Origin of the sequence: Azospirillum brasilense (assembly GCF_008365405.1) — a bacterium.
GTDB lineage: Bacteria > Pseudomonadota > Alphaproteobacteria > Azospirillales > Azospirillaceae > Azospirillum > Azospirillum brasilense_D.
This window is the reverse complement of record NZ_QOKV01000015.1, coordinates 56,117-167,977: the sequence shown is the minus strand read 5'-3', so window position 1 is coordinate 167,977 and position 111,861 is coordinate 56,117. Positions and strand designations below refer to the sequence as shown.

General features: G+C 69.5%; 106 protein-coding genes, 1 tRNA gene, 1 pseudogene and 1 riboswitch (2 of these 109 only partly in view). Of the genes and pseudogenes, 69 read left to right on the top strand and 39 right to left on the bottom strand.

Annotation, left to right across the window (positions count from 1 at the left end; translation table 11 throughout):
- A pseudogene (locus tag DS837_RS21580) lies at positions 1–98 on the top strand (recombinase family protein); its annotated part reaches 391 nt to the left of the window's first position; the annotation flags it as partial.
- A gap of 116 nt (positions 99–214) precedes the next feature.
- On the opposite strand, the gene DS837_RS21575 reads toward DS837_RS21580, so the two are convergent.
- The 5 genes from DS837_RS21575 to DS837_RS21550 form a co-directional block, all read right to left on the bottom strand.
- On the bottom strand, positions 215–982 hold the full coding sequence (locus DS837_RS21575; RefSeq protein ID WP_149166643.1) for an IS6 family transposase: 768 nt from the start codon (positions 980–982) through the stop codon (positions 215–217).
- Positions 983–1,513: 531 nt separating this feature from the next.
- Positions 1,514–2,116 (bottom strand): ANTAR domain-containing response regulator, encoded by a 603-nt coding sequence (locus tag DS837_RS21570; protein ID WP_149166626.1) that lies wholly within the window; start codon positions 2,114–2,116, stop codon positions 1,514–1,516.
- Between the two features lie 47 nt (positions 2,117–2,163).
- Positions 2,164–3,828 carry an ABC transporter ATP-binding protein gene (locus DS837_RS21565; RefSeq protein WP_149166625.1) on the bottom strand — a complete coding sequence of 555 codons (1,665 nt, stop codon included), beginning with the start codon at positions 3,826–3,828 and terminating at the stop codon, positions 2,164–2,166.
- Between the two features lie 13 nt (positions 3,829–3,841).
- Positions 3,842–4,933 carry an ABC transporter permease gene (locus tag DS837_RS21560; RefSeq protein WP_149166624.1) on the bottom strand — a complete coding sequence of 364 codons (1,092 nt, stop codon included), beginning with the start codon at positions 4,931–4,933 and terminating at the stop codon, positions 3,842–3,844.
- 160 nt (positions 4,934–5,093) lie between these two features.
- Positions 5,094–6,494 carry a CmpA/NrtA family ABC transporter substrate-binding protein gene (locus DS837_RS21550; protein ID WP_149166622.1) on the bottom strand — a complete coding sequence of 467 codons (1,401 nt, stop codon included), beginning with the start codon at positions 6,492–6,494 and terminating at the stop codon, positions 5,094–5,096.
- A gap of 645 nt (positions 6,495–7,139) precedes the next feature.
- On the opposite strand from DS837_RS21550, the gene nirB reads away from it, so the two are divergent.
- The 4 genes from nirB to cobA all read left to right on the top strand — a co-directional run bounded on the left by nirB (position 7,140) and on the right by cobA (position 13,681).
- Positions 7,140–9,605 (top strand): nitrite reductase large subunit NirB, encoded by a 2,466-nt coding sequence (gene nirB / locus DS837_RS21545; RefSeq protein ID WP_149166621.1) that lies wholly within the window; start codon positions 7,140–7,142, stop codon positions 9,603–9,605.
- 6 nt (positions 9,606–9,611) lie between these two features.
- On the top strand, positions 9,612–9,968 hold the full coding sequence (nirD, locus tag DS837_RS21540) for a nitrite reductase small subunit NirD (RefSeq protein ID WP_035677835.1): 357 nt from the start codon (positions 9,612–9,614) through the stop codon (positions 9,966–9,968).
- A gap of 157 nt (positions 9,969–10,125) precedes the next feature.
- On the top strand, positions 10,126–12,774 hold the full coding sequence (locus tag DS837_RS21535; protein ID WP_149166620.1) for a nitrate reductase: 2,649 nt from the start codon (positions 10,126–10,128) through the stop codon (positions 12,772–12,774).
- Positions 12,749–13,681, top strand: a complete 933-nt coding sequence (cobA, locus tag DS837_RS21530) for a uroporphyrinogen-III C-methyltransferase (RefSeq protein WP_425599267.1) — start codon at positions 12,749–12,751, stop codon at positions 13,679–13,681. Before DS837_RS21535 ends, cobA begins: the two co-directional genes overlap by 26 nt.
- Here the strand turns inward: cobA and DS837_RS21525 are convergent.
- Positions 13,604–14,383, bottom strand: coding sequence for a C40 family peptidase (locus tag DS837_RS21525; protein WP_149166618.1), 780 nt, complete (start codon positions 14,381–14,383; stop codon positions 13,604–13,606). The two genes, cobA and DS837_RS21525, sit on opposite strands and share 78 nt — an antisense overlap.
- 453 nt (positions 14,384–14,836) lie before the next feature.
- Between DS837_RS21525 and DS837_RS32800 the strand changes: the two genes are divergently transcribed.
- On the top strand, positions 14,837–15,136 hold the full coding sequence (locus DS837_RS32800; RefSeq protein WP_247890065.1) for a hypothetical protein: 300 nt from the start codon (positions 14,837–14,839) through the stop codon (positions 15,134–15,136).
- A 159-nt stretch (positions 15,137–15,295) separates the two neighbouring features.
- Here the strand turns inward: DS837_RS32800 and DS837_RS21515 are convergent, their stop codons facing one another.
- Complete coding sequence (locus DS837_RS21515; RefSeq protein ID WP_149166616.1) at positions 15,296–17,392, bottom strand: YgiQ family radical SAM protein; 2,097 nt, start codon at positions 17,390–17,392, stop codon at positions 15,296–15,298.
- A gap of 294 nt (positions 17,393–17,686) precedes the next feature.
- Between DS837_RS21515 and DS837_RS21510 the strand changes: the two genes are divergently transcribed.
- Positions 17,687–17,872 (top strand): hypothetical protein, encoded by a 186-nt coding sequence (locus tag DS837_RS21510; protein WP_149166615.1) that lies wholly within the window; start codon positions 17,687–17,689, stop codon positions 17,870–17,872.
- 62 nt (positions 17,873–17,934) lie between these two features.
- Positions 17,935–18,129: a hypothetical protein gene (locus tag DS837_RS21505; protein WP_149166614.1), complete on the top strand. Its 195-nt coding sequence runs from the start codon at positions 17,935–17,937 to the stop codon at positions 18,127–18,129.
- Between the two features lie 62 nt (positions 18,130–18,191).
- On the opposite strand, the gene DS837_RS21500 is transcribed toward DS837_RS21505, so the two are convergent.
- Entirely contained in the window at positions 18,192–19,982 is a 1,791-nt protein-coding gene (locus tag DS837_RS21500; RefSeq protein ID WP_247890064.1) for a hypothetical protein, read from the bottom strand.
- A 565-nt stretch (positions 19,983–20,547) separates the two neighbouring features.
- Between DS837_RS21500 and DS837_RS21490 the strand changes: the two genes are divergently transcribed.
- From DS837_RS21490 to DS837_RS21480, 3 genes are all read left to right on the top strand, one after another.
- Complete coding sequence (locus tag DS837_RS21490; protein WP_149166613.1) at positions 20,548–21,099, top strand: YcbK family protein; 552 nt, start codon at positions 20,548–20,550, stop codon at positions 21,097–21,099.
- Between the two features lie 229 nt (positions 21,100–21,328).
- Positions 21,329–21,541 carry a hypothetical protein gene (locus tag DS837_RS21485; RefSeq protein WP_147394556.1) on the top strand — a complete coding sequence of 71 codons (213 nt, stop codon included), beginning with the start codon at positions 21,329–21,331 and terminating at the stop codon, positions 21,539–21,541.
- A gap of 47 nt (positions 21,542–21,588) precedes the next feature.
- Entirely contained in the window at positions 21,589–21,813 is a 225-nt protein-coding gene (locus DS837_RS21480) for a hypothetical protein (RefSeq protein ID WP_247890063.1), read from the top strand.
- Between the two features lie 82 nt (positions 21,814–21,895).
- Here DS837_RS21480 and DS837_RS21475 read toward each other — a convergent pair whose 3' ends face one another.
- The 4 genes from DS837_RS21475 to DS837_RS21460 all read right to left on the bottom strand — a co-directional run bounded on the left by DS837_RS21475 (position 21,896) and on the right by DS837_RS21460 (position 26,466).
- A complete protein-coding gene (locus DS837_RS21475; RefSeq protein WP_247890062.1) occupies positions 21,896–22,126 on the bottom strand; it encodes a hypothetical protein in 231 nt (76 codons plus the stop codon).
- Between the two features lie 232 nt (positions 22,127–22,358).
- Positions 22,359–24,218 carry an excinuclease ABC subunit UvrC gene (gene uvrC, locus DS837_RS21470; protein WP_149166611.1) on the bottom strand — a complete coding sequence of 620 codons (1,860 nt, stop codon included), beginning with the start codon at positions 24,216–24,218 and terminating at the stop codon, positions 22,359–22,361.
- Positions 24,219–24,318: 100 nt separating this feature from the next.
- Complete coding sequence (locus DS837_RS21465) at positions 24,319–25,443, bottom strand: LacI family DNA-binding transcriptional regulator (protein ID WP_149166610.1); 1,125 nt, start codon at positions 25,441–25,443, stop codon at positions 24,319–24,321.
- A gap of 87 nt (positions 25,444–25,530) precedes the next feature.
- The gene (locus tag DS837_RS21460; RefSeq protein ID WP_149166609.1) at positions 25,531–26,466 is read right to left on the bottom strand and encodes a LysR family transcriptional regulator; all 936 of its coding nucleotides are present in this window, start codon (positions 26,464–26,466) and stop codon (positions 25,531–25,533) included.
- 146 nt (positions 26,467–26,612) lie between these two features.
- On the opposite strand from DS837_RS21460, the gene DS837_RS21455 reads away from it, so the two are divergent.
- A complete protein-coding gene (locus DS837_RS21455; RefSeq protein ID WP_149166608.1) occupies positions 26,613–27,803 on the top strand; it encodes a urate hydroxylase PuuD in 1,191 nt (396 codons plus the stop codon).
- Here the strand turns inward: DS837_RS21455 and uraH are convergent.
- The gene (gene uraH / locus DS837_RS21450; RefSeq protein ID WP_149166607.1) at positions 27,788–28,150 is read right to left on the bottom strand and encodes a hydroxyisourate hydrolase; all 363 of its coding nucleotides are present in this window, start codon (positions 28,148–28,150) and stop codon (positions 27,788–27,790) included. The two genes, DS837_RS21455 and uraH, sit on opposite strands and share 16 nt — an antisense overlap.
- A 195-nt stretch (positions 28,151–28,345) precedes the next feature.
- On the opposite strand from uraH, the gene uraD reads away from it, so the two are divergent.
- From uraD to DS837_RS32155, 6 genes are all read left to right on the top strand, one after another.
- Entirely contained in the window at positions 28,346–28,828 is a 483-nt protein-coding gene (uraD, locus tag DS837_RS21445) for a 2-oxo-4-hydroxy-4-carboxy-5-ureidoimidazoline decarboxylase (RefSeq protein WP_247876300.1), read from the top strand.
- Entirely contained in the window at positions 28,825–30,081 is a 1,257-nt protein-coding gene (locus tag DS837_RS21440; protein ID WP_149166606.1) for an allantoate amidohydrolase, read from the top strand. The genes uraD and DS837_RS21440 overlap by 4 nt, the downstream gene beginning before the upstream one ends.
- Positions 30,078–31,325, top strand: a complete 1,248-nt coding sequence (locus DS837_RS21435) for a M20/M25/M40 family metallo-hydrolase (protein ID WP_247890061.1) — start codon at positions 30,078–30,080, stop codon at positions 31,323–31,325. The genes DS837_RS21440 and DS837_RS21435 overlap by 4 nt, the downstream gene beginning before the upstream one ends.
- A gap of 153 nt (positions 31,326–31,478) precedes the next feature.
- On the top strand, positions 31,479–32,522 hold the full coding sequence (locus tag DS837_RS21430) for a GMP reductase (RefSeq protein WP_149166605.1): 1,044 nt from the start codon (positions 31,479–31,481) through the stop codon (positions 32,520–32,522).
- Between the two features lie 157 nt (positions 32,523–32,679).
- Positions 32,680–33,921 (top strand): UDP-galactopyranose mutase, encoded by a 1,242-nt coding sequence (gene glf / locus DS837_RS21425; protein ID WP_149166604.1) that lies wholly within the window; start codon positions 32,680–32,682, stop codon positions 33,919–33,921.
- Positions 33,918–34,085, top strand: coding sequence for a hypothetical protein (locus DS837_RS32155; RefSeq protein ID WP_170295939.1), 168 nt, complete (start codon positions 33,918–33,920; stop codon positions 34,083–34,085). The genes glf and DS837_RS32155 overlap by 4 nt, the downstream gene beginning before the upstream one ends.
- A gap of 51 nt (positions 34,086–34,136) precedes the next feature.
- Here the strand turns inward: DS837_RS32155 and nadC are convergent, their stop codons facing one another.
- From nadC to DS837_RS21405, 4 genes are all read right to left on the bottom strand, one after another.
- Positions 34,137–34,970: a carboxylating nicotinate-nucleotide diphosphorylase gene (gene nadC / locus DS837_RS21420; protein ID WP_149166603.1), complete on the bottom strand. Its 834-nt coding sequence runs from the start codon at positions 34,968–34,970 to the stop codon at positions 34,137–34,139.
- Positions 34,955–36,577 (bottom strand): L-aspartate oxidase, encoded by a 1,623-nt coding sequence (locus DS837_RS21415; protein WP_149166602.1) that lies wholly within the window; start codon positions 36,575–36,577, stop codon positions 34,955–34,957. Before DS837_RS21415 ends, nadC begins: the two co-directional genes overlap by 16 nt.
- A gap of 192 nt (positions 36,578–36,769) precedes the next feature.
- A complete protein-coding gene (gene nadA, locus DS837_RS21410) occupies positions 36,770–37,780 on the bottom strand; it encodes a quinolinate synthase NadA (protein WP_149166601.1) in 1,011 nt (336 codons plus the stop codon).
- 101 nt (positions 37,781–37,881) lie between these two features.
- Positions 37,882–38,244: a hypothetical protein gene (locus DS837_RS21405; protein WP_149166600.1), complete on the bottom strand. Its 363-nt coding sequence runs from the start codon at positions 38,242–38,244 to the stop codon at positions 37,882–37,884.
- Between the two features lie 95 nt (positions 38,245–38,339).
- Here DS837_RS21405 and DS837_RS21400 point away from each other — a divergent pair, with 95 nt between their 5' ends.
- From DS837_RS21400 to DS837_RS21325, 16 genes are all read left to right on the top strand, one after another.
- Positions 38,340–38,945 carry a biotin/lipoate--protein ligase family protein gene (locus DS837_RS21400; protein ID WP_149166599.1) on the top strand — a complete coding sequence of 202 codons (606 nt, stop codon included), beginning with the start codon at positions 38,340–38,342 and terminating at the stop codon, positions 38,943–38,945.
- The gene (locus tag DS837_RS21395; protein WP_149166598.1) at positions 38,942–39,466 is read left to right on the top strand and encodes a DUF3305 domain-containing protein; all 525 of its coding nucleotides are present in this window, start codon (positions 38,942–38,944) and stop codon (positions 39,464–39,466) included. Before DS837_RS21400 ends, DS837_RS21395 begins: the two co-directional genes overlap by 4 nt.
- Entirely contained in the window at positions 39,459–40,022 is a 564-nt protein-coding gene (locus DS837_RS21390) for a DUF3306 domain-containing protein (RefSeq protein WP_149166597.1), read from the top strand. The genes DS837_RS21395 and DS837_RS21390 overlap by 8 nt, the downstream gene beginning before the upstream one ends.
- A gap of 133 nt (positions 40,023–40,155) precedes the next feature.
- Positions 40,156–40,836, top strand: coding sequence for a TorD/DmsD family molecular chaperone (locus DS837_RS21385; RefSeq protein ID WP_149166596.1), 681 nt, complete (start codon positions 40,156–40,158; stop codon positions 40,834–40,836).
- Positions 40,826–41,035 carry a twin-arginine translocation signal domain-containing protein gene (locus tag DS837_RS21380; RefSeq protein WP_149166595.1) on the top strand — a complete coding sequence of 70 codons (210 nt, stop codon included), beginning with the start codon at positions 40,826–40,828 and terminating at the stop codon, positions 41,033–41,035. The genes DS837_RS21385 and DS837_RS21380 overlap by 11 nt, the downstream gene beginning before the upstream one ends.
- Before the next feature lie 28 nt (positions 41,036–41,063).
- Positions 41,064–43,997: a formate dehydrogenase subunit alpha gene (locus DS837_RS21375; protein ID WP_149166594.1), complete on the top strand. Its 2,934-nt coding sequence runs from the start codon at positions 41,064–41,066 to the stop codon at positions 43,995–43,997.
- Positions 43,998–44,019: 22 nt separating this feature from the next.
- Positions 44,020–44,655: a formate dehydrogenase FDH3 subunit beta gene (fdh3B, locus tag DS837_RS21370; RefSeq protein ID WP_149166593.1), complete on the top strand. Its 636-nt coding sequence runs from the start codon at positions 44,020–44,022 to the stop codon at positions 44,653–44,655.
- A gap of 182 nt (positions 44,656–44,837) precedes the next feature.
- Positions 44,838–45,842 carry a formate dehydrogenase subunit gamma gene (locus DS837_RS21365; RefSeq protein WP_149166592.1) on the top strand — a complete coding sequence of 335 codons (1,005 nt, stop codon included), beginning with the start codon at positions 44,838–44,840 and terminating at the stop codon, positions 45,840–45,842.
- A gap of 73 nt (positions 45,843–45,915) precedes the next feature.
- Positions 45,916–47,199 (top strand): acetylornithine deacetylase/succinyl-diaminopimelate desuccinylase family protein, encoded by a 1,284-nt coding sequence (locus tag DS837_RS21360; RefSeq protein ID WP_149166591.1) that lies wholly within the window; start codon positions 45,916–45,918, stop codon positions 47,197–47,199.
- Between the two features lie 45 nt (positions 47,200–47,244).
- Positions 47,245–47,820, top strand: coding sequence for a class I SAM-dependent methyltransferase (locus tag DS837_RS21355; RefSeq protein WP_149166590.1), 576 nt, complete (start codon positions 47,245–47,247; stop codon positions 47,818–47,820).
- Between the two features lie 42 nt (positions 47,821–47,862).
- A riboswitch (TPP riboswitch) is annotated at positions 47,863–47,992 on the top strand.
- 76 nt (positions 47,993–48,068) lie between these two features.
- Positions 48,069–49,163 (top strand): LuxE/PaaK family acyltransferase, encoded by a 1,095-nt coding sequence (locus DS837_RS21350; RefSeq protein WP_149166589.1) that lies wholly within the window; start codon positions 48,069–48,071, stop codon positions 49,161–49,163.
- Complete coding sequence (locus DS837_RS21345) at positions 49,160–50,623, top strand: acyl-CoA reductase (RefSeq protein WP_247890060.1); 1,464 nt, start codon at positions 49,160–49,162, stop codon at positions 50,621–50,623. Before DS837_RS21350 ends, DS837_RS21345 begins: the two co-directional genes overlap by 4 nt.
- An 11-nt stretch (positions 50,624–50,634) precedes the next feature.
- Complete coding sequence (locus tag DS837_RS21340; protein ID WP_170295938.1) at positions 50,635–51,405, top strand: ABC transporter ATP-binding protein; 771 nt, start codon at positions 50,635–50,637, stop codon at positions 51,403–51,405.
- The gene (locus DS837_RS21335; protein ID WP_145678807.1) at positions 51,405–52,151 is read left to right on the top strand and encodes an ABC transporter permease; all 747 of its coding nucleotides are present in this window, start codon (positions 51,405–51,407) and stop codon (positions 52,149–52,151) included. Before DS837_RS21340 ends, DS837_RS21335 begins: the two co-directional genes overlap by 1 nt.
- A gap of 7 nt (positions 52,152–52,158) precedes the next feature.
- Positions 52,159–53,136 carry an ABC transporter substrate-binding protein gene (locus DS837_RS21330; protein WP_149166587.1) on the top strand — a complete coding sequence of 326 codons (978 nt, stop codon included), beginning with the start codon at positions 52,159–52,161 and terminating at the stop codon, positions 53,134–53,136.
- 17 nt (positions 53,137–53,153) lie between these two features.
- A complete protein-coding gene (locus tag DS837_RS21325) occupies positions 53,154–53,921 on the top strand; it encodes a 3-oxoacyl-ACP reductase (RefSeq protein WP_149166586.1) in 768 nt (255 codons plus the stop codon).
- An 82-nt stretch (positions 53,922–54,003) separates the two neighbouring features.
- On the opposite strand, the gene DS837_RS21320 is transcribed toward DS837_RS21325, so the two are convergent.
- From DS837_RS21320 to DS837_RS32150, 5 genes are all read right to left on the bottom strand, one after another.
- Positions 54,004–54,210, bottom strand: a complete 207-nt coding sequence (locus tag DS837_RS21320) for a DUF6494 family protein (protein ID WP_149166585.1) — start codon at positions 54,208–54,210, stop codon at positions 54,004–54,006.
- A gap of 81 nt (positions 54,211–54,291) precedes the next feature.
- Entirely contained in the window at positions 54,292–54,723 is a 432-nt protein-coding gene (locus DS837_RS21315; protein ID WP_247890059.1) for a diheme cytochrome c, read from the bottom strand.
- 11 nt (positions 54,724–54,734) lie between these two features.
- A complete protein-coding gene (locus tag DS837_RS21310) occupies positions 54,735–55,157 on the bottom strand; it encodes a DUF1924 domain-containing protein (protein WP_149166583.1) in 423 nt (140 codons plus the stop codon).
- On the bottom strand, positions 55,154–55,693 hold the full coding sequence (locus DS837_RS21305; protein WP_149166582.1) for a hypothetical protein: 540 nt from the start codon (positions 55,691–55,693) through the stop codon (positions 55,154–55,156). Before DS837_RS21305 ends, DS837_RS21310 begins: the two co-directional genes overlap by 4 nt.
- Positions 55,680–55,835 (bottom strand): hypothetical protein, encoded by a 156-nt coding sequence (locus DS837_RS32150; protein ID WP_170295937.1) that lies wholly within the window; start codon positions 55,833–55,835, stop codon positions 55,680–55,682. The genes DS837_RS21305 and DS837_RS32150 overlap by 14 nt, the downstream gene beginning before the upstream one ends.
- Before the next feature lie 139 nt (positions 55,836–55,974).
- Here DS837_RS32150 and DS837_RS21300 point away from each other — a divergent pair, with 139 nt between their 5' ends.
- The 4 genes from DS837_RS21300 (at position 55,975) to chrA (ending at position 59,847) form a co-directional block, all read left to right on the top strand.
- A complete protein-coding gene (locus DS837_RS21300; RefSeq protein ID WP_149166581.1) occupies positions 55,975–56,331 on the top strand; it encodes a PepSY domain-containing protein in 357 nt (118 codons plus the stop codon).
- 5 nt (positions 56,332–56,336) lie between these two features.
- On the top strand, positions 56,337–56,996 hold the full coding sequence (locus DS837_RS21295) for a response regulator (protein ID WP_149166580.1): 660 nt from the start codon (positions 56,337–56,339) through the stop codon (positions 56,994–56,996).
- Entirely contained in the window at positions 56,993–58,363 is a 1,371-nt protein-coding gene (locus DS837_RS21290; protein WP_211102376.1) for a sensor histidine kinase, read from the top strand. The genes DS837_RS21295 and DS837_RS21290 overlap by 4 nt, the downstream gene beginning before the upstream one ends.
- A gap of 92 nt (positions 58,364–58,455) precedes the next feature.
- Positions 58,456–59,847: a chromate efflux transporter gene (gene chrA / locus DS837_RS21285; RefSeq protein WP_149166579.1), complete on the top strand. Its 1,392-nt coding sequence runs from the start codon at positions 58,456–58,458 to the stop codon at positions 59,845–59,847.
- A gap of 94 nt (positions 59,848–59,941) precedes the next feature.
- On the opposite strand, the gene DS837_RS21280 is transcribed toward chrA, so the two are convergent.
- From DS837_RS21280 to DS837_RS21260, 7 genes are all read right to left on the bottom strand, one after another.
- The gene (locus DS837_RS21280) at positions 59,942–60,892 is read right to left on the bottom strand and encodes a serpin family protein (protein WP_149166578.1); all 951 of its coding nucleotides are present in this window, start codon (positions 60,890–60,892) and stop codon (positions 59,942–59,944) included.
- Positions 60,893–60,931: 39 nt separating this feature from the next.
- Positions 60,932–61,096, bottom strand: a complete 165-nt coding sequence (locus DS837_RS32145; protein WP_170295936.1) for a hypothetical protein — start codon at positions 61,094–61,096, stop codon at positions 60,932–60,934.
- A gap of 456 nt (positions 61,097–61,552) precedes the next feature.
- Positions 61,553–61,723 (bottom strand): hypothetical protein, encoded by a 171-nt coding sequence (locus tag DS837_RS32140; RefSeq protein WP_170295935.1) that lies wholly within the window; start codon positions 61,721–61,723, stop codon positions 61,553–61,555.
- 99 nt (positions 61,724–61,822) lie between these two features.
- Positions 61,823–62,491, bottom strand: coding sequence for a glutathione S-transferase family protein (locus DS837_RS21275; RefSeq protein WP_149166577.1), 669 nt, complete (start codon positions 62,489–62,491; stop codon positions 61,823–61,825).
- Positions 62,492–62,592: 101 nt separating this feature from the next.
- Positions 62,593–63,048, bottom strand: coding sequence for a GNAT family N-acetyltransferase (locus tag DS837_RS21270; protein ID WP_149166576.1), 456 nt, complete (start codon positions 63,046–63,048; stop codon positions 62,593–62,595).
- Positions 63,049–63,235: 187 nt separating this feature from the next.
- On the bottom strand, positions 63,236–67,783 hold the full coding sequence (gene gltB, locus DS837_RS21265) for a glutamate synthase large subunit (protein WP_149166575.1): 4,548 nt from the start codon (positions 67,781–67,783) through the stop codon (positions 63,236–63,238).
- A gap of 126 nt (positions 67,784–67,909) precedes the next feature.
- Positions 67,910–69,358: an NAD(P)-dependent oxidoreductase gene (locus DS837_RS21260; protein ID WP_149166574.1), complete on the bottom strand. Its 1,449-nt coding sequence runs from the start codon at positions 69,356–69,358 to the stop codon at positions 67,910–67,912.
- Between the two features lie 390 nt (positions 69,359–69,748).
- Between DS837_RS21260 and DS837_RS21255 the strand changes: the two genes are divergently transcribed.
- Positions 69,749–70,549, top strand: coding sequence for an undecaprenyl-diphosphate phosphatase (locus tag DS837_RS21255; protein ID WP_149166573.1), 801 nt, complete (start codon positions 69,749–69,751; stop codon positions 70,547–70,549).
- Between the two features lie 22 nt (positions 70,550–70,571).
- On the opposite strand, the gene DS837_RS21250 is transcribed toward DS837_RS21255, so the two are convergent.
- Positions 70,572–71,747, bottom strand: coding sequence for an MFS transporter (locus DS837_RS21250; protein ID WP_149166572.1), 1,176 nt, complete (start codon positions 71,745–71,747; stop codon positions 70,572–70,574).
- 172 nt (positions 71,748–71,919) lie between these two features.
- The gene (locus tag DS837_RS21245) at positions 71,920–72,909 is read right to left on the bottom strand and encodes a complex I NDUFA9 subunit family protein (RefSeq protein ID WP_149166571.1); all 990 of its coding nucleotides are present in this window, start codon (positions 72,907–72,909) and stop codon (positions 71,920–71,922) included.
- Between the two features lie 228 nt (positions 72,910–73,137).
- Here DS837_RS21245 and DS837_RS21240 point away from each other — a divergent pair.
- From DS837_RS21240 to ptsN, 9 genes are all read left to right on the top strand, one after another.
- A tRNA-Leu gene (locus DS837_RS21240) sits at positions 73,138–73,224 on the top strand.
- A 123-nt stretch (positions 73,225–73,347) separates the two neighbouring features.
- Positions 73,348–73,974, top strand: coding sequence for a ribonuclease D (locus DS837_RS21235; protein ID WP_149166570.1), 627 nt, complete (start codon positions 73,348–73,350; stop codon positions 73,972–73,974).
- Between the two features lie 200 nt (positions 73,975–74,174).
- Positions 74,175–75,191 (top strand): KpsF/GutQ family sugar-phosphate isomerase, encoded by a 1,017-nt coding sequence (locus DS837_RS21230; protein ID WP_149166569.1) that lies wholly within the window; start codon positions 74,175–74,177, stop codon positions 75,189–75,191.
- A gap of 26 nt (positions 75,192–75,217) precedes the next feature.
- Positions 75,218–75,955, top strand: coding sequence for an LPS export ABC transporter periplasmic protein LptC (gene lptC, locus DS837_RS21225; RefSeq protein WP_149166568.1), 738 nt, complete (start codon positions 75,218–75,220; stop codon positions 75,953–75,955).
- A 26-nt stretch (positions 75,956–75,981) separates the two neighbouring features.
- Positions 75,982–76,827: an LptA/OstA family protein gene (locus tag DS837_RS21220; RefSeq protein WP_247890058.1), complete on the top strand. Its 846-nt coding sequence runs from the start codon at positions 75,982–75,984 to the stop codon at positions 76,825–76,827.
- 19 nt (positions 76,828–76,846) lie between these two features.
- Positions 76,847–77,683 (top strand): LPS export ABC transporter ATP-binding protein, encoded by an 837-nt coding sequence (gene lptB, locus DS837_RS21215; protein WP_211102374.1) that lies wholly within the window; start codon positions 76,847–76,849, stop codon positions 77,681–77,683.
- 16 nt (positions 77,684–77,699) lie between these two features.
- Positions 77,700–79,280, top strand: a complete 1,581-nt coding sequence (gene rpoN, locus DS837_RS21210) for an RNA polymerase factor sigma-54 (RefSeq protein ID WP_149166566.1) — start codon at positions 77,700–77,702, stop codon at positions 79,278–79,280.
- A gap of 123 nt (positions 79,281–79,403) precedes the next feature.
- Complete coding sequence (gene hpf, locus DS837_RS21205; protein ID WP_149166565.1) at positions 79,404–80,000, top strand: ribosome hibernation-promoting factor, HPF/YfiA family; 597 nt, start codon at positions 79,404–79,406, stop codon at positions 79,998–80,000.
- A 34-nt stretch (positions 80,001–80,034) separates the two neighbouring features.
- Positions 80,035–80,493, top strand: coding sequence for a PTS IIA-like nitrogen regulatory protein PtsN (gene ptsN, locus DS837_RS21200; RefSeq protein WP_014198055.1), 459 nt, complete (start codon positions 80,035–80,037; stop codon positions 80,491–80,493).
- 145 nt (positions 80,494–80,638) lie between these two features.
- Here ptsN and ubiG read toward each other — a convergent pair whose 3' ends face one another.
- Positions 80,639–81,400, bottom strand: a complete 762-nt coding sequence (ubiG, locus tag DS837_RS21195; RefSeq protein WP_149166564.1) for a bifunctional 2-polyprenyl-6-hydroxyphenol methylase/3-demethylubiquinol 3-O-methyltransferase UbiG — start codon at positions 81,398–81,400, stop codon at positions 80,639–80,641.
- Positions 81,401–81,556: 156 nt separating this feature from the next.
- Here ubiG and DS837_RS21190 point away from each other — a divergent pair, with 156 nt between their 5' ends.
- The 7 genes from DS837_RS21190 (at position 81,557) to prfA (ending at position 91,457) form a co-directional block, all read left to right on the top strand.
- Positions 81,557–82,792 carry an aspartate kinase gene (locus DS837_RS21190; protein ID WP_040133868.1) on the top strand — a complete coding sequence of 412 codons (1,236 nt, stop codon included), beginning with the start codon at positions 81,557–81,559 and terminating at the stop codon, positions 82,790–82,792.
- Positions 82,793–82,817: 25 nt separating this feature from the next.
- The gene (locus tag DS837_RS21185; protein WP_149166563.1) at positions 82,818–83,936 is read left to right on the top strand and encodes an NAD(P)H-dependent flavin oxidoreductase; all 1,119 of its coding nucleotides are present in this window, start codon (positions 82,818–82,820) and stop codon (positions 83,934–83,936) included.
- A gap of 1 nt (position 83,937) precedes the next feature.
- Entirely contained in the window at positions 83,938–86,241 is a 2,304-nt protein-coding gene (gene ptsP, locus DS837_RS21180) for a phosphoenolpyruvate--protein phosphotransferase (protein WP_149166562.1), read from the top strand.
- A gap of 178 nt (positions 86,242–86,419) precedes the next feature.
- Positions 86,420–87,712 carry a helix-turn-helix domain-containing protein gene (locus DS837_RS21175; RefSeq protein WP_247890057.1) on the top strand — a complete coding sequence of 431 codons (1,293 nt, stop codon included), beginning with the start codon at positions 86,420–86,422 and terminating at the stop codon, positions 87,710–87,712.
- 118 nt (positions 87,713–87,830) lie between these two features.
- Positions 87,831–88,982, top strand: coding sequence for a flavodoxin-dependent (E)-4-hydroxy-3-methylbut-2-enyl-diphosphate synthase (gene ispG, locus DS837_RS21170; RefSeq protein ID WP_149166561.1), 1,152 nt, complete (start codon positions 87,831–87,833; stop codon positions 88,980–88,982).
- 113 nt (positions 88,983–89,095) lie between these two features.
- On the top strand, positions 89,096–90,409 hold the full coding sequence (gene hemA / locus DS837_RS21165) for a glutamyl-tRNA reductase (RefSeq protein WP_149166560.1): 1,314 nt from the start codon (positions 89,096–89,098) through the stop codon (positions 90,407–90,409).
- On the top strand, positions 90,384–91,457 hold the full coding sequence (prfA, locus tag DS837_RS21160) for a peptide chain release factor 1 (RefSeq protein WP_149166559.1): 1,074 nt from the start codon (positions 90,384–90,386) through the stop codon (positions 91,455–91,457). Before hemA ends, prfA begins: the two co-directional genes overlap by 26 nt.
- 12 nt (positions 91,458–91,469) lie before the next feature.
- Here prfA and DS837_RS21155 read toward each other — a convergent pair whose 3' ends face one another.
- Positions 91,470–91,850, bottom strand: coding sequence for an endonuclease domain-containing protein (locus DS837_RS21155; RefSeq protein WP_149166558.1), 381 nt, complete (start codon positions 91,848–91,850; stop codon positions 91,470–91,472).
- A gap of 119 nt (positions 91,851–91,969) precedes the next feature.
- Between DS837_RS21155 and prmC the strand changes: the two genes are divergently transcribed.
- Complete coding sequence (prmC, locus tag DS837_RS21150) at positions 91,970–92,824, top strand: peptide chain release factor N(5)-glutamine methyltransferase (protein WP_149166557.1); 855 nt, start codon at positions 91,970–91,972, stop codon at positions 92,822–92,824.
- A 287-nt stretch (positions 92,825–93,111) separates the two neighbouring features.
- Positions 93,112–93,549, top strand: coding sequence for a DUF4167 domain-containing protein (locus DS837_RS21145; protein WP_149166556.1), 438 nt, complete (start codon positions 93,112–93,114; stop codon positions 93,547–93,549).
- Between the two features lie 96 nt (positions 93,550–93,645).
- On the opposite strand, the gene DS837_RS21140 is transcribed toward DS837_RS21145, so the two are convergent.
- Together DS837_RS21140 and DS837_RS21135 are read right to left on the bottom strand one after the other, a co-directional pair.
- Entirely contained in the window at positions 93,646–94,440 is a 795-nt protein-coding gene (locus tag DS837_RS21140) for an MOSC domain-containing protein (protein WP_149166555.1), read from the bottom strand.
- 57 nt (positions 94,441–94,497) lie between these two features.
- Positions 94,498–95,040, bottom strand: a complete 543-nt coding sequence (locus DS837_RS21135) for an NUDIX domain-containing protein (protein ID WP_149166554.1) — start codon at positions 95,038–95,040, stop codon at positions 94,498–94,500.
- A gap of 238 nt (positions 95,041–95,278) precedes the next feature.
- Here DS837_RS21135 and clpB point away from each other — a divergent pair, with 238 nt between their 5' ends.
- Complete coding sequence (clpB, locus tag DS837_RS21130; protein ID WP_149166553.1) at positions 95,279–97,909, top strand: ATP-dependent chaperone ClpB; 2,631 nt, start codon at positions 95,279–95,281, stop codon at positions 97,907–97,909.
- Positions 97,910–97,961: 52 nt separating this feature from the next.
- Here the strand turns inward: clpB and trhA are convergent, their stop codons facing one another.
- Positions 97,962–98,621: a PAQR family membrane homeostasis protein TrhA gene (gene trhA / locus DS837_RS21125; RefSeq protein WP_149166552.1), complete on the bottom strand. Its 660-nt coding sequence runs from the start codon at positions 98,619–98,621 to the stop codon at positions 97,962–97,964.
- A gap of 208 nt (positions 98,622–98,829) precedes the next feature.
- Between trhA and DS837_RS21120 the strand changes: the two genes are divergently transcribed.
- From DS837_RS21120 to DS837_RS21110, 3 genes are all read left to right on the top strand, one after another.
- Entirely contained in the window at positions 98,830–99,558 is a 729-nt protein-coding gene (locus DS837_RS21120; RefSeq protein ID WP_149166551.1) for an AzlC family ABC transporter permease, read from the top strand.
- Positions 99,555–99,893, top strand: a complete 339-nt coding sequence (locus DS837_RS21115; protein ID WP_211102372.1) for an AzlD domain-containing protein — start codon at positions 99,555–99,557, stop codon at positions 99,891–99,893. Before DS837_RS21120 ends, DS837_RS21115 begins: the two co-directional genes overlap by 4 nt.
- A gap of 133 nt (positions 99,894–100,026) precedes the next feature.
- Entirely contained in the window at positions 100,027–100,488 is a 462-nt protein-coding gene (locus DS837_RS21110; RefSeq protein ID WP_149166550.1) for an SH3 domain-containing protein, read from the top strand.
- A 129-nt stretch (positions 100,489–100,617) separates the two neighbouring features.
- On the opposite strand, the gene DS837_RS21105 is transcribed toward DS837_RS21110, so the two are convergent.
- Entirely contained in the window at positions 100,618–102,684 is a 2,067-nt protein-coding gene (locus DS837_RS21105) for a methyl-accepting chemotaxis protein (RefSeq protein ID WP_149166549.1), read from the bottom strand.
- Positions 102,685–102,928: 244 nt separating this feature from the next.
- Here DS837_RS21105 and DS837_RS21100 point away from each other — a divergent pair, with 244 nt between their 5' ends.
- The 5 genes from DS837_RS21100 to rpmB all read left to right on the top strand — a co-directional run bounded on the left by DS837_RS21100 (position 102,929) and on the right by rpmB (position 107,952).
- On the top strand, positions 102,929–104,788 hold the full coding sequence (locus DS837_RS21100; RefSeq protein WP_149166548.1) for an ABCB family ABC transporter ATP-binding protein/permease: 1,860 nt from the start codon (positions 102,929–102,931) through the stop codon (positions 104,786–104,788).
- Positions 104,789–104,830: 42 nt separating this feature from the next.
- On the top strand, positions 104,831–105,403 hold the full coding sequence (locus DS837_RS21095; protein WP_149166547.1) for a biliverdin-producing heme oxygenase: 573 nt from the start codon (positions 104,831–104,833) through the stop codon (positions 105,401–105,403).
- Positions 105,404–105,483: 80 nt separating this feature from the next.
- Positions 105,484–106,488: a methylmalonyl Co-A mutase-associated GTPase MeaB gene (gene meaB, locus DS837_RS21090; RefSeq protein ID WP_149166546.1), complete on the top strand. Its 1,005-nt coding sequence runs from the start codon at positions 105,484–105,486 to the stop codon at positions 106,486–106,488.
- A gap of 196 nt (positions 106,489–106,684) precedes the next feature.
- Positions 106,685–107,485 (top strand): phasin family protein, encoded by an 801-nt coding sequence (locus DS837_RS21085; protein ID WP_149166545.1) that lies wholly within the window; start codon positions 106,685–106,687, stop codon positions 107,483–107,485.
- A 164-nt stretch (positions 107,486–107,649) separates the two neighbouring features.
- Positions 107,650–107,952, top strand: a complete 303-nt coding sequence (gene rpmB, locus DS837_RS21080; protein WP_014198082.1) for a 50S ribosomal protein L28 — start codon at positions 107,650–107,652, stop codon at positions 107,950–107,952.
- 195 nt (positions 107,953–108,147) lie between these two features.
- Here the strand turns inward: rpmB and DS837_RS21075 are convergent, their stop codons facing one another.
- Together DS837_RS21075 and DS837_RS21070 are read right to left on the bottom strand one after the other, a co-directional pair.
- The gene (locus DS837_RS21075) at positions 108,148–108,933 is read right to left on the bottom strand and encodes a hypothetical protein (RefSeq protein WP_247890056.1); all 786 of its coding nucleotides are present in this window, start codon (positions 108,931–108,933) and stop codon (positions 108,148–108,150) included.
- A gap of 75 nt (positions 108,934–109,008) precedes the next feature.
- Positions 109,009–109,569, bottom strand: a complete 561-nt coding sequence (locus DS837_RS21070) for a regulatory protein RecX (RefSeq protein ID WP_149166544.1) — start codon at positions 109,567–109,569, stop codon at positions 109,009–109,011.
- A gap of 80 nt (positions 109,570–109,649) precedes the next feature.
- On the opposite strand from DS837_RS21070, the gene DS837_RS21065 reads away from it, so the two are divergent.
- The 3 genes from DS837_RS21065 to argF form a co-directional block, all read left to right on the top strand.
- Positions 109,650–110,453, top strand: coding sequence for an ABC transporter permease (locus DS837_RS21065; RefSeq protein ID WP_149166543.1), 804 nt, complete (start codon positions 109,650–109,652; stop codon positions 110,451–110,453).
- Positions 110,454–110,603: 150 nt separating this feature from the next.
- On the top strand, positions 110,604–111,758 hold the full coding sequence (locus DS837_RS21060) for an aspartate aminotransferase family protein (protein WP_149166542.1): 1,155 nt from the start codon (positions 110,604–110,606) through the stop codon (positions 111,756–111,758).
- Positions 111,758–111,861: the 5' portion of an ornithine carbamoyltransferase gene (gene argF, locus DS837_RS21055; RefSeq protein ID WP_149166541.1), read on the top strand. The gene runs 811 nt beyond the window's last position; the window shows 104 of its 915 coding nt (coding positions 1–104); it begins with the start codon at positions 111,758–111,760; its stop codon lies beyond the right edge, outside the window. The genes DS837_RS21060 and argF overlap by 1 nt, the downstream gene beginning before the upstream one ends.

The following is a 111,861-nucleotide window of genomic DNA, read 5'->3' as shown; positions in this document are numbered from 1 at the left end:
CGAACGATCGGCTGCTGCTGGGCATGAAGGGCAGCATGAGCGAGTTCGAGTTGGGAGTGCTGCGGACCCGGATGCTTGATGCCGCCCGCAGCAAGGCGCGGCGGGGCGAACTGCGCATCAGCGTGCCGATCGGCTACATCTGGCACCGAGAGGGGCTCTGTTGCAAAGTTTACCGGCAGGCGCGAGATGATGGTTACGGGCATCACCGCCGATGCTATGCATCCTGGAGTTCGAGCTGCTGGCTGATGAACTGGGCGGCCTCGGTGAGCACGCAGGGTCCGACGTTGAAGGCGCGTTCGACGAGGCGCGCCTCGCCCCGCATGTCGCGGGTGATGTTGAAGCTGGACGCTTGGCCTTTGCGGAGCGCCCGCATCACCTCAAAGCCCTTGATCGTTGCGTAGGCTGTCTTCAGGGTCTTGAAGCCCCGCACCGGGCGGATCAACTGCTTCAACTTGCCGTGGTCGGCTTCCACCACATTGTTCAAGTATTTGACCTGCCGGTGCTCGGTCTCCTCGGGACATTTGCCCTCAGCCTTCAGCTCCGCCAAGGCCGGCCCATAAGTTGGCGCCTTGTCGGTGTTGATGACCGTCGGCGTCTCCCACGCCTTCAAGCTGTTCAACGCCTTGGACAGGAAGCGCTTGGCGGCGGCGGTGTTGCGCGTGGGAGAGAGGTGGAAGTCGATGGTGTTGCCATGCTTGTCAACGGCACGGTACAGGTAGGTCCACTTGCCACCGACCCTCACGTAGGTCTCGTCGACCCGCCAGCTGGTCGACCTCGGACAGCGCCACTGCCAGCGTAACCGCTTCTCGATCTCCGGCGCGTACTTCTGCACCCAACGGTAAATGGTCGAGTGATCGACCGAAACACCGCGCTCGGCCATCATCTGTTCGAGATCACGGTAGCTGATGCCGTATCGGCAGTACCAGCGCACCGCCCAGAGCACAATCTCACCCTCGAAGTGGCGTCCCTTGAAGTCCGACACGGCGTGGCTCCCAACAGCATCCAGCCATTCCGCCGCCTGCCGGCCAACTTTGCAACAGAGCCCCTCGCTGTGCGGCGGGAAGCGCTCAAGGATGCGGTCAAGGTGTGTGGCGAGGCGTTCGGCCTCGGCCCAGCGCGGGTGGCTCGGTGGGTCGTCGGCTTCCCGTCCCATCCCATCGGCCCTCCCGCGAAAGCGTTCGGCGGCAAGAAAATTGTGAGCCGCAACAATCGCACGGATACCCTTGATTCGTCGCTACGACCTTGGTGAGAACACGAGAAAATTTTCAGGAGAAAGCGACACCCTCAACGTCGGCGGCGGGCTCCAGACGGCGCGGCTGTTCCTGCCATCGATCCGCCGGAACGGGTCCATCATCTCAATCGGGACAAACAGACGGCTTGCCGCGATCCGCAAGCTTTGGCACTGTCGAGGGCGCGCACCATCACCGGGTCGTTTGAGCGCCAATCTTCCAGTCAAGGAAGTGAAGCGGCCTTTTAGTACAATCTCCCTCCGAAGTGCTTGATCTGAAACGCGTCACAGCTCGATCTGGGCGGCGGTGATGACGCTTTGCGCGATGTCGGCGATGCGGCGGCCCTGCTTCATGGCGGCCTTGCGCAAGGCGTTGTAGGCCGCCTCCTCCGTCAGGGACTTCTGCTGCATCAGGATGCCCTTCGCCCGCTCGATCAGCTTACGGTCGGCGAGCTGCGTCCGAGCCTCGTCGCGTTCGCGTTTCAGCGTTTCAAAAGCAGCGTAGCGGGCCAGCGCGGTTTCCAGGATCGGCCGCACGCGGGCGGGATGCAGACCGTCCAGGACGAAGGCGGCCACCCCGGCCTCCGCCGCCTGCGCGGCTGCCCCCGGCGGCGCTTTGTCGGCGAACAGGACGACGGCGCAGGCACCCGACCGGGCCAGCCGGAAGACGCCGTCCAGCGTCGCGGGGTCCGATGTTGCCAAAACAGCGACGACCGCGTCCGGCGCCCGAGCGGCGACGCGGGCTGGCAGATCGGCGAAGCCATGGACCACGACGATCCGGTCGGCGATCCGGTCGCGGCCCCCCGCCCCGGCCAAGCCGTCCTCCACCGCCCGCGTCGCTGTGGCGTCGGGGCCGGCCACAAGAATGGTCAGGGGTTTGTTCGCCATCGCCGTTCTCACCTTCCCCTTACGCCGCCCCGTTCATGCCGCCCATTTCACGCCGCTTTCACCGTCCCGTGATGCCCGCCTTCCAGGAAATTCAGCAACTCCTCCCGGTAGGCGTAGTAACGGGGATGCTCCAGCAGGGCCTGCCGGGTCCGGGGGTGGGGGATGTCCACCTCCAGGATGTGGCCGATGCGGGCGTTCGGCCCGTTGGACATCATCACCACACGGTCGGCCAGCAGGATCGCCTCGTCAACGTCGTGGGTGACGCAGATGGCGGTGACCTGGGTGCGCGCCCACACCTCCATCAGCACCTCCTGAAGCTCCCAGCGGGTCAGGCTGTCCAGCATGCCGAAGGGCTCGTCCAGCAGCAGCAGCTTCGGCGACAGGGCAAAGGCCCGCGCGATGCCGACGCGCTGCTTCATGCCGTTGGACAGCTCCGCCGCCCTCTTGTGCATGGCGTCGCCCAACCCAACTCGCGACAGGTAATAGCGCGCGATGTCGTCGCGCTCCCCCCGGCCGGCCTGCGGGTAGACGCGGTCGACCCCCAGCATGACGTTCTCCAGCGCGGTCAGCCAGGGGAACAGGCTGGGCGCCTGGAAGACCACCGCCCGGTCGGGGCCGGCGCCGTCGACCTCCCGGCCGTCCAGCACGATGCCGCCGCTGGACACGTCGGCCAGCCCGGCGACCATCGACAGGACGGTGGACTTGCCGCAGCCCGAATGGCCGATCAGGGAGATGAACTCCCCCTTGCGCATCTTCAGGTCGAAGCCGTCCACCACGGTCAGCGGCCCCTTCGGCGTGGCGAAGGTCTTGGTGACGCGGCTGAACTCGACATAACGGTCGTCGGACAGGCCGCCGGGCTGCCCAGCCAGATAAGCCTTGGGCGGCGGTGCCGCGGTGATGGGCGTCGCCGCCGGCAGGGTCAGGGTCTCGTCCACCGCGGCGGCGGCGCGGCTGGCCCCGGCCTCCATCAGCCACGCTGTGACCTCGGCGCGCAGGCGCTTGAAGTCCGGGTCATGGTTCACGGCGGTGCGGTCGCGCGGGCGCGGCAGGTCCACCGCGAAGGCGGGGCCGAGCGTCGCCCCCGGGCCCGGCGTCAGCGGGATGATGCGGTCGGCCAGCAGTATGGCCTCATCCACGTCGTTGGTGATGAGGACGACCGTCTTGCGGTCCTTGCGCCAGATCGCCTCGATCTCGTCCTGGAGCTTGGCGCGGGTCAGCGCGTCCAGCGCCGACAGCGGCTCGTCGAGCAGCAGCATCTCCGGGCTCATGGCGAGCGCGCGGGCGAAGCCGACGCGCTGGCGCATGCCGCCGGACAACTCCTTGGGACGGCGGTCGGTGGCGTGGCCCAAGCCGACCGTCTCCACCGCCCGGCGGGTCAATACGCCGCGCTCCGGCGACGGCTTGCCCTTGTGCACGGCGTCCACGGCCAGCGCCACGTTGTCCTTCACGCTCAGCCAGGGCATCAGCGAGTAGTTCTGGAACACGACGCCGCGCTCCGCCCCCGGCCCGCGCACCGGCTGGCCGCGGAACAGCACCTCCCCGGCGTCGGGGGCGGCCAGCCCGCCCATCAGGTTGACCAGCGTGGTCTTGCCGGCGCCGGAGAAGCCGACGATGGCGACGAACTCCCCCTCCGCGATGGACAGGTCGATTCCGCGCAGCACCTCGGTCCCGCCGTAGGACTTCGCGACGTTCTTCAGCTCAAGGATGGCCATGCTCGGGGACTCCTCAGCGGGTGCCGGTGTGGGAAACGGCGGCCTGGAAGGCCAGCATGACGCGGTCGAGCAGGAAGCCGATCAGGCCGATGGTGAAGACCGCCACCATGATGCGGGCGAGCGAGGAGGAGGAGCCGTTCTGGAACTCGTCCCACACGAACTTGCCGAGGCCGGGGTTCTGGGCCAGCATCTCCGCCGCGATCAGCACCATCCAGCCCACGCCCAGCGACAGCCGAAGGCCGGTGAAGATGTAGGGCAGCGCCGAGGGCAGCACGAGCCGGCGCACCATCGTCGGGCCGGACAGCTGCAGCACCTTGCCGACGTTCATCAGGTCCTTGTCGATGGAGGACACGCCGACCGCCGTGTTGATGAGCGTCGGCCACAGCGAGCAGAGCGTCACCGTGACGGCCGAGGTCAGGAAGGACTTCTCGAAGGTCGGGTTGTCGCTCGACACCGTGGCGCTGACCACCATGGTCACCAGCGGCAGCCAAGCCAGCGGCGACACCGGCTTGAAGATCTGGATCAGCGGGTTCATCGCCGCGTTGACCGTGCGCGACAGGCCGCAGGCCACGCCCAGCGGCACCGCCACCAGCGCGCCGAGCAGGAAGCCGGTGAAGACCGTCTTCAGGCTGGTGACGATCTGGTCCAGATAGGTCGGCTTGCCGGCGTAGGGCCGGGTCTTCACCTCGGCGCTCGGGTCCTTCGCCAGCAGCTCGGCGTTGCGCTTGGCCTGCCGGTCGTAGAAAGCGGCCTCCTTGGCGCGTTCGGCCTGATGGTCGGCGTGGAGGACACCCACCTGCTCCCACACCTGGGCGGGGCCGGGGATGGCGCCCAGGCTGGTGTTCACCTGCGGCGCCAGCCACGCCCAGGCGGCAAGGAACAGCATCAGGGCGGTCAGCGGCACGCCCATCTGCTGCCACAGCTCCCGCCCCTGCTGGCGCGGGCTGTCCCCGGCGGCCATGCGGAGCAGCGGGCTGAGCCAGCCGAGCCCGACAATTTGCAGGGTGGCGGCGGCACGGTTTAGGCTGTGGGCGAGACGGGCCTTGCGCCGGGCGCGCATCGCCTCGGCGGAGGAGAGGGTGGAGGCTTCGGTCACGCTGGTCATGGGGTGATCTTTCTGTTTGGCGCGGGGCGCCGATGCCCCCTCCCCGGCCCTCCCCCGCTACGCAGGGGAGGGTGTCTGTCCCCTCCCCTGCGTAGCGGGGGAGGGTTAGGGTGGGGGCCCGTCGCGACCACTTGCGCGGGTCATCCGGGGAAAGAAGCGCTCAACCGCCGACCAGTTGGCCGCCCTGCAGCGCCTGCCCGCCCTTGAGGCCGATGGGCAGCTTGGTCAGGTACTCGTTGGGCTTGCGGCCGTCGTAGGCGATGCCGTCGATGAAGCCCTCGTCCAGCGGCTTGTAGCCGTCGCTGGCCCAGGGGAAGTCGGCCTCCCTGGCCTTGCCCTCCTCCACCAGCAGCCGCGCAGCCTTCAGGTAGATCTCCGGCTTGTAGACCTTGCGGGCGGTCTCGTCGTACCAGGCGTCCGGCTTGGCCTCGGCGATCTGGCCCCAGCGGCGCATCTGCGTCAGGTACCAGACGGCGTCGGAATAGAAGGGATAGGTGGCGTTGTAGCGGAAGAAGACGTTGAAATCGGGAACCGCCCGCTTGTCGCCCTTCTCATACTCGAAGGTGCCGGTCATCGAGTTGGCGATGACCTTGGCGTCGGCCCCCACATACTCCGACTTCGCCAGGATCTTCACCGCCTCGGCGCGGTTGGCGTTGTCGTTCTCGTCCAGCCACATGGCGGCGCGGATCAGCGCCTTGACCAGCGCCAGATGGGTCTTGGGATTCTTGGCGGCCCAGCCCTCGGTGACGCCGAAGACCTTCTCCGGGTTGTTCTTCCAGATCTCGGTGTCGGTGATGACCGGCACGCCGATGCCCTTCATCACCGCCTGCTGGTTCCACGGCTCGCCGACGCTGTAGCCGAAGATGGTCCCGGCCTCCAGCGTCGCCGGCATCTGCGGCGGCGGGGTGACCGACAGCAGGGCGTCGGCCTGGATCTGGCCCGACACGTCGTTGGGCGCGTAGTAGCCGGGGTTGATGCCGCCGGCGGCCAGCCAGTAGCGCAGCTCGTAATTGTGGGTGGAGACGGGGAAGACCATGCCCATGGTGAAGGGCTTGCCCTCCGCCCGGTACTGGGCAATGACCGGCTTCAGCGCGTCGGCCTTGATCGGGTGCAGCGGCTTGCCGTCCGGCCCCTTGGGCAGGTTGGGCTTCATCCGCTCCCACACCTCGTTGGACAGGGTGATGCCGTTGCCGTTCAGGTCCATCGAGAAGGCCGTGACGACGTTGGCCTGGGTGCCGAAGCCGATGGTGGCGCCCAGCGGCTGACCGGCCAGCATGTGGGCGCCGTCCAGCTCCCCGGAGATCACGCGGTCGAGCAGCACCTTCCAGTTGGCCTGCGGTTCCAGCGTCACCGACAGGCCTTCGTCCTCGAAGAAGCCCTTCTCCGCGGCGATGGCGAGCGGCGCCATGTCGGTCAGCTTGATGAAGCCCAGCTTGAGCTGGTCCTTCTCCACGTCGAGCGGAGCGGCCTGGGCGGTCCCGAGCATCAGCGCCAGCGTGGCGGCGGCGGACAGCAGGGCGGTGCGGGGGGAGGCGGGAAATCGGATCACGTCTCGGGTCACGTTGGTCGCTCCATCTCTCGTTCCGGACCCCCGCGGCACGCCCGACCTCGATCCAACGCCCCACCGGCGACGCGCCGTTGAGGGCTCTCCAGCCATGAAGGGCTGTCGAACCGGGTCAGCGACGGTGCCGAGGGGCCCAACCTTGGGCGTATGGGATGGACGCACCGCCGTTGGCGCGTCCCGCCGTTCCTCTCGCAAAGACCATGCCAAAGGCTGAGCGGGCGTCCAAACAGATCCAAAGGTCTTTGTTTCTGCGGCTTTGACGCGAATTGCCTATTGTTTGTGCTAGTACCTTGGTGGTGCCGCATTGCACAAATTGTCGGCTTTCGGACCGCTTTTTGTTCGATGCAGGACAAAAGCGCGTGTTCAGGTCCCGACACTCCCGCCATGCGCCAGTGGTGGCGGAGCCTCGCAAATGGCGGAAATCCGCCATTCCGGTCCCTTTCTCATACCTTGGTGCCAGTGTTGGCACGCGGATTGCCAGAAGGATGGGCAGATCAGGGCCAAGGCAACGGCGCCATGGCCGGTTCGACGGCGAACCACCCGGACAACGGCGTCCGAAACCCTGGGAATCCCGCGGGAGTCCCCAGGGCTTCGGGCGCCTTTTTCTTTTCGGCCTCGCGGCCTCGCAAGAGGGCACACAGCATGAGCACGCACACCAATCCATCCACTCCGCGCGAACGGCTGGTCGTCGTCGGCAACGGCATGGCCGGCATCCGCACGCTGGAGGAACTGCTGGCCAAGGCGCCGGACCGTTACGACATCACCGTCTTCGGTGCCGAGCCGCACCCCAACTACAACCGCATCATGCTCTCCCCCGTGCTGGCCGGGGAGAAGACCTTCGAGCAGATCGTCCTGAACGGGCGCGACTGGTACGAGACCAACGGAATCAAGCTGTTGACCGGCGACCGTGTGGAAGTGATCGACCGGGCGAACCGCACCGTCACGGCCATCTCCGGCCTGACCGTGCCCTATGACAGGCTGCTGATCGCCACCGGCTCCACCCCCTTCATCATCCCGGTTCCCGGCTCCACCCTGCCCGGCGTCGTCGGCTTCCGCGACCTCGCCGATGTCGACACGATGCTGGAGGCGGCGGCCAGGGGTGGACGCGCCGTGGTCATCGGCGGTGGCCTGCTCGGGCTGGAGGCCGCCAACGGGCTGAAGGTCAAGGGCATGGACGTCACGGTCCTGCACCTGATGGACACGCTGATGGAACGGCAGCTCGACCGCTCCGCCGGAGCGCTGCTGCGGCACGAGCTGGAGCGTCGCGGCATCGCCGTGCTGACCGGCGCCGACACTGCTGAAATTGTGGGCAACGAGCGCGTTTCCGCGGTTCGCCTGAAAAATGGGCAGGAGCTTCCCGCCGATCTGGTGGTCATGGCCGTGGGCATCCGCCCGAACACGACGCTGGGCAAGGCGGCGGGGCTAGCCTGCGGGCGCGGCATCCAGGTGGACGACGCCATGACCACCTCCGACCCGGCGATCCTGTCGGTCGGCGAGTGCGTGGAGCATCGCGGCCAGACCTACGGCCTCGTCGCCCCGCTGTTCGAGATGGCCAAGGTCGCCGCTGCCCGGCTGGCCGGGGGTACGGAGGCCGCCTACACCGGCTCCGTCACCTCGACCAAGCTGAAGGTGACGGGGGTGGACGTCTTCTCGGCGGGCGACTTCACCGGCGGCAAGGACTGCGAGGACATCGTGTTCCGCGACGCCGCCCGCGGCGTCTACAAGCGCGTGGTGGTCAAGGAGAACCGCATCCTCGGCGCCGTGCTCTACGGCGACACCAAGGACGGCGGCTGGTACTTCCAGATGCTGAAGGACGGCACGGAGGTGGCGCCGGTCCGCGACACCCTGATCTTCGGGCAAGGGTTCGGAGGCGAGGGGGCGGCAAACCCTAAGGCCGCCGTTGCGGCGCTCCCCGACAGTGCGGAGATCTGCGGCTGCAACGGCGTGTGCAAGGGCACCATCGTCACGGCGATCACCGAGAAGGGCCTGTCCAGCCTGGACGAGGTGCGGGCTCATACCAAAGCCTCGGCCTCCTGCGGAAGCTGCACCGGTCAGGTGGAGCAGCTCCTGGCCCTGACGCTGGGCGACAGCTATGCGGGCGAGGCGAAGGCCAAGCCGATGTGCAAATGCACCGACCGCACCCACGACGAGGTGCGCCGGGCCATCACCGCGCTGGAACTGAAAACCATCCCCGACGTGATGCAGCGGCTGGAATGGCGCACCCCCGACGGTTGCCACCATTGCCGTCCGGCGCTGAACTATTACCTGCTCTGCGAATGGCCGGGCGACTACAAGGACGACAGCCGCTCCCGCTACATCAACGAGCGCGTCCACGCCAACATCCAGAAGGACGGCACCTACTCGGTCGTTCCGCGCATGTGGGGCGGGCTGACCAGCGCGCAGGAGCTGCGCGCCATCGCCGACGTGGTGGACAAGTTCGCCATCCCCACGGTGAAGGTCACCGGCGGCCAGCGCATCGACCTGTTCGGCGTGAAGAAGGAGGACCTGCCCGCGGTGTGGGCGGACCTGAACGCCGCCGGCATGGTGTCCGGCCACGCTTACGCCAAGGGGCTGCGCACGGTGAAGACCTGCGTCGGGTCGGAATGGTGCCGCTTCGGCACGCAGGACAGCACCGGCCTCGGCGTCAAGCTGGAGCGGATGACCTGGGGCACCTGGACCCCGCACAAGGTGAAGCTGGCCGTCTCCGGCTGCCCGCGCAATTGCGCGGAGGCGACCATCAAGGACCTCGGCGTCGTCTGCGTCGACAGCGGCTACGAGCTGCATGTCGGCGGCAACGGCGGCATGCATGTCCGGGCCTGCGATCTGCTGGTGAAGGTGGAGACCGAGGCGGAGGTGCTGGAATACACCGGCGCCTACATGCAGCTCTACCGTGAGGAGGCCCGTTACCTGGAGCGCACCGCCCCGTGGCTGGAGCGCGTCGGGCTGGACCACATCAAGCGCCGGCTTGTCGATGATGCCGAAGGCCGCGCGGCGCTCAATGCCCGCTTCCTCTTCTCCCAGAGCTTTTCGCAGGACGATCCCTGGGCCGAGCGGGCCAGCGGGTCGGTGGACCGTCACGAATTCGCACCGCTCGCACAGGTGGGGTAACGTCACATGGATCAGAGCATTTCCTGGATCACCGTCGGTTCGGTCGAGGACATTCCCCGCCAGGGCTCCCGCGTCGTGCGGACCGACTTCGGCGACATCGCCCTGTTCCGCACCGTGGCGGACGAGGTCTACGCGCTGGAGGACCGCTGTCCGCACGCCGGCGGCCCGCTGTCGCAGGGCATCGTCCATGGCGCGCGGGTGACCTGCCCCCTGCACAGCTGGGTGATTGACCTCGCCAGCGGCGAAGCGGTCGGCCCGGACGAGGGCTGCGCCGGCCATTGCCCGGTGCGGGTGGTGGACGGCGCGGTGCAACTCGGGCTGGCGGCCTTCCGTCCGGGACGTGGAGGGTGCGGCCATGGGTGACGCGCGATCTGAAATCCCCTCTCCCGCCCCGGGAGAGGGAGGGGCCCACGCGCCAGCGCGGGAGGGTGAGGGTACCCTCGAGGATCAGTGCCTCGATCCTGGCGCGACCCTCACCCGCCCGCTGCGCGGGCACCCTCTCCCGGGGCGGGAGAGGGAAATGGGAGGGCACACAGTCCGCACCACCTGCCCTTACTGCGGCGTCGGCTGCGGCGTGCTGGCCTCCGTCTCCGGCGACGGCACCGTCTCCGTCTCCGGCGACCCCGACCACCCGGCCAACCGGGGGAAGCTCTGCTCCAAGGGCACCAACCTGCCCGACACGCTGGGCCTCGGCGAACGGCTTCTCCACCCGCAGGTGGACGGGCGGCGCGTCGCCTGGGACGAGGCCATCGCCGCCGTCGCAACGCGCCTCTCCGACACCATCGCCAAACACGGCCCGGATTCGGTGGCCTTCTACGTCTCCGGCCAATTGCTGACCGAGGACTATTACGCCGTCAACAAGCTGGCGAAGGGCTTCCTCGGCACCGCCAACATCGACACCAACTCGCGCCTCTGCATGGCCTCCAGCGTGGCGGGCCACAAGCGCGGCTTCGGCGCCGACGCGGTGCCGGTGACCTACGAGGACCTGGACGACGCCGATCTGGTCCTGCTGGTCGGCTCCAACCTCGCCTGGTGCCACCCGATCCTGAACCAGCGGCTGCTGGCGGCCAAGCGGACGCGCGGCACCCGCGTCATAGCCATCGACCCGCGCCGCACCGCCGCGGTGGACGGGGCCGACCGGCACCTGCCCATCCGCCCCGGCACCGACGGCCTGCTGTTCAACGGGCTGCTCGTCCATCTCGCCGACCGCGGGCTGATCGACGCTCGTTTCGTCGCGGAGCACACCGCCGGTCTGGCGAAGGCGCTGGAGGCCGCCCGCGCCGACGCGCCCTCCCCCGCCCATGTCGCCGCCCGCTGCGGTGTGCCGCTGGCCGAGATCGAGGCCTTCTACGCTGAAGTCGCAACGGTCCGCCGCACGGTCACCATTTACTCCCAGGGGGTGAACCAGTCGTCCCAGGGGACGGACACCGTCAACGCCATCCTGAACGTCCATTTCCTGACCGGACGGATCGGCGCGCCGGGCATGGGGCCCTTCTCCGTCACCGGCCAGCCCAACGCCATGGGCGGGCGCGAGGTCGGCGGGCTCGCCAACCAACTCGCCGCCCATATGGGGTTCGAGCCGGAATCGGTGGACCGGCTGCGCCGCTTCTGGAACGCGCCGCGGGTGGCCGACAAGCCCGGCCTGAAGGCGGTGGACCTGTTCCGCGCCGTGGAGGCGGGCACCGTCCGCGCCGTCTGGGTGATGGCGACCAACCCGGCGGTCAGCATGCCCGACGCCGCCCGCGTCCGCCGCGCGCTGGCGCGGTGCGAGACGGTCATCGTCTCCGACTGCGTCGCCGACACCGACACGGCGCGGCTGGCCCACATCCGCCTGCCCGCCGCGGGCTGGAGCGAGAAGGACGGCACCGTCACCAACTCCGATCGCACCATCTCCCGCCAGCGGGCCTTCCGCCCCCTGGCCGGGGAAGCGCGGCCCGACTGGTGGATCGTCACCCAGGTCGCCCGCGCGATGGGCTTCACCGACGCTTTCCCCTTCGGGACGCCCGCCGACGTTTTCCGCGAGCACGCCGCCCTGTCGGCCTTCGAGAACGGCGGCACCCGCGCCTTCGACATCGGCGACCTTGCCGGGCTGTCCAACGCTGAATTTGAAACGCTCGCTCCCGCCCCCTGGCCGCGGCGGGTCGGTGAGGGTCCGACGCGCCGCCTCTGCACCGACGGACGCTTCTTCACCGAGGACGGGCGGGCGCGTTTCGTCCCGGTCACCTCCCGTCCCCTGCCCCGCTCCGTGGAGCCGGGTTCGCTGATGTTGAACACCGGCCGCCTGCGCGACCAGTGGCACACCATGACGCGCACCGGCCTGTCGCCGCGCCTCTCCGCCCACGCGCCGGAACCCTGCCTGGACCTTCACCCCCAGGACGCGGTGGCGCGCGGTCTGGCGGACGGCGCCTTGGTCAGCCTCTCGACTCCCGTCGGCACGGCGCTGGCCCGGCTGCGCGTGACCGATGCGCAGCGGGTGGGGGAGGCCTTCCTGCCCATGCACTGGACCGACCGCTTCACCGCCTCCTGCGTCGTCGGGCGGCTGGTGGACGACATGGCGGTGGACCCCCTGTCCGGCCAGCCCGACCTGAAACGGATGCCGGTGACGGTCGTCCCCTACCCTGCCGCCTGGACCGGCTTCCTGATCGCCCGCGACCCGGTGGAGCCCGCCCATGTTGGCTATTGGTCCCGCCGCGCCGTCCCCGGCGGCCACCTGATCGAGTTGGCCGGCGAGGGCGCCCTGCCCGCCCCCGACGCGTTGGCGTTCGGCTTCGCCGGGGCGACCGTCGATTACAGCGACGCGGCCCGCGGCGTGCTGCGCCGCGCCTGGGTGACCCACGACCGGCTGGAGGCTTGCCTGTTCCTGTCCACCTCCGGCGGTTTGCCGAGCCGCGCTTGGCTGATCGAACTGCTGTCGGCGGAGGCGCTGGACGGTCCCGCCCGTCGCGCCCTGCTCTCCGGCCGGTCGCCGGTTCCCATGTCGGACGAGGGGCGGACGGTCTGTTCCTGCTTCGGCGTCGGCGTCAACCGCCTGATCGCCGCCATCCAAAGCCAACGCCTGACCACGGTCCAGGAGGTCGGAACGGCCCTGCGGGCCGGGACCAACTGCGGTTCCTGCATCCCCGAACTCAAGGAGATCCTTGCCGATGCCCAGCGCTGCCATGTGGCTTGACGGCCTTCGCTCTCCGCCCGGCGGGAAGCGTTTCAACTTCATCGTCGCCCTGCGTGCTGCGCTGGGTTCCGCATTGCGTCCACGCACGGCCCGTCGCGTCGCCCGCGCCATCCCGGAAGTCTCCGGGCGGACGCCGCACGTCACGCTGGTCGGCGCCGGGCCGGGGGACCCCGACCTGCTGACCGTCGCGGCGGCGCGGGCCATCGCGCAGGCCGAGGTGATCCTTTACGACCATCTCGTCGGGCCGGGCATCCTCGCCCTGGCGCAGCCGGAGGCGGAATTGATCTGCGTCGGCAAGCGGTCGGGCCAGCACTCCCACTCGCAGGAGGCCATCAACGCGCTGATCGCGGCGGAGGCCCGCAGCGGGCGGCGCACCGTCCGGCTGAAGGGCGGCGACCCGATGATCTTCGGCCGGGCCGGCGAGGAGATCGAGCATCTGGAGCGTGTCGGAATCAGCGTGTCGGTGATCCCCGGAATCACCGCGGCACTCGGCTGCGCGTCCAGCGCCGGGCTGTCGCTGACCAAGCGCGGCGTGTCGCGTGCGGTCACCTTCGTCACCGCCCACGCCCGCGAGGGCGACGCGACGGAGCCCGACTGGGCGCGGCTGGCCGACCCCAAGGGCACGTTGGCGATCTACATGGGCCGCGAGGCCGCCCGCCGCGTCGGGCGCGGCCTGACCGCCGGCGGCCTGTCCCCCGACACGCCGGTGCTGGCCGTGGAGAACGGCTGCCGCCCCGACGAACGCCACCACCGCACGACGCTGGGCGCCATGGCCGAGCGGGGCGTGGCGGCGGGCGACGGCCCGACGCTGCTTCTGATCGGCTGGGCGCTAGACGAGCGGGCGGCGGACGCCGGTGATGCCCTCGGCGCGAGCGGCCACGTCGGCCAGGGGCTCGGTCACGACTGACATGGTGAAGACGGTGGCGTGCAGCAGCGTGGCGCCGTCCAGCATGATGCCGACATGGCCGGGGAAGAACACGATGTCGCCGCGGCGGTAATCGATCCCCCGCCCGTCAGCCGAGACCATCGGCCCCAGCCGGTCGTCGTTGCGCTGCATCCCGCTGCTGTGGTGGGTGGTGATCCCCGCTGCCCCAAGTGCCACCTGGACGAGGCCGGAACAGTCGATGCCGAAGGCGCTCCGCCCGCCCCAGACATAGGGCGTCTCCAGGAAGCGCAGCGCCGTCTCCACCGGAACGCGGTCCAGCGGCACGGCCACCGGCTCCAGCCGCTTGCCGAACGTCCACAGCCCGTTGTCCAGCCGGACCCAGCCGCTGTCGGTCGGTTCCGCCACCGTGACGAGGCTGCCGAAGCTCAGCGCCGCCACCGGCACCGCCTTGTGGGTGGGCTCGGGGTGGAGGTTCGCCATGCGTCCCGACACGCGGTGGGTCGGGGCGACCGGCTCCGTCAGGTCCGTGCCGGGGGGCAGCCAGCCGACATGCCCGTCGGTGCGGTTTTCCACCCTCAGCCAGTCGCCATCCCGGTCGAGCGGCGTACATGTCTCACCGAACAGCATCTCGCTGGTTTGCGGGACGCCGTGCCTCGGCTGCTCCAGGAGAACGGCCTGCGGGGCGGCGAGGCGTCGGATCGGGGTGGTCAGTGCATCGGTCATGCCGGTCACGCTAGAGCCCGCCCCGCCGGAATGCAAGCCAGAGGACCGTTCCGGACAATCCTCCGGGAGGTGGGGATTTGCTATGGATTTGACGCTTTTCGACAGGAGAGTGCGATGGGCAACCGTGTGAGGCGTCTGGGGCTCGCGGCAGCGACAGGGGTATGTCTGCTGGCCGGTGCAGCCACGGCGCAGACGGCCGCCCAAATGGCGACCGAAAGTCCCCTGCGGCTCGTGCCGAAGCCCATTCCCTCTCCGGCTCCTTCTTCGGCGGTGGAGCAGCCCCCTGCCCCGCCGGTCCTCGTTCCACCGCAGCCGTCCCCGGCGGCCACGGTGGTCCGGCCGGGTCAGCCCGCGGCCAACCCTGCGTCCATCCCGCAGCCCGCCGCGAGCGCTGACCCGGCCCAAATCCATCCGCCCACGCCACGCCCCCAACCGACCGACGGGGTCGCGGCGGTGCGCGCCTTTTATGAGGCCTTGGGGCAGGCCGACGCCGCGCGGGCCAACACTTACTTCGTTCCCGAGAAGCGGGGCAGCGGGGCTTACGACATCGCGTCGATGAACCGCTTCTACGGCAACATGAGCGTTCCCGTCCGCCTGCTGGCCGCGGAGCCCATCGGCAGGGACGCCGTGCGCGTGCGCTACCATTACGTCTATGTGAACGGCCGCACCTGCGACGGCGCCGCCGAGGTCGCGCTGGCGGAGCGCGACGGGTTGGCGCTGATCGAACGGATCAAGGCGCTCAACGACTGCTGAGGTCTTTTTCCCTCTCCCGCCCCGGGAGAGGGTGGCGCCACAGGCGCCGGGTGAGGGTAAGGCCGAGAATGGGGCGCTGCTCCTTGCCGGTACCCTCACCCTTCCCACGCTGGCGCGTGGGCCCCTTCCCTCTCCCGGGGCGGGAGAGGGGATGAAAGGCTACCGTGCCCGCCCCGTCGGCTTGCCGGTCTTGGCCGGCGCCCGGCGGCCCTTGCCGGCCTGCTGGGTGTAGAAGGTCTTGCCCGGCTTCGGCCTATCCGCCTTGGGCTTCTCCGCCTTGCCCACACCCCCCGTCGTCTGCCAAGCCGGAACGAGCTGATGCTCGCCCGGGCCGATCAGGTCGCTGCGGCCCATCGCCTTCAGCGCGTCGCGCAGCACCGGCCAGTTCTCCGGGTCGTGGTAGCGCAGGAAGGCCTTGTGCAGGCGGCGCTGCTTCAGCCCCTTGGCGGAAAACACCGTCTCCGAGCCCTCGCGGCGGATCGGGCGCAGAGGGTTGCGGTCGCTGTGATACATCGCCGTGGCGAGCGCCATGGGGGAGGGCAGGTAGGTCTGCACCTGATCGGCCTTGAAGCCATTTCGCTTCAGCCACAGCGCGAGGTTCATCATGTCCTCGTCGCTGGTGCCGGGGTGGGCGGCGATGAAGTAGGGGATCAGGTAGAGCTTCTTGCCCGCCGCCTTGGCCGCCTTCTCGAACATCTCCTTGAAGCGGTCGTAGGTGCCGATGCCCGGCTTCATCATCTTGGACAGCGGGCCGGGCTCGGTGTGCTCCGGCGCGATCTTCAGGTAACCGCCGACGTGGTGGGTCACCAGTTCCTTCACATACTCCGGGCTGCGGACGGCGAGGTCGTAGCGCAGGCCCGAGGCGATGTTGATCTTCTTCACACCGGGGATGGCGCGGGCCTTGCGATAGAGCTGGATCAGGTCGCTGTGATCGGTGTTCAGGTTCTTGCAGATGTCCGGGAAGACGCAGGACGGGCGGCGGCAGACCTTCTCGATCTCCGGGTCCTTGCAGGCCATGCGGTACATGTTGGCGGTCGGCCCGCCCATGTCGGAGATGACGCCGGTGAAGCCCTTCACCTTGTCGCGGATCTCCTCGACCTCCTTGAGGATCGACTCCTCCGACCGGCTCTGGATGATGCGCCCCTCATGCTCGGTGATGGAGCAGAAGGAGCAGCCGCCGAAGCAGCCGCGCATGATGTTCACCGAGAAGCGGATCATCTCCCAGGCCGGGATGCGCGCGTCGCCGTAGGACGGGTGAGGGGCGCGGGCGTAGGGCAGGCCGTAGACCCCGTCCATTTCCGCCGTGGTCAGCGGGATCGGCGGTGTGGTCAGCCAGACCTCGCGGTCGCCGTGCCGCTGCACCAGCGCGCGGGCGTTGCCGGGGTTGCTCTCCTGGTGCAGCACGCGCGACGCGTGGGCGTAGAGCAGCTTGTCGGCGCTGACCTGCTCGAAGGAGGGCAGGCGGACCACCGTGCGGTCGGCCCCGGCGGCGCGCGGCGCGGCGGGGGTCAGCTCGTCGATGCTGCTGCTGTCGAGGACGGTCCAGCCGTCGGGCACGCGGCTGCGGACGATGGAGGTGCCACGGATGTCGTCGATCTCCCGCGCCTTCTCCCCGGCGGCGATGCGGTGGGCGACGTCGATGATCGCGCGCTCCGCGTTGCCGTAGCACAGGATGTCCGCCTTGGCGTCGACCAGGACGGAGCGGCGCACCTTCTCGCTCCAATGGTCGTATTGGGCGATGCGGCGCAGCGACGCCTCGATGCCGCCGAGCACGATCGGCACGTCCTTGTAGGCTTCGCGGCAGCGCTGGCTGTAGACGATCACCGCGCGGTCGGGCCGCTTGCCGCCCGCGTCGTTGGGGGTGTAGCTGTCGTTGTGACGCAGGCGGCGGTCCGAGGTGTAGTGGTTCACCATCGAGTCCATGTTGCCGCCGGTCACCCCGAAGAACAGGTTCGGCTTGCCCAGCGCCTTGAACGGTTCCGCGCTGCTCCAGTCCGGCTGGGCGATGATGCCGACGCGGAAGCCCTGCGCCTCCAGCAGCCGCCCGATGATCGCCATGCCGAAGCTGGGATGGTCGACATAGGCGTCGCCCGTCACCACCACGATGTCGCAGGAATCCCAGCCCAGCCGGTCCATCTCCGCCCGCGTCATCGGCAGGAAGGGCGCCGGGCGCCGGGCCTCCGTCCGGTGCCGGGGGAGGGAGAAGATGTCCCGCGCCGCCGGAACGGCGACGGTGGGCGTGGCTTCGTTGAGCATGACGCTCTCCGTTCGGGCCGCCGGTGCGCGAGGCGCTGCCGGGGCGGGGTGCTTGATGGTCGGGTGCCGGTTCATACCGGTCTTGTCCGGCATGGTCCACCGCGCGAGTCCCTACGGAAGTGCCGCGGCGCGGTCAAGGATTGCCTGACCGTCGGGGTCAACTTTATACGCGATTATGACGCCGTGATGTGTGCAGCCGGGCCGCCATCGGCAAGGGGCCTGTTGCAACAGGTCTCCCGGCACCCTGTTGGGAAGGGCGGAGACGAAAGCCTCACCCATGGACAGGAGTGGACCATGAGCACCGACAAGCGTTATGGCGACCAGCGCGACGAACCGCTCGACATCAAGAACACCCGCGCCGACCCCGCCATCGACGAGGAGAAGATGGGCTTCCAGAACATCGAAGGACCGGGCGCCGAGACCAGAAAGGATAAGGCGCCGGGCACGGGCGACTCTCCGGACAGTGCACCCCGGCCGTGACGGGGACCCCCGCAGGCACTGCGGGCGTTGTTCGCTGGAACCACAACAAGCGGAGGTTCGCCATGGCTGAAGAGAAGACACCCGACCGCCCTCCCCAGGCGGGGGCTGAGGCGGGGAAAGAGTCCCCGTTGGAGGACAAGACCAAGACGCCCGGCGATGGGACGCTGCAGGACGCCGTACCCGCCGGAACGACGTCGGACGAGCTGCGGCGGCGGGCGGAAGAGGATGACGGCTCCGTCCAGCCGGGCACCGGCTGACGTGTCGGAAGCGTCGTCGGTTTCATCATACGACGTCGTATGAGAACGACTGGGTATGAGAGCTACCGGGTGATGCTCTCGCCCGCGGGCGCGGCCAGTCCGACCATGGCATAGCTGCTGCGGATGGCCGCGTCCAGCGTCGGGGGCAGGGGTTGGATGCGTTGCTCCCGCGCGGCGCGGCGGGCGAAATCGGGGTCCGCCGCCAATGCCCGTGTCGCCGCCGCCTTGGCCTCGTCCATCCGGCCCATCTGCACGAAGGCGACCGCCAGGGCGGCCTGGGCCGGGGCGGCGGCGGTCACCTCGAACTCCAGCTTCGTGCTGTCCGGGTGTCCATGACGCTGGAGGGCGAGGCTGTAGGCGGGCAGGAGCCGTTCCCGCTGCGCGGGGTCGCGCTCCATCGCCTGCTCCAGCAGTGGCAGACCTTTCGCGGACTGCCCGGCTTCGACATGCCACAGGCCGAGGTCACCCAGCACATGGGCGTTCCCGGGTGAAGCCTGCAAGGCGCGCTGCCCGGTGGCAAAGCAGGGGGCGTATTGCCCGCCCAGACAATAGGCGGTGTAGAGTGCCGTCAACGGGCGCAGCGATGTCGGCTCCAGTTCGGTGGCGCGCAGGGCGGCAGCCAAGGCTTCGTTCAGCGTGGCGTCGTTCCGCTCCGCACGATAGGCATCGGATTGCAGCAGGGACAGCGCCGACCAGAGGCGGGCGGCCTCGCCGGCGCTGGTCGTCAGCGCGCTAGCCCCGGAGGTCAGGCAACCGCTCAAGGCGGCCCGCTCGGCCGGCGGGATTTCATGCCGTCCGGTGGCGAGGACGGCGCACTCACGCGGCGACAGGCTGGCGGCCGGTTTCGCGCGCAGACGCGCGGTGGCAACCGGCAGCAAGGGGCCTTGCGCAGCGGTGAGCGGCTCGACGATGCCGACCGCCAGGGACTGCGGGGTGGGTGCTCCCTCCGGCCCGGCTGGCCGGTCCAGACTGCTGGACCACAGCACCGCCCCGGTGGCGAGGTCGGTCAAGTGCACGACCAGGCGAACCGCCGCGTCGTGTGCCTGAAGGCTTCCAGACAGGCGAAGTCCTTGATGGGGCAGGGCGGTGGTGGGCGGCGGGTCGATCCGCACAGAAAGATCGGTGCGGTTGGCGAGGCCGCTGGCGATCTCGTCGGTCAGCATTGCGGCGAGAGCGCCATCCTCCGCCGACTGGCCGGTGGTGCGGAAGGGGCCGACGACAATGGTCATCGATGCATCGACTGCCGGGGACCGGGCCGTCCTCGGGTCGCTCACCCCCGGCCCCGTGGCGGCCGCGATGGAATGGGGGCCGAGCGCCAGGGCCTCCTCCGCCTCGATGGGGGTGGCGAGGTTGCGACCGATCAGCAGCCCCACCAGCCCGACCGCGATCAGCACCACGACGGCCAGCCCGGCGATGCGCGGAGAAATGGGGCGCCGAGATGTGTCCGCCGCCGGAACGGGGGGGCAGGGCGGGTCAAGGCACGGATCGTCGCTCAGCTTTTCGAAGCGAGGGGCATAACCGCCCTTCGGCACGACGATGCGGATCGGGTCGTGGCGGCCCGCGGTCAGATAGTAATGCTCCAGACTGCGGCGCAGCCGCCCGGCCTCCAGCCTCACAATGGGATCGGATTGCGGGTCGAAACTCGGCTCCCGGTTGAAGACGCTGACGGCGATGCAATAGGCCTTGATCTGCTGCGCCCGCCCTTCCAGGCATTCCTCGACCACATAGCGCAGGAAGCGACGGTTGCGATCCGACGCGTCGAAATGGACGCTCGCCAAAATCCGCTCAAGCTGAGTCCTGACGGCACGATGGTCCAATGCCCACCCCTGCGCGGGCGGAGTTTCCTCGGTCATTCGTGACGTCTCCCGAACGTTGAGAAAGACGACGGGCGTTCCTTCTCAAAAGGGGTGGGTCGATGTGTTGCCGGCATTCTTTCATTGGGAAAAACTGATGTCCATCGGCCCTGTGCTTTTAGGCCGGACCATGTTCCCGAAGTCCGCCCGCTTCTCTGATCGTTGGGATAGGCCGGTCATCCAAAGGCCTGAGGCGCCGGACCGAATGCGGCGAGGGGTACCCCCGCCGAACGGGACGTAAACTACCGTATGCTACCCGCCGCGGCGGAACGGTCGGGCCGTTATCCGGTTTACCCGCCGCCGGACAGGGGACTCGACACGGGAGGACCCGAACACTGGCTGAGGGTCTTTCCCGTCCCCGCGGCACGCCCGGCTCACCGACGCGCATCCCCCGCCGTCGATAAGGTGTGCCGACATTTCCCGGTTTTCCCTGTTCTCGGCTTCGGTAACGCAACGCACCGGTGGTTCCATGCCTTTTATGTCGTCGTCTTTCTTGTCCACGCTGAACGCTCCGTCCCGCCGCTGTCCGCCTCTTCCCTTTCAAACGTCTCCCCAGAAATCCGGGATGGACCAGCCCGCCGCGTCCGCGCTGACGCGCCGCGGCATCTTCGGGTTGGGGGCCGCCGTGGCGGTCGGTGTTTGCAACAGCCGCACCGCCGCGGCGTGGGAGCCGGCGCCGGAGCGCACGCTGCGAATATACAACTGCCTAACGGGGGAGGGCTTCGACGGAGTCTATTGGGCGGAGGGACGCCCGGTGGCGGAGGCGATGGCCCGCATCGACTGGGTTCTGCGCGACCATCGCAGCGACGACTGCCACCGCATCGATCTCGCCCTGCTGAACCGCCTGTCGGAAATGCAGGAGAAGCTGGACAGCCAGCATCCGTTCGAAGTGCTGTCGGCCTTCCGGTCCCAGGAAACCAACCGCCGGGTCAAGGGAGCGGCGACGGGCAGCCTGCATCTGCAGGGGCGGGCGGTCGACCTGCGCCTGCAGGGGCGGCGCGCGGTGGACCTCTATCGCTGCGCCCTGTCCTTCGGCGAGGGCGGGGCGGGTTGCTACGCGAAGCGGAACTTCGTCCATGTGGACACCGGGCCGACGCGGCGCTGGGTTGGAGCCTGAGCGTGGCGGCGCGGAATCGGGACTTTTCGTCGCAGAACCTTTTGCCAGGGGGCATCGGGCGAAGGGCATTACGCCGATGGATGGATTGTGCGCAGGACGGAGGAAGCGCACCATAGCCCGAAAAAGAAGGCCTTAGGATCAGGCCAATGCTCTTTGGGAGGAGCCCATGCTAACCCCAACCGACCATGCGGCCCCCCGAGGCCGCAGCTTATCGGCGCATCGTCACCCGTTGACGGACCCGGCCCGGATGGCCCAGGCCCGCACGCTGGCGGGCTGGATCGCCGTGATCGCCGAAGACCGCGGTCTGGACGAGCGTGGCGTTGCCGCGGCGACCGGCCTGGACATCGAGGATGTCCGGGCGGTGCTGGGCGGCACCGTGTTCATGATGCCCGTGAGCACGCTCGACCGCGCGCTGCGCCGCCTGGAAGGTCGCCCGCACTGAGGAGCCGCAAACCCGCCTCTCCCTGCCCGCCGGCACAGGAGGACCGCATGACCCATCACGTCCGCAAACGGAGCAGCGCCATGGACCGCACGGAGAAACGCGACGCCATCACACGCATCCGCCACGCCGCCGAACAGCAGGGGCTGAACGCCGGCGACCTGGCCCGGATGACCGGTCTGGCACCGGGGCACGCCCGCGCGATCCTGTCCGGTTTCGGCTCGACGGTTCCGCGCGATGCCCTGGACCGCACGGTGACCGTCCTGCCGGAGTGACCGAACGCTCGTGACGGCACGCTGAAATGGAAACGGCGGCGCACCGGGTGCGCCGCCGTTTCTTCAGGGGATGTGCCGCGGTTCAGGCGACCGAGAGCACGTCCAGATAGACGTTCGCCGGCTCGGTCAGGTGAATGCGGTACAGCATGCCCGTCTGGTCGATGATGATGCCGGCGACGGGGTTCTTCGCGGCCATGTCGGTGACGGCGGCGCGCACGTTGCGCGGCAGGCTGTCGAGTTCGACGTCACGGTAGCCGTTCTTGTCGGAGAACTTGATGGTCTTCTGGCCCATGGTCAGGCGCCCTGCGTGCATGCTCTGTTTGCGGTGGGCGGACCATGATCCCGTCGGGTTAAGGAAGCACTAACCAAAAACCGCGCAAACGCAGGACTGATGAGCGGCGGCTGCATCGGTGTCCTTGGAATAATTCGGGCGGCGTTTTTGCCCCCACCCTAACCCTCCCCCGCTGGGCGGGGGTGGGGACTTTTCTCCCCCCCTGCGTTAGCGGGGGAGGGCCGGGGTGGGGGCAACCGCGGCCACTGATCCCCTACCCATGAAAATGCTCGAACACCCGCCGGGCCAGCGCCGCGCTGATGCCGGGGGTCGCCTCCAGATCCTTCAGCCCGGCCGAGGCCACGGCGGTGGAACTGCCGAAATGGTGCAGCAGGGCCTTCTTGCGCGACGGGCCGACGCCGGGGATGCCGTCGATGCGGGTGTGGTCCATCGCCTTCAGGCGGCGGGTGCGGTGGGCGTCGATGGCCGTCCGGTGCGCCTCGTCGCGCAGCCGTTGCAGGAAGTACAGCACGGGGTCGTTGGGCTCCAGCCGGAAGGGCTCGCGGTCCGGCAGGAAGAAGCGCTCGCGCCCGGCGTCGCGGTCCGGACCCTTGGCGATGGCGGCCAGCGGCACGCCCGCGATGCCCAGCCCGTCCAGGACCGCGCGGGCGGTGTTCAACTGGCCCAAGCCCCCGTCGATCAGCACCAGATCGGGCCATTGGCCGCCGCCGCGCTGCGGGTCCTCGCGCAGCGCGCGCCCGAAGCGGCGGGTCAGCACCTCGCGCAGCATGGCGTAATCGTCGCCGGCCGCGGCGGGGTCCTTGATGTGGAAGCGGCGTCCGGCGTTGCGCTGGATGCCCTCCGGCCCGGCGACCACCATGGCGCCGACCGGGAAAGCCCCCTGGATGTGCGAGTTGTCGTAGATCTCGATCCGGGCCGGAGTCCTGGGGAGGCCGAAGACGCGGGCCACCCCGGCCAGCAGCTTGCCCTGGGCGGAGCGTTCGGCCATGCGGCGGCCGTGCGCCTCGCGCGCGTTGGTCAGGGCGTGTTCGACGACGCGGCGCTTCGGGCCGCGCTGGGGCACCTCCACCTCGACCCGCCGCCCGGCGGCCAGGGTCAGCGCCTCGGCGAGCAGGGCGCGCTCGGGGATGGCGTGGCTGAGCAGAAGGTGACGGGGCGGCGGCGTCCCTTCGTAGAGCTGGGCGGCGAAGGCGGCGAGGATCGCGGCGGGCTCCTCCTCGCCGTCGTGCCGGGGGAAGAAGGCGCGGGTGCCCTGGTTGCGCCCGCCGCGGAAGAAGAAGGCCTGGACGCAGGCGGTCCCGCCCTCGGCATGGACGGCCAGCACGTCGGCGTCTTCCAGCACGCCTTCCAGATTGATGTCCTGGCGGCTTTGCAGAGCGGTCAGGGCGCGGATGCGGTCGCGCCAACGGGCGGCGTCCTCGTAGGCCAGCCGGTCGGAGCAATCCATCATGTGCCGTGCAAACTCCGCCTGGACGGCGGCGCTGCGCCCGGTCAGCACATCGCGCACGCCCTGCATCTGCGCGGCGTACTCCTCCGCCGAGACGCGGCCGACGCAGGGGGCGGAGCAGCGCTTGATCTGGTGCTGGAGGCAGGGCCGCGTGCGCGCGGTGAAGGTGGCGTCGTCGCAGTTGCGCAGCAGGAAGGCGCGCTGCAACGCCCCGATGGTCATGCCGACCAGGGCGGGGGAGGCGTAGGGGCCGAACAGGTCGCGTTTCTTGCCATGCCGGTCGGCGCTGCCGCGATGGTGCATCAACCGCGGAAACTCGTGTCCCTCGCCCAAAGCGATGTAGGAAAAGGACCGGTCGTCCTTCACCAGCACGTTGAAGGGCGGCAGCAGGCGGCGGATCAGGTTCGCCTCCAGCAGGAGGGCCTCCGCCTCGGTGTGGGTGGTGACGAACTCCATGGAGCGGGTCAGCGTCACCATGCGGCGGGTGCGGTTGGGCAGCCCGTCCGTTCGGGTGTAGCTGGCCACCCGGCGCTTCAAGTTCTTCGCCTTGCCGACATACAGAATGCGCCCGTCCGCCCCGATCATCCGGTAGACGCCCGGCGTGTCCGGCAGCGTCGGCAGGGTGGCGCGGATCACCGCGGCTCCATCTACAGCCAAGCCGGCCATGGTCCCTAACCCGGTGTGCTAATCACGATGGCGCGGAAGGAAGCAGGGGAACGAACAGGGGACAAGGGACAATCGTCAGCCCTGTCCTTCAGGCCAGGACTCATCCCGCCCTTTGCCGCTCCACGCCCGCATCGGCATCCGGGCGGGTGCTGTCGCGGACGACCAGCTCGCAATCCAGCCCATGATGCGGCTGGGCCACCGTCGTGCCGTTCAGCCGGGCCAGGATCTGGCCGGCGGCCAACTCCCCGATTTCGCGTTGCGGCGGGCGCACGGTGGACAGCGGCGGCAGGCAGGCGGCGCTGAAGGTCAGGTCGCCGAAGCCGATCACCGCCAGATCGTCGGGCACGCTCAGCCCGCGCCGGTTCGCCTCGAACAGCACGCCCAGCGCCATGGCGTCGTTGGAGCAGACCACCCCGTCGATGTCCGGATGCAGCGCGAACACCTCGTCGATCAGCCAGATGCCGACGGGGGTGGAGGCGGTGTCGGGGGCGGTGAAGGCGATCGGCTCGTGCAGGCCGCGGCGGCGCACCTCGTCCTCATAGCCGTCGGTGCGGCTGCGCACGCGCATGTCCTGGTGCACGGCGGCGCCGATGTAGGCGACCTTGCGGCTGCCCTGGTCGTAGAGATGGGCGGTCTGCCGGCGCCCGACCTCGAAGTGGGAGAAGCCGACCGTCATGTCCACCGCCGGGGTCTGGGCGGAGGGGATGTCCCACATCTCCACCACCGGCACACCGGAGGAGCGCAGCATGGCGCGCGTCCGCTCGGTATGGTGCAGGCCGGTGACCACCACCGCCGCGGGCGACCAGGCGAGGAAGGCGCGAATCAGCTCCTCCTCCCGCTGCGGATCGAACTCGCTGACGCCGAGCAGCGTCTGGTAATGGGCGGTCTGGAAGGCGCTTTGCAGCGTGTTGTAGGTTTCCGCGAAGAAGGAGTTGGTGATGGAGGGCAGGATCACCCCCACCGTCCGGCTCTTCGCCGCGGCGAGGCTGCCCGCGACGAGGTTCGGCACGTAGCCGAGCTGGTCGATCACCGTCCGCACGCGGGTCGCCAGCTCCTCCGACACCGCCTCCGGCTTGCGCAGATAGAGCGAGACGGTGCTGGGCGACACGCCGGCGGCGTTGGCCACGTCCGTCATGGTCAGCCGCTCGGTGGCGCGGCGGGTCTTCTTGCGGATGGGTTTGGCGGGTTTCGGCGGAAACGGCTTGGCGGGCGGCTGTGCGGTCATTCTCGTCCTTCCCTGCGGCGAACCCCGCCGCGCGGCGAGGCGGCATCATAGCACGCCGTTGGAAAAGCGGGGGAAATGCGGGAACGGTCAGGGCGCGGCATTCGGTTCCGCTCCGGCCATTTCCGTGTCCGCCAGGGCGGCGCGCGCCTGCTCCGCGAAGAAGTCGATGAAGACGCGGATCTTGGCGGGCAAAAGGTTGCGGTGGGGGTAGAGCACGGCGAGCGTCACCGGCTCCGGGGGGCAATGCGGCAGGACGACGCGCAGCTCCCCGCGGCGCAGATGGTCGGCCACCTCCCACAGCGGCTTCAGCACGATGCCTTCCCCGGCCAGCGCCCAGCCGGTCAGCACGTCGCCGTCGTCGGCGTCGAACTGGCCGGACACCGGCAGGGTCATCGCGCCTTGCGGGGTGTTCAGCGTCCATTGGAACTGCTGCGAGCCGGGAAAGCGCAGCAGCAGGCAGTGGTGGGACAGCAGTTCCTCGGGCCGGGCCGGCACGCCCCGTCGCTCCAGGTAGGACGGGGCGGCGCAGAGCACCCGCGGCAGGTCGGCGATCTTGCGCGCGACGAAGCTGGAATCCTTCAGCGGCGCCATGCGGATGGCGACGTCGGTCGCCTCGCGCAGCAGATCCAGCAGATGGTCGGACAGGCGCAATCGCAGGTCCACCTGGGGGTAGGCGGCGTGGAAGCGCGGCACCATCGGGGCCAGGATGCGCCGCCCGAAGCCCAGCGGCGCCGTCACGCGCAGGCTGCCCACCGGCGCCCCGCCGATGGCGCCGACGCTGCTCTCCGCCCGCTCCGCCGCTTCCAGAACCTCCAGGCAGTGTTCGAAGAAGACCTTCCCGGCCTCGGTGAACTGCACCTGCCGGGTGGTGCGGTTCAGCAGGCGGGCGTTCAGATGCTCTTCCAGGCTTTGCAGTCGGTGGCTGACCACGGCGGGCGACAGGCGCAGGCTGCGCCCGGCGGCGGACAGGCTGCCCAGCTCCACCACCCGCACGAACACCCGCATGTTCTCCAGCAGCGCCACGCTTGGCCCTTTCCCCACACGCCATGGGGAATCTTCCCACCTTTCCGTTTTTTTTGAAAGTGCTGGCGCACGCATCCGCTTCCCCGCTGCGCTGCGGCAACCGTAGAGTTCAGGGTGAGGATCACCGAACGGAAGAGGCCGCGCGCATGGAGCCGATCATCTGGGAGTGGGTCAACGTTCTGGTGCGCTGGCTGCACGTCGTCACGGCCATCGCCTGGATCGGGTCGAGCTTCTATTTCATCCACCTGGACCTGTCCCTGCGGCGGCGCGACGGCCTGCCCCCCGGCGTGGCAGGGGAGGCGTGGCAGGTCCACGGCGGCGGCTTCTACAACATGATGAAGTACACGGTCGCCCCGGCGGAACTGCCGGAGAAGCTGACCTGGTTCAAATGGGAAGCCTACGCCACCTGGCTCAGCGGCTTCGCGCTGCTGTCGGTGCTCTACTACCACGGCGCCACGCTCTACATGATCGACCCGGCGGTGCTGGACATCCCCTGGTGGGGCGCGGTGCTGCTCAGCCTGGGCGCCCTCGGGCTGGGCTGGCACGTCTATGACCGGCTGTGCAAGTCGCCGCTGGGCAAGGACGACGTGAAGCTGGCGGCGGCGGGCTTCGTCTTCCTGGTGCTGGTCGCCTGGGGCCTCAGCCACGTCTTCAGCGGGCGGGCGGCGATGCTGCATGTGGGCGCGCTGATCGGCACGATGATGTCGGCCAACGTCTTCCGCATCATCATCCCCAACCAGACCAAGGCGGTGGCCGCCATGAAGGCGGGCCAAGTGCCCGACCCGGCGCTGGGCAAGCAGGCCAAACAGCGCTCGCTGCACAACAATTACCTGACGCTGCCGGTCGTCTTCCTGATGATCTCCAACCACTACCCGCTGGCCTTCGGCACGCGCTACAGCTGGGTGATCGTGGCGGTGGTGCTGGTGGTGGGGGCGGTGATCCGCCACTTCTTCAACAGCCGTCACGCCGGCAAGCCGTCGCCCTGGTGGACCTGGGCGGTGGCCGCCGCGGGCGTCGCCGTCATCATCGGCTTGAGCGCCGCCGGCACGCGGACCGAGAGCGCCGCCACCGAACCGGCCAGGGTCGAGTTCGCGCAGGTGGAGGAGGTGGTGCTGTCCCGCTGCTCCATGTGCCACGCGGCGCAGCCGGTGTGGGAGGGGATCGGCGTGGCGCCGCGCGGCGTGATGCTGGACAGCGCGGAGGCGATCAGCCGCCACGCCTCCCAAATCCGGACCTGGGCGGCGCTGTCCGACGCGATGCCCCCCGGCAACGTCACCGGGATCACGCCGGAGGAGCGCCGCCTGCTCGCCGCCTGGACCGATCAGCTGCCCCGGTAGGTGGAGTAGCTGTAGGGGGAGACGAGCAGCGGCACGTGATAGTGCTGGTCCGCGTTGGCGACGCCGAAGCGGATCGGCACCACGTCGAGGAAGGCGGGTTCGACGATTTCCAGGCCGGAGGCGCGGAAATAGTCGCCGGCCTCGAACACCAGCTCGTAGACGCCCGGCGTCAGGTCGGCCCCGGCGAGGAGCGGCGCATCGCAGCGTCCGTCGGCGTTGGTGCGGGTTTGGGTCAGCCGCTCCCGCCGCTCCCCGTCGATGCGGTAGAGGATGACGGCGATCCCGGCGCCGGGCCGTCCGTGCGTCGTATCGAGAACATGGGTGGTCAGGCGCCCGCTTCCGGACATGGGTCTCTCCTCTCGTGAATCCCTTCTCCTCCCTGGGGAGAAGGGATAAGTGACTTTACACCGCACCGCCGCGCGGTCCGAACGGGGCCTGCGCAAAAAGACTTTCAAACGGATCGAAAAAGCGGACCCCGGCGATTGCGGGTATGCTGCGGGGCAGGAGACCGATCAGGGAAGGCCGGGATGCGACCGAGCGAGATGGACCGTGCAAGTTTCGTCGCCCGATTCGGCGGCGTGTTCGAACATTCGCCCTGGGTCGCCGAAGGCGCCTGGGATGCCGGAAACCTGCCCGACGATGCGGAGGGATTGCACGCCGCGATGGTCGCCGTCCTGCGCGCCGCCGGCCACGACCGGAAGCTGGCGCTGCTGAACGCTCACCCCGATCTGGCGGGCCGGCTGGCGCTGCGCGGCGAGCTGACCGCCGACAGCACGGCGGAGCAGGCCAGCGCCGGGCTGGACCGCTGCACGCCCGAGGAGTTCGCCCGCTTCACCGAACTGAACGACGCCTACAAGGCGCGCTTCGGCTTTCCCTTCATCCTGGCGGTCAAGGGCCGCAGCCGCGCCGACATCCTGGAGGCGTTCGAGACCCGCCTGTCCAACGGCCCGGAGGAGGAGTTCGCCACGGCGCTGGCCCAGGTCGAGCGCATCACCTGGCTGCGCCTGAAGGACATGATCCCATGACGGTGTTTGGCGCGGACCTGATGGCGCGGCTGGACGCCTTTGCCGGCTTCACGGAGGAGCCGGGGCTGCTGACCCGCCTGTTCCTGACGACCCAGCACCGCGCCGCCGCGGACTGGCTGATGGAGCTGATGGGCAAGGCCGGGATGAACGCCCGGCTCGACCCGGCGGGCACGGTGGTCGGCCGCTATGAGGGGACCGTGCCGGGCGCGCCGGCCCTGCTGATCGGCTCCCACATCGACACGGTGCGCAACGCCGGCCGGTATGACGGGAACCTTGGCGTGCTCGCCGCCATCGCCGCGGTGGCGGAATTGGACCGGCGCGGCGAGCGGCTGCCCTTCGCCATCGAGGTGCTGGGCTTCGGCGACGAGGAAGGCGTGCGCTTCCCCGTGACGCTGACCGGCAGCCGCGCCGTCGCGGGCCGTTTCGACCGGGCGGCGCTGGAGACGCGCGACCGCGACGGCGTGCGCATGGCCGACGCGCTGCGCGCCTTCGGCGGCGACCCCGAGGCCATCGCCACGGCGGCCCGCAAGCCGGGGGAGGCGCTGGCCTTCCTGGAGGTGCACATCGAACAGGGGCCGGTGCTGGAGGCCGAAGGGTTGCCGGTCGGCATCGTCACCGCCATCAACGGGGCCACGCGCTTCGCCGTCCGGCTGCGCGGCATGGCCGGCCACGCCGGCACGGTGCCCATGGCGCTGCGCCGCGACGCGCTGGCCGCCGCCGCCGAGATGACCCTGGCGGCGGAGCGGGTGGCCGCGGCCTCGGACGCCGGGGCCCCCGATGCCGGATTGGTGGCGACGGTGGGCCGGATCGAGGCGAAGCCGGGCGCCGTCAACGTCATCCCCGGCGAGGTCGTCTTCACCCTCGACGTCCGCGCGCCGGAGGACGCCGTGCGGCGCGACGCCTGCGCCGCCATCCTCGCCGACTTCGAGGGCATCGCCGCCCGCCGCGGCGTGGAGCTGGCGGTGGAGACCACCCACGACGCGGCGGCGGCCCCCTGTTCCCCCGGCATCCGGCGGCAGATCGAGGCTGCCGTGATCCGCGCCGGTGTCCGTCCCCTGTCGCTGCCCAGCGGCGCCGGGCACGACGCCATGGCCTTCGCCGGCGTGCTGCCGATGGGCATGCTGTTCGTCCGCTGTGCGGGCGGCATCAGCCACAACCCCGCCGAATCCATCACCGCGGAGGACGCCGACCTGTCGGTGCAGATCCTCCTGGACATCATCCGCCACTTCGAGCACGAGACCCCGACACCATGACCAACACTGCCCGGACCGACACCGCTCAACAGGCCATCCGCGCGTTCCTGGAGCAGACCCGCGACGAGCAGGTCCGCTTCCTGGCCGAACTGGTCAAGGTGCCCTCCGACAACCCGCCCGGCGACTGCGCCCCCCACGCCGAGCGGGCCGCCGAGCTGCTGGAGGCCATGGGGCTGACGGTGGAGCGCCACCCGGTCCCGGCGGAGCTGGTGCGGGCCAACGGCATGATCTCCGCCACCAACCTGATCGTGCGCCGCCGCTTCGGCGACGGGCCGACGGTGGCGCTGAACGCTCACGGCGACGTGGTGCCGCCGGGCGAGGGCTGGACCCGCGACCCCTACGGGGCGGAGGTGGTGGACGGCTGGATGTACGGGCGCGGCGTCGCCGTCTCGAAGTCCGACTTCGTCACCTACACCTATGCGCTGCTGGCGCTTGAGAAGGCCGGTCTTGACCGCGGCACGGTGGAACTGCACCTGACCTACGACGAGGAGGCGGGCGGCGAGATCGGGCCGAAATGGCTGCTCGACGAGGGGCTGACCAAGCCGGACTTCGCCATCGCCGCGGGCTTCAGCTACGGCGTCGTCACCGCGCACAACGGCTGTCTGCATCTGGAGGTCGAGGTCACCGGCAAGTCCGCCCACGCCGCCCTGCCGATGACCGGCATCGACGCGCTGGAGGCGACGACCGCGATCCTCGGCGGGCTCTACGAGCACCGCAAGGGCTACGCCGGCACCGTGTCGGCGGTGGGGGGCATCGGCTCGCCGCAGTTGACGGTCGGGCTGATCAAGGGCGGCATCAACACCAACGTCGTCCCGGACCGCGTGACCCTGCGCCTCGACCGCCGCATGATCCCGGAGGAGGCGCCGGAGACGGTGGAGGGGGCGTTGCGCGCGGTCATCGCCGACGCGGCCGCGGCCTTCCCGAAGGTCCGCGTCGAGGTCCGCCGCATCCTGCTGGCCCGCCCGCTGACCCCGCTGCCCGGCACCGACCGGCTGGCCGCCGTCCTCTGCGCCCAGGCCAGCCGCGTGATGGGCGAGACGGTGGAGACCAAGGGCGTGCCGCTCTACACCGACGCGCGCCATTACTCGGACGCGGGCGTGCCCATCGCGCTGTTCGGCGCCGGCCCCCACACCATCGAGGAGGCCAACGCCCACCGCGCCGACGAGCGCCTGCCGCTGTCCGACCTGTTCAAGGCGACGGAGGTTGTGGCGCTGGCGCTGTTGGAGGTGCTGGGCGAGGGGTGAAGGTGCATTGGCGCTGACGCTGCCCCCTCCCTAACCCTCCCCCGCTGGCGCAGGGGAGGGGACATGAATCTCCCTCCCCTGCGCAGCGGGGGAGGGCCGGGGTGGGGGCAATAACGCCTCCACAACGATGAGAACGACAAGGACGACCCGCCGGTGATCATCGAGAACGATCTGAAGCTGGACTTCAAGGATGTGCTGATCCGCCCGAAGCGCAGCACCCTGGAAAGCCGCAACGACGTGGACATCGAGCGGACCTTCCGCTTCGTCCACAGCGGGCTGGAATGGACGGGCTTCCCGCTGATCGCGGCCAACATGGACGTGGTCGGCACCATGGCCGTCGCCCGCGCCCTGTCGCGCTTCGGCGCCATGACCGCCCTGCACAAGCACTACCCGGCCGAAGCCCTGATCCCCTTCTTCCGCGACGAGGACACGGCCAACGTCTTCTACTCGCTGGGCACGACCGAGGCCGACTACGACAAGTTCCAGGCGGTGAAGGCCAAGGCCCCGGTGGCCAAGCTCTGCCTGGACGTCGCCAACGGCTACACGGAACGCTTCGTGCGCGTCATCAGCCGGTTGCGGACGGAGAATCCGGACATGGTCATCATGGCCGGCAACGTGGTGACCGGCGACATGACCGAAGCGCTGCTGCTCGCCGGGGCCGACATCATCAAGGTCGGCATCGGGCCGGGGTCGGTCTGCACGACGCGCAAGATGACCGGCGTCGGCTATCCGCAGCTCTCCGCCATCATCGAATGCGCCGACGCCGCCCACGGGCTGAAGGGGCAGGTCTGCGGCGACGGCGGCTGCACGGTTCCGGGCGACATCTCCAAGGCCTACGGCGCCGGTTCGGACTTCGTGATGCTCGGCGGCATGCTGGCCGGCCACGACGAGTGCGAGGGCGACATCCGCTACGAGGAGCGCGGCGGGCAGACGGTGCCGGTGGCGATGACCTTCTACGGCATGTCGTCCGACACGGCGATGCACAAGTACGCGGGCGGCGTTGCCTCCTACCGCGCGTCGGAGGGCAAGACCGTGGAGGTCCCCTATCGTGGACCGATCGACGGCACGATGCAGGAGATCATGGGCGGCGTGCGCAGCATGATGACCTACATCGGCGCCACCAAGCTGAAGGAGGTGTCGAAGCGGACCACCTTCGTCCGCGTCGGAGCGCAGTTGAACACCGTCTTCGGGGGGTGATGCCACGGGAGGTACCCTGCATCGGTACCTCCTTCTCGACCGTCTTCCTCCGGAACCACCGGCGGCTTCCACCGTTCGCAGGATGTGCGGACGGGTGGGGCGCCGGACGGCTTGCCCCACCCGTCCGCCTTTTGGCGGGACGAGGAAGGCAGAGCTTATGCGTGATTTCGATGGAGCCGCTCCAGCGTATGTGGGGCGGACGGACGGGCCGGCGGTTTTCGATTACCTGATCGTCGGGGCGGGCTTCGCCGGCAGCGTGCTGGCGGAACGGCTGGCGGCGGGGCTGGACAAGCGGGTGCTGCTGATCGACCGGCGCCCCCACATCGGCGGCAACGCCTACGACCATCACGACGACGCGGGCGTGCTGATCCATCGCTACGGCCCGCACATCTTCCACACCAATTCGCAGCCGGTGGCGGACTATCTGTCCCGCTTCACCCAGTGGCGGCCCTACGAGCACCGGGTGCTCGCCCATGTGGACGGGCAGCTCGTCCCTATCCCGATCAACCGGACGACGGTCAACACACTGTACAGGCTGGACCTCGACGAGGCCGGGGTCGCAGAATTCCTCAAGAGCCGCGCGGAACCGGTGGCCGACGTCCGCACGTCGGAGGACGTGGTGGTCGGCGCGGTCGGGCGGGAGCTGTACGAGAAGTTCTTCCGCGGCTACACCCGCAAGCAATGGGGCCTCGACCCGTCGGACCTCGACAAGGCGGTCACCGCCCGCGTGCCGACGCGGACCAACGACGACGACCGCTATTTCGGCGACAGCTTCCAGAACATGCCGCTGCACGGCTACACGCGGATGTTCGAGAACATGCTCGACCACCCGAACATCACCATCCGCCTAGGCGCCGATTTCCGCGACGTGGTGCGCGACGCGCGCTACCGCAACCTGATCTTCACCGGACCGGTGGACGAGTATTTCGGCCACCGCTTCGGCAAGCTGCCCTACCGCTCCCTGACCTTCCGGCACGAGACGGTCGATCAGGAATGGTTCCAGCCCGTCGCCGTGGTGAACTACCCCGGCGAGGAGGTGCCGCACACCCGCATCACCGAATACAAGCACCTGACCGGTCAGACGAACCCGCGGACCAGCCTGACCTACGAATACCCGTCGGCGGAGGGCGACCCCTACTACCCGATTCCCCGCGCGGAGAACGCGGCCCTCTACCGCAAGTACCAGGAACTGGCCGACGCCACGCCGAACGTCCATTTCGTCGGACGGCTGGCGACCTACCGCTACTACAACATGGATCAGGTGGTGGCGCAGGCGCTGGCGCTCTACACCCGCATCGCCAAGGCCGAAGGCGCCGTGGCGGAGGGGGCGCGCGGCATTTCCGGGATCGGCGCCGCCCAACCGGCCGCTCCGGTCCACAGCAGGAGGGAAGCCTCATGAAAGCGTTCGGAATGGCCCTGGCCACCGCCGTCGTTCTCGCCATCGGCGCCAGCGTGATCCTGGAGGGCACGCTGGGCCGCACCGCCGACGAGACCTTCGCCGCCCCCTCGGTCCGGCTGAGCGAGGAGAACACCGTGCAGCACCGGAACTTCACGGGGCACTGAGGACCGCGTTCCGTGGGGAGGGGACGGCGCGTCCCCTCCCCATTCGGTCCCTTACATGTCCAGCCCGACGTCCAGGTTCGGCGCGCTGTGGGTCAGCCAGCCGACCGAGATCATGTCCACCCCCGCCTCGGCGATGGCGCGCACGGTGGACAGGGTGACGTTGCCCGACGCCTCCGTCACCATGCGGCCGTCGACCATGGCGACAGCGCGGCGCAGCGTCTCCGGGTCCATGTTGTCGAGCAGGACGACGTCGACCGGCAGGGCCAGCAGCTCCTCAAGCTGGGCCAGCGTGTCCACCTCGACTTCCACCTTCACCATGTGGCCGATGGCGGCGCGGACGCGCTCCACCGCCGGGCGGATGCCGCCGGCCACGGCGATGTGGTTGTCCTTGACCAGCACCGCGTCGTCGAGCCCGAAGCGGTGGTTGAAGCCGCCGCCCAGCCGCACCGCCTGCTTCTCCAGCACGCGCAGGCCGGGGGTGGTCTTGCGGGTGCAGACGATGCGGGCGCGGGTCCCCTCGACCTCGCGCACCAGCGCGCGGGTGGCGGTGGCGATGCCGGACAGGCGGCCCAGCAGATTCAGCGCCGTGCGCTCCGCCGTCAGCAGGGCGCGGGCGCGGGCCGTCACGGTGGCGATGGTGGCGCCGGGCGCCACGTCGGCGCCGTCACCATGCTCCACCCGCAGCTCCGCCGCCGGGTCGAGGGTGCGGAAGGCGGACAGGGCGACCTCCAGCCCGGCGACGCGCCCGTCCTTGCGGGCGGCCACCCGCGCCGTCGCCACTTCGTCCGCCGGGACGATGCTGTCGGTGGTGATGTCGCCGGCCCGCCCGAGGTCCTCCGCCAGGGCGGCGCGGACGATCGGTTCATAGGTCAGAGGATGGAGCATGCGGCGTCTCCGGAAAGGGGGCCGGCGGCCCCGGTCAGGTCGGTGAGGGTGAAGCGGTGGCGCTGCGCCGCCGGGTCTTCCTGCGGGAAGTCGGTGCGGAAATGCGCCCCGCGGCTTTCGCTGCGGGCGAGCGCGGCGTGGACGATCAGCCGCCCGGCCAGCAGGCGGTTGCGCGCCTCGCCCCAGCGGCGGACGGCGGCGAGGTCCGCCGGGCCATAGCCGCACAGCGCGTCGAGCGCCACGGCGAGCCGGTCCAGCTTGCGCCGGGCGGTCCACAGACCCACCCCGTCGCGCACCAGCCCGGCGCCCTGGTAGAGCGTGCGGCGGGATTCGTCGGTGATGGCGTCGAGCAGGCCGGCCCCGACCTCCCCGGCGACGGCGGGCGCCTCGGGCAGGGCGAAGGGCGGCAGGGGAGGCAGGTCCCGCCCGGCCACGTCGCGGGCGACCCGCGCGCCGAACACCAGCGCCTCCAGCAGGGAATTGCTGGCCAGCCGGTTGGCGCCGTGGACGCCGGTGCAGGCGACCTCGCCGCAGGCCCACAGCCCGTCCAGGCTGGTTCGCCCGGCGGGATCGGTGACCACCCCGCCCATGTGGTAATGCGCCGCCGGCGCGACCGGCACCGGCTCCCGCCACGGGGCGAGCCCATGAGCGGCGCAGAGCGCCAGAACGGTGGGGAAGCCGTCCGGCTTGGCGGCCAGCGCCGGGCGCATATCCAGCCGCACCGGCTCCCCCGCCGCGACGCGGGCGCCGATGGCGCGGGCCACCACGTCGCGCGGAGCCAGTTCGGCCAACGGGTGCTCCGCCGCCATGAAACGGACCCCGCGCCGGTCGAGCAGAAGCGCCCCGGCGCCGCGCAGCGCCTCGGTCAGCAGGGGGGCGGGATCGGCGTCCACGGCGAGCGCCGTGGGGTGGAACTGCACGAACTCCACGTCGGCGAGCAGCGCCCCGGCCCGCGCGGCCAGAGCCAGCCCGTCGCCGGTCGCCTCCGGCGGGTTGGTGGTGCGGGCGTAGGCCCCGCCGACCCCGCCGGTGGCCAGCACCACGCGCGGCGCGCGGTGGAACACCCAGCCTTCCGCGTGGCAGGCCAGAACGCCGCAGACCCGCCCGTGGCGTACCGCCAGATCGACGGCGAAGGCGTCGCTCTCCACTCGGATCGACGGGGTGGCGCGCACCCGCCCGGCCAAGGCGGCGACGATGGTCGCCCCGGTGGCATCGCCCCCGGCATGAACGATGCGCGCCGCCCCGTGCGCCGCCTCCCGCCCCAGCAGGGGCGCGCCGTCGGCGGCGCGGTCGAAGGGCAGCCCGGCGAGAAGCAGCGCCCGCACCCGCTCCGCCCCCTCGCGGGTCAGCAGCAGGGCGCGGTTCGCATCGACGAAGCCGGCGCCGGCGGCCACCGTGTCGGCGGCGTGCGCCTCCGGCCCGTCGCCGGGGCCGATGGCGGCGGCGATGCCGCCCTGGGCATGGTTGCTGGAGCCGCCCGGCAGGTCCGGGGTCTTGGTCAGCAGCGTGACGGCGCGCGGCGCCAGATGCAGGGCGGCGGTCAGCCCGGCCATGCCGGAACCGATGACGACCACCTCCGAATCGCGGACCGTGTAGGCGGTGGGCATGGAAAGCCTCCCGACGAGAGGATTTTGAGAAGAAAGTCCCCTCTCCCGTCCCGGGAGAGGGAGGGGCCCGCCGCGACGCGGTGGGAGGGTGAGGGTGCCGGCAAGAATCAGCGCCTTGATCCTCGGACGACCCTCACCCGGCCCTGCGGGCCACCCTCTCCCGGGACGGGAGAGGGGATGGACGATGGAGGATCAGCGCGGCTTGACGGCCAGCATCCGTTCCACCGAACGGCGGGCGCGGTCGGCGACCTCCGGGGCGATGGTCACCTGGGGCTCCAGCGTGCGCAGGCTGTGCAGGATGGTCGCCAGCGTGATCTTCTTCATGTGCGGGCACAGGTTGCAGGGCCGCACGAACTCCGTCTCCGGCGAGGCGGCGGCGACGTTGTCGCTCATCGAGCATTCGGTGACCATCAGCACCCGCGGCGGGCGGCGGTCCGCCACGAAATCGACCATGCGCGCGGTGGAGCCGACGAAGTCCGCCGCCTCCAGGACGTCGGGCGGGCATTCCGGATGGGCGATGACGACCAACTCGTCGAAGCGCCCGCGGAATTCGCGGATCTCGTCGCCGGTGAAGCGCTCGTGCACCTCGCAATGGCCCTTCCAGGCGATGATCTCGACGCTGGTCTGGGTGGCGACATACTTCGCCAGATACTCGTCGGGCAGCATGATGACGCGCGGCGCGCCCAGCGATTCCACCACCTCCACCGCGTTGCCGGAGGTGCAGCAGATGTCCACCTCCGCCTTCACGTCGGCCGAGGTGTTGACGTAGGCGACCACCGGCACGCCCGGATAGCGCTCGCGCAGCAGCCGCACGTCGGCGGCGGTGATCGATTCGGCCAGCGAGCAGCCGGCCCCGGTGTCGGGAATCAGCACCGTCTTTGCCGGATTCAGCAGCTTCGCCGTCTCCGCCATGAAATGCACGCCGGCCACGACGATCACGTCGGCGTCGGTCTCGGTCGCGCGGGCGGCGAGCGCCAGGCTGTCGCCGACGATGTCGGCCACACCGTGGAAGATCTCCGGCGTCTGGTAGTTGTGGGCGAGGATCACCGCGTTGCGCTCGCGCTTCAAGCGGTTGATCTCATGGACCAGCGGGGCGTGGAACGGCCATTCGACAGCGGGCATCACGCGCTTCATGCGCTCGTAGATCGGCTGCGTCGCCGCGGCGATGTCGGGCGTGTAGGCAAGGCCGGTGGTATCGCGCATGGCGCATTCCTTTAATGCTCGCGGTGAGCAAAACCATAAATGCTCGATCAGAGCATATCAAGCGGAAAAGAATGCGTCGTGCGGAACGTCGGTGATCCGCGCTACTTGGCTTCCTGGCTGCTCAGGTCTGAGGGGTTCTCCGAGCGGGTCGGCTCGTGCCCCATGTCGGGTTCGCTGGCCCATTCGTTCGGGCGTGGCACCGGGTTGCCCTGGAGGTCGGGCGGCGCCCGGCGGACGTCGGCCAGGGCCTGCTGAAGCTCCGACGCCTGGGTCTCGCCGCTGGTGCTGGATTTGGGCGCGCGCACGCCCTGTTCGTTGGGCGGCGGCTCCTGGCTCTGCTGCACCTTGATGTCGTTGGACAGCGACTCCTTGTTGACTTCCTGGGCGATGACGTTGCCGGTCATCAGCAGCCCGGCGATCAGGCCGGATGAGACGAGACCGGAGGACATGAGGGCGGCGAGCAAGGCGGCGGACTCCTTTTGGATGAAGGGGTGACAAGGCCGTCCCTCTCCCCAACAGGCGTGGGCACCAACCCTCCCGTTCGCGCGTTAACAGGGGCATGGACCCGACCGACGCCCCGACCCTGCCGCCCATCTTCCGGCCCTGGCCCGCCGAGGCGGGCGGCCCCTTCGCCACCGCCTGCCGCTTCGCCGCGGAGGGGGCGGCGCCCGGCACGCTCGTCCACAGCGGCCGGCGCGACCGGCTGGACGTGGCGGTGGTGCTGGTCCCCGACCGTCCGGACGCCGGCGACGGCCTCGCCGCCGTCACCCTGGTCGCGCTGGCCGACGCGCTGGAGGCGCTGGGGCCGCCGAACCAGAGCATCCGCTTCGACGGCGCGGGGCGCCTGCTGCTGAATGGCGCGGTGGCCGGCGGAGTGACCGTCGCCCTCGGCCCCGGCGCCGAGGACGGGCTTCCCGCCTGGGCCGTGGTCGGCGCCGAGCTGGAGGTTCTGGGCGACCCCGACGATCCCGATCCCGGACGCCGCCCTGACCGCACGGCGCTGCGCGAGGAGGGCTTCGGCGACACCGACGCCGTGGCGGTGCTGGAGAGCTTCACCCGGCATCTCCTGACCTGGATCGACCGCTGGATGGACGCGGGCTTCGAGCCGGTGCGGCGGGTCTGGGAACAACGGCTGATCCGCAAGGCAGAGGGGACGCGGTCATGAGCGGGCAGGCCGAACGGCGCGGCGTCGGCATCACGGTGGAGCGCCAGCGCATCGACAACCCGTGGGTGGACGCGCGCTGGCGGGTGACCGGCGCCCTGCCGGCGCTGCCCGACCGCGCGCCCTGGACCGTGCTGGCTCAGGACGGGGAGCGCACCGGCTATTACGCGGGGGCGGCGGAGATCGTGCTCCATCCCGGCGAGACGGAGAATTACGTCGAGAATCTGAAGGGCGGCCACCCGATGCTCTATGTCATTCTGCGCCGCTGCGCGGAGGAGCCGGGGCTGCGGCTGCTCGCCGTCACCGTCGATCCCGGCGAGGTCGACGCCCATTCCGATGCGGGCGACGACCTGATCGAAGCGATCCCGCTGCCACCCGACCTCGCGGCGTGGATGCGCGATTTCGTGGCCCGCCACCACACCGAACGCCCCTTCTACAAGCGCCAGCGCGACCGCGCCGACCCGGAGGCGTTGGCCCGCCGCGCTCCGCTTGCTCATCCTGGAAAGGATCAGCGCCATGGATGACGGGTCCGAAGGCTTCCTGTCCCGCTGGTCGCGGCGCAAGCAGGAGGCGCGCACGGCGCCCGTCGAGGCCCCCGAACCGCCGGAGGAGCGGGACACGGTGGAGGAGCCGCAGGCCATCGCCGCTCCGCCGCCGGAACCCTTCGACCCGGAGAGCCTGCCGCCGGTGGAGAGCCTGGGCGCGGACAGCGACTACACCGGCTTCCTCGCCAGCAATGTCCCGCAGGAGCTGAAACGGCTGGCTCTGCGCAAGGCCTGGACCAGCGACCCGGTGATCGCGGGCTTCCGCGGCTTCGCCGAGTATGACTGGGACTGCAACGCCCCCGGCTACGGCAAGCTGCTCGACACCGACCGGATTGCCGACCTGCTGGACCGCATCGCCACCGACGAGAAGCCGCCGGAGGAGGAGAAGCCGGAGGAGGTTGTGGTCGCTGGGGTGGATGAGTCTGAAGAAGTGGACAGTCCTGCCCCCACCCCAACCCTCCCCCGCTCCGCGGGAGAGGGTGCCTTAGGCGAAGCGGCGTCCATCCCCTCCCCTGCGAAAGCGGGGGAGGGTTAGGGAGGGGGCAACGCTCAGGGTTGGGGCAAGACCATCGCCTGTCCTGGACTGCGCAACCTTTGAGCATTCCCGCTGTTGTCCCTGATGAGCCGGACCTTAACCGGCCACGGGAAAGGCGAAGCGGGGCAAGGGCATGGCGGAAACGGCCATCATCGACGACGCGGATCGGCTGCGGGCGCAGGCGTACGGCCTGCTGGCCCATCTCTTGGCGCGTCCGCCGTCGCGCGACTTGCTGAGCACGGTCGGCGCGCTGGCCGGGGACGGCTCGCCGCTGGGGCGGGCCATCAGCGATCTGGCCGTACGCGCCCGTACGCTCGCCGACGACCCGGACGGCGAACGCCGGGCCGAGCGCGAATACCACGAGCTGTTCCTCGGGGTGACGCGCGGCGAACTGGTTCCCTTCGCCTCCTACTACCGCACCGGTTTCCTGATCGACCGGCCGCTGGCCCGCCTGCGCGAGGACATGCAGGCGCTGGGCATCGAGCGCGCCCCCGGCGTCAGCGAGCCCGAGGACCACATCGCCGCCATCGCCGAGATCATGGGCGCGCTGGCCGCCGGGACCGTGGGCACGGCGGACGGCGAGCCGGACCTGCCGCTCCAGAAGCGCTTCTTCGAGCGCCACCTCGCCCCCTGGGCGGGGCGCTTCTTCCAGGACCTGGAGGAGGCGTCGGCGGCGCGTCTCTACCGGCCCCTGGGCACCTTCGGGCGGCTGTTCCTGGACATCGAGACCAACGCCTTCGCGATGATCGCGTCCGTCCCTCAGGACGCGCCGCGCGGGGCCGACCAGCGGGAGGGCACGATCCATGCACCGTGACGAAAGCCAGAAGAAAACCGGACTGGAACGCCGCAGCCTGCTGAAGGGCCTCGGGCTGGGTGCGGCGGGGGCCGCCGCCGCGGCCGCGACCCTGCGCGCCGCGCCGGTGGAGGCGATGGAATCGCGGCAGGAGCAGGTGAAGTCCCGCTACCGCGAAACCGACCATGTGAAGCGTTTCTACGCGCTGAACCGACTCTGACCGCGACTTTGATCCAGAGGGCCGCCCCATGCTCGTCAAGCGCAACGCCGGAACCGCCGCCACCCGCGCCTCCCTCGCCCGCCGCCTGAACGGATTGTCGGCCAATGGACTGTCGGCGCGCACCGCCGGGCTGGGAGAAACCGTCGACCGCCGCGGCTTCCTGAAGACCTCCGGCCTCGCCGCCGGGGGCATGGCGGCGCTGGGTGCGCTGCCCGCCGCGATGATCCAAAAGGCCGAGGCCGGGCCGACCCTGCCCAACGTCGAGATCGTCACCCGCAAGAACGTCTGCACCCACTGCTCCGTCGGCTGCACGGTGATCGCGGAGGTGCAGAACGGCGTCTGGACCGGGCAGGAGCCGGGCTGGGAAAGCCCGATCAGCCAGGGCGCGCATTGCGCCAAGGGCGCCTCGGTGCGAGAGCTGACCAAGGGCGAGCGGCGGGTGAAGTACCCGATGAAGCTGGTCGACGGCCAGTGGCAGCGCATCTCTTGGGACCAGGCCATCGAGGAGATCGGGACCAAGCTGCTGGAGATCCGTGAGCAGTCCGGACCGGACGCCACCTTCTGGCTGGGCTCCGCCAAATTCTCCAACGAGGGCGCCTATCTCTTCCGCAAGCTGGCGGCCTTCTGGGGAACCAACAACGTCGATCATCAGGCGCGCATCTGCCACAGCACCACGGTCGCCGGGGTGGCGAACACCTGGGGCTACGGCGCCATGACCAACAGCTACAACGACATCCAGAATTCCAAGGCGCTGCTGATCATCGGCGGCAACCCGGCGGAGGCCCACCCCGTCTCGCTGCCGCACATGCTGCGCGGCAAGGAGCACAACCGCGCGCCCTTCATCGTCATCGACCCGCGCTTCACCCGCACCGCCGCCCACGCCACCGACTATGTGCGCATCCGCCCCGGCACCGACATCCCGGTCACCTGGGGCATCCTCTGGCACATCTTCGAGAACGGCTGGGAGGACAAGGACTACATCCGCCAGCGCGTCTACGGCATGGACGAGATCCGCGCCGAGGTGAAGAAGTGGGACCCCGCGACGGTGGAGCGGGTCAGCGGCGTGCCCGGCGAGCAGCTCTACCGCGTGGCGGAGGCGCTGGCGAAGAACCGGCCGTCCACCGTCATCTGGTGCATGGGCATCACCCAGAAGACCACCGGCACCGCCAACGTCCGCGCCCTGTCGATCCTGCAACTCGCGCTGGGCAACATCGGGGTGGCCGGCGGCGGGGCCAACATCTACCGCGGCCACTGCAACGTGCAGGGCGCCACCGACTTCGGTCTCGACGTCTCCACGCTGCCCTCCTACTACGGGCTGGCCGAGGGGGCGTGGAAGCACTTCTGCCGCGTCTGGGACGTCGATTACGACTGGATGAAGGCCCGCTTCTCCTCCAAGGAGCTGATGGAGGCCAAGGGCATCCCGACCACCCGCTGGTTCGACGGCGTCACCTACAAGCCGGAGGAGATCCAGCAGCCGTCGCCGCTGAAGGCGATGGTGGTCTTCGGTCACGGCGGCAACACCGTCACCCGCATGCCGGAGATGCTGAAGGGGCTGGAGCAGCTGTCCCTGCTGGTCATCGCCGACCCGCACCCGACCACCTTCGCCGCCTTCAAGGAGCGCCGGAACGGCACCTACATCCTGCCGGCCTGCACCCAGTTCGAGACGGACGGCTCGCGCACCTGCTCCAACCGGTCGATGCAGTGGGGCGAGAAGGTCGTGGAGCCGATCTTCGAGTCCAAGGACGACTACACCATCATCTATCTGCTGGCCCGCAAGTTCGGCTTCGCCGACGAGATGTTCAAGCACATCACGGTGGAGGAGACCCGCCCGGTGCCGGAGGACATCCTGCGCGAGATCAACCGCGGCTGCCTGTCCACCGGCTACACCGGCCAGTCGCCGGAACGGCTGAAGATGCACATGAAGCATCAGGCCGATTTCGACAAGATCACCATGCAGGCGACCAGCGGCCCGCTGAAGGGCGAGTATTACGGCCTGCCCTGGCCCTGCTGGGGCCATCCGGAGCTTCGCCATCCCGGCTGCGCCGTTCTCTACGACACCTCCAAGCATGTGATGGAGGGTGGCGGCGTCTTCCGCGCCCGCTTCGGGGTGGAGCGCAACGGCGTCAGCCTGCTCGCCGACGGCTCCTATTCCAAGGGGTCGGAGATCGAGGACGGCTATCCCGAATTCACCATGGCGATGCTGCGCAAGCTGGGCTGGGACAAGGACCTGACGGCGGAGGAGATGCGCGTCATCCAGGCCATCGGCGGCGACAAGACCGACGAGGTGAGCTGGCAGACCGACCTGTCGATGGGCATCATCCGCGTCGCGCTGAAGCATGGATGTTCGCCGCACGGCAACGCCAAGGCCCGCGCCGTCGCCTGGAACCTGCCCGACCCGGTGCCGCTGCACCGCGAGCCGATCTATTCCCCGCGGCCGGAGCTGGTGAAGGAGTACCCGGCGATCGAGGACCGGCGCGATTTCCGCCTGCCGCAGCTCGCCCGCTCGCTCCAGTTCAAGATCGCGGACAGCGACATCCGCCAGCGCTTCCCCTTCATCCTGACCTCCGGACGGCTGGTCGAGTATGAGGGCGGCGGCGAGGAGACCCGCTCCAACCCCTGGCTGGCCGAACTGCAACAGTCGATGTTCGTGGAGATCAACCCCAAGGACGCCGAGCGCCTGGGCATCCGCGACGGCGGCATGGTCTGGGTCTACGGGCCGGAGGACAGCGCGAAGGCGCGGATGCGCGCGCTGGTGACCGAACGCATCGGCGCCGGCACGGTCTTCATGCCCTTCCACTTTTCCGGCTACTGGCAGGGCAACAGCCTGCGGGAGAACTACCCGCCGGGCACCGATCCCATCGTCCTGGGCGAGCCGGCCAACGGGGTGACGACCTACGGCTACGACCCCATGACCTTCATGCAGGAAACCAAGGTGACGCTGTGCCGCGTCGAACCGGCCTGACGCGCAAGGAGGACAGACGACCATGGCCCGCATGAAATTCCTGTGCGACGCGGAACGCTGCATCGAGTGCAACGCCTGCGTCACCGCCTGCAAGAACGAGCACGACATCCCCTGGGGCATCAACCGCCGCCGCGTCATCACACTGAAGGACGGCGTGCCGGGGGAACGCTCCATCTCCATGGCCTGTATGCACTGCAACGACCCGCCCTGTGCCGCGGTCTGCCCGGTGGACTGCTTCTACCAGACGGCGGACGGGGTGGTGCTGCACTCGAAGGACCTGTGCATCGGCTGCGGCTACTGCTTCTACGCCTGCCCCTTCGGCGCGCCGCAGTACCCGCAGGCGACCAACTTCGGCGGGCGCGGCAAGATGGACAAATGCACCTTCTGCACGGGCGGTCCGGAAGCGGACAACACGATGGAGGAGTACCAGAAATACGGCACCAACCGGCTGGCCGAGGGCAAGCTGCCGCTCTGCGCGGAGATGTGCTCCACCCGCGCGCTGATGGCCGGTGACGGCGACGTTCTGGCCGACATCTACAAGGAGCGGACGGTGCGCCGCGGCTATGGCTCCGGCGCCTGGGGCTGGTCCACCGCCTATGGCCGGAACGACCGCGGCGACGCCTTCGGCCCGGGCCGCGAGGGCACGGGCGGGAGCTGAGCGGGTGGGGTTTTGCCCCCTCCCTAACCCTCCCCCGCTGTTGCGGTGGAGGGGACTGCCGCCGCTTCGCGCAAAGCCCCCTCTCCCGCGAAAGCGGGGGAGGGTCGGGGAGGGGGCATGACCATTCCATCTCGAAGCTCCCTCCAAGGGCAAAGCGCACACTCTCTAGGGAAGGACGAGCCATGACGAAGCTCCTGCGCCCCCTGTTGGTCCTGTTCGTTCTGCTGCTCGCCGCCCCGGCGGTGCAGGCGCAGTTCTACCAGACGCCGGGGCCGACCTCGCCGACTTCGAAGGACGAGGTGCAGCTCTACCAGACGCCGGACGGCAAGCTGTCCGGGCGGGTCAGCATCCCCGACGAGAAGCTGGGCGTCCTGGTCCAGCCGGAAGGGCGGGAGTGGCGCGAGTTCCGCATGGTCTGGCTGAAGATCATCGCGGGGGCGCTGATCCTGGGGCCGATCGCGGTGCTGGCGATCTTCTACCTGATCCGCGGCACCATCCGCATCCAGGGCGGCCGGTCGGGGCGTCCGGTGCCGCGCTTCAGCGGCATGGACCGCTTCGCCCACTGGACGACGGCGGTCAGCTTCCTCCTCATGGCGCTGACCGGGCTGATTTTGACCTTCGGGCGCATGCTGCTGATCCCGTTGATCGGCCACCCGAACTTCACGATGCTCGCCGAGGCCAGCAAGTACATGCACAATTTCTTCAGCGTGCCCTTCGTCCTCGGGCTGCTGATGATCTTCGTGCTGTGGGTGCGCGACAACATCCCGGAGAAGGCCGATCTGGTCTGGCTGAAGACACTCGGCGGCGTGCTGAACAAGTCCGGCGAGCATCCGGAGGCCGGGCGCTTCAACGCCGGCCAGAAGGGCGTCTTCTGGGCGGTGGTGTTCGGCGGCTTCGCGCTGTCGCTGACCGGCTTCCTGCTGATGATGCCCTTCGCCGTCACCGGGATCGGCGGCATGCAGATCCTGCACGTCGCGCACGGGGTGGTGGCCGCGCTGATGATCGCGCTGATCATCGGGCACATCTACATCGGCACCATCGGCATGGAGGGCGCCTTCGACGCCATGGGCAGCGGCGTGGTGGACGAGAACTGGGCCAAGGACCATCACCGCCGCTGGTACGAGGAGCAGCTCCGCAACGGCCGGGCCAACGAGGATGGGCGGCTGCGGCATCATGCGGCGGAGTGAGGCGCGGAACCTCTCGACAGGCGGGCCGGCATGACCGATCCTTCCGCGCAACGAATTGTGCGTAGGGGGAGGCATGCCGCTCGATCACCGGGAGTCGCTGTTCCGCCGCATCGCGGAGCGGCGCGACGACCTCGTCGCGCTGACCCGCGACCTGATCCGCATCCCCACCGTGAACCCGCCCGGCGACGTCTACACCGACTGCGCGGAGTTCCTCGGGCGGCGGCTGGCCGCGCGCGGCTTCGCCGTGGAGTATGTGCGGGCGGAAGGCGCGCCGGGCGACAGCGACCGCTACCCGCGCACCAACGTGATCGCCCGGATCGAGGGTCGCGAGCCCGGCCCCTGCGTGCATTTCAACGGCCACATCGACGTGGTGCCCGCCGGCCAGGGCTGGACGGTCGATCCCTTCGAAGGGGTGGTGAAGGACGGGCGCGTCTACGGCCGCGGTGCCTGCGACATGAAGGGTGGGATCGCCGCCTCCATCATCGCCGTCGAAGCGATATTGGAGGAGGGCATCCCCTTCCCCGGCGCGCTGGAAATCTCCGGCACGGTGGACGAGGAGTCCGGCGGCTATGGTGGGGTCGGGCATCTCGCCAAGCTCGGCTACTTCTCCCGCCCGAGGGTCGACCACGTCATCATTCCGGAGCCGCTGAACGTGGACCGGGTGTGCATCGGCCACCGCGGCGTCTGGTGGGCGGAGATCGAGACGAAGGGCCGCGTCGCCCACGGGTCCATGCCCTTCCTGGGCAACTGCGCGGTGCGCCACATGGGGGCCGTGCTGCACCGGATCGAAACGGAGCTGATTCCCCGGCTGGCCGCCAAGCGCACCGCCATGCCGGTGGTGCCCGAGGGGGCGCGGCAGTCCACCCTGAACATCAACGCCATCCATGGCGGCCAGCCGGAGGACCATGGCGGACTGCCCAGCCCGATGGTGCCTGACCGCTGCCGCATGGTCATCGACCGCCGCTACCTGATCGAGGAGGACCCGGAGGAGGTAAAGGCGGAGGTCATCGGCATCCTGGAGGACCTGCGCCGCGAGCGCCCCGGCTTCGATTACGAACTGCGCGAGGTGCTGGCCTTCCTGCCCACCCTGACCGACACCGACGCGCCGGTGGTGCGGGCGGTGGGGGCGGCCATCGAGACGGTGCTGGGCCGCCCGGCGGCGCGGGTGGTGTCGCCCGGCACCTACGACCAGAAGCACATCGCGCGGGTCGGCCATCTGAAGGACTGCATCGCCTACGGCCCCGGCATCCTCGACCTCGCCCACCAGCCGGACGAGTATGTGGACATCGACGACATGGTCCATGCCGCGCAGGTCATGGCGATGGCCGCCCTGTCGCTGCTGCGGCGGGAGGTGTAAGGTCGCGTTCGTGGCAACAACAACGGCTGGCCGGAAACGCGCGCGATGTCGGACCTCAAGCTCAACCTCGGCTGCGGCGACACGCGGCTTGCCGGTTACGTGAACGTGGACAAGTACGGCACGTTCGGGCCGGACATCGTCGCCGACCTGGAGGTCGTGCCCTGGCCGTTCGAGGAGAGCAGCGTCGCCGATGTCCAGCTCATCCACGCGCTTGAGCATATGGGCCAGACGACCGAGAGCTTCCTGAACATCATGAGGGAGCTGTACCGCGTCTGCCGGCACGGCGCGCGGATCACCATCAAGGTGCCGCACCCGCGCAGCGACGGTTATCTCGGCGACCCGACCCACGTCCGCCCGATCACGCCCAACGTGCTGAGCCTGTTCTCGATGGAGGAGAACCGGACATTCATCGAGCGTGGCTGGCCCAACACCCGCTTGGCCATGCATCTGAACGTCGATTTCCGCATGCTGTCGATCGTCTACGCCCCGACCCCGCGCTGGCACCACAAGCTGGCCTCCGGGGAGGTGACGAACCAGCAGGTGATGGAGGCGATGGAAAGCCAGAACAACGTCATCGACGAGATCGCCATGGTCCTGGAGGTGGTGAAGGGCGCCGCCTGAGCCCGACCGGCTTGACGGGCGGGGGCCGGTCCCTTAGCTTGCGAATGTTCCCTGGGGGGCCTCGCTAGGAGGCTGAGACTCCGCCGGTCCGGCGCTTTCATCCGGACAACGCGGTGACCCATCGAACCTGATCCGGGTCATACCGGCGTAGGGACGGGACTGAAGGGCGGCACGGCGTACCCCCATTCCATCCAGACACCGCTTGCTCCGGCAACAGTTTGTTGGCGCTGCAAAAGGTGTGTGCGGACGTGACCGAAGCCCGACTTGTCGAAGAGCTGCTGGCCTTCATCGCCGCCGGGGAGGCGGACGAGGAGGCGTTCAACCGCATGGCGCTGGCCGTCTTCGCCCACCAGTTCGAGACCAACGCCCCCTACCGCCGCTTCGCCACCCAGCGGGCGCGCACCCTGCGCACGGTGAAGAGCTGGCGCGACGTGCCCGCCGTGCCGATCAGCGCCTTCAAGGACCTGACGCTGAGCGGACGCCCGCCGGAGGAATGCCCGCATGTCTTCATGACCAGCGGCACCACCAAGGGCGTGCGCGGCAAGAGCCATCATCCGACGCTGGCGGTCTACGACCGTTCGATGACCGTCAATTTCCGGCGCCGCTTCATGGCCAATTCTTATGGGGGAGACCATGACCGCCTGCGCATGGGCATCCTGTTCCCGACCGAGCAGGCGATGCCCAACTCCTCGCTCGCCCATTATCTGGCGCTGGCCAAGAACGAGTTCGGGACGGATGAGAGCCGCTACCTCATCACCGACGCCGGGCTGGACGTGGACGGGGCCATCGCCGAGTTGTCCCGCGCCGAGGAAACCGGCGAGCCCTACGCCCTGCTGGGGGCGAGCTTCAGCGTCGTGCATCTGATGGACGCGCTGGCCGAGCGGGGGCGGAGCTTCGCCCTGCCGGCGGGCAGCCGCATCCTCGACACCGGCGGCTTCAAGGGCCAGTCGCGCGAGATGGCGGCGGAGGAGTTCTACGGGCGCCTGTCCGCCACTTTCGGCGTGCCGCGCCGGCTGTGCATCAACATGTACGGCATGACGGAGCTGAGCACCCAGTTCTACGACGACGGCAACGAGACCTGCCCGTCGGTGAAGTCCGGCCCGCACTGGATCCGCAGCCGGGTCATCAACCCGCTGACCGGGCAGGAGGTGCCGCGCGGCAGCGTCGGCGTGCTCGTCCATCACGATCTGGCGCATTTCAACTGCGCGTCGGCCATCCTGACCGAGGATGCGGGGGTGGAGGTGGACGGCGGGTTTCAGCTTCTCGGCCGGGCCGACGGGGCGGACGCCAAGGGCTGCTCCATGGCGGTCGAAGACTTCCTCAAAGCGGCGCGGGCTCCATGACCGTTGGCTTGATGGAGCGCGCCGGGCATCTGCCGGGGCTGTCCGCCGACGCGGTGGACTGGCGGACGCTGACCTTCCGGCGCGGCGCCGAGACGCTCGACGTGGCGGTGCCGGTGCTGAGCGAGGCGCAGATCGCTGAATTGGCAACGCGGGTGCGGACCAACGCGCGGACTTACTTGAGAAGCCGCACCGTCGCGGAAATCGCCGCCACCATCGACCGCGCCGTCGCCCGGCTGCTCGACCGCGACGACCCGTGGCGGCGGAAGGCGGAGCGGCTGCTGCCGCTGGTCACCGGCTACGACGGGGAGATGGTCCGGCTGGGGCTGACCGGCTATCTGAAGACCTTCCGCGGGCCGGAGCTGCGGAAGTTCATCGCCGAGGATTTCGCCAACCCGGCGGTGCTCGACGATTTCCAGCCGATGCCCAAGGGCGGCTTCGCCCGCGCCTTCGGGCCGGAGCTGTTGCTGCATGTCTGGGCGGGCAACGTGCCGGGCCTGCCGCTGTGGAGCCTGATTTCCGGCCTGCTGGTCAAGGCCGGCACGGTCGGCAAGCTGCCGAGCGCCGAGCCGCTGTTCGCCGGCTGGTTCGCGCAAATCCTGGCGGAGATCGACCCGCAATTGGCTGGCTGCATCGCCATCGTCTGGTGGAAGGGCGGCGACGAAGCGGCGGAGCGGGCGTGGCTGGGCCGCGCCGACACGGTGGTCGCCTATGGCGGGAACGACGCGCTGGAGGCCATCCGGGCGCGGGTGCCAATCACCGCGCGCTTCCTGCCCTTCGGGCACAAGATCAGCTTCGGCATGGTCGCCCGCTCCGCGCTCGACGCCGGGAAGGCGGGGGCGGTGGCGCGGCTGGCGGCCTACGACGTGGCGCGCTACGACCAGCAGGGCTGCTACTCGCCCCAGACCTTTTTCGTGGAGCGCGGCGGGCGGGTGTCGCCGCGCGAATTCGCCGGCTATCTGGCGCACGAGCTGGACGCGCTGGGCAGCAAGTTCCCGCGCCGCGCCCTGTCGATGGGCGAGGCGGGCAGCGTCGCGTCCTGGCGCAACGCCGAGGAGACGAAGGGCTTTGCCGACCCCAGCCGCGCCCTGCTCGGCGATCCGGCGGGAAGCTGGGCGGTCGCCTACACCGACGCGGCGGACGGGTTGTCGCCTTGCGGGCTGAACCGCACGGTGACGGTGGTGGCGGTGGACCGGCTGGCCGAGGCGGTGCCGGGGCTGGCGCCCTACCGCGCCTTCCTCCAGACCGTGGGCATCGCCGCGTCGCCGGAGGAGCTGTTCGCGCTGGCCGGGGCGCTGGGGGCCGTGGGGGTGACGCGCCTCTGCGCGCTCGGCCGCATGACCGCGCCGGAGGCGGGCTGGCACCATGACGGGCGGTTCAACCTGCTGGACCTCGTCACCATGACCGAGATCGAAGGCTCGGCGGAACGGGCGGCGGAATCCTTCGCCCCCTACATGGATTGAGGCGCCCGGCCATGCCCTTCGTCAGCATCGAACAGGCCGGCTACGGCGTCCCGAGCGGCGGCACCATCCTGGACCGCATCGACTGGACCATCGGGGAGGGCGAGTTCCACGCGCTGGTCGGGCGCAGCGGCTGCGGCAAGACGACCCTGCTGAAGCTGGTCGCCGGGCTGCTCGCCCCCTCGACCGGAACCGTCCGCATCCAGGGGGAGCCGGTGCGCGGGCCGGGGGCCCAGGTCGGCTTCGTCTTCCAGGCGCCGACCCTGCTGGAATGGCGCACGGTGCTCGACAACCTGCTGCTGCCGGTCTCGCTGGAGCGCCGCCCGCAGCCGGCGGACCGCCGCAAGGCGGAGGAACTGCTGGACCTCGTCGGGCTGTCCGGACTCGAAGGGCGCTACCCCAGCCAACTGTCGGGCGGGCAGCAGAGCCGCGTCGCGCTGGCCCGCGCGCTGGTCACCGAGCCGCCGCTGCTCCTGCTCGACGAGCCCTTCGCCGCGCTCGACGCCATCACGCGGGAGGAGTTGCAGGACGACCTGCTGAAACTCTGTGCCCGCCACCGCACCACCGTGCTGTTCGTCACCCACGACATCGCCGAGGCGGTCTATCTGGCCGACCGGGTGGCGGTGATGGAGGGCGGGCATCTGCGCCACGCCCTGCCGGTGCCGCTGGCCCGCCCGCGCGGGCGCGACGTCCGCTACAGCCCGCGCTTCAACGCGCTGTGCCTGGAGCTTCGCCACGCCATGGATGGTTCAAAATCCGGCGTGGCGCTGGAGCGCGCGTCGTGATGGTCCGCCTTGCCTCCGCCCTGCTGCTCGTCCTGCTGCTGGCGGGGTGGGAGGTCTATTGCCGGGTGGCGGGGGTGTCGGCTCTGGTCGTGCCGCTGCCGTCGGCGGTGCTGCGCACGCTGTGGGACGGGCTGGCCGGCGGCTATCTGCTGCCGCATCTCTGGGTGACCACGGCGGAGATGGCGATGGGCCTCGCCGCCGGCTGCACCATCGGCTTCCTCGCCGGAGTGCTGCTGGCCGAGGTGCCGGTGCTGCGCCGCCTGTTCTACCCCTACATCCTCGCCAGCCAGGTGGTGCCGAAGCTGGCGCTGGGGCCGCTGTTCATCGTCTGGTTCGGCTTCGGCATGACTTCCACCGTCGTCATCACGGCGCTGATCTGCTTCTTCCCGCTGCTGGAAAACACCATGACCGGCCTCCAGCAGGTCGATCCCAACAAGCGGGAGCTGTTCCGGATGCTGCGGGCGACGCGCCTGCAGACCCTGCTGCGCCTGAAGATTCCCTCCGGTCTGCCGGTGATCCTGGCGGGCTTGCGCGTCGCCGTGGTGCTGGCGCTGGTCGGCGCCGTCGTCGGCGAGTTCATCGGGGGCCGGCAGGGGCTGGGCGCCTCGATCATCGCGGCGCAGGGGATGATGGATTCGACCATGATGTTCGCCCTGTTCATCGTCATCACGGTGCTGGGCATGATCGTTTATCAGGCCGCCGCCGGTCTCGAACGGTGGCTGCTGCGCCGTCCGTGGAAAGGATAATCACACGATGTTCGGGTTCCTGCGCACCCTGGGTGCCGTCGCCGTTTCCGCCCTGCTTCTGTCATCCCCCGCGCTGGCGCTCGACAAGGTGACCGTGGCGGGCTGGAGCCAGCCGATCAGCGAGATCACCAACCTGCTGGCCGAGCCGGACAAGGGCTTCTTCAAGGCCAAGGGCATCGATCTCGGCTATGTGCCGGGGACCGGCGGCGGCTCGGCTATCCAGAACATGCTGACCGGTCAGGCCGACGTGGCCTTCACCGACCCGGCCTCCTTCTACCTCGCGCTCGACAAGGGCGAGAAGCTGATCGCCATCTACAACATCTACCCGCAGAACGTCTTCAACGTGGTGTCGCCGAAGGAGCGCAACATCACCAAGCCCGAAGACCTGAAGGGCAAGCGCATCGGCGTCTACAGCCTGTCCAGCGGCACGCGCCAGAACCTCCAGGTGCTGCTGCATCAGGTGGGGCTGAGCGAGAAGGACGTGACCATCGAGGTGACCGGCCTCTTGAACTTCGCGCCCGTGATCCAGGGGCAGGTGGACGCCACCGCGGCGACCGACACCGGCCTTTATGTCGGGATGCAGAAGGGGCTGAAGGACATCAACGTCATCGAGGTCAAGGACACGCTGAACCTGCCCAGCGACATCTTCGTGGTGACGGAGGAGACCTACCGGACGAAGGCGGATGTGCTGAAGCGCTTCCTCGCCGCCTACCGCGACAGCGCCGCCTGGATGATCGCCGAGCCGGAGGAGGCCGCCCGCCTCGCCGTGACCCGCGCCATCAACGGCCGCGACGAGGCCACCAACCTCGCCATCATCAAGCTGCGCAACGCCTCCAGCGTGTCGGAGACGACCAAGGCCAAGGGCCTCGGCCACTTCGATCCGGCGCTGATGCAGAAGGGGGCGGACACCTTCAAGCAGCTGGGCCTGATCGGGAAGGACCTCGACATGGGCACGCTGGTCCGGTCCGACCTGATCCCCGAGTAAGGAAGGCTTGGCCCGCCATGGATTTCCGCGACAAGACCGTCCTCGTCACCGGCGCCAGCCGCGGCATCGGTGCCGCCATCGCCAAGGCCTTCGCGGCGGAGGGGGCGGCGGTCGCCGTCAACTATCTCCAGAATGCCGATGCGGCAGAGGCGGTGGCGGCAGCCTGCCGCGAGGCTGGCGGTGACGCCTGGGCGGTGCAGGCCGACGTCACCGACGCCGAGGCGGTGAACCGCATGGTGGAGCGCACGGCGGAGGAGTTCGGCAAGATCGACGTGGTGGTGAACAACGCCTTCCGCCCCTACGCCTTCGACCCGGAGAAGCGCAAGCTGTTCTGGGACACCGACTGGGCGGATTACCGGGATCAGGTGGATGGGGCGCTGCTCGGCACCTACAACGTCTGCCGGGCGGTGCTGCCGGTGCTGCGGCGGCGGCCCGGTGGCAGCATCGTGAACATGGCGACCGACCTCGTCGCCCGGCCCACCGTGCCCTATCACGACTACACCACGGCCAAGGCGGCGCTGGTCGGCTTCAGCCGCAATCTGGCGGCGGAGCTGGGGCCGCTGGGCATCCGCGTCAACTGCGTGGCGCCGGGGCTGGTCTACCCCACCGACGCCAGCCGGGTGACGAAGGAGGACGTGAAGGACGCCATCGTCGCCCAGACCCCGCTGCGCCGCATCGCCACGCCGGAGGACGTGACCGGCCCGGTGCTGTTCCTGGCGTCCGGCTGGAGCCGCTTCATGACGGGGCAGGTGCTGTACGTGGACGGAGGGCTGGTGATGGGGTGAGTGGTTGCGTTGGGTTGCCCCCACCCCGGCCCTCCCCCGCTGGGCGGGGGAGGGCCGGGGTGGGGGCAACCGGTGCCGACGCCTACTCCAACGCGATCTCCCCCTTGATCTCATGCTCCAGCCCGATGCCCTCGACGGTCAGCACGACGCGGGCCTGGAGCGTCTCGTTGCCCTTCAGCTTTCCGGCTTCCATCGCTTCGCTCACGGCGCGCTCGATCTCGCGCTGCGAGGTGACGCCGACGACCTTCAGGTACTTCCGGATGCCCATGTTGAAGGTGTCGTGGTCCATGATGCTCCTCCCTCTCTGATCGTTCTCGAGAACAACCGTCGCGGCAACGCTTTGTCCCGCCCGATCAGTCGTCGTCCCCGATCAGTCGTCGTCATAGAGTCCGCGGGCGGCGTCGCGGTGGCAGGCTTCGCAGTTGGCCTTGGACAGCACGTCCTTGCGCAGCCAGACCTCTGGGCGGAAGCGGTGCTCGCGCAGCCACCAGCGCTGTTCGGTGATGCGCAGGAGCGTGGGGTCGCCGCGTTCGGCGGCGTTGCCGGTCAGATAGGCGCGGACCTCCGCCGCCGGGCCGGGCGGCAGGCTGGCCTTCTCGCCGAAATGGTCGTCCAGCCCGTCCATGATGCGGGTCCAGCTTCCCGCCGGCAGCAGGCCGGGCTGGAAGGCCATGTGGCATTCCCCGCATTCCTTGCGGGTGGCGTCGTTGGTCACCGGCGGGACGCGCTCGAATTCATTCGCAGAAACGGCGGCGCCGGACAGCAGCAGAAGAACGGTCGCGGCGGCGAGGCGGCGGGGCATGGCGGGGCTCCTCATTGGCCGGCGAGATAGGTGATGAAGTCGCCCTTCTCCTGTGCCGTGCAGGCGCGGCCGAGGACGTTGGGGCAGTCGCGGTCGAAGCGCTTCTCCACCTCCACCGGGTCGGTGAAGCGCTTGGGGTTGGCGGAGACGGCCATCGGCTCGATCCCGCGCCCGGTCCGCTGGTGGCGGCCCTGGGCGGTCGGGTCGGCGGTGTGGCAGGCGGCGCAGGCGTTGGTCTCCGGCTTTCCGCCGCTGTGCGGGCCGAGATAGAGCGCGCGTCCGCGCTCGGCGGAGAAGCCGGCGAAGGCGGGCGATTGCGCTTTCGCCTGGGTGGCGTAGCCGTCGAGGAGGGCGGTGCGCGCCGGGTTCGCGGTGGCGGCGATGGCCCCGCCCACCGCGAAGACGGCCAGCGTCGGAAGAAGGAAGCGGATCATGGGGCGATGACCTCCTGGCGGGTGTTGGAACGGGCACGCCAGGCGGCGGCCTTCTTCAGGCCGAGCAGCGCGGCGACCAGGGCGACATGCCCCAGCACGACGGGCAGGGAAAACTCGCCCAGCGCCTCGTGCAGCTTCTCGAATGGGACGACGACGTCGGCGACCGCTCCGCTGAAGGCGGCGGCGCCCACCACGGCCAGCAACGCCAGCGCCATCCAGGCGAGCAGCGGGCTGCGCTGCCCCCAGGCCCGCGCGTCGCCCGAAGCCACCCGGCGCAGCCAGTGCAAAGTCGCGGTCAGGGAGGGGCGGGGCAGGCGCAGCGGCCCCACCGGCATCAGCACCCCGGCCAGAAGCCGCACCGCCAGCGCGGCCAGCGCCGTGTAGCCGGCGAACTGGTGCATGGCGTAGGTGTCCTCGTCCCCCGTCAGGTAGGCGACGATGAAGGCGCCCGACAGCGCGGCGTGAAAGGCGAACAGGAACAGCAGCCGACCCGGCGTGCGGCGCGGGTTCGCGGGGCGGGGTTCAGTCGATCCCATGATCGTTCCCCCCAATGGCGGCGGCCAGCGTCCAGGCGGTGCGGGTCATGCCGCCCCCGTCGGACAATGCCTGGAAGGCGAAGGCCGCCACGACGATGACGAGGGTCGCGGCGGCGGTGTGGGTCAGCATCCTGCGGATCATCGGTGGTCTCCAGGGCGGCGGGTTCGTTGCCACGGAGACTGCGCCGCCCACGCTGAACGGAGCCTGAGCGGTCCATTCATGTGCCGTTCAGCCGGCTTTGTGCTAACTGGACTCGTCCGCCCGCCTGCCGGTTCCGACCATGAACGCCGTCCGCACCGCCCTGCTGTCCCTGATCCTTTTCACCGTCGCCCTCCCTGGCGTCGCCCTGCCGGCGGCGGCCGATGACGATCGCGACCATGAGCGGGCGCGGGAGGCGTTCCGCTCGGGCCGGGCGCTGCCGCTGGAGGCCATCGTGGCCCGCGCGCAGGCCGATTTTCCCGGTGACATCCTGGACGTCGAGTTCGAGGATGAGGGCGGGCAGATCGTCTACGAGATCAAGACCATCACCGCCGAAGGCCGCGTCCTGAAGCTGAAATACGACGCCGCGACCGGCGACCTGCTGCGGGTGCGCGGGCGCAACGGGAAAGGCGAGGGCGGCCATCATGGGAAGAGGTGAGCGCCATGCGCCTGCTCGTCGTCGAGGATGATCCGGCGCTCGCCCGCCAGCTCGCCGAACGGCTGGAGGGCGAGGGCTACGCCGTGGACCGCGCCGCCGACGGGGAGGAGGGGCAGTTCCTCGGCGAGACCGAGCCCTACGACGCCATCGTGCTCGACCTCGGCCTGCCGCGGGTGGACGGGCTGACGGTGCTGCGGTCGTGGCGCGCGCTGGGGATCGCAACTCCGGTCATCATCCTGACCGCCCGCGGCGCCTGGACGGAGAAGGTCCAGGGCATCGACGCCGGGGCCGACGACTACTTGGCGAAGCCCTTCAGCATGGAGGAGCTTCTCGCCCGCATCCGCGCGCTGATCCGCCGTTCCAAGGGCCACGCCTCGGCGGAGATCGCCTGCGGCGGGGTGGTGCTGGACACCCGCTCGGGCCGGGTCACGCTGGACGGGCGGCCGGTCGACCTGACCGGGCACGAGTTCCGTGTGCTCGATTACCTGATGCACCGCAAGGGCCAGATCGTCTCGCGCACGGAGCTGACCGAGCACATCTACGCCCAGGATTTCGACCGCGATTCCAACACCATCGAGGTCTTCGTCGGCCGCCTGCGCCGCAAGCTGGGCGCCGACCTGATCAAGACCGTGCGCGGGCTCGGCTACAAGCTGGAGGCGCCGTGAGCGGGGCCGTCCGGGGCAGGGGAGGGCTGACCGGATCGCTGCGCTTCCGCCTGCTGGCCGGGGCGGCGGTGTGGATCGCGCTGGCCCTGGCGCTGGCCGGGCTGGTGCTGTCCGGCCTGTTCCGCGACCATGTGGCCCGCCGCTTCGAGGCGGAGCTGACCAACCATCTGGACCAGCTCGCCGCGTTGACCGAGCTGGGGGCGGACGGCGCGCCGGTGCTGCGCCAGCCGCTCAGCGACCCGCGTTTCCGCCGGCCCCTGTCGGGGCTGTACTGGCAGGTCGGGCCGGGGGAGGCGCCGGTCCTGCGCTCCCGCTCCCTGTGGGACGAGGCGCTGGCCCTGCCGCCGGACGAGGTCGCCGACGGCGAGATTCACCGCCACAGCGTCGTCGGCCCCGCCGGACGCCAATTGCAGGTTCTGGAGCGCGCGGTGACCCTCCCCAACGGGACGGCACCCCTGCGCATGGCGGTGGCCCAGGACGAGTCGGAGCTGCGGGCGGTGGTGGCCGACTTCAACCGGGTGCTCTGGCTGTCGCTGGGGGCGCTGGCGCTGGCGCTGATCGGTGCGGCGGTGGTCCAGGTGTCGGTGGGGTTGCGCCCGCTGGTGCGGTTGCGCGCCGAATTGGCCGCGGTGCGGGCTGGGCGCAGGAAGCGCTTCGGCGGCGATTCCCCGCGCGAGGTGCAGCCGCTGCTCGACGACCTGAACGCCCTGCTCGACCATTCGGAGGAGGTGGTGGTGCGGGCGCGGCTCCAGGCCGGGAACCTCGCCCACGCGCTGAAGACGAACCTCGCCGTGCTGGCGAACGAGGCGGAGGGGGAGGCGGCCGCCCGGCGGGTGGCGGAGATGCGCCGCCACATCGACCACCACATGGCCCGCGCCCGCGCCGCCGCCGCCCGCGGCCTGCCCGGCGTCGCCACCCCGGTGGCCGACAGCGCCGGGGCGCTGGCGCGGGTGATGGAAAAGCTCCAGGGTGGGGGCCGGGGCGGAGGACGGGTGACGGTCACCGTCCGCGTCCCGCGCGAGCATGTCTTCGCCGGGGAGCGCGAGGACCTCGACGAGATGCTGGGCAACCTGCTGGACAACGCGTTCAAGTGGGCGGCTGCGCGGGTGGAGGTCTCGTCGCGGCTGGAGGCGGGCGGGATGCTGGCGGTGGTGGTCGAGGACGACGGCCCGGGCCTGCCCGCCGACCGGCGGGACGCCGTGCTGGCCCCCGGCGTGCGGCTGGACGAAAGCACGCCGGGCAGCGGCCTCGGCCTCGCCGTCGTGCGCGACGTGGCGCGGCTCTACGGCGGCGACCTGCGGCTGGGCGATTCGCCGCTCGGCGGGTTGCGGGTGGAGCTGGTGCTGCCGGCGGCGGCGACCTCCTGACCGGCGCAACATCACCGTCACATCTCCGCGCTGGCGGCGGACCGTCCGTTATGGTCTGAATGGCGCCCCTTCGCGTGCTCCGGAGACGACGCATGACCCAGGCGGACAGCGCCAACGCACCCGGTGTGGACACCGCCGGCCACGGGGTGGGCCTGTGGGAGGCGGTGCGCGTCTGGGCGCGGATCGCGGCACTGAGCTTCGGCGGGCCGGCCGGCCAGATCGCCATGATGCACCGCGTCGTGGTGGACGAGAAGAAGTGGATCGGGGAGGAGCGGTTCCTCCACGCCCTGAACTACTGCATGCTGCTGCCGGGACCGGAGGCGCAGCAGCTGGCCGTCTACATCGGCTGGCTGATGCACCGGACGGTGGGCGGGTTGATCGCCGGAATCCTGTTCATCCTGCCCGGCGTGCTCGCCATCATGGCGCTCAGCCTGCTCTACGCGACGCTGGGGCACACCGGGGCGGTGCAGGGGCTGTTCTTCGGGCTGAAGGCGGCGGTGCTGGCCGTCGTGCTGGAGGCGGTGGTCCGCGTCGGGCGGCGCACGCTGAAGAACGGGGCGATGGTCGCCCTGTCGGCGGCGGCCTTCCTGGCGATCTTCGCCTTCGACGTCCCGTTCCCCCTGATCATCCTGACCGCCGCCCTGATCGGGCTGGGTGGGGCGCGGCTGGGCGTCTCCGCCTTCCGGCCGGTGCGGCACGGGCCGGACCCGTCCACGCACGGGAGCAGCCTGCTGGGCGAGGGGACGCCGGACCATGCCCGCCCCTCCACCGCCTGGTCGCTGCGGGTCGGGGCGGTGTGCCTCGCTTTGTGGCTGGGGCCGGTGCTGGCGCTGCTGGTGACACTGGGGCCGGACAACACGTTCACGGGCATCGCCGTCTTCTTCTCCAAGATGGCGGTGGTGACCTTCGGCGGCGCCTACGCCGTGCTGGCCTATGTGGCGCAGCAGGCGGTGGAGACCTACGGCTGGCTCCATCCCGGCGAGATGCTGGACGGGCTGGGTATGGCGGAGACGACGCCGGGGCCGCTGATCATGGTGGTGCAGTTCGTCGGCTTCCTCGGCGCGCTGCGCGATCCGGGGGCGCTGCCGCCGCTGCTGGCCGGGGTGCTGGGCGGGCTGCTGACCACCTGGGTGACCTTCGTGCCCTGCTTCCTGTGGATCTTCCTCGGCGCGCCCTATGTCGAGGCGCTGCGCGGCAACCGGATGCTCGGCGCCGCCCTGTCGGCGATCACCGCGGCGGTGGTCGGGGTGATCCTGAACCTGGCGCTGTGGTTCGCCCTGCACACGCTGTTCGCCCGGCTGGAGCCGGTGTCGGTCGCCGGGATGAGGCTGGACCTGCCCGTCCTCGCCAGCGTCAACCTGCCGGCGCTGGCGCTGACCGTGGCGGCGGTGCTGGCGGTGTTCCGTTTCAGGGCAGGGATGCTGCCCACCCTGGGCGCCTGCGCGCTGGCCGGGGTGGCGCTGCGCATGGCGGGGCTGGCGTAGCGGGACGGAACTCGTGCTTGGGCACATTCGGACGGTGCGGCACAGGCTTGGCGTTGCCGCCGACCGTAGCAGGAACCACGAATTTCATAAATGATCAGTAGCTGGCTCGCAGGCCCCGCCAATATTGCCGAGCTGCGTCTGCGTCCTCGCCAAAGGCGTTTCCCTTCAACGGTCCGATGGCGGCCCCGATGTTGGCCAGGAAGTCGGTGTCGATGAAGCGACCGTCGGTGCCGGAAACAGCCCCCGCCGCCGACGGTGGCGCGGATATCGGCTGAATGAGCGCCTGATCCAATGAGAACGCGTGGTCCTTCGAGACCGTATGCGTCTGCGGGAGACCGGTACGTTCGGCAACAAGCGACGCGGCGTCACGTTCACCCATTGGGCGTAAGGCCTTGTCGATGGCGGACAGATCGACGCCCGCGGCTTTCAGCTTGTAAACGGCGTCGGTTTCGCCGCGCGTCGACATCAGGCGGGATTCCCCTGGGTCAATCGGTTGGAACGGGTTGACGACGCCGCTCCCGCCAGCCAGTAACCGGGCGTTTGGTATCAATGCCTTAAGCTGGTCAGACAGTGCGGCGTAATCGTCGGAGCCATCCTGCCCGCTCTGCAGCAATGCGGACAGTTTCTCCATCATTCCCGCCCGCTTTTCCGAAGCCGCGCGCAGCGCCTCCCGGAAATCGGAAGACGTCGCAGACCCGCTGGAGAACAGATCGGCGTTATCATTATTGGCCATGCGGAAGGTTGCCGCATAAGCGCCGAGACGCGCCTCCTTGGTTCGTTGCTTCAGAGCATTGTGCACGTCCTCGCCAGAGAGCGCGCCGCTGTCGACGAGAGAGGAAAGCTGAGATCGTGTCTCAACCGACAATGCGTTGAAGGCGGTAAGAGATTCATCATGAAGGGCCGAAGCTAATGGGCTGAATGACACTCGGTCTGTCGGCGCCGGAGTTCCAGCAACCATCTTTGATGATGCGAATGTCGCTTGGGAGACGGAGTTGAGGCTCTGTACCGGGCTGTTCGTCAAATTTGATGTTCCCAGCACGTTCATCTTTGCATCCTCCTTCGCCGTGTCCAGCTGGGGCACATTTCAGCTTTTGAATATCGTGGCGTCCCAGGTGATAAGCTGGCCGCCGTTGAGTACGGCATACTCGATCGCACCCACTCCTGGGTGGCCCTGATTCATCAGCATGCCGCGGATGACAATGCCATTATCGAAGGTGCCGTCGTCCCACTTGCCCGGCTGGAAATACATTAAATGTCATCATATGTACCTATAAAATGCATAATTATTGATATTAGTCTACAAAAAAGAGAAAATCATTCAACAAATAATCATTAGTTTTCGAACTATTATGCAGGGTGACGAATTCGCTTATTCGCGAAGAGAATTTCCAACGGTGGCGATCCGTGATCTGCATTCCAATCGTCATGGGTAAATGATCTGCGCTTCATGGTGCGACAGGGAAATCAAGGGCGGGTGGCGGGACCATCGGCCCATGAAATTGGCAGGGGAGCGACCGGAAGCCGCGCGGCTCGTGACTGGACACTGGCGGAAGATTCACCGTATCGGTGGCTTAACAAGGAAACCCAGAACCACCCACGGTCAGTCGATCCGCCAAACCTGTGCTGCGTCCACGGAAGGTATCCGAGCACAAGCGGCAGCCTGTCGCCGCAGGCCGCGCCGGGGACGGCGCGGCCCCTGCCGGTGTCAGGTCATGTCCTGAACCTGGGCGATGCGTTCGGTGATCGTATCGAGGCGGCGGGACAGCTGGTCCTCGTCCTCCGGCGCGATCTGGCCCTTGCGTTGCGCAAGCCGCAGGGCCGCTTGCGCCTCCTCCAGGCAATCGAGCGTGTGACGCACGTAGTCGTGTTGGGCCATGCCCCCATCCTCCTCTGCCGTTCTGCAACCAAAACGAAACAGACCGGTACGGATGGGGTTCCCCCTTCGGCGGGACCTATCCCGGTCGGACAGATCGGCTCAGAAATCCAGGTCGGCGTAATGGCGGGGCGGCGGGCAGCCGGGGATGCTGTCGGTGAGCAGGCCGCGGAAGCTGGGGCGCGACTTGATGCGGGCGTACCAGTCCTTGGCCTCCGGCACCTTGTCCCACGGCACGTTGTCCACGTAATCGACGCAGGACAGCGCCGCCGCCGCCGCGATGTCGGCCACGGTGAAGGCGGAGCCGGCCAGCCAGGGGCGGCGTTCCGACAGGAAGGCGATGTATTCCATGTGGTACTGGATGTTCGCCAGACCGGCGCGGATCGCCGGGGCGTAGGGGTGGCCCTGGCCGGACAGCCGCTTGATCAGCTTCTCGCCGACCAGATTCTCGGTCACCTCGCGGTCGAAGGTCCGGGTGAACCAGTCGACGATGCGGCGCACCTCGGCGCGGGCCGCCACCTCCCGCGGCATCAGCGCCACGTCGGGGTAGGCCTCCTCCAGATACTCCAGAACGGGCAGCCCGCCGGCCACGACGGTCCCGTCCTCCTCCACCAGCACCGGCGGCTCGCCGGCGGGGTTCAGCATCAGGAAATCCTCGCGCCGTTCCCACGGCTTCTCGATGACCGAATCGAAGGGAAGACCCTTCTCGGCCAGCATCACCCGCGCGACGCGGGACAAGGGATGGAGGGGGTGGTGATGGAGTGTCCGCATGCCGGGCCGGACTGTAGCGTATGGGGAGCGTGGAAAACAGTCTGCGCTTTGGCTTGTGACACCGCTCCTTCGGCTTATGGATTAACCGTGCCGGGAGGGTGTCAAAGGGCGGATTTGCGGTAGACCACCAGGGGTTCCGCATCCCCTCCGCTTTCGGCGGCGGGGACCGGGGTCCAGCCGTTGTGCTCGTAGAAGGCGCGGGCCGCCGCGTTGCGCGAGGCGCAGGCCAGTTCCGCGGAACCGCGCAGCAGGGTCAGCGCCTCGCGCAGCAGCGCGCTGCCGATGCCCCGCCCGCGCCACAGCGGGTCGATGAACAGGGTGTGGATGAAGCGGTCGCCGGCATCGACGGAGACGAAGCCGACCACGCAGCCGCCGGCTTCCGCCACCAGCACCTCTTCCCCGTCCACGCAGTCGTAATAGTCGTCCAGGCCGAAGCGGTCCTCGGGTTGCCAGGAAAAGGCGTTGCGGCGCCCGTGCAGGAAGATGTCGGCACAGCGCGGCCCGTCGGCCGCCGTGGCGAAGCGAATGTCGATGCGCAAGCCGTCCTCTGCCGGCATGACGCCCTCCCGTGTGGTTGCGGATGCCCCCAGGCGGTCCTAACAACCCATTCCGCACCAGATTATTCCAAGAAGCGGCGCCCTGAAAAGGACGCCCGTGCAACGGCCGGCGTGAAAAACGGCGGCCCGGTTGCCCCGGACCGCCGTTCGCGTATGCACAATCCACTTGAGACTTATTGCTTGGGGCTTACTCCGCCGAGATGGCCTTCGGCAGATGGACCGGCACGTCCAGGCGGTTCAGCATTTCCTTCGGAACCACCTGCCAGAACTTGGTCACCTCACGCGCCCAATCGTTGAGGATCTCGGCGGCGAAGCGGCTCTGCGTCTCCGTCACATGCTCCTCGATCAGGTGCTTGAGCTGGCTCTCGTAATGGCCGACCTCGATGCGCTGGAAGATCACGCTCTCGTCGTTGATGTACAACGGCAGGCTGTCGTCCAGGTCGTAGACGTAGGCCATGCCGCCCGTCATGCCGGCGGCGAAGTTGTCGCCGACGCGGCCGAGGATGACCGCCGTGCCGCCCGTCATGTACTCGCAGCCGTTGGAGCCGCAGCCCTCGACCACCACGGTGGCGCCGGAGTTGCGGACGGCGAACCGCTCGCCGGCCTGGCCCGCGGCGAACAGCTTGCCCGCCGTCGCACCGTAGAGGACCGTGTTGCCGATGATCGTGTTCTTGTTGGTCTCCAGTGGGCTGGAGGTCGTCGGACGGACGACGATGGTGCCGCCCGACAGGCCCTTGCCGACATAGTCGTTGGCGTCGCCCATCACCTCCAGCTTGATGCCCTGCACCGCGAAGGCGCCGAGCGACTGGCCGGCGGTGCCGCGCAGGCGGATGGTGATGTGGCCGGGCTGCAGCCCGAACATGCCGAACTTGCGGGTCACCATCGAGGACAGCCGCGTGCCGATGGCGCGCTGCGTGTTGCGGGCGTTGTAGGCGAGCTGCATCTTCTCGCCCTCCTCGAACAGCGGGCGGGCGTCGGCGACGATGCGGGCGTCCAGCGTGTCCGGCACCTCGTTGCGGCCCTGCAGCGTGCAGTAGCGGGCGTTCTCGCCGGGATCGACCTGGGCCAGCAGCGGGTTCAGGTCGAGGTCGTCGAGATGCTCCGCACCGCGGCTGACCTGATGCAGCAGGTCGGTGCGGCCGATCACCTCGTTCAGCGAGCGGAAGCCCAGGCCGGCCAGGATCTCGCGCACTTCTTCCGCCAGGAAGGTGAAGAGGTTGACGACCTTCTCCGGCGTGCCGACGAACTTCTGGCGCAGCTTGTCGTCCTGCACGCAGACGCCGACCGGGCAGGTGTTGCTGTGGCACTGGCGGACCATGATGCAGCCCATGGCGATCAGGCTGGCCGTGCCGATGCCGAACTCCTCGGCACCCAGCATCGCGGCGATCACGATGTCGCGGCCGGTCTTCAAGCCGCCGTCGGTGCGCAGCCGCACGCGGTGGCGCAGGCGGTTCAGCGTCAGGACCTGATGGACCTCCGACAGGCCCATCTCCCAGGGCAGGCCGGCGAACTTGATCGAGGTCTGCGGGGAAGCGCCGGTGCCGCCGCTGTTGCCGGAGATCAGGATGATGTCGGCGTTGGCCTTGGCGACGCCCGCAGCAATCGTTCCGATGCCGGAACGGCTGACCAGCTTCACCGTCACTTTCGCATCCGGATTGATCTGCTTCAGGTCATAGATGAGCTGGGCGAGATCCTCGATCGAGTAGATGTCGTGGTGCGGCGGCGGGCTGATGAGCATCACGCCCGGCGTCGAGTGACGCAGCCGCGCGATCATCTCGGTCACCTTGAAGCCGGGGAGCTGGCCGCCCTCGCCGGGCTTGGCGCCCTGGGCGACCTTGATCTCCAGCTCGCGGCACTGGTTCAGGTACTCGGCAGTGACGCCGAAGCGGCCCGAAGCCACCTGCTTGATGGCGCTGTTCCAGTTGTCGCCGTTCTTGTCCGGGCGGAAGCGCGCCGGGTCCTCGCCGCCCTCGCCGCTGTCGGACTTGGCGCCGATGCGGTTCATGGCGACGTTCAGCGTGCCGTGGGCCTCGGGCGACAGCGCGCCCATGGACATGCCCGGCGTGATGAAGCGCTTGCGGATCGCGGTGATGCTCTCCACCTCGTCCACCGGCACCGGGGCCTTGGTGGAGCGCAGCTCCAGCAGGTCGCGGAGCTGCATCGGCGGGCGCTTGTTCACCTGCTCGCTGTACTTCTTGAAGGTGGTGTAGCTGTCGTTGGTCACCGCCTGCTGCAGCGTGTGGATCACGCCGCCTTCCCAGCCGTGGCGGTCGCCCGACTTGCGGAAGCGGTAGAAGCCGCCGACCGGCAGGGCCACGACCTCCTCGTTGTAGGCGGTGGCGTGCTGCTCCAGCACCTTCTTCTGGATGCCGTTCAGGCCGATGCCGGAGATGCGGCTGACCATCGCCGGGAAATGCTCGGCGACCAGCGCGCGCGACAGGCCGATGGCCTCGAAGTTGCCGCCACCGCGGTAGCTGCTGATGACCGAGATGCCCATCTTGGACATGATCTTCAGCAGGCCGTCGTCGATGGCCTTCTTGTAGTTGGCCATGCCCTTTTCCAGAGGCATGGAACCGAACAGGCCGCGGCGGTGGCGCTCGGCGATGGCCTCCTGCGCGAGGTAGGCGTTGACCGTGGTGGCGCCGACGCCGATCAGCACGGCGAAGTAGTGGGTGTCCAGCCCCTCCGCCGTGCGCACGTTCAGCGAGGTGAAGGTGCGCAGGTTGGAGCGGATCAGGTGCGTGTGCACCGCACCCGTGGCGAGGATCGCCGGGATGGCGGCCCGCGCCGGGCCCATCGCCTCGTCGGTCAGGATGACGTGGGTGGCGCCGCCGCGCACCGCGTCCTCCGCCTCCTGGCGGATGCGGCGCAGCGCGTCGCGGAGCGCATCGGGGCCGCCATCCACCGGGAAGGTCGCGTCGATCTCGGCCGCCGTGTCGCCCATGTAGTCGCGCATGGCGCGGAACTCGGCGGTCGTCAGGACCGGCGATTCGAGCTGCAGCAGGCGGGTCTGCGTCTCGTCCTCGTCCAGGATGTTGCCGAGGTTGCCGAGCCGCGTCTTCAGGCTCATCACCCGACGCTCACGGAGCGAGTCGATGGGCGGGTTGGTGACCTGCGAGAAGTTCTGGCGGAAGAAGTGGTGCAGGCCGCGGTACTTGTCGGACAGAACGGCGATGGGGCTGTCGTCGCCCATCGAGCCGATGGCCTCCTTCCCGTCCTCCACCATCGGGTGCAGGATCAGCTCCATGTCTTCCATGGTCAGGCCGAAGGCCTGCTGGCGGCGGCGCAGGCCGGCCTTGTCCATGTCCGACGGCTCGCCCTTCAGCGAGGCGGTCTTGACCAGCTCGTCCAGGTGGGTGGTGTTCTGCACCCACTTGTCCCACGGCTTCAGCGTGGCGAGATGGTCCTTCAGCTCGCGGTCGCGGTAGAGCTTGCCGGACTGGAGGTCGACGGCGATCATCTCGCCCGGGCCGAGGCGGCCCTTCTCGATGACCTGGGTCTCGTCGATCTTCACCATGCCCGTCTCGGACCCGCCGATGATCAGGCCGTCGGTGGTGATCGTGTAGCGCATCGGGCGCAGGCCGTTGCGGTCCATGCCGCCGACGACCCAGCGGCCGTCGGTCATGGCCAGCGCCGCCGGGCCGTCCCACGGCTCCATGACGGAGTTGCAGTACTGGATCAGCGCCTTGTGGTTGTCCGGCGTGGTCTGCGAGCTGGTCAGCGCCTGCGGCACCAGCATCATCTTGACCATCGGCGCGGTGCGGCCGGCGCGGACCATCACCTCGAACACGGTGTCGAGCGAGCCGGAGTCCGACAGGCCGACGCCGATCACCGGCTTCAGGTCCGCCATGTGGCTGCCGAAGGCCGGATGCTCCATCCGGGTCTCGTGCGCCTTCATCCAGTTGACGTTGCCCTTGACCGTGTTGATCTCGCCGTTGTGGGCGAGCATGCGGAAGGGCTGGGCCAGCGGCCAGGTCGGGAAGGTGTTGGTCGAGTAGCGCTGGTGGTAGATGGCGAAGTCGGACTCGAACCGCTCGTCCAGCAGGTCCGGGTAGAAGGTGGTCAGCTGCTCCGCCAGGAACATGCCCTTGTAGATGATCGAGCGGGCCGACAGCGAGCAGATGTAGAAGTCGTTGATCTGCTCACCCTTCACCGCCTTCTCGATGCGGCGGCGGATGATGTAGAGGTCCAGCTCGAACTGCTCGTCGGACACGCCCTTGTTGTTGCCGACGATGATCTGCTCGATCTCCGGACGGGTCGCGTTGGCCTTCTCGCCGATGATGTCGACGTTGATCGGCACCTGGCGCCAGCCGTAGATGTAGTAGCCGAAGGCGAGGATCTCGGTCTCGACGATGCAGCGGCAGGCTTCCTGCGCGTCCAGGCTGATGCGCGGCAGGAAGACCTGGCCGACGGCCAGCTTGTTGTCCGGCGCGCGGTGGCCGATGACCTTCACATGGTCCTTGAAGAACTTCTGCGGCACGGCGACGTGGATGCCCGCACCGTCGCCCGTCTTGCCGTCGGCGTCCACGGCGCCGCGGTGCCAGACGGCCTTCAGCGCCTCGATGCCTTTCTCGACCACCGAGCGGCGGGGCTTGCCGTCGATCGCGGCGATGAAGCCGACGCCGCAGGCGTCGTGCTCATCCTCCGGGTTGTAGGCGTTGGCAGTGGTCAGCGCCGCGGCGTTGGCGCGGAAGTCGGCGACGAACTGCTCACCCTGGTTCAACTCGGTGGTCATCGGTGGACCCTTTCAGTCAGTCTGTTTTGACGGGGGCAGTCTGTTCGGAAGGGGGACTTCGCCCCTTCACCCCCGCCAGGGGTTGAAATGGACCCCTGGAACCCGCGGAATTATGGATTGCTTGGCTTACTCGGCGGCCTGAGCCAGCGGCGCCTCGGTCTTCGCCTTGGCGTAGGCGTGGATGCCCTCCGCCGCGTCGCGGCCGTCGCGGATGGCCCACACCACCAGCGAGGCGCCGCGCACGATGTCGCCGGCGGCGAAGACGCCCTCCAGGTTGGTCATCTTGCTGCGGTGGTCGACCAGCAGCGTGCCCCAGCGGGTGACCTTCAGCTCCGTCTCGCCGAACAGGGCGGGCAGATCCTCCGGCTCGAAGCCGAGCGCCTTGATGACCAGATCGGCCTGGACCGTGAACTCCGACCCCTCGATCACCTGCGGGGTCTGGCGGCCGGTGGCGTCGGCCACGCCCAGATGGATGCGCACGGCGCGCACGCCGGTCACCACCGTGTCGCCGGTGAAGCCTTCCGGGGCAGCCTGCCAGATGAACTCCACGCCCTCTTCCTCGGCGTGGGCGACCTCGCGCTGCGAGCCCGGCATGTTCTTGCGGTCGCGGCGGTACAGACACTTGACCGACGTGGCGCCCTGGCGGATGGCCGTGCGCACGCAGTCCATGGCGGTGTCGCCGCCGCCCAGGACCACCACATGCTTGCCCGCGGCGTTCAGGGAGCCGTTCTCGTACGCCTCCACCGTGTCGCCCAGGCTGACCTTGTTGGAGGTGGTCAGGTAGTCGAGCGCCGCCACGATGTTGCCGAGCCCTGAGCCCGGCGCCTTGATGTCGCGCGCCTTGTAGACGCCGGTGGCGACCAGCACGGCGACGTGCTTGCGGCGCAGCTCCGGCAGGGAGGCGTCGCGGCCGACCTCGAAGTTCGGGTGGTAGACCACCCCGGCGTCGGCCAGAAGCTGCACGCGGCGCTCGACCACCGACTTCTCCAGCTTGAAGCCGGGGATGCCGTAGACCAGCAGGCCGCCCATGCGGTCGTGGCGGTCGTAGACGTGCACCTCGTAGCCCTTGGCGCGCAGCTCCTCGGCGGCGGCGAGGCCGGCGGGACCGGCGCCGATGATGCCGACCGACAGGCCAAGCTCACGCGACGGCGTGCGCGGCTTCACCCAGCCCTGATCCCAGGCGGTGTCGTTGATGTACTTCTCGACCGACCCGATGGTGACGGCGCCATGGGTCGACTGCTCGATGACGCAGTTGCCCTCGCACAGGCGGTCCTGCGGGCAGATGCGGCCGCAGATCTCCGGGAAGTTGTTGGTCGCCTGGGAGACCTCGTAAGCCTCCTCCAGCCGGCCTTCGGAGGTCAGCTTCAGCCAGTCGGGGATGTTGTTGGAAACCGGGCAGTGCACCTGGCAGAAGGGAACGCCGCACTGCGAGCAGCGGTTGGCCTGCTCGTTGGCGCGATCGTCGGAGAAGCGGGCGTAGATCTCGGCGAAATCCTGGCGGCGCTCCTCGGCCGGGCGTTTGTCGGGCATCCGCTGCGCGGTGTGCACGAAGCCCAACATCCTCTGGTTCGCCATAACGCCTGCTCCTTCTTCCCGTGTCCCGTGCATGGGGACGGCGCCGGCGGCCGGGCGGCCCTTTTCGTGCCGGTGGGGCATGGCGAGGGGCGTGGCCGCAGTGAAAACGAAAGCCCGCGGTCACGCGGTCTGAACGTCATATACCGCAAGAGAAGGCGCCGCGCGAGCATATTTTCGCCGTTAGGACAGCATGGCTGACCAAACCGTGACTCGATGTCGCGGAGGCCTCCGTAGACGACGGGAGTGCCCGAAAAACAAGCAAGAAAATTAGGACCGATCCGGGACCATCGCCCAATTCGGGGTATCGCCCCATGGGTCGTCGCCTTCGCCATGCTGCGCTGCTATAAGCCGGACATTGCCCCCGCCATCTTGTCAGAGGCCCCGCGCCGCATGTTGATCGACCAATATCTGGACGCCGCTCTGCTCGGCCTGATCGAAGGGCTGACCGAATTCCTGCCGGTCTCGTCCACCGGCCACCTGATCATTTTCGACACCCTGCTGGGCTTCGAAGGCCCGCCGGGCAAGGTGTTCGAGGTGGTGATCCAGCTCGGCGCGATCCTGGCGATCTGCACGGTCTATTTCGCCCGGCTGTGGAAGGTGGTCACCGGATTGAAGGACGATCCGGGCGCCCGCCACTTCGCCGTGGCGGTGATCCTGGCCTTCCTGCCGGCGATGGTGCTGGGGGCGGCGCTGCACGGCGTCATCAAGGCGGTGCTGTTCAACCCGACGGTGGTCAGCATCGCGCTGATCCTGGGCGGCGTGGCGATCCTGATGGCGGAGCGGCTGGTGCCGGTCCCGCGCTACCACCAGATCGAGCGCTTCCCGGCGCCGCTCGCGCTGAAGATCGGCCTGTGCCAGTGCCTGGCGCTGGTGCCGGGCGTGTCGCGGTCGGGTGCGACGATCCTCGGCTCGCTGCTGATGGGGGTGGACCGGCGGACCGCCGCGGAATTCTCCTTCTTCCTGGCGATCCCGACCATGGCCGGCGCCACGGTCTACGACCTCTACAAGAACTGGAGCCTGATGACCGTCGACTCCGCGCTGCTGATCGGGGTCGGCTTCGTCACCGCCTTCATCGCGGCGGCGCTGGTGGTCAAGGTGCTGGTGGACTTCGTCGGACGCTACGGCTTCGCGCCCTTCGCCTGGTACCGCATCGCCATCGGGTCGGGGATGCTGGCGTTCCTTTATCTGTAAAGAGCCGGCTTCCCGCCGCGCCTCAGCCCTCTCGGGCGACGGCGCGCGAGGAGGCCGCGGCGATGACCAGCGCCAGCGCGGCGACCAGGGCGAAGGAAAAGCCCACCGTGCTGGCCTCCGCCACGAAGCCCAGAAGCGCCGGACCGGTCAGCACCCCGGCGTAGCCGAGGGTCGCCACCGCGGCGATGGCCTGGCCGGCCTCCCCCTCCGCCTTGGCGCCGGCGGCGCTGAACAGCACCGGCACCACGTTCGACAGGCCGAGCCCGGTCAGCCCGAAGCCGGCGACCGCCATCACCGGCCCGCCGCCGGTCAGCGCGACGGCCAGCCCGGCGAAAGCCAGGACCGCGCCGGCGCGGACCAGAACCGGCCCGCCGAAGCGCTGGCGCAGCCGGTCGCCGCAGAAGCGGCCCACCGCCATGGCGCCGGAAAAGACGGCGAAGCCCAGCGCCGCGATGGACGCCGCACCGCCCAGATCCTCGCGCAGATAGACGGCGCTCCAGTCCAGGATCGCGCCCTCGCTCATGAAGGCCAGGAAGGTCAGCGATCCCAGCAGCAGCGTGCCGCGGTCGGGCAGGGCGAGTCCGGTCGGCTCCGCCCGCCGGTCGGCGCTGCCCGGCAGCAAGCGGCGCTGCAGCGCGAAGAACAGGAGCAGCAGCGCAGCGGCGAGGATGGAGGCCTGGACCGGCGGCGGCAGCACTTGCAGCAGCAAACCGCCGACCCCGGCGCCGAACAGGCCGCCCAGGCTCCACATACCGTGCAGCGACGACATGATGGGCCGCCCGAGATGGCGCTCCACCAAAGCGCCGTGGGCGTTCATCGCCACGTCCATGGTGCCGCCCGCCGCCCCGAACAGGAACAGCACCGCGCACAGCGACAGCAGATCCGGCATCAGCGCCGGCAGCGGCAGGATCAGGGCGAAGAACAGGGCGGTGATCCGGATCACCGGGGCGCTGCCAATGCGGCCGAGCAGCGGGCCCGTGCCGACCATGGCCGTCAGCGCCCCGGTGGCGAGGCAGAGCAGGGCGACGCCGAGCACGCCGGGGCTGAGGTCCAGGTGATCCTTGATCGCCGGGATCTGGGTCGCCCAGACGCCGAAGACCGACCCGTTGACGAAGAAGGCCGCCAGGGAAGCCAGCCGGGCGCCCGGGGCGCGGTCGGCGAATTCCCGTATGGTGAAATCCTGCGTTGCCGCCTGCATGACTCCCGGCGCCCCTTCCGTCAATCCGATGAAGGGGCCAGATGCGGCAGAAAGCCGCGGGAATCAAGGCCGCGCGCCGCAGGGCACCATTGCGAGTGGCGGTGGGAACCCAAAACGGCGAAAGCCCCGGCGGCGGCCGGGGCTTTCGTTTCGATCGCGCGGAACCGAGGACTCAGTGCGCGCCGGAATGGTTGCCGGCGTCGCGCGGCATCGTGTTGGAACGGCCGCCGACGATGAAGCGCGACAGGTAGGTCGGCAGGACCACCTCGCAGCTCGACAGGTTGGTGATGCCCAGCTCCTTGAAGCCCGGCGCGCCGGCGGCGGCGACGTTGTCGGTCCTCAGCATCTCCACCTGATCGCGGGTCAGCGGCGGGGCGACGATCGGCGGCACCTTCTCCAGCAGGCCGCCCAGCGTCTCCGCCACGTTCCAGGGAATCGGGACGAGGAAACGCTTGCGGCGGATCTCCCGCAGCATGAGCTGCATCATCTCCTTGAAGCTGTAGACGCGCGGCCCGCCCAGCTCGAAGGTCCGGCCGGCCGCCGAGTCCAGCGTCGCGGCGGCGGCGATGGCGTCGGCCAGATCGCCGACATAGACCGGCTGGAACTTCGTCGCCCCGCCGATCAGCGGCAGCGCCGGGGAGACCTGCGCCATGGCGGCGAATTTGTTGAAGAAGCCGTCCTCCGGTCCGAAGACGATGCTCGGGCGGATGATGGTGGCGCCGGGGAAGGCCTGCGCCACCGCCTGCTCGCCCGCCGCCTTGGACTTGGCGTAGGCCGAGGCCGACTTGGCGTCGGCGCCGATGGCCGAGACATGGACGAGACGGCCCACGCCGCTGGCCTTGGCGATGCGGGCGATGCGCGCCGGGGCGTCGACATGCACGGTCTGGAAATTCCAGGCCCCGCGCTCGTAGAGCGTGCCGATCAGGTTGATGACGGTGTCGGCGCCCTGGATGGCCCGCGCGACGGACTGGTCGTCCTTCACGTCGGCGGCCATCGGCACGATCTGCCCGACCGAGCCGGCGGTCTTCAGGAAATTGGCCTTGTTCGGATGGCGCGACACCACGCGCACGATGGCGCCGGTCTTGGCGAGGCGGCGAATGAGGTGGCGGCCGACGAATCCCGAACCGCCGAACACCGTGACCACTTCAGAGCGATAGGACATCGACCTTCTCCCGTGCCGTTGGGCCCGCAAATTCTTCCCTCCGGGCCGCCCGCCAGCGGGGCAGGGCGACCGGATCGGGGGTTGCTTATATAGAAACCTCCTTAAAGAGGCTAGGGCCTGACGCGCCACCCGCGGCCCATTTCGCGCCCGGCAGGGCCTTCGGCGCGACAGTGAAAAAAAGCTGTTGACGGGCCTCCGCCGGACGGCTACATAAGCGGCCCACACCGAGCCCAGGTGGCGGAATTGGTAGACGCGCAGGTTTCAGGTACCTGTGGCAGAAATGTCGTGGAAGTTCGAGTCTTCTCCTGGGCACCATATCTACCCGGCTGCGCCGCATGCTACGGACCTCCCCCAGCGGGACGGACAGGTAGCAGAGCGGCGTTCGTCGTTTCTGGGGTCCGTGGCCGGGGGCCGTCCACCTGAGCGGGAAGCCACCCAATGCCCATCGACCTCCATGACGGCGACCTGCCGGACGGTCTCGACCTGAAGTCCCTGGCCCGCGGCGGCGCCGTCGCCATCGACACCGAGACCATGGGGCTGAATCCCCACCGCGACCGGCTGTGTCTGGTCCAGCTTTCCCCCGGCGACGGCACGGTCCATCTGGTCCAATTCCGCAAGGGCGAATACGACGCTCCGAACCTGAGGCGCCTGTTGACCGACCCCGAGGTTACCAAGCTGTTCCACTTCGCCCGTTTCGACGTGGCGGTGATGCGGGCCTACCTCGGCGTCGCCTGCCAGCCGGTCTACTGCACCAAGGTCGCGTCCAAGCTGGTCCGCACCTTCACCGACAAGCACGGGCTGAAGGATCTGGTGAAGGATCTGCTGGGGGTGGAGCTGTCCAAGCAGCAGCAGTCCTCCGACTGGGGTGCGGCGGAGCTGACGCCGGAACAGATGAAATACGCCGCCTCCGACGTGCTGCACCTGCACGACCTCAAGGAGAAGCTGGACGTCATGCTGGCGCGCGAGGGGCGGACCCATCTCGCCAAGGCCTGCTTCGACTTCCTGCCGGCCCGTGGGGAACTGGACCTCGGCGGTTGGGAACAACCGGACATTCTGTCGCATTGAGGGCTGTCGCATTGATGGCTGTCGTCCCGACGTACGGGCCGGGGGAATAGGCCGGGACCTCCGGACGTTGATTTGACCGGACGCGCGCGGGTGGGCATACTGCCCGCGCGGCGGCCGGCCCGTTGTCGCGGATACGCGCGTCGCCAGCGGGGGTACCCATTTTCGGCCTTATGGACCAACCAGAAGAGGCAAGCACCGCCTTGACGAGCCTGACCGCATCCAGCCTGATCGATTGCCCGGCCGACACCGCGGCCAACGCCGCGGCCGATCGCGACCTCGCGAGCGCCCGGCGCGTCCTGCGGATGGAGGCCGATGCCCTGACCGCGCTGGCGGACGGGCTGGACGGCGCCTTCGTGCGTGCGCTGGACCGGCTGGCCGGGATCGCGGGCCGCGTCGTCGTCTCCGGCATGGGCAAATCCGGCCATGTGGCGCGCAAGATCGCCGCGACCCTGGCCTCCACCGGCACGCCGGCCTTCTTCGTCCATCCGGGCGAGGCGAGCCACGGCGACCTCGGCATGATCGCCCGGCAGGACGCGGTCATCGCCCTGTCCAACTCCGGCGAGACGCACGAGCTGTCGGACATCGTCGCCTACACCCGCCGCTTCGACATCCCGCTGATCGGCATCACCCGGCGCGCCGGCTCCTCCCTGGCCGAGCAGGCGGACGTGGCGCTGGTGCTGCCGCCGGCCCCGGAGGCCTGCCCGCTGGGTCTGGCCCCGACCACGTCGAGCACGATGATGCTGGCGCTGGGCGACGCCCTGGCGGTGGCGCTGCTGGAGCGGCGCGGCTTCACGGCGGCGGATTTCAAGCAGTTCCACCCCGGCGGCCAGCTCGGCCGGGCGCTGCTGAAGGTGACCGACGTGATGCACAAGGGCGACGATATGCCCCTGTGCGCCTTGGATACGCCGCTTTCCACCGTCATATTCGAGATGACGGCCAAGCGGCTGGGCTGCGTCGGCGTGGTCGACGCCGCGGGCGCGCTGGCCGGGGTCATCACCGACGGCGACCTCCGCCGCCACCTGACGCCGGAGTTGTGGGCGGAACGCGCCGACAGCATCATGTCGCCGCGGCCCAAGACGATCCGCCCCAAGGCGCTGGTCGAGGAGGCGCTGCGGGAAATGAACGCGAAGCAGATCACCAGCCTGTTCGTGGTGGAGGCGGACCGGCCGCTCGGTGTTGTGCACATTCACGATTGCCTGCGCGCCGGGGCGGCGTGACGGGCAGCCGGAGGACGGTTGACGCCATGGACAGCGACCTGAAGGATCGGACGGTGAACACGCAGGAGCGGCGGGCCGATGCGCCTTCCCTTGCCGCGCAGCTTATGGCCATGCCAGGAGCGGCACCGGACGGGGAGGCGGCCAAGCGCGTCCACCGGCGCCGGGAAATTCGTCCGGTCAGCCGGGTCTACAGCCGTTTCGTCACCGGCATGAAGTTCGCGCTTCCGGCGCTGGCGCTGGCGGTGATGGCGCTGATCGCCGTCTGGCCCTCGCTGACCGAACTGCCGACCCTGCGCATCTCCGCCGACAAGGGCCAGCTTGAGATGATCAAGCCGCGCTACGTCGCGGTGGACGAGGACAACCAGCCCTTCTCCCTGGTGGCGGCCAAGGCCGACCGCATCGCCGACCAGCCGGACATCGTCCTGCTCGACCAGCCGGAGGCGGAGATGACCCAGACCGACGGCACCTGGGTGACCATCCGCTCCGACAAGGGCTGGTACAATCAGGTCACCGGCATCCTGAAGATGCGCGGCCATGTCCGCGTCATGCGTGACGACGGCAACGAATTCACCACCGAGGAAGCGGAGTCCGACATCCGCAAGGGCACCGCCTGGGGCGATGTCCATGTCGTGGGCCAGGGGCCGCAGGGCGTCATCAACGCCGAGGGTTTCCGCCTGTCCGACCGCGGCAAGACGATGGTGTTCCTGAACCAGTCCAAGGCCGACGTCCAGGCCGCCGAAAGCCCGGGAGGAAAGACGCGTTGAGTGCAGCCACCTTTGCGGCCCCGTTCATGGCCGCGTTCCTTCTGCTGTCGGGGGCCTCCGTCCCGGCGGCGGCCCAGGGGCTGCCCGGCCTCGGCGGCGGCCCGAACCCGATCGAGGTCGACGCCGATCAGGCCATCGAATGGCATCAGGACGTGCGCGCCTATGTGGCGCGCGGCAACGCCTCGGCCAAGCGCACCGACAGCACCGTCTACGCCGACGTGCTGACCGCCTACTACCGCGAGGTTCCCGGCAAGGGGAACGAGGTGTTCCAGCTTCTCGCCGAGGGCAACGTGCGCATCGTCAGCCCGACCCAGGAGGTTTTCGGCGAGCGCGGCGTCTACGATGTGGACAAGCAGGTGGCGGTGGTCACGGGGCGCAACCTCAAGCTGGTCACCCGCACCGACATCGTGACGGCGCGTGACACGCTGGAATATTACGAGGCCAAAAATCTGACGGTGGCCCGCGGCGACGCCGTGGCCGTGCGCATCGCCAACGGCGACCGGCTGCGCGCCGACATCCTGATCGGCCAGCTCAAGAAGATGCCGGACGGCTCGACCCAGATGGAGCGCATCGACGGCGCCGGCAGCGTGGTGGTGACCACCGCGACCGACGTGGCGCTGTCGGACAAGCTGGTCTATTCGGTGGCCGACGAGACGGCGGTTCTGCTGGGCAACGTCAAGATCACCCGCAACGACAACCAGCTCAATGGCGACGCTGCCGAGATGAACATGAAGACCAAGGTCAACCGGGTGATCGCCGGCCCCGCCACCGGCGGGCGGGTGATGGGCCTGCTGGTCCCCGGCCAGGAGCCGGGCGCCCCGGCCGGCCGGCCCACCGCGCAGGCGGGTGGCAAGCCCGCCGCGAAGCCCTGACCGACCCGGCAGCGAATCAATGACCATGGACATCGAAGACCGGAACCTCGGCGGTCCGACCCTTTCCGCCTCGAACCAGTCGGGCCACCCGTCGGGTTTCCCGGCGGACCACCCCGCCACCGACGCGCGTCCGACCGAAGGGCTGGTGGCCCTGCATCTGGGCAAGGCCTACAAGAAGCGCCCGGTCGTCCGCGACGTGACCGTGACGGTCCAGCGCGGCGAGGCGGTCGGTCTGCTCGGCCCCAACGGGGCGGGCAAGACGACCTGCTTCTACATGATCACCGGGCTGATCGCCGCCGACTCCGGCACCATCCTGCTCGACGGGCAGGACATCACGTCGCTGCCCATGTACCGCCGGGCGCGGCTGGGCATCGGCTATCTGCCGCAGGAGGCGTCGATCTTCCGCGGCATGTCGGTGGAGAACAACATCCGCTCCGTGCTGGAGGTGGTCGAGCCCAACCGCGACACGCGCGAGCAGATGCTGGACGAGCTGCTGGCGGAGTTCTCGATCACCCACCTTCGCCGCGCCCCGGCGCTGGCGCTGTCGGGTGGCGAGCGGCGGCGCGTCGAGATCGCCCGTGCCCTGGCCTCGCAGCCGCATTTCATTCTCCTCGATGAGCCGCTGGCCGGCATCGATCCGATCGCGGTGAACGACATCCGCGAGTTGGTCAGCCACTTGCGCGACCGCGGCATCGGCGTGCTCATCACCGACCACAACGTGCGTGAAACGCTCGACCTCGTCGATCGGGCATACATCTTGCACGATGGTGTGGTACTAATGGAGGGAGAGCCGGCCGAGATCGTGGCGCACGAGGATGTGCGCCGGGTCTACCTCGGGGACCGGTTCAGCCTCTAGTGCGGTTTCCCTGCCCATGGCGCTCAGCCAACGCCTCGATCTTCGTCAGACCCAGTCCCTGGTGATGACTCCGCAGCTGCAGCAGGCCATCAAGCTGCTGCAGCTGTCGAACATCGAACTGTCGGACTTCGTGGATCGCGAGATCGAGCAGAACCCCCTGCTGGAGCGCGACGGCGGCCCCGGCGAGGGTGGCGGCGAGGCCGGGGGCGACGGTGCCGGTGACGGCGGCGGGGGCGAGCCCGGTGCGGTGGACCTCGCGGCGCCGGAGGAGCGCCAGCCGCCGATGACCGACGGGCGCACCCGCGACACGGTGGAGATGACGTCGTCGGAGACGATGGGATCGGCCTCCGACGCGCCGCTCGACACCGATTTCGAGAATGTCTATTCCGACGACCGTTTCTCCGACGGGACGGACGGCTCCAGCGACGTCTACGGCTCCTGGCAGGAGCGCGGCGGCCGCGGCGGCTTCGAGGACGACGAGTCCAACCTGGAAGCCACGCTGACCGGCCAGAAGAGCCTGCGCGACCACCTGACCGAGCAGCTGAAGATCGACCTGCCGGACCTCGGCGACCAGCTCATCGGGCTGGCGCTGATCGACATGCTGGACGAGGCCGGCTGGATCACCGGGCTGGAGGTCGAGAGCCTGGCGGGACAGCTCGGCTGCGCGCCGGAGCGGGTGGAGCGGGTGCTCGCCGCCTGCCAGCGCTTCGACCCGCCGGGCATCTTCGCGCGGTCGCTGAAGGAATGTCTGGCGATCCAGCTTCGCGAGAAGAACCGCTTCGACCCGGCCATGGCCGCCCTGCTCGACCATCTGGAACTGCTGGCGGCGCGCAACCTGCCGGCGCTGATCAAGGTCTGCGGCGTGGACGCCGAGGACGTCGCCGACATGGTGGCGGAAATCCGCAAGCTGAACCCCAAGCCGGCGCTCAGCTTCGACCACACGCCCGCCCAACTCGTCACCCCCGACATTTTGATGCGCGCCAATCCGGGCGGCGGCTGGCTGATCGACCTGAACCCGGACACGTTGCCGCGGGTGTTGGTCAACCACCGTTATTTCGCGCGCATTTCCGGCACCGCCCGCAACAAGGCGGACAAGGAATACATCACCGAGCGCTTCCAGTCGGCCAACTGGCTGGTCAAGTCGCTGCACCAGCGCGCCACCACCATTTTGAAGGTGGCCAGCGAGATCATCCGGCAGCAGGACGCCTTCTTCATCCATGGCGTCTCGCATCTGAAGCCGCTGATCCTGCGCGACATCGCCGAGGCGATCGGCATGCACGAGAGCACGGTCAGCCGCGTCACGACCAACAAGTTCATGGCGACGCCGCGCGGCGTGTTCGAGTTGAAATATTTCTTCACCTCCGCCATCCAGGGGGCCGACGGGCAGGCGGCCCACTCGGCGGAGGCCGTGCGCTACCGCATCAAGGCGATGATTGACGCCGAGAAGCCGGACGACGTGTTGTCGGACGATAAAATCGTCGAAATCCTTCGTGGTGAAGGGATCGACATTGCGCGCCGGACGGTCGCGAAGTATCGTGAAGCGATGCGCATTCCGTCATCGGTGCAGCGACGCCGTGCCAAGATGTCACGCATGTAACCGGGCCGGGAGGGGGCCGTCCTTGATTGACAGCCCATACCGCCGTCACTATGGTCCCCGTCCGCACGTGGCGGCCTTCCGTCGTCCTATGTCTATCGCGGACCAGATTGGAAACATCCCAAAATGCAACTGACCGTCAAAGGCAAGCAGCTTGACGTTGGCGACGCTCTGCGCACCCACGTCGCGGACAGCCTGAACACCATCGTCGGCAAGTATTTCAACAAGCCGATCGAGGCCAACGTCGTCCTGACGCGCGAAGCGCATCTGTTCAAGGCCGACATTCAGGTCCATGTCGGTCGTGGGATCGTCCTTCAGAGCGCGTCCGACGCCACCGAGCCGTACCCCGCCTTCGACACCGCGTGCGAGAAGTTGGCCAAGCGCCTGCGCCGCTACAAGCGCCGCCTGCGCGACCACCACAGCGTCGAAGCCCCCGCGCAGGAAGCCTTCCCGGCCCGCTACCAGATCCTGGAAGCGGAGAAGGACGAGGCCCATGTGGAGAGCGAAGAGGCCGCTGCCGAGGAGGCGCAGCCCATGGTGATCGCCGAGATGGAAACCACCATCGCGACCCTGGCGGTCAGCGAGGCGGTGATGCGCATGGAACTCGCCGACGCTCCGGCCCTGATGTTCCGCAACGGCGCCCATGGCCGCCTGAACCTGGTCTACCGCCGCGCCGATGGCAACATCGGTTGGGTGGACCCGGCGGAGAAGGCCGGCGCCTGAGTCCGGTTTCCGTTCCAACCACAATCATAGCGTCATGCTCGATCTCATCACGCCGCACGCCATCCTCCCGAACCTCAAGGCCGGCAGCAAAAAGCAGGCCCTGCAGGACTTGGCGCGCAAGGCGTCCGAGCTGACCGGCCAGCACGAACGGGCGATCTTCGACGTCCTTCTGGAGCGCGAGCGGTTGGGCACCACCGGCGTGGGTCATGGCATCGCCATCCCGCACGGCAAGCTGCCCAACCTCGACCGCGTCCACGGCGTCTTCGCCCGGCTGGAGCGGCCCATCGACTTCGATGCGATCGATGAGCAACCGGTCGATCTGATTTTCCTGCTGTTGGCTCCGGATCATGCCGGCGCCGACCATTTGAAGGCGCTGGCCCGCGTGTCACGCCTGCTGCGCGACCAGTCCATGTGCGAGAAGCTGCGCGGTTCGGACTCGGCGGACGCGATCTACGCGCTGCTGACCCAGCACGAAGCCAGCCACGCGGCGTAAGGCGCGTTTCCTTGCGAACATGAAAACGGGAGAGCCGCCGGCTCTCCCGTTTTCGTTTTCCGGCACCCGGTGCCGCCGTCTTTTCAGACCGCGGCGGCGAGGCGTACGTATGTACGTCCGTACGCCTCGCCGCCGCCCTGTACGTTCAGGCCCGCTCGGCCCAGCCCATGTAGTTCACGTCGAGATCGCGCGGGTTCAGCCGGAACTCGTCGGACAGCGGGTTGTAGGTGATGCCGGTCAGGTCGCGGATCGCCAGCCCTTCCGCGCGCACGGCGGCGGCCAGCTCGCCGGGGCGCAGGAACTGGCGCCAATTGTGGGTGCCGCGGGGCAGCCAGCGCAGGATGTACTCCGCCCCGACGATGGCCAGCGCGAAGGACTTCGGCGTGCGGTTCAGCGTCGCCAGGAACAGCGCGCCCCCCGGCGCGGTCAGCGCCGCGCAGGACTTCACGAACAGCGGCACGTCGGCGACATGCTCGATCACCTCCATCGCCAGCACGGCGTCGAAGCGCTCGCCGCTGGAGGCCAGGGCCTCGGCGGTGGTGGCGCGGTAGTCGACGGGGGTGCCGGTCTCCGCGGCGTGGGCGGCGGCGGTGCGGACGTTGCGCTCGGCCGCGTCCACGCCGACCACCGAGGCGCCCATGCGGGCCATGGGCTCGGACAGCAGGCCGCCGCCGCAGCCGATGTCGACGATGCGCAGCCCCTTCAGCGGCTCCGTTGCCAGCGGGTCGCGGCCGAAGCGGCGGCACAGCGTGTCGCGGATGTAGGCCAGCCGCAGCGGGTTCAGCCGGTGCAAGGGCCGGAACTTGCCCGCGGGGTCCCACCATTCCGCGGCAATGGCCGAAAAGCGGGCGATGTCCTGGGGGTCGACAGTGCCAGAGGTGCCTGCGGTTCCGGCGGTCGCGGTCATGAAGGAAATCCCGTATGCTTGGATTGCGAGAACAATTGCGGGGCGAACTTGCCTCGCTGTGATCGACAGAGTATGGATACGCCGCCCCGCGCCGGCAACGGTAGAGCGGGGGCGCGGACTGCCGGCTTTCTCGCCGGCCCAGATATGGTGTGAGGTATGGCGCGGATCGTCCTCAAGTTCGGCGGCACGTCGGTCGGCGACATCGACCGCATCAAGAACGTGGCCCGAAAGGTCGAGCAGGAAGTCAAGGCGGGGCATCAGGTCGCCGTCGTCGTGTCGGCGATGTCCGGCGTGACCAACCAGCTCGTGAAATACTGCAACGACATCGACAAGCTGCACGACGCGCGCGAGTACGACGCCATCGTCGCTTCGGGCGAGCAGGTGACCTCCGGTCTCCTCGCCATCGCGCTGCAGTCGCTCGGCATCCAGGCGCGGTCCTGGCTCGGCTGGCAGATTCCGATCTACAGCGACGAGACGCACGGCAAGGCGCGCATCGTGTCGATCGACACGGCGGAGCTGGACAAGCGGATGAACACCGGCGAGGTCGCCGTGGTCGCCGGTTTCCAGGGCGTGACCGAAAGCGGCCGCATCACCACGCTGGGCCGCGGCGGTTCCGACACCTCGGCGGTCGCCCTGGCGGCGGCGCTGAAGGCCGACCGCTGCGACATCTACACCGACGTGGACGGCGTCTACACCACCGACCCGCGAATCGTCACCAAGGCGCGCAAGCTCTCCAAGATCACCTATGAGGAGATGCTGGAGCTGGCGTCGCAGGGGGCGAAGGTCCTGCAGACCCGCTCGGTCGAGATGGCGATGAACCACCGCGTGCGCGTGCAGGTTCTGTCGAGCTTCGAGGAGGCCGCCGGCAGCGCGCTTCCCGGTACCCTTGTTGTTGACGAGGACGAGATCGTGGAAAAGGAAGTTGTGAGCGGCATCGCCTACAGCCGCGACGAGGCGAAGATCACCCTCATCGGCGTCGCCGACCGTCCGGGCGTGGCGGCCAGCATCTTCGGTCCGCTGACCGACGCCGCCGTCAATGTCGACATGATCGTCCAGAACGTGTCGGAAGACGGCAAGTCCACCGACATGACCTTCACGGTCGGCAAGGCCGACATCGCCCGCGCCGTCAAGGTGCTGGAGGACGCCCAGGCCGAGTTGAACTACAAGCGCATCGTCTCCGACGCCAACGTGGTGAAGGTGTCGGTGATCGGCGTCGGCATGCGCAGCCACGCCGGCGTCGCGCAGCGCATGTTCAAGGCGCTGGCCGACAAGGGCATCAACATCCAGGTCATCTCCACCTCCGAGATCAAGATCTCCGTCCTGATCGCCGAGGAGTATGCGGAGCTGGCGCTGCGCGCGCTGCACACCGCCTACGGGCTGGACGCGGCCTGAGCCGGGTGAAGGGGGAGGGGCGGCGATGACCGACGCCAGGTCCGACTCCAGGTCCGACGTGGTCGCAGGCGCCCGACTCGATCGGCTGTGGGAGCGTGGCTGCGCCTTCCTCGGCACGCGCACCGCCATCATGGGCGGCGCGATGAGCTGGGTGTCGGAACGCCACCTCGTCTCCGCCATCTCCAACGCCGGCGGCTTCGGCGTGCTGGCCTGCGGCTCGATGCCGCCGGACCTGCTGGCGGCGGAGATCGCCGCCACGCGGGCGCTGACCGCGAAGCCCTTCGGCGTCAACCTCATCAACATGCACCCGGACCTCGACCGTCTGATCGACGTCTGCCGGGAGCTGGCGGTGAGCCATGTGGTGATCGCCGGGGGCTTCCCCAGCGGCGCCACCATCAAGCGCATCAAGGACGGCGGTGCCCGCGCCATGACCTTCGCCCCGACGCTGGTCAGCGGCAGGCGGATGGTCAAGCTCGGCATCGACGCCCTGGTGATCGAGGGCACGGAGGCCGGCGGCCACATCGGACCCGTCTCCACCACCGTCCTGGCGCAGGAAATCCTGCCCGACCTGCGCGAGGTCCCGATCTTCGCGGCCGGCGGCATCGGGCGCGGCGAGGCCATCCTGTCCTATCTGGAGCAGGGGGCGGCGGGCGTGCAGATCGGCACCCGTTTCGTCTGCGCCACCGAATCCATCGCGCATCCGCGCTTCAAGCAGGTCTTCATCAGGGCCTCGGCGCGCGACGCCCAGGCGTCCGTGCAGATCGACCCGCGCTTCCCGGTGATTCCGGTGCGGGCGCTGACCAACGCCGGGTCCAAGCGCTTCATGGAGCTTCAGCGCGAGGTCATCGCCCGGGTGGACCGCGGCGAGACGACGCGCGACGAGGGCATCCTGGAGATCGAGCATTTCTGGGCCGGCGCGCTGCGCCGCGCGGTGATCGACGGCGACGTGGAAAGCGGCTCGCTGATGGCCGGGCAGAGCGTCGGGCTGGTCACGCGCGAGCAGCCGGTGGCCGAGATCATCGGCGACCTGATCGCCCAGGCCGAATCGGCGCTGGCCGCCCGCTGCCCGCAGACGGAAGCCGGCGACTTACCGGCCATCGGTCAATCGGCCACCGGTCAATCGGCCATCCTGGGGGCGGCATGAGATGAACGGCGTCGTGGGCGACATCCCCGCCAGTTCGCCGGGTTTCGACGGCGCCGCCTCGCGCCGCCTGCTGGCGCGGCTGCGCGACGTCATGGCGGGCTCCGGCTCCGGCCAGGAGCGGCTGGACAAGATCGTCACCCTGATCGGCATGGAGATGGGGGCGGATGTCTGCTCCTGCTACGTCATGCGGGCGGGCGAGGTGCTGGAGCTGTTCTCCACGCTCGGCCTGAATCAGGACGCCGTGCACAACACCCGCCTGCGCGTGGGCGAGGGCATCGTCGGCGACATCGCCGGCCACGCGCGGCCCATCGCGCTGGACAACGCGCCGTCGCACCCCAGCTTCGCCTATCGCCCCGAAACGGGGGAGGACCCGTTCCTGTCCCTGGCCGGCGTGCCGATCCTGCGCGGCGGCAAGGTCCGCGGCGTCCTGGTCATCCAGCACAAGGACCGCCGCCGCTACACCGAGGTCGAGGTCGAGACGCTCCAGACCATCGCCATGGTGGTGGCCGAACTGGTCGCCCAGGGCGAGCTGGTCAACCCCCAGGAGGTCGCTTCGACGGGCGACCCGGCGCTCCTGCCGGCCCGCCTGTCGGGCACGGCGCTGGCCAGCGGCCTGGCGACGGGGATGGCGGTGATCCACCGCCCGCAGCTCACCATCCGCCAGATGGTCGCCGAGGACGCCGAGAGCGAGCTGGTGCGGCTGAACACCGCCATCGCCACCATGCACAGCGCCATCGACGACCTGCTGAACGCGGCGGCGTTGGCGGGCTTGAGCGAGCCCAAGGACATCCTGGAAACCTACCGGATGTTCGCGGAGGACCGCGGGTGGCTGTCGCGCATCCGCGAGGCGATCCGCATGGGCCTGACGGCGGAGGCCGCGGTGCAGCAGGTGCAGAACGACACCCGCGCCCGCATGAGCCACCTGACCGACCCCTATATCCGTGAACGGCTGCTCGATCTGGAGGACCTGACCAACCGGCTGCTCCAGCACCTCGCCGGGCGCCGGTCGGAGGCGGCGGACGGCGGCACCCTGCCGGACGACATCATCCTGGTCGCGCGGTCCATGGGGCCGGCGGAACTGCTCGACTACGACCAGCGCCGCCTGCGCGGCGTGATCCTGGAGGAGGGCTCGCCGTCCAGCCACGTCTGCATCGTGGCCCGCGCGCTGAACATCCCGGTGGTGCAGGCGCCGGACGCGCTGAACCGGATCGAGCCGCTGGACCCGGTGATCGTCGACGGCGACCATGGGCAGGCCTTCGTCCGCCCGGCGGAAGACATCCAGATGGCCTTCGTGGAGGCTGTGGCGCTCCGCGCCCGCAAGGAGGAGATGTACGAGAAGATTCGTGCGCAGCCCTCCGTCACCCGGGACGGCGTGCCGATCTCCATCCAGCTGAACTGCGGCCTGCTGATCGACCTGCCGCATCTGAAGGCCAGCGGGGCGGAGGGGATCGGCCTCTACCGCACCGAAATCCCCTTCATGGTGCGCTCCACCTACCCGGACGTCCACGCGCAGACCGACCTCTACTCCCGCATCCTCGATCAGACCGACGACAAGCCGGTCGTCTTCCGCACGCTCGACGTCGGCGGCGACAAGATGCTGCCCTACATCGCCGCCAGCGAGGGAGAGGAGAATCCGGCGCTCGGCTGGCGGGCCATCCGCATCGGGCTGGACCACCCGTCGCTGCTGCGCCAGCAGCTGCGCGCCCTGCTGCGGGCGTCCGCCGGGCGCCCACTGTCGGTGATGTTCCCGATGATCGCCGAGGTGGCGGAGTTCGACGCCGCCCGCCGCCTGCTCGACCTGGAGATCAACCGGCTGGAGGGCCAGGGCGGCGAGCCGCCCAGCCGCGTGCGCGTCGGCACGATGATCGAGGTGCCGGCGCTGCTCTGGCAGTTGCCGGCCCTGCTGCCGCGGGTGGATTTCCTGTCGGTCGGCTCCAACGACCTGACCCAGTACATCTTCGCCAGCGACCGCGGCAACCCGCGCACCTCCGGCCGCTACGACCCGCTGTCTCCGGCCATGCTCAGCCTGCTGCGGCGGCTGGTCGAGGCCTGCGGCGACGCCGGCGTCCCGGTCAGCATCTGCGGCGAGATGGCCGGCCGGCCGCTCGACGCCATGGCGCTGATCGGCATCGGCTTCCGCAGCCTGTCGATGTCGCCGCCCTCGGTCGGGCCGGTGAAGACGATGCTGCGCTCGCTCGACGTGGCGGCGCTGCGCCAGTACATGAACGGGCTGTATCTGCGCGGTGACCACAGTCTGCGCGACAAGCTGCGCAGCTTCGCCAAGGACCACGGCGTCATCATCTGAGGCCGCGCCGACCGTTCCGGAATCATCCCCGGTATCGGCGTTTTGTTACAGCGGTCCGGACGAAGGGCGTATACAAGATGGCAGGATCACGGTCGTTCCCGGTTGCGCCGACCGCGCGGCTGGCGTACCCATGCCGGGGGTGCGACCATAAGTCATCCGAGGCGACGGTACGGTTGAGATGATGGGCAAGCGCAAGGTTTTCGGTTCCTACGACCCCGCGCAGGACGGCCCGGCGCAGACCGGCCCCAGCGTGTCCGACACCCTGCGCGAGACGCGCGAGAGCCTCGGCTACGACCTGCGCGAGGTCGCGACGATGCTGCGCATCCGCTATCCCTACCTGCAGGCCATCGAGGCGGGCCGGTTCGAGGACCTGCCGGGCACCACCTACGCCGCCGGCTTCCTGCGCTCCTACGCGGAATGCCTGGGACTCGACCCGGACACCATCCTCACCCGCTACAAGGACGAGGCGGCGGGCCGCACGCGCAGCCAGCAGCTCTATTTCCCGACCCCGGCGCCGGAAGGCCGCATTCCCGGCGGCACGGTCCTGCTCGGCACGATGGTGCTGGCGGGGATCGTCTATGGCGGCTGGTACTATCTGTCGGCGACCGACCGGTCGATGGTCGATCTGGTCCCGACCCTGCCCGACCGGCTGGTCTCGCTCCTCGACACGCTGCCCTTCAACGCCAGCCAGAACAGCGGCGGGCAAACCGCGTCGGTGCCGGTCGAGTCGCCCGCCGCTCCGGCGTCCGTCCCGACCGTGATGGCGGAGGCTCCGTCCGCGCCTCCGGTGGCCGCCCCGCCTGCGGCCGGTGGAGCGTCCACGGCGGTGCCCGCTCCGGTGGCCCCGGCTCCCGCCGCTCCGGCCCCGACCGCCCCGGCCCCCGTCTCTTCGGCTCCGGCGAAGCCCGCCCCGGCCCCTGCGGCGGTGGTCGCCCAGCCGGCACCGGCCGCTCCCGCCAAGCCGAACGCTCCCACGGCGGCCCCGGCTCCCGCTCCGGCCGCCGCGCCGTCGGCCATGGTGAACGTCCCGCCGCCCCCGGCCGAGGACGACGAGTCCGAAGGCGCCGCGCAGGAGCCGACCCCGCTCACCCCCGCCGCCCCGGCCATCGCCAGCCTGCCGCCCGCCGCCCCCGCGGCGCCTCCGCCCGCCGCGGACGGGGCGCTGCCGTCGAAGGTCTACGGCACGCAGAACGCGGCCTCGCGCATCCAGCTCCGCGCCACGCAGGACAGCTGGATCCAGGTGCGCGACAACAGCGGCGAGATCATCTTCACCCGCGTGCTGAAGCCGGGCGACGTCTACCGCGTGCCCGACCGTTCGGGCATCCGCGTGCGCACCGGCAACGCCGGCGGGCTGGTGGTGGTCACCGACGGGGTGGACGGCGCGCCGATGGGGGCGGTCGGGCAGGTGCTGCGCGACGTGTCGCTGGACCAGCACGCCCCGACCCTGCGCGGCGCGGCCCCCGCCCCTTGAAGACGGGGCATTCACGGCTTTTTCCCTTGAATCCGGCGCGGCGGACCGCACTTCAGGCGTGACGCCGGCTGCGCTATAAGACGCGCCGGACCCGATTCATGCCCCGAGGCCACAGCCCATGAGCAGCGTGCGCGCCTACCGCCAGATCCATCGCCGCAAGTCCCGCCAGATCCGGGTGGGCAACGTGCTCGTCGGCGGCGACGCGCCGATCTCGGTGCAGACGATGACCAACACGCCGACCGCCGACGTTGCCGCGACGGTGGCGCAGATTCAGGCGGCGGAGCGGGTGGGCGCCGACATCGTGCGCGTCTCCTGCCCCGACCAGGAATCGGCGCTGGCGCTGAAGCAGATCGTGCCGCAGGTGTCGGTGCCGATCGTCGCCGACATCCATTTCCACTACAAGCGCGCCATCGAGGCGGCGCAGAGCGGGGCGGCCTGCCTGCGCATCAACCCCGGCAACATCGGTTCGGCCGAGCGGGTGCGCGAGGTGGTGAAGGCGGCCAAGGACTATGGCTGCTCCATGCGCATCGGCGTCAACGCCGGCTCGCTGGAGCAGGACCTGCTGGAGAAGTACGGCGAGCCCTGCCCGGAGGCGCTGGTCGAGAGCGCCCTGAACCACGCCAAGATCCTGGAGGACCATGATTTCACCGAGTTCAAGATCTCGGTGAAGGCGTCCGACGTGTTCCTGGCCGTCGCCGCTTACCAGGGGCTGGCCGAGGCCTGCGACTATCCGCTGCACATCGGCATCACCGAGGCCGGCGGCCTGCGCGCCGGGACGGTGAAGTCGTCCATCGGGCTCGGCATGCTGCTGTGGTCGGGCATCGGCGACACCATCCGCGTGTCCCTGTCGGCCGAGCCGGCGGAGGAGGTCCAGGTCGGCTACGAGATGCTGAAGTCGCTGGGCCTGCGGCGGCGCGGCGTCACGGTCATCTCCTGCCCGAGCTGCGCGCGGCAGAACTTCAACGTCATCAAGACGGTGGAGACGCTGGAGGCGCGGCTGGCCCACATCACCACGCCGCTGACCCTGTCGGTCATCGGCTGCGTGGTCAACGGCCCCGGCGAGGCGCGCGAGACCGACATCGGCCTGACCGGCGGCGGCAACAACACCCATCAGGTCTATCTGTCCGGGGTCACCGACCATCGGCTGAAGGACCAGAACATCGTCGACCATCTCGTCGGGCTGGTCGAGAAGAAGGCCGCCGAGATCGAGTCTGCCAAGATCGAGTCGGCCAAGGCGGCGGAAAAAGCGGCGGAAAACGCCGCCGAGTGACGGAAGCGGCGCGGGCGGAAATTGAGTTAAGGACGCTCCGTGCCATCCGTGCTTAAATCCGCGGCAATCCTATCATTCTTGTGGGCCGTGCCGCGGCCTGGGCCAGAGTCAGAGTGACCGCTTCCTACTTCGTCATCGGCGCCAGCCACCGGTCCTGCTCCGGCGCGATCCGCGACCGTCTGACGACGGAGGAGGCGGAGGTTCCGGCGATGCTGGAGCGGCTGAACGCCGCCGGCATCACCCAGGCGATGTGGCTCAGCACCTGCGATCGGGTCGAGGTCCAGGCGGTCCACGAGCGCCCGAACGAGGCGGCGCTGATCATCGCCAGGATCATGGCGGAACGGGTGGGGCTGGGCGAGCCCGACCTCGCCGGGCAGCTCTACACCCTGACCGGGCCGGCGGCGGTGCGCCATGTTTTCGCCGTCGCCTGTTCGCTCGACAGCCAGATCATTGGTGAGCCGCACATCCTGGGGCAGGTCAAGGCCGCCCACCGCCACGCCGCCGCCGCCGGGCTGACCGGGCCGGAGCTGGAAGGGCTTCTCCAGGCCGCCTACGGCGCCGCCAAGCGGGTGCGCCGCGAGACGCCCATCGCCGAGGGCGCCACCTCGCTGGTCGCCGCGGCGGTCCAGGTGGCGCGCGACCTGCACGGCGACCTGAAGCGCTGCACCGGCCTGCTGATGGGGCTGGGCGACATGGGCGCCCTGGTGCTGGAGGGCCTGCGCGAGGCCGGGCTGGGGCGGCTGACCGTCGCCGCCCCGGTGGATCGCCGGGCCGAAGCGGCGGCGCGGCGCATGGACAGCCACTTCGCGCCCTGGGCCGATCTCGATTCGGCGCTGACCAGCGCGGATATCGTGGTGACCGCGGCGGGTCTGGGGCGCTATATCCTCTCCGCACCGCAGTTGGGGGCGGCGTTGAAGCGCCGCCGCCGGCGCCCGGTGTTCGTGGTGGACGCGGCGATCCCCGCCGACGTCGATCCGGACGTCGCCGGGCTGGACGAGGCCTTCGTCTACGACCTCGCCGACCTGGAGCGCGTGGCGCTGCAGGGACGGGTGGGGCGCGAGGCGGCGACCCAGGCGGCCTGGAGCATCGTGGACGAGGCCCTGGCGGCCTTCGCCCGCCACCGGGCCGAGCGCGCCGCGGTGCCCGCCGTGGCGGCCCTGCGGACGCATTTCGAGACGGAGCGGCGGCGCCTGCTGGACGAGCAGCGGGGACTGGACGCGGCGTCGGCGACGCGGCTTCTGGTCAACCGGCTGCTGCACGGCCCGTCGGAGGCGTTGCGCGCCATGGCGGCGGACCCGGACGGGGCCGGGCTGGCGGAGCGGGCGGCGGCGGAACGGCTGCTGTTCCGGCTGTTCCGGCTGGACGAGCCCGCCGGGAGCGATTTGGATAAGGACGAGCGACGTGAGCCTGGACGAGAAGTTCAATAGGGTCGTGGCCCGCCATGACGAGCTGCGGGACGCGATGGCGGCGGGGACGGTGGACCCGGCGGACTTCGCCCGGCTGTCGAAGGAATACGCCGACCTGACCCCGGTGGCCGAGGCCATCGGAGAGCTGAAGAAGGCGAAGGCCGAGGCGGCCGACCTCGCCGGTATGATCGCCGACCCGGCGGGCGACGCCGACATGAAGGCGCTGGCCGAGGAGGAGTTCGCCGACCTCACCCGCCGCATCCCCGCCCTGGAGCGCCGGGTGCAGATTTCCCTGCTGCCCAAGGACGAGGCGGACGAGAAGAACGCCATTCTGGAGGTGCGCGCCGGCACCGGCGGCGACGAGGCGGCCCTGTTCGCCGCGGAGCTGTTCGAGATGTACCGCCGCTACGCCGGGCTCCAGGGCTGGCGCTTCGAGACGATGGAGGTCAGCGAGACCGGCATCGGCGGCTACAAGGAGGCCATCGCCAACATCACCGGCCGCAACGTCTTCGCCCGGCTGAAGTTCGAGTCGGGCGTCCACCGCGTGCAGCGGGTGCCGGCGACCGAGACGCAGGGGCGCATCCACACCTCCGCCGCGACCGTCGCGGTGCTGCCGGAGGCGGAGGAGGTGGACATCCACATCGACGAGAAGGACCTGCGCATCGACGTGTTCCGCTCCAGCGGTCCCGGCGGCCAGTCGGTGAACACGACGGACAGCGCGGTGCGCATCACCCACTTGCCGACCGGCCTCGTCGTCAGCCAGCAGGACGAGAAGAGCCAGCACAAGAACAAGGCCAAGGCCCTGAAGGTGCTGCGCGCCCGCCTCTACGAGCGGGAGCGTGCGGAGAAGGACAAGGCCCGCGCCGCCGACCGCAAGAGCCAGGTGGGCTCCGGCGACCGGTCAGAGCGCATCCGCACCTACAACTTCCCGCAAGGGCGCGTGACCGACCACCGCATCAACCTGACGCTCTACAAGATCGAGAAGGTGATGGCCGGCGAGGCGCTGGACGAGCTGATCGACGCCCTGACGGCCGAGGACGAGGCGGCGCGGCTGTCGGAGCTGCAATAAGCGGTGGGTTGTCTATTCCCCCTTCACCGCCAACGGCGGGGGAGGGTCGGGGAGGGGGCCGAGCGCGTCGCCGATCATGCGCGCCACGCCCTCCGCGTTGTTCAGCACGTCGTTGTTCCAGAAGCGCAGGACCCGCCAGCCATGGTGCCGAAGATGCTCGTCCCAGGCGGAGTCGTAGGCGCAGTCGGCGTGCTGGCCGCCGTCCGCCTCAACCACCAGCCGCGCTTCGACGCAGGCGAAGTCCGCGATGTAGGGAGGGATCGGGTGCTGACGCCGAAAGTACCATCCACTGATCTGACGCCGCACAATCGCCCAAAGCTTGCGCTCCGCGTCGGTCGGAACATGGCGCATGGTTCGGGCGCGGGCGCGCGTGTCTTCCTTGATGCGGGGCATGGCGGGCAACCTCTCGCCCCCTCCCTAACCCTCCCCCGCTGCGCGGTGGAGGGAACAAAGCGACGCAGCGTTCAAGCTCCCTCCACCGCCAACGGCGGGGGAGGGCTGGGGAGGGGGCCATGACCATCACGCTTCACCAACTCCGCCGCACCGCCGAGGCGCGCCTGCGTGAAGCCGGGGTGGACACTCCCGACCTCGACGCGCGCCTTCTCGTCGAACACGCGCTGGGCGTCACCCGCCACGACCTGTTCACCCGGGCCAACGACCCCGTCCCGGAGCCCGACGCGGCCCGGGTCCTCGCCCTGATCGAGCGGCGGGCGGCGCGGGAGCCGGTGGGGCGCATCCTCGGCCATCGCGAGTTCTGGACGATCGACCTCGCCCTCAACCCGGACACCCTCGAACCCCGTCCCGACACCGAGACGCTGGTCGAGGCGGTGCTGAAGGCCCTGCCCGACCGGACCGCCCCGCTGCGGCTGCTCGACCTCGGCACCGGCACCGGCTGCATCCTGCTCGCCCTGCTCGCGGAGTTGCCCAACGCCAGCGGCCTCGGCGTCGATCTCAGCCCCGGCGCGGTGGCCGCCGCCACGGAAAACGCGGCGCGCAACGGGCTGGCGGAGCGGGCGCGCTTCCAGACCGGCAACTGGGGCGCCTGGCTGGACGAACGGTTCGCCGTCATCGTCTCCAACCCCCCCTACATCCCCAGCGCCGACATCGCCGCGCTCGATCCGGAGGTGCGGGAACACGACCCGCTGCGCGCGCTGGACGGCGGCGCCGATGGGCTGGACGCCTACCGGATCATCGCCGCTCAGACGCCGGGTCTGCTCCAGCCGGGCGGTCTGGCCGGGTTAGAGGTCGGGCAGGGGCAGGCGGCGGACGTGGCCGGGCTGCTGGTCGCCGCGGGACTGGAGCCGGCGGGCGTCTTCCGGGATCTGGGCGGCGTGGACCGCTGCGTCCTGGGGTGGAAGCGGTCGTGATTTCGCCCCATCCCCCCAAAAAAAAGGTTGGATTGACGCGCGGTCCCCAGTAGGGTGCAAGGACGACGATGGCCCGGGGACGATCATCCCAGGGCGTACCCATGACCTCCGGAAACCCCGCGCGGTTGGGCGGACGTCCGAGAAGGCAGACCGGTTGATCGGTTGGGCGCGTCGATTTGATCCCTGCGACCCATCCGCGGTTGGTTCCGCGGCGGGCCCGGCGACCGGATGGTCAGCCAGGGCGTTCGCGGGATTGCACTTCTCTTACATGGGGCCATAAGAGCCAAATGAGACAAGGACCGAACTCCAGGCGCTCGCGCGGTCGTGGCAACGGCGGCGGTGGTGGCGGAGGTGGCGGCGGCGGCGGCGGTGGCAGCCGTCGGCAGAACGTTCCGCTGCGTCACCAGACCTTCGACAGCAATGGTCCGGACGTGCGCATCCGCGGCAACGCGTGGCAGGTCCATGAAAAGTATCTGGCGCTGGCCCGCGACGCCTCCTCGTCCGGCGACCGCGTCCAGGCGGAAAACTACCTTCAGCATGCGGAGCATTACTTCCGCATCATCAACCAGATCCAGGAATCCGAAAACCGCCAGCGCGGCAACGTCGGCGCCGCTGGTCTCGGCCCGCAGCCCAGCGTGGGCAATTCGGCGGAGGACGAGGACGACGGCGAGATGGGCGACGAGTCCGACACCGCCGCCGACGAACGCACCCCGATGAGCGCCTGATACGACTACCCGATGTCCGTCAGTCCTGAGGCCGGCGACTCGCGGTTTCAGGGCTGGCCGGCTTCAGGCCTGACGGATTTCAGGATAGCGTGTTTTTCAGGCCGGCAGGCCTTCGGCCAGCGCCACCGGGTCGCCCACCGCGATCCGGCCCCCATGCACCACCCGGGCATAGACGCCGCACTGCGTGTGGTCGTAACCGCGCTCCAGAATGGGAAGCGTGTTGAGGTCGCGCGCGCCGGTCGCCGGATTGACCTCGCTGGAGGGCCGGCAATCCTTGTGGTCGCAGATGCGCAGGGTGACCTCGCCGATGGTCAGCAACGCACCGATCCACTGGCGTTCCACCCAGGGCTCCAGCCCGTCGATCATCAGGTTGGCGCGGAAGCGGCGCGGGTCGACCGGCTGTTTGGCCACCCGCTCCTCCAGATCGCGCACGCTGGCGAGATTGAGGATGGAGACCGCGGCCTCCTCCCGGTCGGTGAAGGAAAAACCGCCGCCCTGCGCCGGGTTCCTGGCCTCGGCCAGCTTGGGCAGGCCGGGAGCTGCCCCCGCCAGATAGGCGGCGAAGAACTGCTCCACCAGCATCCGGCCCATCGGCTGGTCCAGGCGCCCGCGCGACACCTGCTTGCCGCCGCGCCGGATGATCAGCGACTGGGTGGCCTCGTCGAATTCGGAGTCAAGCAGCGCCAGCTTCTCGTTCCGGTCGAGCGTGAAGAAATCCTCGTTGGGGCGCCAGCCCTCGACATCCGGGGTCAGCGCCGCCGGGCCGTGCAGAAGGCCGAAGCGCCGGTCAAAGGGGAGGGGTTGGCCGGTGACGAGGTCAACGGCGGGAAGATCCTGGCCGCTCAACCCCTTCACGGGGTAGCGGCGTATGGTGGCGACGGTCGCGGGCATTGCATCGCACAATGGTGGGACCGGTTCGCTTCTGTCAACCGTCGCAATCGAAAACCGTCACCAGCGCTCGGCCAAAGGCTCCCGACCCTGGAACTCGGCGATTCGCCGCCGCGTCGCGGGGGAGGTGTCCTCCGGCAGCCGGTCCAGCGGGAAGAAGCGCGCCTCCAGGATCTCCACCCCGTCGGCCTGGAGCGTTCCCGACCATCCGCGCGCGACGAAGACCGCCACATGGTCGCTCGCCCCGTGCCGGAAGCGGGCGTAGACGCCGAAGGGCTGCGGGCCGCTCTCCACGGTCAACCCGACCTCCTCGCGCACCTCGCGCTTCATGGCCTCCACCAGGGACTCCCCTTTTCCGACTCCGCCGCCCGGGAAATGCCAGCCGCCGACGTAGCTGTGGCGGATCAGCAGGACCGAGGCCGCGCCGCCTCCAGGGTCCGAGTCGTCGAGGATGATCCCGCGCACCCCCATGGTCAGCGGGCGCGCCACCCAATGCCACATGTTGCGGCCGTGCCAGGCCAGCCGCATCAGAGGGGTGGTCAGGGCGGGTCGCAGTGCCTTGGGCGAAGGGGCGCGCGGGGTGCTGGTGGGCGTGGCCGTCATGAAGGCGGGAGTCCGTGGCATTGGGCGAAAACCCTAGCCTTTTCCCACGGGCCGCGGAAAGCCACCCTTTCGGCGCGGGTCCGACAAAAGCAATAACCACGCATACCGGGGGGTCTTGCATACGGATGGGACTCTCCCACATCTACGGCGACGCATGCATCCTTGCGGATCGCACTGGTAACGTGGATCGGACTGACCGGGCTGCCTCGCGGACGGTCGGCGATGAAGGGAGCACACCATGGACTTCGAAAAATACACCGAGCGCAGCCGTGGCTTCGTGCAGGCGGCGCAGACCCTGGCCCTGCGGCGCGGCCACCAGCGGCTGACGCCGGAACATCTGCTGAAGACCCTTCTGGACGACAAGGAAGGCTTGGCCGCCAACCTGATCCGTGCGGCCGGCGGCGACCCCGCCCTGGCGCTGTCGGGTGTGGACGCCGAGCTGGACAAGCAGCCCAAGGTGGAGGGCGCGGGCGCCGGGCAGGTGTACCTGACGCCGGAACTGTCCCGCGTGTTCGAGCAGGCCGAGACGGTCGCCAAGAAGGCCGGCGACAGCTACGTCACGGCGGAGCGCATCCTGCTGGCGCTCGCCATGGCCGACGGCACGCCGTCCGCCGCCGTGCTGAAGCGCGCGGGCGTCACCCCGCAGGCGCTGAACACCGCGATCAACGAGGTGCGCAAGGGCCGCACCGCCGACACCGCCAGCGCCGAGCAGGGCTACGACGCGCTGAAGAAATACGCCCGCGACCTGACCGAGTCGGCGCGCGAGGGCAAGCTCGACCCCGTCATCGGGCGCGATGAGGAGATCCGCCGCACCATCCAGGTGCTGGCCCGCCGCACCAAGAACAACCCCGTCCTGATCGGCGAGCCGGGCGTCGGCAAGACCGCCATCGTCGAGGGACTCGCCCAGCGCATCGTCAAGGGCGACGTGCCGGAAGGGCTGAAGAACAAGAAGCTGCTGTCGCTCGACCTCGCCGGCATGGTGGCCGGCGCCAAATACCGCGGCGAGTTCGAGGAGCGGCTGAAGGCCGTGCTCCAGGAGATCCAGGCGGCGGCGGGCGAGATCATCGTCTTCATCGACGAGCTGCACACCCTGGTCGGCGCCGGCAAGGCGGATGGCGCCATGGACGCCTCCAACATGCTGAAGCCGGCGCTGGCGCGCGGCGAGCTGCACTGCGTCGGCGCGACCACGCTGGACGAGTACCGCAAGCACATCGAGAAGGACGCGGCGCTGGCCCGGCGCTTCCAGCCCGTCTTCGTGCCCGAGCCGACGGTGGAGGACACCATCTCCATCCTGCGCGGCCTGAAGGAGCGCTACGAGGTGCACCACGGCGTGCGCATCACCGACGCGGCCATCGTTTCGGCGGCGACCCTGTCGAACCGCTACATCACCGACCGCTTCCTGCCCGACAAGGCCATCGACCTGATCGACGAGGCGGCCAGCCGCCTGCGCATGGCCGTGGACAGCAAGCCGGAGACCATCGACGAGCTGGACCGCCGCATCATCCAGCTCAAGATCGAGCGGGAGGCGCTGAAGCGCGAGTCCGACGAGGCCTCGCGCGCCCGGCTCGCCAACCTGGAAGGCGAACTGGCCGACCTGGAGCAGGAATCCGCCGAGCTGACCGCCAAGTGGCAGGCCGAGAAGGACCAGCTCCAGGGCGCGCAGAAGATCAAGGAGGACCTGGAGAAGGCCCGCACCGAGCTGGAGCAGGCCCAGCGCGACGGCAACTGGGGCCGCGCCGGCGAGCTGGCCTACGGCGTCATCCCGGACCTGGAGAAGCGGTTGAAGGAGGCGGAGGCCCACGCCGCCAACCGCATGCTGAACGAGGAGGTGCGCGACAGCGACATCGCCGCCGTGGTCAGCCGCTGGACCGGCGTGCCGGTGGACAAGATGCTGGCCGGCGAGCGGGAAAAGCTGCTGGCGATGGAAACCCGCTTGAAGACCCGCGTGATCGGCCAGGACGAGGCCATCGTGGCGGTGTCCAACGCGGTGCGCCGCGCCCGCGCCGGCCTGCAGGACCCCAACCGGCCGATCGGCTCCTTCCTGTTCCTTGGGCCCACCGGCGTCGGCAAGACCGAGCTGACCAAGGCGCTGGCCGAGTTCCTGTTTGACGACGAGACGGCGATGGTCCGGCTCGACATGTCGGAATACATGGAGAAGCACTCGGTCGCCCGCATGATCGGCGCCCCTCCGGGCTATGTCGGCTATGAGGAGGGCGGGGCGCTGACAGAGGCGGTGCGCCGCCGGCCCTATCAGGTCGTGCTGTTCGACGAGGTCGAGAAGGCCCATCCCGACGTCTTCAACGTGCTGCTCCAGGTGCTCGACGACGGGCGTCTGACCGACGGGCAGGGGCGGACGGTGGATTTCCGCAACGTGGTCATCATCATGACCTCGAACCTCGGCTCCGAGGTGCTGGCGGCCCAGCCGGAAGGCCAGGACAGCGGCGCCGTGCGCGACGAGGTGATGGAGGTGGTGCGCGCCCACTTCCGGCCGGAGTTCCTGAACCGGCTGGACGAGATCCTGCTGTTCCACCGCCTGGACCGCAGCCACATGGGCGGGATCGTGACGATCCAGCTCGGCCGGCTGGTCAGGATGCTGGCCGACCGCGACATCACGCTGGAGGTGGACGAGGCGGCGACGCAGTGGCTGGCCGAGGCCGGCTACGACCCGGTCTACGGCGCGCGTCCGCTGAAGCGGGTGATCCAGCGGGAGCTTCAGAACCCGCTGGCCACCATGATTCTGGAGGGCCGCGTCGCCGACGGCCAGACGGTCAAGGTGGGGGCGGAAGGCGGCGAGCTGACCATCAACGGCCTGCTCGTCTCCGCCCAGGTGCGCAGCGCCGCGACGCAGCCGGTGACCACCGTTCATTGAGGGTGTGCATTGATGATGCGGGCGGGGGGCCTTTCGCGAGGCCCCTCGTTCGTCACGTCACCACGAATTCCCGCGCCACCGCTGCGAAGTGGCAGGAGGCCGCCACCACGACCAGCGCGTGCCAGACCGGGATGTTGTAGGGCAGGCGGTCCAGCGTGTGGATGAAGGCCCCCACCGTGTAGACCACCCCGCCGACCGCCAGCAGGATCAGCGTCGTCGGGGACAGCGACCGCCACAGCGGTTCGGCCACCGACAGGATGGCCCAGCCGAGGCCGAGATAGAGCACGAAGCCCAGCCGTTCGTACCGCCAGGAGGCGAACAGCTTCAGCGCCACGCCGCCCAGCGCCACCACCCACACCGCGACGCCCAGCGGGAGTCCCGCGGCGCCATCCAGCCGGTTCAGGGTGAAGGGGGTGTAGCTGCCGGCGATCATCACATAGATCATCGCGTGATCGACCCGCCGCAACATCGCCTTGCGCCGCCCCGGCGGGGCCAGGTTGTAGGCGGCCGACGCGCTCAGCATGCCGACCAGCCCGGCGCCGTAGGCGACCAGCGACACCATCTCGGTCGCGGAGGCATGGCCCGCCGTCACGACCAGCAGCCAGGACGCGCCGATCAGGCCGGCGATCACGCCGATGGCGTGGATGACCGCGTCCGCCACACGCTCCCCCGCCGTGTGGACGGGAAACTCGAAGCAGGAATCGGGTTTCATGGAACCAGCCTGCCGGAAAGCCGGGCGGATGGAAAGCCCTCCCCCCGGCACTCCACCCCATCGGAATCGTTAACCCCGCAGGGTTGGGCGGGGCGGATGGACTTGTCTCCCGGACAATAAAAGGCGGGCAGGCAGGCCGTCGCAGCGCTATGGTCCGCAGCCCGACGCGGTTCCACGGACCGGTTCAAGAAGACACTTCAGAACGATCATGACCAGACGATCCAGCTTCGCCGCCGGCGCCCGCGACACCCTGCCGATGGTCATCGGCGCGGCGCCCTTCGGGGTGATCTTCGGCACGCTGGTGGCCGCCGGGCCGCTGGTGGCGTGGCAGGGGCAGCTCATGTCCCTCTCGGTCTTCGCCGGTTCCAGCCAGTTCATCGCGCTGGGGCTGGTGGCTGGGCACGCCGGGCTGGCGGTGATCTGGCTGACCACCCTGATCGTGAATCTGCGCCACGCCCTCTACGCCGCCACGCTGCTGCCGCACGTCGCCCATCTGCCGGCGCGCTGGCGCTGGACGCTGGGCTTCTTCCTGACGGACGAGACCTTCGCGGTGATGGCCGGCTATTACGCCCGGCATCCGCGGGCGCCGCTGGGGCACTGGTATTTCCTGGGTTCCTGCCTGTCGATGTACGCGAACTGGCAGTTCTGGACCCTGGTCGGCCTGCTGTTCGGCGCGGCCTTCCCACAGCTCCAGTCGCTGGGGCTCGACTTCGCGATGGTCGCCACCTTCATCGCCATCGTCGTGCCGCAGCTCGCCAGCCTGCCCAACTTCGCGGCAGCGGTGGCGGCGGGGGCCGTGGCCTATCTGGGGCAGGACGTGCCCTACAAGCTGGGGCTGATGGCCGCCGTGGTGGCCGGCGTCACCGTCGGGATGGCCCTGCAGCGCTGGCGCTCCGGCGGGCTGGAGGCCGGGCGGCGGGAGGAGGAAGCGGCATGACCGGGACCGTCCTGACCAACACCGTCATGATCCTGGGCATGGCGGCGGTGACCGTCTTCGTGAAGGCGGCGCTGTTCGTGCTCGGCGACCGGGTGGTCTTCCCGCCACTGCTGAAGCAGGCGCTGGGCTTCGTCCCGGTGACCGTGCTGACCGCCATCATCGTGCCGATGATCCTGTCCCCGAACGGCGAGGGGCTGGAGCTGACCTGGAGGAACCCGCAGCTGGTCGGCGCGCTGGCCGCCGTGCTCGCCTGCGTGGTGACGGGCAAGCAACTCTTCACCATTGCCGTGGCGCTGGGCGTCTTCTTCGCCTGGCAATTGGGCGTCCTCGCGTAAGGGCTGGGCTAAGGGTCGGCGCCACTTTCCTGCCACAAACAGTGCATAGCCGTTCTGCCGCGGCGCGGTGGCGCGGGTGGGGGCGCATCCTGTATGGTCGCCCGATCGAAAGGGCTACCCAACCGAGTCCGTGATGACCAGACGTCTGCGCCTCGTTCCCGTCTCCCTCGCCGTGGTCTGCGCGGTGATGCTGACCGCCTGCCAGACGGGCGAGCGGACCAACCGCGCGCCCGTGGTGCAGGGCACCGCCAGCGCCTCTCCGGCCGGGCTCGACACCGTCTCCGGCGAGTGGGAAACCGACAAGACCACCGCGCTGCGGTCGCAGCCGAGCAACGGTGCCCCCATCATCGCCACCTTTCCGCCCGGCCAACCCCTGAAGGTTCTGGGCCGCGCCCGCGGCACCGATTGGGTGGCGGTGCAGGCGGTGGGGTCGACCGCCTATGTGCGGATGCATCTGCTGCGCCTGCGCGGCAGCGCGCCCATCCAGACCGCCCGCGGCACGACGACCACCCTCGCCAAACCGGAGGACAACGCCGGCCCTTCGATCAAGGCCGCACCGCGCCGCAAGATCGAGGCGACGCCGATCGCGAACTGAGGCGGGGGGTCCCCCACCCCGGCCCTCCCCCGCTCTCGCGGGAGAGGGTGCCTTTTGCGAAGCGGCGGCAGTTCCCTCCCCCGCGTCAGCGGGGGAGGGTTAGGGAGGGGGCGAGACCGCCCTCGACCCTCAGAACTCCTTCCAGTCGTCGTCCTCGCTGACGTTGCGCTTGAGCGCGGCGCCCGAATGGGCCACCGCGCGAGCCGCCGGCTTGGCTGCGGCGCGGGTCGGGCGGGACGCCGGAGCGGCCGGACGCACCACCGGCGCCACATGCCGCGGGCCGGCAACGGCGACCGGCACGGCGCGCGGGTCCAGCTTGAAGAAGCCGATCAGCCCCTTCAGGTCGTTCGCCTGACCGGCCATGGCCTGAGCGGCGGCGGTGGTTTCCTCGACCAGCGCGGCGTTCTTCTGGGTCATCTCGTCCATCTGCGAGACGGTGGCGTTGATCTCGTCCAGGGCCGCCGCCTGCTCGCTCGACGCCGAGGCCATCTCGGCGATCAACCCGGCGACCTGCTGGACGCCCGACACGATGCCCTCCAGCGCGTCGCCGGCCTTCTTGACCAGTTCCACCCCGTCCTTCACCTGGGCGTCGCTGTCCAGGATCAGGCCCTTGATCTCCTTGGACGCCTGGGCGGAGCGCTGGGCAAGGTTGCGCACCTCCTGGGCCACGACCGCGAAGCCGCGCCCGGCGTCGCCGGCCCGCGCCGCCTCCACCGCCGCGTTCAGCGCCAGCAGGTTGGTCTGGAAGGCGATCTCGTCGATCACCCCGATGATGTCGGTGATCTTGCGGCTCGACGCCTCGATGCGCTTCATCGCGTCGATCGCCGAGTCCGCCACCGTGCCGCCGGACTCCGCGGCGGTGCGGGCGTCGGCGGCCATGCCGTTGGCGCGCTGGGCGTTGTCGGCGTTGGAGCGCACGGTCGCCCCCAGCTCCTCCATGCTCGCCGCCGTCTCCTCCAGCGAGGAGGCCTGCTGCTCCGTCCGCTCCGCCAAGTCGGAGGAGCCGATGGAGACCTCGCCCGCCGCCGAGGCGATGGTGTCCGCTGATTGGGTGATCTGGCCGACGATCTCCGACAGCTTGGCGGAGGTGGCGTTGACATCGGTCTTCAGCGTCTGGAAGGCCCCCTCGTAGTCGCGCTGCACCCGCTTGTTGAGGTCGCCCTGGGCAAGCGCGCTGAGCACCGCGCCGAGGTCGGCGATGACCGCCTCGACCGTGTCGGTCAGGCGGTTGATGCCCGCCGACATCGTCCGGTAGAAGCCGTCCTTGCCGGCCAGGTCGAGGCGGCGCGACAGGTCGCCCTTCGACACGCCGTCGATCAGCGCGGCGATCTCCTCGCCGATGGCCGTCTCGCGGGCGCGTTGCGCCTCGTCGGCGCGACGCTCGGCCTCCAGGCGCTCACGCTCGGCCTCGTCCATCGCCTTCTTCTGGATGGCGTTGTCCTTGAACACCTGCACCGCCTGGGCCATCTGCCCGATCTCGTCGCCGCGGTCGAGGCCGGGAACGGCGACATCCAGCTTGTCGGCGGCGAGGTCGTGCATGCTCGCGCTCATCGCCCGCACCGCGCCCATCTGGCGGCGGACCAGGAAGAAGCTGACCAGACCGAAGGCCAGGGTGACCAGAGGCGCCACCACCAGGATGGTGCGCTCCACCTCGTCCACCACCCTCATCACGTCGGCCCGCTTCAGCCCGACGAACAGCACGCCGACCACCGAGCCGGAGGCGTCGAGCAGCGGGTCGTAGGAGGTGAAGTAGCGCTCGCCCAGGATGTCGGCCTCGCCGCGGTAGGGCTTGCGCTGCGTGATGACGCTGTCGAAGACCGGCCCGGCGCCCAGCTTGGTGCCGTTGGCCCGGCTGCCGTCGGGGTTCTGCACGGTGGTGGCGACGCGGGTGTCGCCGCGGAACACCGTGGCCGCACCGCCGGTCAGCTCGCGGATCTGGTCGACCATGCGGGTGTCGCCGTCGATCCGCACCGATCCGACATGCAGCGCGCCGTCGCGCAGGCTGTAGTCGGCGCCGTTCTGCTTCAGCAGCATGTGGGCCAGCGCCATGCTGCGCTCCCGCTGCTCCTGCGCGGAGGCGGCGCTGCGGTCGCTCAGCACGTGGCTGGAGGCCAGCGTCAGCACGATGGCCAGGATGAACAGCCCCAGCACGTTCAGCAGGGACAGTTTGGCGGTCAGGGAGAGATTTTTCAGCACGTTCGGCCCTATGCGGCAATCGCTCCGCAGCCCTCGCCAACGGAGATAGACAATAAGTCTAATACGGTTTTATCCTTTCGTCCGCGTGCAATTTTTCGGAGACGGATTCCCGCAAACCGTGTGGAAACGCTCCGGTGGACCGCCATGCAGCCGGCGCACGGCCCGTCTTCCTTGGTTGGCACCGCAAGTGGCCCTAGTTTAGGGCAGCCGCTTTTGGCAACCGATCCAATTCCCGGACCCCTCCATGCGCCGCCGCACCAGCACTCCCAGCCCGGCCCCCTCCTATGCGGAGGCCGCGTCCAGCACCGGCGACATGGCGGCGCTGCGCTCGCTCGTCCCCTATCTGTGGCCGCATGATTCCTTCGAGACGAAGCTGCGCGTGGTGGTGGCGCTCATTCTGCTGGTCGGCGCCAAGGTGGCGAACGTCTGGGTGCCGCTCTTCTACAAGCGGGCGGTGGACGCCCTGTCGCCAGGCGACGCCGGGGCGCTGGTGACCATCCCGCTGGGGCTGATCGTCGCCTATGGTCTGGCGCGCGTGATGTCGCTGGTCTTCGCGGAGCTGCGCGACGCGGTGTTCGCCAACGTCGCCCAGCGCACCATCCGCAAGGTCGCCCTGTCGGTCTTCCAGCACCTGCACGCTTTGTCGCTGCGCTTCCACCTGGAGCGGCAGACCGGCGGGCTGACCCGCTCGCTGGAGCGCGGCACCCGTGCCATCGAGACGCTGCTGCGCTACGCCCTGTTCTCCATCGTGCCGACGCTGGTCGAGATCACGCTGGTCTGCGTGATCCTGTGGCGGATGTTCGACGGCTGGTTCGCGCTGGCGACCTTCGCCACGGTGGGAAGCTACATCGCCTACACCTTCTTCGTGTCGGAATGGCGCATCCAGTTCCGCCGCGCCATGAACGAGACCGACAACAAGGCCAACACCAAGGCGGTGGACAGCCTGCTGAACTACGAGACCGTCAAGTATTTCGGCAACGAGGGGCACGAGGCCCGGCGCTACGATCAGGCGCTGGCCTCCTACGAGCAGGCGGCGGTCAAGAGCCAGCGCAGCCTGTCGCTGCTGAACATCGGCCAGTCGGCGATCATCTCGCTGGGGCTGGCGGTGGTCATGGGCATGGCGGCGCGCGGCATCGTCAACGGCACGATGACGCTGGGCGACTTCGTGCTGGTGAACACCTACCTGCTGCAGCTCTACCAGCCGCTGAACTTCTTCGGGGTGGTCTACCGCGAGATCAAGCAGGCGCTGATCGACGTGGAGTCGATGGTGACGCTGCTGTCGGTGGACCGCGAGGTCGCCGACCGGCCGGGTGCCCCCCCGCTGGCCATCACGGGGGGCGAACTGCGCTTCGACGGGGTGGAGTTCGGCTACGACCCGCGGCGGCCGATCCTCAAGGGGGTGAGCTTCACCGTGCCCGCCGGGCGGACGGTGGCCATCGTCGGCCCGTCCGGGGCGGGCAAGTCGACCATCGGACGGCTGCTGTTCCGCTTCTACGACGTGTCGGGCGGCGGCATCCTGATCGACGGGCAGGACATCCGCGCGGTGACCCAGCAATCGCTGCGCGGCGCCATCGGCATCGTCCCGCAGGACACGGTGCTGTTCAACGACACGGTCTATTACAACATCGCCTACGGCCGCCCCGGCGCCAGCCCGGCGGAGGTCGAGCAGGCGGCGCGGCTGGCCCATATCCACAATTTCATCATGGCGCTTCCCGACGGCTACGAGACCACGGTGGGGGAGCGCGGGCTGAAGCTGTCCGGCGGCGAGAAGCAGCGCGTCGCCATCGCCCGCACCATCCTGAAGAACCCGGCGATCCTGCTGTTCGACGAGGCGACCTCGGCGCTCGATACCCACACCGAGCGGGAGATCCAGGCGAACCTGCGCGAGGTCAGCCGCGGCCGCACCACGCTGGTCATCGCGCACCGCCTGTCCACCGTGATCGACGCCGACGAGATCCTGGTGATGGAGGCCGGGCGTGTGATCGAACGGGGGCGCCACATGGAACTGCTGTCGCGCGGCGGCGCCTATGCCGCATTGTGGGCGCGGCAGCAGGAATCCTCCCAGGGGCCGGAGCCGGTTCCGGAAGTCCTTGCCCCCACCTGAGCCCTTTCCCACCTCATCCCATCATCACGACGGAGCATCCCTTTGGGACCGGTACGGCAGGCGCTGCGCGAGGCGACCCGCGACATCCATGAACGGCTGGACCGGGCGGCGGTGCTGCGCCCGCTGACCAGCCCGTCGATCACGGTGGACGAGTACCGCGACGCCCTGATCGCCCTGCACGGCTTCAACGCCCCCATTGAGCGGGCGCTGGGCGAGCGGGCGCTGGGCGAGGGGACCGAACGGCTGGACCTGCTGCGCGCCGATCTGGCCGACCTCGGGGTGGACGCGGATGCCCTGCCGGTGGCCGGGTCGCTGCCGGCGCTGGACGGCCTGCCGGCGCGGCTGGCGGCGCGCTACGTGTTGGACGGCTCCGCCCATGGCGGGCGGGCGATGCTGCCCAACGTCACACGCGCGCTGGGCTTCGACGCCACGCGCGGGGCGCGCTTCCTGGCCTCGGCCGGGATCGACATGGCCGGCCGCTGGAAGGCGCTGCTCGCCCGGCTGGAAAGCGATCTGGACGCACCCGAGTCGGCGCAGGCGGCCTGCGCCACGGCGGTCGCCCTGTTCGCCGCGCTGGAGGTCTGGCTGGACGGGCTGGTCGCGAAGGCCGCCTGAGTGTTGACGAGCGATGGCGGATCGACCCAGTGATCGATGAGAGGCTTCACCGCGCCCGCCGCGCCCGCTAGGGTCCTGCCATGACGACCGTTCCCGCTCCCGCCCTCAACACCCCCGCCGCGCTCGCCGACGCGGTGCTGCAGGGTGACCGCCGCGCGCTCGCCCGCGCCATCACGCTGATCGAATCGACCCGGCGCGACCACCGCGCCCAGGCCGACGCCCTGCTGGAGACGCTGCTCCCCCACACCGGCAATTCGGTGCGGGTGGGCATTTCCGGCGTGCCGGGGGTGGGCAAGTCGACCTTCATCGAGGCGTTCGGGCAGCACGTCATCGCGCGGGGGCACAAGGTGGCGGTGCTGGCCATCGACCCGTCGTCGCAGCGCACCGGCGGCTCCATCCTGGGCGACAAGACCCGCATGGTCGACCTGTCGCGTGAGCTGAACGCCTTCATCCGCCCGTCGCCCGCCGGCGCCACGCTGGGCGGCGTGGCCCGCCGCACGCGCGAGGCCATGCTGGTCTGCGAGGCGGCGGGCTTCGACGTGATCGTGGTGGAGACGGTGGGCGTCGGACAGTCGGAGACGGCGGTGGCCGACATGGTCGACCTGTTCATGCTGCTTCTGCTGCCCGCCGGGGGCGACGAGCTTCAGGGCATCAAGAAGGGCATCGTCGAGCTGGCCGACCTCGTGGTCGTCAACAAGGCGGACGGCGACCTCGCCAACACGGCGCGGCATACCGTCGCGGACTACCGCCACGCCCTGACCCTGCTGCGCCACGGCGACTGGCGCGTGCCGGTGCTGAGCTGCTCGGCCATCACCAAGGCCGGCATCGATTCGGTGTGGGACACCATCGGGGAACACAAGGCCATCACCGAGGCGTCCGGCGTCCGCGCCACGCGCCGCGCCGAGCAGGCCCGCGCCTGGCTGTGGAGCGAGATCCGCGAGACGCTGGTGGACGCCTTCAAGGGGCATCCCGCCGTGCGCGCCGACCTGTCCGCGCTGGAGTCCCGCGTGACCGGCGGCGCCATCACCCCCACGGCCGCTGCACGCGTTTTGCTTGAAAAGTTCCTCGGGCGCGCGGTGGAGTAGGTCCTTTCGGGTATGCTGCACCGCAACATTTCTTGTTGCGCCGCGATTCTCCCGTGCATAAGGTGGCCTGGGCGGGAAAGGAGCGTCTTCATGGCGCTTGGGCGAGGGGTTTGCCCGCAGTCTCCTGGGGTATGAGCCGGAGTTGACTTGTCCGACACCGCCTCCGCGTCGAGTCGTCAACGGGAGACCTTAGGACATGGCCGCCAACTTTCTGGATCTTTTCGAGCGCTTCAACCCCCTGACCAACGGGGCTCTCGCCCTGTCGCCGCTGGGCAAGGCGAACGCCGAGACCTACGCCGCCCGCGGCACGCGCGTCGCCGGCGTGATGCAGGACGGCTGCCGCCGCCTGCTCGACGGCGTGACCGCCGGCATCGGCGAGACGACCCACCTCGCCGGCGAGTTCGCCAAGGTGCGCAGCCCGGCGGACCTCGTCGCCGTGCAGCGCGAATGGGCGACCGTCGCCCAGGCCCGCGTCGTCAACCACGTGCAGACCGTCCTCGACGTCTCCTCGAAGATCGCCGCCGAACTGGGCGTCAGCCCGGTGGCCCTGACGTCGGCCGCCCCGGCGCCCAAGGCTGCCCCGGTTGCTGCGCCGGCCCCCGCCCCGAAGGCGGAGGCCCCGAAGGTCGAGGCGCCCAAGGTCGAGGAGAAGAAGGCAGAGGCGCCGAAGGCTGAGGCGGCTCCCGCTCCGGCGCCGAAGAAGGCTCCGGCGGCCCGCAAGGCTCCGGTCAAGGCCGCCGCTCCCAAGGCGGAGGCCCCGAAGGCCGAAGCGCCGACTCCGAAGGCGGAGCCGGTGAAGGCGGAGACGCCGAAGGTCGAGGCGGCCCCCGCCCCGGCGCTCAAGGCGGAAGCCCCGAAGGCCGAGGTGAAGGTTGAGGAAAAGAAGGCCGAGGCCCCGAAGGTCGAAGCCGTCAAGACCGAAGCCCCGAAGGCCGAAGCCCCGAAGGCCGCCCCGAAGGCTGAGGAGAAGAAGGCCGCCGCTCCCGCCGCCGAGTGATTTCACCGGATCGCGGTCCCCGCCGGCCCGGGGACCGTCGATCGGCGCGCGCCCGTCTCTTCCTTCCTTGACGGGCGCGCGCTTGTTCGACTATAACGCCGCCTCCTTCGGGCGGTATGCTGCCCGGGACCGGGTTTCATTTGCTAAAATAAAGGATCACTCCGATGGCACGTCGGTGCTCCGTGACCGGCAAGGGCACGCAGTTTGGCAACAACGTCAGCCACGCCAACAACAAGACCCGCCGCCGTTTCCAGCCGAACCTGCAGGAAACCGCGCTGCTGAGCGACGCTCTGGGTCAGATGGTGCGCCTGCGTATCTCCACCAACGCGATCCGTTCGATCGAGCACAAGGGCGGCCTCGACGCCTTCCTGCTCGACGCGAAGGACGACGTCCTCAGCCTGGAAGCGCGCCGCCTGAAGCGCCGCATCGCCAAGGCCCAGGACAAGCAGCAGGCCGTCGCGGCCTGAGGCTGACCGCCTGGAGGCGCCGGAGCGCATCCAGGCGATTCTGGTGATGTCACCGCGGGGCGGCAAACTCCGCGGCCGGGCTCCAAGCCCCACACCAGGACGACTCCGACTCTCGGTTGCACCGAACCCCGGTTGAGAGTGCCGCGCGCATCGCCGAAAGGCTTTGCGCGCGTTTTGTCGTTTTCGGGGGTTGCCCTAAAACGACCGCTGCACGCCCAGCAGCAGGCGGTAGCGCGGCGAATCGGGGCCGAACCCGACTCCGATACCGGCTCCCACGGCGAGGTCTTCGCCGACGAGATGCCGGACGCCGGCCTCCACGAAATTGTCGGCCTTGCCGCGCTCCTCCGACTGCTCGCGCACCACGTCGACGGCCACGGCGGTGGCGGGGCCGACCGGTGCATTCATTCCGGCGGCCATGATGAAGCGGTTGTCGCGCTCGTCCGATGCCGGATCGAACCGATGCCGCCAGGACAGGTTGGCGTGCAGGCGCGGCGCGCCGGCGGCGGTCCCGAGCGGCTGGGTCAGGCGCCCGGTGATCCCGGCCTCGGTCGTCTTGCTCCCCGACCCGTAGGGGATGCTGACCAGCGGCTCCACCGAGAGGCCCAGCCGTCCTTGCGACGGTTCACGGATGTTGTATTCGGCGGACAGCGTGACGTCGCCCTGCTGGGCGTCGTCGGCGTTGCCCACGCGGTAGCCGGGATTGACCTTCAGCGCCAGGCCGTCGGCGACGCCGACCTGGAGTTCCGGGTCGAAGGACAGGCGGTTGCGCCCGCCGTCCCCCTTCAGCCGCTCGAAGAAGGCGCGAACCTTCACATCGACGCTGCCCTTCTCGATGGCGGCGGCGTCCTCGACGGTGATCGGCAGTTCCGACGACAGCGCCATGCGCTCGTCGTCCTGCGCGCGGGCGGTCCCGACGGCAGGCAACCCGGCGGCGAGCAGCCCGACGGCGAGGGTAAGGCCCGCGAGGGCGGCGTGGCGCATGACTGTTTCCCCGGAACCGATGGCGTTTGCCGAACAACAGCCGGGCGGGGCGAACGGGCCGCGGAGGGGAGGGTGTTACTCCACCGAGTCGGGGTCGTCGGCGTCCACCACCCGCCGCGCGATGTCGTAGGCGAAGCCGGCGCGGCCCAGCGCCGCCAGATCCTTGTCGCGGAACTCCGCGCGCTTCTCCGGCAGGCGGTAGGGGCCGAGCCGGCGGCGGCGGGCCAGCGCCAGGGCGGCGGTCAGGTTCAGGTCGCCCTCGACCTCCTCGTCCAGCGACTCCAGCGCGCGGTCGGCCTCGTCGCGGCCGATGCCCTTGGCCGACAGTTTCTCGCGGATGGCGCGGGTCGAGGTGCCGCGACGGTGCAGGCTTACCGCCCGCATCTCGGCGTAGGCCGCGTCGTTGAGCAGGCCGCTGCGCAGGTAGCGGGCGATCAGGTCCTCGACCCAGCGCGCGCCCTCCGCCGGGTCGGTGCCGTGGGCCTGGGCGGAGCGGTCGACCTTGCGCATCAGCACCCGGCGCAGACTGGCCGAGGAGCTGGCGAAGCGCTGGAGATAGTGCAGGGCCGCGTTCTCCAGATACTGGGCGGTGACGCGGCGCGGCGGCTTGCGGGCCGGCGGCTGGTCGCGGGTCATGGCTGTCTCCCGTCCGGGGGCGGTTGCCGGAACGGGCGCCGCGCCCTAAAGTCCGGTCCATTCCTGTTGATCGTGGTGCGATGACTCATCCTCTCCCTCCCATGCCCCGCCAGGTCGGCGCCGTCAACTGGGTCGGCCTGTGGACCCTCTACGCGCGCGAGGTGCGCCGGTTCCTGAAGGTGCACCAGCAGACCGTCTGGGCGCCCGTGGTCACCACCCTGCTGTTCTACGCCGTCTTCGCGCTGGCGCTGGGCGGTGCGGTGCGGATGATCGGGACGGTGCCCTATCTGGAGTTCCTGGCGCCCGGCCTGATCATGATGGCGATGGCTCAGAACGCCTTCGCCAACACCTCCTCCTCCGTGGTGATCGCCAAGGTCCAGGGCAACATCGTCGACATCCTGATGCCGCCGATGGCCCCGCTGGAGCTGGCCTTCGGCTTCGTCATGGGCGGGGTGACGCGCGGCCTGCTGGTCGGGCTGGTCACCGGTCTGGCCATCTGGGCCTTCGTCCCGGTGCGCATCGCCCATCCGGAGTTCGTGATCTTCCACGCCCTGATGGCCTCGATGCTGCTGTCGCTGCTCGGGCTGGTCGGCGGCATCTGGTCGGAGAAGTTCGACAACATCGCGGCGGTGACCAACTTCGTGGTGACGCCGCTGTCCTTCCTGTCCGGCACCTTCTATTCGGTGGAGACGCTGCCGCCGGTGTTCTGGTGGATCGCCCATTTCGACCCGTTCTTCTACATGATCGACGGCTTCCGCTACGGCTTCATCGGGCGGTCGGACGGCACGCTGGGGATCGGGATTCTCGTCATGCTGGCCGTCAACGGCAGCTTGTGGTGGCTGGCCTGGCGCATGCTGAAGACGGGCTACAAGCTGAAGGCGTAAATCCGCCTGAATCCGGTCGAATTCAGCCGGTTGGCGTAGCCAATCCGTTGACAGCGTGAAGTGACATCTTGATATTCGACGGTTCCCGGCGGGCGAGGGTGTCCGCCGGGCTTTCCTCATTCGGAGGTTTTCGCTGTGATTCCGGTCGTCATGCCCACATATGCCCGCGCCGACATCGTGTTCGAGCGCGGCGAAGGTCCGTATCTGTACGCGACCGACGGGCGACGATTCCTCGACTTCGCCGCCGGTGTGGCGGTGAACGTCCTCGGCCACGCGAATCCCTATCTGGTCGAGGCGCTGACCGCCCAGGCGCACAAGCTCTGGCACACCTCCAACCTGTTCCGGGTCGCCGGGCAGGAGAGCCTCGCCAAGCGGCTGACCGAGGCCACCTTCGCCGACACCGTGTTCTTCACGAACTCGGGCGCCGAGGCGTGGGAATGCGGCGCCAAGCTGATCCGCAAATACCATTACGAGAAGGGCGACAAGGCCCGCACCCGCATCATCACCTTCGAGCAGGCCTTCCACGGCCGCACGCTGGCGGCGGTGTCGGCGGCCCAGCAGGAGAAGCTGATCAAGGGCTTCGGCCCGCTGCTCGACGGCTTCGACCTCGTGCCCTTCGGCGACCTGGAGGCGGTGCGCAACGCCGTGACCGACCAGACCGCCGGCATCTGCCTGGAGCCGATCCAGGGCGAGGGCGGCATCCGCGCCGGCTCGGTGGAGTTCCTGCGCGGTCTGCGGGACATCTGCGACGAGCATGGGCTGCTGCTGTTCCTGGACGAGATCCAGTGCGGCATGGGCCGCACCGGCAAGCTGTTCGCCCATGAATGGGCCGGCATCACGCCGGACGTCATGGCGGTGGCCAAGGGCATCGGCGGCGGCTTCCCCCTGGGCGCCTGCCTCGCCACCGAGAAGGCCGCGTCGGGCATGACCGCCGGCACCCACGGCTCGACCTACGGCGGCAACCCGCTGGCCACCGCGGTCGGCAACGCCGTGCTGGACAAGGTGCTGGAGCCCGGCTTCCTCGACCATGTGCAGCGCATCGGCGACCTGCTCCAGGACCGTCTGGCCGGTCTGGTGGCCGAGAACCCGGCGGTCTTCACGGGCGTGCGCGGCAAGGGGCTGATGCTCGGCCTCGCCTGCGGTCCGGCGGTCGGCGACGTGGTGGTGGCGCTACGCGCCAACGGCCTGCTGTCCGTTCCGGCGGGCGAGAACGTGGTCCGGCTGCTGCCGCCGCTGAACATCGGCGAGGCCGAGGTGGAGGAGGCCGTGGCCATCCTCGCCAAGACCGCCAAGGAGCTGGTGTGATGTCCGCCGTCCGTCATTTCCTCGACATCGACCGGCTGGACAAGGCGACCCTGCGCCGGATCCTCGCCATGGCCGCGACCATCAAGAAGGACATCCCGGCCTA

What these genes read in the sequence shown, in the direction of transcription:
- DS837_RS21570 (WP_149166626.1), bottom strand. Translation starts at nt 2,116, where the DNA reads ATGGCGAACAAACCCCTGACCATTCTTGTGGCCGGCCCCGACGCCACA.
- DS837_RS21565 (WP_149166625.1), bottom strand. Translation starts at nt 3,828, where the DNA reads ATGGCCATCCTTGAGCTGAAGAACGTCGCGAAGTCCTACGGCGGGACC.
- DS837_RS21560 (WP_149166624.1), bottom strand. Translation starts at nt 4,933, where the DNA reads ATGACCAGCGTGACCGAAGCCTCCACCCTCTCCTCCGCCGAGGCGATG.
- nirB (WP_149166621.1), top strand. Translation starts at nt 7,140, where the DNA reads ATGAGCACGCACACCAATCCATCCACTCCGCGCGAACGGCTGGTCGTC.
- nirD (WP_035677835.1), top strand. Translation starts at nt 9,612, where the DNA reads ATGGATCAGAGCATTTCCTGGATCACCGTCGGTTCGGTCGAGGACATT.
- DS837_RS21535 (WP_149166620.1), top strand. Translation starts at nt 10,126, where the DNA reads ATGGGAGGGCACACAGTCCGCACCACCTGCCCTTACTGCGGCGTCGGC.
- cobA (WP_425599267.1), top strand. Translation starts at nt 12,749, where the DNA reads ATGCCCAGCGCTGCCATGTGGCTTGACGGCCTTCGCTCTCCGCCCGGC.
- DS837_RS21525 (WP_149166618.1), bottom strand. Translation starts at nt 14,383, where the DNA reads ATGACCGATGCACTGACCACCCCGATCCGACGCCTCGCCGCCCCGCAG.
- DS837_RS21515 (WP_149166616.1), bottom strand. Translation starts at nt 17,392, where the DNA reads ATGCTCAACGAAGCCACGCCCACCGTCGCCGTTCCGGCGGCGCGGGAC.
- DS837_RS21510 (WP_149166615.1), top strand. Translation starts at nt 17,687, where the DNA reads ATGAGCACCGACAAGCGTTATGGCGACCAGCGCGACGAACCGCTCGAC.
- DS837_RS21505 (WP_149166614.1), top strand. Translation starts at nt 17,935, where the DNA reads ATGGCTGAAGAGAAGACACCCGACCGCCCTCCCCAGGCGGGGGCTGAG.
- DS837_RS21500 (WP_247890064.1), bottom strand. Translation starts at nt 19,982, where the DNA reads ATGACCGAGGAAACTCCGCCCGCGCAGGGGTGGGCATTGGACCATCGT.
- DS837_RS21490 (WP_149166613.1), top strand. Translation starts at nt 20,548, where the DNA reads ATGGACCAGCCCGCCGCGTCCGCGCTGACGCGCCGCGGCATCTTCGGG.
- DS837_RS21480 (WP_247890063.1), top strand. Translation starts at nt 21,589, where the DNA reads ATGACCCATCACGTCCGCAAACGGAGCAGCGCCATGGACCGCACGGAG.
- DS837_RS21475 (WP_247890062.1), bottom strand. Translation starts at nt 22,126, where the DNA reads ATGCACGCAGGGCGCCTGACCATGGGCCAGAAGACCATCAAGTTCTCC.
- uvrC (WP_149166611.1), bottom strand. Translation starts at nt 24,218, where the DNA reads ATGGCCGGCTTGGCTGTAGATGGAGCCGCGGTGATCCGCGCCACCCTG.
- DS837_RS21465 (WP_149166610.1), bottom strand. Translation starts at nt 25,443, where the DNA reads ATGACCGCACAGCCGCCCGCCAAGCCGTTTCCGCCGAAACCCGCCAAA.
- DS837_RS21455 (WP_149166608.1), top strand. Translation starts at nt 26,613, where the DNA reads ATGGAGCCGATCATCTGGGAGTGGGTCAACGTTCTGGTGCGCTGGCTG.
- uraH (WP_149166607.1), bottom strand. Translation starts at nt 28,150, where the DNA reads ATGTCCGGAAGCGGGCGCCTGACCACCCATGTTCTCGATACGACGCAC.
- uraD (WP_247876300.1), top strand. Translation starts at nt 28,346, where the DNA reads ATGGACCGTGCAAGTTTCGTCGCCCGATTCGGCGGCGTGTTCGAACAT.
- DS837_RS21440 (WP_149166606.1), top strand. Translation starts at nt 28,825, where the DNA reads ATGACGGTGTTTGGCGCGGACCTGATGGCGCGGCTGGACGCCTTTGCC.
- DS837_RS21435 (WP_247890061.1), top strand. Translation starts at nt 30,078, where the DNA reads ATGACCAACACTGCCCGGACCGACACCGCTCAACAGGCCATCCGCGCG.
- glf (WP_149166604.1), top strand. Translation starts at nt 32,680, where the DNA reads ATGCGTGATTTCGATGGAGCCGCTCCAGCGTATGTGGGGCGGACGGAC.
- DS837_RS32155 (WP_170295939.1), top strand. Translation starts at nt 33,918, where the DNA reads ATGAAAGCGTTCGGAATGGCCCTGGCCACCGCCGTCGTTCTCGCCATC.
- nadC (WP_149166603.1), bottom strand. Translation starts at nt 34,970, where the DNA reads ATGCTCCATCCTCTGACCTATGAACCGATCGTCCGCGCCGCCCTGGCG.
- DS837_RS21415 (WP_149166602.1), bottom strand. Translation starts at nt 36,577, where the DNA reads ATGCCCACCGCCTACACGGTCCGCGATTCGGAGGTGGTCGTCATCGGT.
- nadA (WP_149166601.1), bottom strand. Translation starts at nt 37,780, where the DNA reads ATGCGCGATACCACCGGCCTTGCCTACACGCCCGACATCGCCGCGGCG.
- DS837_RS21400 (WP_149166599.1), top strand. Translation starts at nt 38,340, where the DNA reads ATGGACCCGACCGACGCCCCGACCCTGCCGCCCATCTTCCGGCCCTGG.
- DS837_RS21395 (WP_149166598.1), top strand. Translation starts at nt 38,942, where the DNA reads ATGAGCGGGCAGGCCGAACGGCGCGGCGTCGGCATCACGGTGGAGCGC.
- DS837_RS21390 (WP_149166597.1), top strand. Translation starts at nt 39,459, where the DNA reads ATGGATGACGGGTCCGAAGGCTTCCTGTCCCGCTGGTCGCGGCGCAAG.
- DS837_RS21385 (WP_149166596.1), top strand. Translation starts at nt 40,156, where the DNA reads ATGGCGGAAACGGCCATCATCGACGACGCGGATCGGCTGCGGGCGCAG.
- DS837_RS21380 (WP_149166595.1), top strand. Translation starts at nt 40,826, where the DNA reads ATGCACCGTGACGAAAGCCAGAAGAAAACCGGACTGGAACGCCGCAGC.
- DS837_RS21375 (WP_149166594.1), top strand. Translation starts at nt 41,064, where the DNA reads ATGCTCGTCAAGCGCAACGCCGGAACCGCCGCCACCCGCGCCTCCCTC.
- fdh3B (WP_149166593.1), top strand. Translation starts at nt 44,020, where the DNA reads ATGGCCCGCATGAAATTCCTGTGCGACGCGGAACGCTGCATCGAGTGC.
- DS837_RS21365 (WP_149166592.1), top strand. Translation starts at nt 44,838, where the DNA reads ATGACGAAGCTCCTGCGCCCCCTGTTGGTCCTGTTCGTTCTGCTGCTC.
- DS837_RS21360 (WP_149166591.1), top strand. Translation starts at nt 45,916, where the DNA reads ATGCCGCTCGATCACCGGGAGTCGCTGTTCCGCCGCATCGCGGAGCGG.
- DS837_RS21355 (WP_149166590.1), top strand. Translation starts at nt 47,245, where the DNA reads ATGTCGGACCTCAAGCTCAACCTCGGCTGCGGCGACACGCGGCTTGCC.
- DS837_RS21345 (WP_247890060.1), top strand. Translation starts at nt 49,160, where the DNA reads ATGACCGTTGGCTTGATGGAGCGCGCCGGGCATCTGCCGGGGCTGTCC.
- DS837_RS21340 (WP_170295938.1), top strand. Translation starts at nt 50,635, where the DNA reads ATGCCCTTCGTCAGCATCGAACAGGCCGGCTACGGCGTCCCGAGCGGC.
- DS837_RS21335 (WP_145678807.1), top strand. Translation starts at nt 51,405, where the DNA reads ATGGTCCGCCTTGCCTCCGCCCTGCTGCTCGTCCTGCTGCTGGCGGGG.
- DS837_RS21330 (WP_149166587.1), top strand. Translation starts at nt 52,159, where the DNA reads ATGTTCGGGTTCCTGCGCACCCTGGGTGCCGTCGCCGTTTCCGCCCTG.
- DS837_RS21325 (WP_149166586.1), top strand. Translation starts at nt 53,154, where the DNA reads ATGGATTTCCGCGACAAGACCGTCCTCGTCACCGGCGCCAGCCGCGGC.
- DS837_RS21320 (WP_149166585.1), bottom strand. Translation starts at nt 54,210, where the DNA reads ATGGACCACGACACCTTCAACATGGGCATCCGGAAGTACCTGAAGGTC.
- DS837_RS21315 (WP_247890059.1), bottom strand. Translation starts at nt 54,723, where the DNA reads ATGCCCCGCCGCCTCGCCGCCGCGACCGTTCTTCTGCTGCTGTCCGGC.
- DS837_RS21310 (WP_149166583.1), bottom strand. Translation starts at nt 55,157, where the DNA reads ATGATCCGCTTCCTTCTTCCGACGCTGGCCGTCTTCGCGGTGGGCGGG.
- DS837_RS21305 (WP_149166582.1), bottom strand. Translation starts at nt 55,693, where the DNA reads ATGGGATCGACTGAACCCCGCCCCGCGAACCCGCGCCGCACGCCGGGT.
- DS837_RS32150 (WP_170295937.1), bottom strand. Translation starts at nt 55,835, where the DNA reads ATGATCCGCAGGATGCTGACCCACACCGCCGCCGCGACCCTCGTCATC.
- DS837_RS21300 (WP_149166581.1), top strand. Translation starts at nt 55,975, where the DNA reads ATGAACGCCGTCCGCACCGCCCTGCTGTCCCTGATCCTTTTCACCGTC.
- DS837_RS21295 (WP_149166580.1), top strand. Translation starts at nt 56,337, where the DNA reads ATGCGCCTGCTCGTCGTCGAGGATGATCCGGCGCTCGCCCGCCAGCTC.
- chrA (WP_149166579.1), top strand. Translation starts at nt 58,456, where the DNA reads ATGACCCAGGCGGACAGCGCCAACGCACCCGGTGTGGACACCGCCGGC.
- DS837_RS21280 (WP_149166578.1), bottom strand. Translation starts at nt 60,892, where the DNA reads ATGAACGTGCTGGGAACATCAAATTTGACGAACAGCCCGGTACAGAGC.
- DS837_RS32145 (WP_170295936.1), bottom strand. Translation starts at nt 61,096, where the DNA reads ATGTATTTCCAGCCGGGCAAGTGGGACGACGGCACCTTCGATAATGGC.
- DS837_RS32140 (WP_170295935.1), bottom strand. Translation starts at nt 61,723, where the DNA reads ATGGCCCAACACGACTACGTGCGTCACACGCTCGATTGCCTGGAGGAG.
- DS837_RS21275 (WP_149166577.1), bottom strand. Translation starts at nt 62,491, where the DNA reads ATGCGGACACTCCATCACCACCCCCTCCATCCCTTGTCCCGCGTCGCG.
- DS837_RS21270 (WP_149166576.1), bottom strand. Translation starts at nt 63,048, where the DNA reads ATGCCGGCAGAGGACGGCTTGCGCATCGACATTCGCTTCGCCACGGCG.
- gltB (WP_149166575.1), bottom strand. Translation starts at nt 67,783, where the DNA reads ATGACCACCGAGTTGAACCAGGGTGAGCAGTTCGTCGCCGACTTCCGC.
- DS837_RS21260 (WP_149166574.1), bottom strand. Translation starts at nt 69,358, where the DNA reads ATGGCGAACCAGAGGATGTTGGGCTTCGTGCACACCGCGCAGCGGATG.
- DS837_RS21255 (WP_149166573.1), top strand. Translation starts at nt 69,749, where the DNA reads ATGTTGATCGACCAATATCTGGACGCCGCTCTGCTCGGCCTGATCGAA.
- DS837_RS21250 (WP_149166572.1), bottom strand. Translation starts at nt 71,747, where the DNA reads ATGCAGGCGGCAACGCAGGATTTCACCATACGGGAATTCGCCGACCGC.
- DS837_RS21245 (WP_149166571.1), bottom strand. Translation starts at nt 72,909, where the DNA reads ATGTCCTATCGCTCTGAAGTGGTCACGGTGTTCGGCGGTTCGGGATTC.
- DS837_RS21235 (WP_149166570.1), top strand. Translation starts at nt 73,348, where the DNA reads ATGCCCATCGACCTCCATGACGGCGACCTGCCGGACGGTCTCGACCTG.
- lptC (WP_149166568.1), top strand. Translation starts at nt 75,218, where the DNA reads ATGGACAGCGACCTGAAGGATCGGACGGTGAACACGCAGGAGCGGCGG.
- DS837_RS21220 (WP_247890058.1), top strand. Translation starts at nt 75,982, where the DNA reads ATGGCCGCGTTCCTTCTGCTGTCGGGGGCCTCCGTCCCGGCGGCGGCC.
- lptB (WP_211102374.1), top strand. Translation starts at nt 76,847, where the DNA reads ATGACCATGGACATCGAAGACCGGAACCTCGGCGGTCCGACCCTTTCC.
- rpoN (WP_149166566.1), top strand. Translation starts at nt 77,700, where the DNA reads ATGGCGCTCAGCCAACGCCTCGATCTTCGTCAGACCCAGTCCCTGGTG.
- hpf (WP_149166565.1), top strand. Translation starts at nt 79,404, where the DNA reads ATGCAACTGACCGTCAAAGGCAAGCAGCTTGACGTTGGCGACGCTCTG.
- ptsN (WP_014198055.1), top strand. Translation starts at nt 80,035, where the DNA reads ATGCTCGATCTCATCACGCCGCACGCCATCCTCCCGAACCTCAAGGCC.
- ubiG (WP_149166564.1), bottom strand. Translation starts at nt 81,400, where the DNA reads ATGACCGCGACCGCCGGAACCGCAGGCACCTCTGGCACTGTCGACCCC.
- DS837_RS21190 (WP_040133868.1), top strand. Translation starts at nt 81,557, where the DNA reads ATGGCGCGGATCGTCCTCAAGTTCGGCGGCACGTCGGTCGGCGACATC.
- DS837_RS21185 (WP_149166563.1), top strand. Translation starts at nt 82,818, where the DNA reads ATGACCGACGCCAGGTCCGACTCCAGGTCCGACGTGGTCGCAGGCGCC.
- ptsP (WP_149166562.1), top strand. Translation starts at nt 83,938, where the DNA reads ATGAACGGCGTCGTGGGCGACATCCCCGCCAGTTCGCCGGGTTTCGAC.
- DS837_RS21175 (WP_247890057.1), top strand. Translation starts at nt 86,420, where the DNA reads ATGATGGGCAAGCGCAAGGTTTTCGGTTCCTACGACCCCGCGCAGGAC.
- ispG (WP_149166561.1), top strand. Translation starts at nt 87,831, where the DNA reads ATGAGCAGCGTGCGCGCCTACCGCCAGATCCATCGCCGCAAGTCCCGC.
- DS837_RS21155 (WP_149166558.1), bottom strand. Translation starts at nt 91,850, where the DNA reads ATGCCCCGCATCAAGGAAGACACGCGCGCCCGCGCCCGAACCATGCGC.
- prmC (WP_149166557.1), top strand. Translation starts at nt 91,970, where the DNA reads ATGACCATCACGCTTCACCAACTCCGCCGCACCGCCGAGGCGCGCCTG.
- DS837_RS21145 (WP_149166556.1), top strand. Translation starts at nt 93,112, where the DNA reads ATGAGACAAGGACCGAACTCCAGGCGCTCGCGCGGTCGTGGCAACGGC.
- DS837_RS21140 (WP_149166555.1), bottom strand. Translation starts at nt 94,440, where the DNA reads ATGCCCGCGACCGTCGCCACCATACGCCGCTACCCCGTGAAGGGGTTG.
- DS837_RS21135 (WP_149166554.1), bottom strand. Translation starts at nt 95,040, where the DNA reads ATGACGGCCACGCCCACCAGCACCCCGCGCGCCCCTTCGCCCAAGGCA.
- clpB (WP_149166553.1), top strand. Translation starts at nt 95,279, where the DNA reads ATGGACTTCGAAAAATACACCGAGCGCAGCCGTGGCTTCGTGCAGGCG.
- trhA (WP_149166552.1), bottom strand. Translation starts at nt 98,621, where the DNA reads ATGAAACCCGATTCCTGCTTCGAGTTTCCCGTCCACACGGCGGGGGAG.
- DS837_RS21120 (WP_149166551.1), top strand. Translation starts at nt 98,830, where the DNA reads ATGACCAGACGATCCAGCTTCGCCGCCGGCGCCCGCGACACCCTGCCG.
- DS837_RS21115 (WP_211102372.1), top strand. Translation starts at nt 99,555, where the DNA reads ATGACCGGGACCGTCCTGACCAACACCGTCATGATCCTGGGCATGGCG.
- DS837_RS21110 (WP_149166550.1), top strand. Translation starts at nt 100,027, where the DNA reads ATGACCAGACGTCTGCGCCTCGTTCCCGTCTCCCTCGCCGTGGTCTGC.
- DS837_RS21100 (WP_149166548.1), top strand. Translation starts at nt 102,929, where the DNA reads ATGCGCCGCCGCACCAGCACTCCCAGCCCGGCCCCCTCCTATGCGGAG.
- meaB (WP_149166546.1), top strand. Translation starts at nt 105,484, where the DNA reads ATGACGACCGTTCCCGCTCCCGCCCTCAACACCCCCGCCGCGCTCGCC.
- DS837_RS21085 (WP_149166545.1), top strand. Translation starts at nt 106,685, where the DNA reads ATGGCCGCCAACTTTCTGGATCTTTTCGAGCGCTTCAACCCCCTGACC.
- rpmB (WP_014198082.1), top strand. Translation starts at nt 107,650, where the DNA reads ATGGCACGTCGGTGCTCCGTGACCGGCAAGGGCACGCAGTTTGGCAAC.
- DS837_RS21075 (WP_247890056.1), bottom strand. Translation starts at nt 108,933, where the DNA reads ATGCGCCACGCCGCCCTCGCGGGCCTTACCCTCGCCGTCGGGCTGCTC.
- DS837_RS21070 (WP_149166544.1), bottom strand. Translation starts at nt 109,569, where the DNA reads ATGACCCGCGACCAGCCGCCGGCCCGCAAGCCGCCGCGCCGCGTCACC.
- DS837_RS21065 (WP_149166543.1), top strand. Translation starts at nt 109,650, where the DNA reads ATGACTCATCCTCTCCCTCCCATGCCCCGCCAGGTCGGCGCCGTCAAC.
- DS837_RS21060 (WP_149166542.1), top strand. Translation starts at nt 110,604, where the DNA reads ATGCCCACATATGCCCGCGCCGACATCGTGTTCGAGCGCGGCGAAGGT.